The sequence below is a fragment of the Cupriavidus sp. 21MJTG02-4 genome, assembly GCF_057798975.1.
The window spans coordinates 1-115,343 of the sequence record NZ_JBYOJP010000010.1 but is presented as its reverse complement, the minus strand read 5'-3'; the positions used below and the strand labels follow the sequence as shown (position 1 = coordinate 115,343).

The following is a 115,343-nucleotide window of genomic DNA, read 5'->3' as shown; positions in this document are numbered from 1 at the left end:
TCCCGCCAGCTTCGCCCGCTGCAACCTTGGTGCGGCGGATGTAGTCCAGCAGCGAGGTCTTGCCGTGGTCGACGTGACCCATGACGGTCACCACCGGCGGACGCGGCAGTTGCTCGGCATCCGTGTGCTCTTCGCCGTCGACCACCAGCAGCGCTTCCGGATCATCCAGCTTGGCGGCGAACGCCTTGTGGCCCATTTCTTCCACCACGATCATGGCGGTTTCCTGGTCCAGCACCTGGTTGATCGTCACCATCTGGCCGAGCTTCATCATTTGCTTGATGACCTCGGATGCCTTCACGGCCATCTTGTGGGCAAGATCCGCCACCGAGACGGTTTCCGGCACGTGCACTTCGCGCACCACGGGCTCGGTCGGCGCCTGGAAATTGCTGCGGCCGTCGTCGTCACGCTGGTGACGACCACCGCGGCCACGCGGACCACCGCGCCAGCCGCCCACGCCACCCGACGAATCGCCGCGCGTCTTCAGGCCGCCCTTCTTGCCGCGCGAGGCGTCATCCTTCCACCCCGGGGCACCAGGCTTGCCGGCCTTCTTGTCGGCCGTCGTGCTGGGTGCGGCGGCGGTAGCCGGCTTCTTCTCGTCCTTCTTGGCCTCGGCCGTGGCGCCCGCGGGCTTGACCGGCTTGTGCAACGTGCCGGTCTGCTCGGCCTTCTTTTCCTCGGCCTTGCGCTCGGACGGTGCCTTGAGCACGCGTGCCGGCGCATTCAGCATCTGCTGAATGGCTCGGGCTTCGGCTTCGGCAGCCTCGCGGCGCTTGCGTGCGGCGTCCTGCTGCTCGACACGCGCCTTGTCGGCGGCAGCCTTCGCATCGTCGGCAGCCTTCTGCGCAACGGCGCGTTCGGCGGCAACGCGTGCCTGCTCGTCCTCGGCCTTCTTGCGCGAAGCTTCTTCGGCGGCCTCGTTCACGGCACGCGCGGCGGCAGCTTCCTCTTCGGCCTTCTTGGCGAGAAGAGCGTTCTGGCGCTGTTGTTCGGCTTCCAGGGCTTCCTGCTGCGCACGGCGCTCGGCTTCCTCGCGCTCGGCGGCCTCGCGGCGCGCCTTCGCTTCGGCTTCCTGGCGTGCCAGCAGTTCCGCCTGGTTGCGCTCCTCTTCCTCACGGCGCGCCTGGTCGGCGGCGTCGGCGTCCGCGTTATGCGGCTCCGTCTCGGCGTGATGGTCGGACGTCGCTTCGTCGCGCTTCATCAGCACGCGCTTCTTGCGCACCTCGACCTGAACGGTGCGCGTCTTGCCGGTGGAGTCGGCCTGACGGATTTCGGAAGTTTCACGCTTGGTCAGCGTGATCTTCTTGCGTGCGCTGTCATCGGCCTGGCCGTGCGAACGCTTCAGATAGTCCAGCAAGCTGGTCTTATCCGATTCCGTGACGATATCTTCTGGCGTTGCCTTGCCCACCCCAGCCGCCTGCAATTGTTCCAGCAGGGCAGCTGCGCTGCGACTCAGTTCTGCGGCCAGTTGGGCAACTGTTGTGCTTGCCATTCAAACCCTTTCAATGCTTGGTTTCTTCGTCGGGACAAATCGTATGTGGAAAGCGCGTCCGGAAATGTTGTTACATGCCCGGACGTGTCCCTCAGTTGAACCAATGTTCCCGTGCCTTCATGATCAGCGCCTTGGCTTCTTCCTCGCTGACGCCTGTCATCTCGACCAGTTCGTCGACGGCCAGTTCTGCCAGGTCGTCACGCGTATGGATATCGCCTTCGGCCAGTTTGCCGATCAGTTCCGGGTTGAGGCCGTCGAGCGAGCGCAAGTCTTGCGACACCTCTTCAACCTTTTCTTCCCGGGCCAGTTCCATCGTCAGGAGCGCATCACGTGCGCGGTTGCGCAGCTCGTTGACGGTGTCTTCATCAAACGCCTCGATTTCCATCATTTCACTGATGGGAACGTAGGCCACTTCTTCCAGCGTGGAGAATCCTTCGTCGATCAGGATATCGGCCACTTCTTCGTCGACGTCCAGCTTGGCCATGAACAACTTGCGCACGACATCGCTTTCCTCGGCCTGCTTCGCCGCCGACTCTTCCTGCGTCATGATGTTGATCTGCCAGCCGGTCAGTTCGGACGCAAGGCGCACGTTCTGCCCGCTGCGACCGATGGCCACGGCGAGGTTTTCCTCGTCGACGACCACATCCATGCTGTGCTTTTCCTCATCCACGACGATCGACTGCACTTGCGCCGGCGCCAGCGCGCCGATCACAAACTGCGCCGGATCTTCCGACCACAGCACGATGTCCACGGCTTCGCCGCCGATCTCGTTGCGAACGGCCGTCACGCGCGTACCACGCACACCCACGCAGGTACCGATCGGATCGATACGCTTGTCATGCGCCACCACGGCGATCTTGGCGCGCACGCCCGGGTCGCGGGCTGCCGCCTTGATCTCGAGCAGGCCCTCTTCCATCTCGGGCACTTCGTTCTCGAAGAGCTTGATCAGGAACTCGGGCGCGGTGCGCGACAGTTCGATCTGCGGGCCGCGGGCCGCGCGATCCACGTTCAGGATATACGCACGGACACGGTCGCCGGTGCGCAGATTTTCCTTCGGGATGATCTGGTCACGTGCCAGCAGCGCTTCCACGCGACCGGATTCGACGATCAGGCCCTTCTTGTCGGCGCGCTTGACCGTACCGGTCATGATCTTCTCGCCGCGATCAAGGTAGTCGTTCAGGATCTGCTCGCGCTCGGCGTCGCGGATGCGCTGCAGGATCACCTGCTTCGCGGCCTGGGCGCCGATGCGGCCGAATTCGACGGACTCGATTTGCTGCTCGACATAGTCGTTCAGCTCGATGCTCGGGTTGTCGTCGCGGGCCTCGAACAGCAGGATTTCCTTGTCCGGCTCTTGCAGGCCCTGATCGTCAGGGACGACAAGCCAACGGCGGAACGTCTCATGCTCGCCCGATTCGCGGTCGATCGCGACACGGATATCCACGTCTTCCTCGAAACGCTTCTTGGTCGCGGAGGCCAGTGCAGCCTCCAGCGCGCCAAATACCACATCCTTGTCGACGTTCTTTTCACGCGCAAGCGCATCGACGAGCAACAGAACTTCGCGGCTCATTGCTTGTTCCCTTTTCTTTGATTTCCTTTGAAGTCGATCACGGGCACCAGGCGCGCCTTATCGACATCAGATACCGTGAACTCCAGCAGCGCCGGACCGTCCTTGCCCTCGAACTCCAGGCCAACCTTCTCGGCGCCAGCCTCACCCGTCGGCTCGCGCAGAATGCCCGTGAAGTTCTTTTGCCCATTGACAGGCAGGCGTAGCGTCACGCGCGCTTCTGCCCCGGCGAAGCGGGCATAGTCGGCCAGTTTCTTCAGCGGCCGGTCCAACCCCGGCGAGGAGACTTCAAGCCGTTCGTAATCGACGTTCTCGACGGTCAACACGTGCGTCAACTGCCGGCTCACCTTCTCGCAATCCTCGATGACGATGCCGGTTTCAGGCTGATCGATATAGACACGCAACAGTCCGGCCGGAGCACGTTCGAGCTCAACCAGCTCGTATCCCATGCCGTTAAGGGTGGTTTCGATCAAATCTGCCAGATGCACTGTATTCCCAAGTAATGGCCATCAACTTCCAGGGCAGGCTGGCTTGCCTGCCCCGCCTGGGACGACATGGGCAAAGCCACCTGCCAGTCAGCCTCCGGCGCACATGCGTCAAACGGGCGAACCAAAAAAAAATGGGCACAATGCCCATCATTCGCCCATCCTCTAGGAGGATGACTTTTTGAATAGACTTTAATTATACGCAGATTATGTCCAAAAGGCAAAAGGGCATGTATCGGCGCCTGATCAAGCCCCGGCAGTGAATGGCCGCCGGGGCTGCCGCTTAGCGGTTACCGCCTCGATTACCGCCCCGGTTGCCGCCGCCAGCACCGCCAGCGCCACCGCCCTTGCTGCGACCCGAGCGATTACCACCGCCGCCCTTTGCAGCCTTCGGCATCACATTGCCGTTGACATCGCCGCCGCCGCGGCGCTGAGGCCGGCCCTGGCCACCGAGGCCTGCGCCACCCGCACCGCCGCGCCCGCCACCAGCGCGTCCGCCACCCTGTCCGCGCCCGCCACCCAGATTAGCGGCGTGCGACGTCAGCACGGTGGGACCATGGCTGATGTAGCCCATCGACGTCCGCATAGGATCGGGTTGGCCACGGCCCGCACCGCCCTTGTCGACCCGCGGCAGGCCGTCCATACCGGTATGCATGGGCATGCCTGCAATTGCCGCCTCGGTGCGCTGCTTGCGCCCACCGACCTTGGTCATGCCCTTGCCACCCTGCTGCTCACCCCTGCCCGGCACCTTCAGGCCGATGGCATCCATCATCGTCCTGACTTCCGTCGCCTCCAGCTCTTGCCAACGCCCGCGCTTCAGGCCGCGCGGAAGCAGGAACTGCCCGTAACGCGTGCGAATCAGGCGCGACACCGTCAGGCCCACCGCTTCAAACATGCGGCGCACCTCACGGTTACGCCCCTCGGTCAGCGCCACGTGGTACCACTGGTTCACGCCTTCGCCACCACCATCCGCAATGCGCAGGAAATTGGCCTCGCCGTCATCGAGTTTGATGCCATGGAGCAGGCGCTGGCGATCTGCTTCCGCCAGCTCACCCAGCGTACGCACTGCGTATTCGCGCTCCACGCCATAGCGGGGATGCATGAAGCGATTGGCAATGTCGCCCGAAGTCGTAAAGATCAGCAGGCCTTCGGTATTGAAATCCAGGCGGCCCACCGCGACCCACTTGCCGGTTTTCATGCGCGGCAGGCTGTCAAATACGGTCGGACGGCCCTCGGGATCCGACTGGCTCACGATCTCGCCGGCCGGCTTGTGGTAGAGCAGCACGCGCGGAGGCTTGGAAGAAATCTTGCGATGAATCAGCTTGCCGTTCACCCGGACCTGATCGGCCGGCAGGATCCGCTGGCCGATATGCGCGGGCAATCCGTTGACGGAAACGCGGCCCTGCAGGATCAGCTCTTCCATTTCGCGGCGCGAGCCCAGACCGCCTTCAGCCAGGACCTTGTGCAGCTTCGGCGCATCGTCGTCCGCGGACAGTTCGCGCACCGGCTTGGCCTTGGTGCGTGGGATGACGGTGTCTTCCTGGTCGTACTGATCCGAGATAACGAAGCGGAACAGGTCTTCGCTGCTCGCGCCGGCCTTCTCGGGACCGGCCGGCCCCTTCCGTTGCGACTGACCACCCTTGCGCGGGCCCTGCTGCCGACCCGCCGACTGGGCATCGCCTTCCGGCGTGGCCCTGGCAGTGCGCTGGCCCTGCGGCTTGCGCTTGCGGCCCGCCTGCTCGCCCTTGTCGCCGCGCTCCTGCCCGGCTTGACCGCCTTCCCGGGCCGGCGCATTTTCCGCCCTGATAGGCTTGCGCTTGCCGCGGCCACGCGGGGCCGCACGCCCGCCGGGTTCGCCGGCAGGCCTGCTCTCGCCAGCATCAGCCTGGGCGCCAGACTCGGCTCCTTCGGCGCGATTGCCTTCTCTATCCTGCCCGCCCTGCCGGCGCGAAGCCACCAGGTTGCGCAGGCCGCGTCTCAGCCCTTTCCGGCGCGGCGCCGTATCGGTGCCTGACCCGGATTCTGCTGCGCCGTCGGCAGCCGGTGTCCCGGCTGACCGGGTGTCTTGTTCAACGGAATCAGACAAAGTATTCACTATCGGATGTTGCATATTGTTCAGTTGGGCACGCGCTCATCATCGTGCTCGCTCGCGTGCGGCGGCGCAGTATCGTCGCCGGACGAATTGCCGCCGTCCTGGTTGCCCGGCGTGCCTTCGGCATGGAAGCCATTTGCCTCGGTCACAGCCGACGCGAGATCCGCCACGTGCATGGCGTCGGCGCTGGCCTGCTCGACGGCTCCGGCTTCGTTAGCTGGTTCGTCGCCAGCAGCCGGAGCTGCTCCGGCAGGCTTGGCGGCATCGGCCGACTCACCGGCCGGCGCAACCGTCTCCGGCTCAGGGAAGGCCTCTTCGTCGCCAGCCACCGGCAGCGCCGTTGCCATCTCTTCAAAATCGATCGCCTGCTGGTCCAGCAGCGCCGCCTGCGATTGCGCCTGGGCGTCTTCCAGCGGAGGCAACTCATCCAGCGTACGCAAGCCGAGATCGTCCAGGAATGCCTTGGTGGTCGCATAGAGCGCCGGTCGTCCTGGTACATCGCGGTGGCCGATGACCTCGATCCAGCCGCGGTCTTCCAGTTTCTTGACCACCTCGGTGCTGACCGTCACGCCACGGATTTCCTCGATGTCGCCACGCGTTACCGGCTGGCGATAAGCAATGATCGCCAACGTTTCCATGACGGCCCGGGAATACTTGGGGGGCTTCTCTGGATTGAGGCGATCGAGGTATTCCCGCATCTCAGGCCGGCTCTGGAAACGCCAGCCGCTGGCCAGTGCCACCAACTCGACCCCGCGCTGGCGCCAGTCCTGGCGCAACTCATCGAGCAGGACCCGAACAGTGTCCGCGCCGACATCGTCTGCAAACAGACGGCGCAGGTCGCTCACGCGCAAGGGCTCCTGCGCACAGATCAGCGCAGTCTCGAGGACGATCTTCGCCTCTTGGGTATTCATGTTGGGTGTGCAGCCTGTCTTTGCACCTGCTCAGGGACGAATCCGGAGCCCTGGACATTGTGGATTCAACGGTGCGATTGCCACCGCCATCTCATCGCGCAGCAAACCCGAAAGCGTTTCGCTTCGAGACCGTGCACCTTCTTTTGCTTCGATTTGCCGGGCGTGTTCCGGCAGGAGATTGCCCGGTCACCGGCAAGTACCAGTGCACGAACCTCTTGCACGCGCCCACATGGGCGGACATGGCTTCCGGCGAACGTCCGCCTGGGCCGCAAGAAAAACGAATATCGGGATCAGGGCCAGCAATGACCGCACCACGGTCGCAGAGCCAGCCGGACTTTTGAACAGATATTATGAACCGGATGGACTGCGGAAGGGTTCGGCGCCGAATTGTCGGCTCATTGCCCGAAACCCCGGACGCGCCCCTTTTTTGGAAGGGCTGCCAGGCGCTGCTCGGAAACACGCCGCGCGATACCGCAATGCAGGCGATTGTATGGCATTCCCGCATCCGCCTGCAACCACCGCGCACTCGCGCGCCTTCACGGTGGCTTCAAAACACCAGGCAGAAACCATGCTCGGCCAGCGAATGTGGCAATAACACCGCTCGACCGATTCCCAGGCCGCCGAAGACCATGACCGCCAATCCAGCCCCCGTCCTGACCCAACGGCGGCGCGCCCAAGCGCGCAGCAGCCCCGAAAAGCTGGATAGCGCCAGCAAATTCGGTAACGTGCCAAGCCCGAACGCGCCCATTACCAGTGCTCCCGAGGGAGCATTGCCGGCCAGTAACGCGAGAGCAAGCGCACCATAGACCATGCCACAGGGCACGAGCCCCCACGCCAAGCCCATGCCGTAGCGGCGCACCAGACCACCGCTTCGCGCCGCCGTCGCCGGAGTTTTGCGGCGAAGCCGGCCGAAGCTTCCGGCAACGGCGGTCCCCGCGCGCGCGCCGAAGCGTTCCAGCCACACGATGGAAAACGCTTCGCCGCGTATCAGGCGCCAGCCAGATACCAGCAGCATGGCGCTCCCGGCGCCGAATAGCCAGCGCTGAACGGGCAGGTAATCCTGGCGCCAGGCCGTCGCCCCCACCGCCCCAAGGATCGCACCGAGCAGCATGTAGGTGGAAATCCTGCCCACATGCATCACCAGCAACTCCAGGAGCCAGTCTTGGGGGCGCCGCACCAGGGCAATCGGCACGTCCGCGGCGCGCTGCTCGACTGCGAGGGCAACGCCACCGCACATGGCAGCGCAATGAAAGCCCCCCAGCAAGGCAAGCATGAAAACACTGAGAAGCACACCAAAAGTCAATTGCAACTCCCTACCGCATCACATCGCGCGTTAAAATGCATGCATTGCGCCCTCGCCGCTCATTCCTTGCAGGTTCCAATTGCTAACATCCATCCCCGTCACCGAGATGTCGCCCCGTTGCTCCACTTGCGGCATGGGGCAACTGTGCCTGCCGGTGGGCATGAGCCAGCAGGATCTGCAAAAGATGGATACCCTGGTGCAAGAGCGCGTCCGTGTCCACAAGGGCGAAACCCTGTACCGCATGGGCGATCCGCTGACTGCGGTTTATGCCATTCGCTTCGGCACCCTGAAGACGCATGTCACCACGGAAGACGGCCGCTCGCAAATCACCGGCTTCCATTTGCCTGGCGAAGTGGTCGGCCTCGACGGCCTGGGTGAAATGCAGCACGCCTCGGATGCCACCGCGCTTGAAGACACGGAAGTATGCGTCGTACGCATGGCCGATCTTCAGGCGCTGTCCATGGATCTGCCATCGCTGCAGCAGCAGTTCCTGCGACTGATGGGTAAGGAAATATCGCATGATCAGCTCATGCTCGTCACGCTGGGGTCCATGCGTGCCGAAGAGCGCCTTGCCGCGTTCCTGATCAACTTGTCAGAACGTCTGTCCGCACGCGGGTATTCGTCGACCGAGTTCGTCATGCGCATGAGCCGGGAAGAAATCGGCAGCTATCTCGGATTGAAGCTCGAAACGGTCAGCCGCCTGTTCTCGCGATTCGCCGAGGCCGGCCTGATCCAGATCCGTCAACGCCACGTCAAGCTCGTCGACATGGAAGGCATCAAGCAAGTCTACAGCCGCTCCTGTTGAGGCGGTCTGACCGCCTTGTCCGGCAAGGCGGTCCGCTTCAGCCCAATCACTCCAGTTCGTCCGTTTCGCTGAGCTTCGTCGGCATGGTGTAGAGCGTCAGTCCGCTGGACAATGCGCAGAATACCCAGGCCAGCAAGAACCCAATCGTATAGATGGCCTCTCGCGAGGCGTCGATCGGCTGGCCGAAGAAATTCAGATCTCCGGGATCCACCACAGAAAACACCGTTGCCGTGGCCACCCCGGCCATCAGGAACGCCGGCCACAGTACCCACATCAGCCAGCGCAGCCTCATGGCCGCCTCGCTTGCGGTGCCTTGGCACTGCCCGGGACCCCTTCCGCCTTCTCGACGACCAGGCCATGCCGGGACACGCCTTCGACCACCGGCCGGTCAGGATGGGTGGAAGCCAGCCAGATGGTTACGCCACAAGCCACTATGGCCAGCAACGGGCCGCTCATCAGCAGCCACGGCCACGGCTCCTTCCACCACGGATTACTTTCTTGCATCGTCTTGCCCCCCTTCGTCGGCGCCTCACCGAGGCGCTCGCGGTTGGACCGGCACAGCGCCAATGCGCTGCACCGCCCTTAGCATCACAAATTGCGCGGCACGATGAAACTGGTAGATTGCCTGATTTGCGCACTACCTTGCCCCGAACCTTCGCTTGTCACCGTCACGCTGATCTTGTGCGTACCCTGCGCGGCATCGTCGATCGGCACGCGAATCCGGATCGGCACCAGCTTGTTCGACGTCGGCGCCAGGGCCTTCGCGTCGGGATCGTACTCGACCGTCAGGTTCTTCAGATCGTCGCTTTCGGCGCGCACGCTGATGCGCATGGGGGCCTCGGTGGTGTTGATCAGCTGCAGTCGATAGACGTTCTCGATCCAGCGTCCATCCACCTCACGCCCCAACGCCCCGCGATCGCGGATGATGTCGACCTTCAACGGCGTGCGCAGCGCTAGTGACGCCACGAAACCAGCAACCATCACCAGCCAGATGACCGAGTAGATGATGGTCCGTGGCCGCACCAGCCGCTTGCGCGCCACCGCGGCTGACAGCGCCTTGCGCATCGCGTTCTCGGACGTGTACCGGATCAGCCCACGCCGGTAGTCCATCTTGTCCATGACCTGATTGCAGGCGTCGATGCAGGCGCCGCAACCAATGCACTCGTACTGCAGCCCGTCACGGATATCAATGCCTGTCGGACACACCTGCACGCAGATGCTGCAGTTAACGCAATCGCCAAGCCCGGCCTGATGATGATCCACTTTGCGCGACCGGCTCCCGCGCGGCTCGCCGCGCCCGACGTCGTAGGTGACCACGTAGGTGTCGCGGTCCACCATCACGCTCTGGAATCGCGCATACGGGCACATGTACTTGCACACCTGCTCGCGCATGAAGCCCGCATTGCCCCACGTCGCGAAGGCGTAAAAGAGCATCCAGAACGCCTGCCACGGCCCAAGCGAGAAGCTCAGGACCTGCCCGCCAAGCTCGCGTATCGGGGCGAAGTAACCAATGAACGTGAAGCCCGTCCACAGCGCGACCAGTATCCACAGCGAGTGCTTGGTCGCCTTCAGGCGAAATTTGCGCAAGCTCCAAGGATCGCCGTCCAGACGGATCCGCGCGAAGCGGTCACCTTCGACATGCCGTTCGATCCACATGAATATTTCGGTGTAGACCGTCTGTGGACACGCATAGCCACAGAAGAGCCGCCCCGCAATGGCCGTGAACAGGAACAGCGCCAGCGCGGAGATCACCAGCAAGACGGCAAGATAGATGACATCCTGCGGCCAAAGCACCAGTCCGAAGATATAGAACTTGCGGGCGCCAAGGTCGAACAGCACGGCCTGTCTGCCATTCCATTGCAGCCAGGGCGTGCCGTAGTAGATGAGCTGGGTCAGGAGTACCATCCAGACCCGCCAGTTGGAGAACGCGCCCGTCACCGAGCGCGGGTATATCTTGCGTCGAACCTCGTAGAGCGTTTCGTCGGAGGATTCGACAGGCGACGACGCCGGCCCTTGCGGGCCGGCCGTGCGGGCCAGAGGTTCTGTCCCGGGGGCGTTCATGCGCGCGCTCCTTCAGACGCCATGGCGCACCCCGTGCCTGAGTCGGTGATCATTGCCCTGAGCCTCCGGTATTGGAAAGGCCCCAGACGTAGGCCGTCAGCATGCGGATACGCTCCGGCGTCAGTATCTCTTCGTGCGCCGGCATGTGGTTGTTGTGGCCCTTCAGGATGGCCTCGACAATACTGCCCTCCGAACTGCCATACAGCCACACGTTATCGGACAGGTTCGGCGCGCCGAGCGCCTGATTGCCCTTGCCGGCCGCACCATGGCACGCCGCACAGGTGGACTTGAACGTGCTCTCGCCGCGCGATGCCCGGATCGGGTCGAACGACAGGCCCGACAGCGATCGCACATACTGCGCCACATCCGCTGCGAGCTTGCCGTCGATGGTCGAGGCAAACGGCGGCATCATGCCATTGCGGCCCTTCGTGATGGTCAGCTGGATCGTCTCGGGTTCACCGCCATAGAGCCAGTCGTGGTCCGTCAGGTTCGGAAAGCCGCGGTTGCCGCGTGCATCCGATCCATGGCATTGCGCGCAGTAGTTCAGGAACAGGCGCTGGCCGATCTCGCGGGCCTGCGGGTCTGCCGCCACCTGCTTGACGTCCATGTTCAGGTACTTGGCGTAGACATCGTGCTGCAGCTTTTCCTGTGCCTGCTGATGCGCGGCTAGTTCCACTTGCGTCGACGTCTTCAGCACGCCCGCATACGAGCCGAGTCCAGGATAGAGGACCAGGTAGACCAGGCCGAAGATGCAGGCCAGCAGGAACATCCACATCCACCAGCGTGGCAACGGGTTGTTCAGCTCGCGCAGATCGCCGTCCCAGACATGGCCGGTGTCATCACCGGCATTGGCAACCTTTGTGACCTTGCGTTGGGAAAAAAGCAGCCACACGCACCAGACGATGCCGACGAGCGCGATGGCAGCGATGTAGTAGCTCCAGAAATCGGAAAAGAAATCGCTCATGACTAGGTATTCCGGCTCGATGTTGTGTGGGTCTCGTCAGGCAGTGCGAACGGCAGCATGGCGGACTCCTGGTTAGCGGCTTGCCGGCCATTCGACCATGCCCACCAGCAAATTCCCAGGAATACGACCATCGACACGATCGTGGCAAAAGCAGTCAGCATCGCCATGACTTACTCCTTCACGGGCGCGGCTGCGGCCGCGTCCACGCGCACATTGCGACGGTTGGTGCCCAATCCTTGCAGGTAGGCGACCAGCGCATCCTCTTCGCTCTTGTCCTTGAGCTCTTCAGGCGCCTTGGCGATTTCCGCCTCGGTGTACGGCACGCCCAGTCGCACCAGTGCGCGCATGCGGGCCTGGATATCATCGGTCGGCAGTTGAGCCTTCTCGAGCCACGGATAGGATGGCATTACCGATTCCGGCACGACATCGCGCGGATTGCGCAGGTGAATGCGCTGCCAGTCATCGGAGTAGCGGCCACCGACGCGCGCCAAGTCGGGCCCGGTGCGCTTGGAGCCCCACAGGAACGGATGGTCGTAGACCGATTCACCCGCCGTCGAGAAATGGCCATAGCGCTCGGTCTCGGCCTGCAGCGTACGGACCTGCTGCGAATGGCAGCCGACACAGCCTTCGCGGATGTAGATATCACGGCCCATCAGCCGAAGCGGCGAATACGGCTTGATCCCGACATCGGGCTTGGTGGTGGAATGCTGGAAGAACAGCGGCACGATCTGCACCAGGCCGGCAATGCTGACCACCAGGATCGTGCAGATGATCAGCCAGCCGATGTTCTTCTCCAGCGTTTCGTGGGAAAAGAAGCTTTGTTTTTCGGACATCGTTTCTATCCTGATGGATCAATGGGCGGAGGCAGGAATGCTGGCCGGGATCGGCGCATCCACCGCACGCTTGCCGATGATGGTTTTCGCGACGTTATAGGCCATCAGCAGCATGCCGGACAGGAAGCAGATGCCGCCCAGCAGACGGATCAGGTAGAACGGGTACTTGGCCTTGACCGCTTCAACGAACGCGTAGGTCAGCGTGCCGTCGGGCTGCGTGGCGCGCCACATCAGACCTTCCATCACACCGGCGATCCACATCGAGGCGATATAGAGCACCACGCCGATGGTGGCGATCCAGAAGTGCCACTCGATCAGACGAACGCTGTACATCTGCTTCTCGCCGAACAGGCGAGGAATGAGGTAATAAAGCGAGCCGATGGAAATCATCGCCACCCAGCCCAGCGCGCCCGAGTGCACGTGGCCAATCGTCCAGTCCGTGTAGTGCGAAAGCGCGTTGACGGTCTTGATCGACATCATCGAGCCTTCGAACGTGGCCATGCCATAGAACGACAGCGCCACTACCAGGAACTTCAGGATCGGGTCGGTGCGCAGCTTGTGCCAGGCGCCCGACAGCGTCATGATGCCGTTGATCATGCCGCCCCAGGACGGAGCCAGCAGAATCAGCGAGAACACCATGCCCAGCGACTGTGCCCAGTCAGGCAGCGCGGTGTACTGCAGGTGGTGGGGGCCGGCCCACATGTACGTGAAGTTCAGCGCCCAGAAGTGGACGATCGACAGGCGATACGAATAGATTGGCCGTTCCGCCTGCTTCGGGATGAAGTAGTACATCATGCCCAGGAAGCTGGTGGTCAGGAAGAAGCCCACGGCGTTATGGCCGTACCACCACTGGATCATGGCGTCCTGCACGCCGGCATAGGCGGAATAGGACTTCCACATCGACACCGGCATTTCAATGTTGTTGACGATGTGCAGGATGGCGATGGTCAGGATGTACGCGCCGAAGAACCAATTGGCAACATAGATATGCCGGGTCTTGCGCTTGACGATGGTGCCGAAGAAGACCACGGCGTAAGCCACCCAGACGGCCGTGATCAGCAAGTCGATCGGCCATTCCAGTTCCGCGTATTCCTTCGAGCTGGTGATACCCAGCGGCAGCGTGATAGCCGCCGCGACGATCACCAGTTGCCAGCCCCAGAACGTAAAGGCAGCAAGCGGACCGCAGAACAGGCGCGCCTGGCAGGTACGCTGCACGACGTAGTACGACGTCGCAAACAGCGCGCTGCCGCCGAAAGCGAAGATCACCGCATTGGTATGCAGCGGTCTCAGTCGGCCGAACGACAGCCATGGCGTGTTGAAGTTGAGATCCGGCCAGATCAGCTGTGCTGCGAGCAGCACGCCGACGGCCATGCCGACGATCCCCCAGACTACCGTCATGACAGCGAACTGCCTTACGACGCCGTAATTGAAGGTGTCGACGCGTGAAGACGCGGCTGAGACATCCATTCAGACCCCCACATAAGAAAGATAAACCGATTGACGTTGTGACTTTATGGAACGAGCGCTCTTGCCGCGTTGATCTTTATCAAGTTGCACAGGGAGCCCATGAACCTATCTCCGCACTGCAAGTCGACGGCACCCGTTCACGGCTTGTCGTTGTCCAGCAAAATGGCCTCCCCGGGCCGGTCGAGATCGTCGTACTGGCCGGCATGCAGGGCCCACCAGAGCGCACCGGCGATGACAACGACAAGAACCAGGCTCATGGGCACCAGCAGGTACAGCGTTTCCATTCCTAGACTCCGTTTCTGCCCGCACGCAGCAGGCGCCAGGCGTTCGCCACCACGAGTAGCGAGGACACCGACATGCCGATGCCGGCCATCCATGCCGTGACAAAACCCGTCGCCGCCAGCGGGATGGCCACCAAGTTGTAGAAGAAGGCCCAGCCAAGGTTCTGCCGCACTACGCGACGCGTCTGCCGCGCCAGAGCGATCGCCCGAGCGATTTCCACGACGTTTCCGTGAGTCAGGACAGCGTCGGCCCCCGCCTGCGCAAGCGGGGCGCCACTGCCGATGGCAACGGATACCTGCGCCTGCGCCAGCACCGGCGCGTCATTGATGCCATCCCCGACGGCCAGCACCACGGCCCCTTCGCGCTGGAGCTGTGCGACATATTCACGCTTGCCTTCGGGGGATACGGCGCCGCGGGCTCGCTCCATGCCGAAGTGCAACGCCCACCACTGCACGGTCTCGATGCTGTCGCCGCTGACCAGGTGGCAACGCGCACCCTGTCGGCGCAGCGCTTCAAGAAGTTGCGGCGTCGATTCACGGGCCTGGTCGGACAGCTCGAATACAGCCAGCATGCCGTCTTCGGCGCCCAGCCAAACTTGCGTGGCGCCAGGAATCCGAGCGCGGTCCGCGTCCGGTACCGATGCCGTGGCGCATGACTTGGCGATTTCGGCGACAAAGGCGACGCGGCCGAGCCGGAATCGCTTGCCGTCAATGTCGGCCTGTACGCCCTGCCCCGGCACATTTAGCACGGCGGTGACTGACGGGCTGCCTCCGCCGATATCCGCCTTCCCGGCCGCGCCGACCAGCGCCCTGCCGATCGGATGCTCGCTACCCGCTTCCAGCGCCGCCGCCAGTGCAAGGCATTGGGCGGCTGGCATGGCGCCGAGCGTCTCCTGTCCAGTCAGGACAAAACAGCCTTCAGTCAGTGTGCCGGTCTTGTCCAGCACGACGTCTGTCACGCGCGCCAGCGTCTCCAATGCATGCGAACGCGTCAACAGCAAGCCGCGCCGCGACAGCGCCGCGCCTGCGGCGGCCAGCGCCGCCGGGGTCGCAAGGGAAAGCGCACACGGGCAGCTGACAACAAGCACTGCAACCGTGACCAGCAAGGCACGGGAAGGATCGATCCAGAGTGCCCACACCGTCCCGGTCAACGCCGCCAGCGCCAGCAGCGTGGCCACGAACCATCCGGCAACTCGGTCGGCAAGCGCCGACAACCGCGGCTTTTCCGCCAGTGCACGGTCCAGCACGGCGACGATTTCAGCCAGGCGCGTGCCCGCGCCAACGCGGTCCACGGCGATCTCAAGCGGGCTGGCGGTGTTGTAGCAGCCGGCCAGCGCCGCACCGCCCACGCTGCGGTGTACCGGGCGGCTTTCACCGGTCAGCATCGATTCGTCAAGTTCACTGGCGCCTGCGACGATGGTGCCGTCCGCCGGGATAATTTCGCCGGCCCTGACACGAATACGGTCGCCCTGCCGCAGGCGCGCCACCGGTACGCGCTCCCCGACCAGATCGCCCGCGCCAAGCCGTTCACAGGTAGCCGGCAATTGCCGCGCCAGCATCTCCGCACCGCTGCGCGAAGCCTGCCGCACACGCAGTTCGAGATAGCGGGCAGCCAGCAGGAAGGCCACGAACATCGTCACCGAATCGAAGTAGACCTCCCCGACTCCGCGGACCGTCGCTACCGTGCTGGCGACAAACCCTGCCGCAACGCCAAGCGCTACCGGCACATCCATGCCCATGTGCCAATGGCGCAGGCTGCGCCAGGCACCGGAAAAAATCGGCGAAGCGGAATAGAAAACAACCGGCAGCGTGAGGGCCAGGCTGGCCCAGCGCATCAACTGCAGCTGGCCGGGATCGATGGTGGCCTCGTGGGTGTAGATGGGCCACGCGTACATCATCACCTGCATCATGCCGAGCATGGCCACGGCCATGCGCATCAGCAGGCTGCGTCGGGCACGGCGGTCGGCCTGGTCGCTGCGGGAGACTTCAAACGGCCACGCAACGTAACCAATATCGGCCAGCGCGGCGAGCAGGCCGGAAACTGTCTGGTCGGCCTCGCGCCAGCGCACCACCACGCGGCGCGTCGCTACATTGGCGATCGTGGATTCCACGCCCGGCAGGCGCCCCAGGTGCTGCTCGATCAGCCACGCACACGCCGCGCAGCGGATGTTCTCGGGCGCCAGCGTGATCTCGGCGCGACCGCCGTCAAGGGGACGGACGAACTGGCTGCGCAATTCAGGGGTATCGTAGGCCGTCCATACCGGCTCAGATTCCCGCCTTGCGGCGTCATCGATTGGCCTGGCAAAACGCGCCTCGTCACCGTAGAGGTGTGCAAAGCCTGCCGAGTGCAACGTGCGTGCCAGAGTCTGGCAACCGCCGCAACAAAAGACGCGTCGTTGGCCGTCCAGCTCCTCGGACAATTCCCGGCCACCGGGCACGGTCTGGCCACAATGGAAGCATGCCGGCTGGGCGGCATGCTGCGCCGTCACGGGCGCGGAGCGACCGGCAGGAACTGGCGGGAAAGTGGACGCCGGGGCGTCGGCAAGGAGACTGGCGTTGGGGGCGGACATGGAGATCTTTTTTTACCCGTTGGAGGGTATATGCCGATCTCCAAATCGGCCTTGATATAGGTCAATAGCGGCCGGCCTTGTTTCCCAAAGCCGGAACGCAGCGCTCAGGTAAGCGAGGTGTCTGCGGTCCTGCGCTCGGCTTCCAGGTACTCCCGGGACTGCATCTCGATGATGCGCGACACCGTGCGATGGAATTCATTCGCCATCTGGCCCTCGACGTAGAGTTCATCCGCCGGAACTTCGGCCGACATCAGGAGCTTGACCTTGTGGTCGTAGAACACATCGATCAGCCATGTGAAGCGGCGAGCTTCCGATGACATCCTCGGCGTCATGCGCGGAACATCGGACAAAATGACCGTATGGAACTGCGAGGCCAGTTCCAGGTAGTCATTCTGCGAGCGCGGGCCGCCGCACAGCGTGGCAAAGTCGAACCAGACCACGCCATTGGCCTTGCGCAGGGCGCGCAATTCGCGGTGCTCGATATGCAGGAGCGGGGACTCGTCGGCCACGCCGGCGATGGCGGTAAAGGCATCGCGGAGTGCCGAGTTGGCCTTGGCATCGAGCGGCGTGTGATACGCCTCCACTTGTTCCAGCGCGCGCTTGCGATAGTCGATCCCCGCATCGACATTGAGCACGTCCAGCTTCTGCTGGAGCAATGCGATGGCGGGCAGCACACGGTCACGGTGCAACCCGTCCGGGTAAAGCAGGTCGGGCCGGTAGTTGGAAGTCATGACAAACTGCACGCCGTTCTCGAACAACTGTTGCAGCAACCGGTGCAGCATCATGGCATCGGCGACGTCATTGACGTGGAATTCATCGAAGCAGATCAGGCGGTAGCGCCGGGCAATCCGCTTGGCCAGTTCGTCCAGTGGATCGGGACGTCCGCGCAGTTCTTCCAGCTGCCGATGCACTTCGCGCATGAACTCGTGGAAGTGAAGGCGTGTCTTCCGCACTACCGGCACGCACGTATAGAAGCTGTCCATCAGGAAGGACTTCCCGCGCCCCACCCCGCCCCACATGTACACGCCCTTGGGCACTTCCGGGTGCACCAGCAGCTTGCGGATGGCATTGCTGCGACGGCTCTTGTAGGCCACCCACTCGTCGTAGCATTGCTGCAGGCGAGCCACGGCGCGCAGTTGCGCTTCGTCGGAATGGTAGCCGCGCTCCTTCAGTTCCTTCTCGTAGTACTCGCTGACGTTCATGCTGGCTGTTTCGTTCTGGACTGCGCGCGGAAAGTGCGGCCGCACCTTCCCCGGCCATGCGCGGAGTCGTTTCGAGCGGGCTGGGTTTGCAAGTGAAACCGGCGCGCGGATTTGGCGGCGCGCCGGTGCTCAGGCAAATGCGGGCAGATGCCTTACATATTGAGCTGTCGCTTGTCGACGGCCAGCGCGGCTTCGCGCATGACTTCCGACATCGACGGGTGCGGATGGCAGACGCGGCCGATATCTTCGCTGGCGGCCTTGAACTCCATCGCCACGACGGCTTCGGCGATCAGGTCCGACGCGTTGGCGGCGACGATGTGCACGCCCAGGATCTCGTCGGTCTTGGCGTCGGCCAGCATCTTGACGAAACCTTCCGGATGGCCCATGCCCAGCGCACGGCCGTTGGCCATGAACGGGAACTGGCCAGCCTTGAACTCGCGGCCTTCGGCCTTGAGCTGGGCTTCGGTCTTGCCGACCCATGCGATTTCCGGGAAGGTGTAGATCACCCACGGAATGCAGTTGTAGTCGATATGCGGCTTCTGGCCGGCGATGCGCTCGGCCACGGCCACGCCTTCGTCCTCGGCCTTGTGCGCTAGCATCGGACCACGCACCACATCGCCGATGGCCCACAGGCCCGGCACCTTGGTGGCGCAGTGCTCGTCCACCTCGATGAAGCCGCGCTGGTCTGCAGCCAGGCCGATAGCGTCCAGGCCCAGGTTGTCGGTGTTCGGCACGCGGCCAACCGACACGATCAGGCGGTCCACTTCCAGGGTCTGGGCAGCGCCGTCCTTGTCCGTGTACTTGACCGTCACGCCGGCCTTGCCGGTCGTCACTTCGTCAACCTTCACGCCGAGACTGAACTTCAGTCCCTGCTTGGTCAGCTGTTTCTGGGCTTCCTTGGCCACGCCTTCGTCGGCGGCACCCAGGAATGCGGGCAGCGCTTCCAGCACGGTCACGTCGGCACCCAGGCGGCGCCATACCGAGCCCAGCTCCAGGCCGATCACGCCGGCACCGATCACGCCCAGCTTCTTCGGCACGGCCGGGAACTTGAGCGCGCCTTCGTTATCGCTGACCAGGTCGTTGTCGACCGCGATGCCCGGCAGGTGGCGAGCCTTCGAACCGGTGGCGATGATGACCTGCTTGGCGGTCACGACTTCACCGGCGATCTCGACCTGGAAGCCCTCGGCGGTCTTGCCGACGAACTTGCCGTAGCCCTTGAGCAGCGCGACCTTGTTCTTGCGGAACAGGAACTCGATGCCCTTGGTCATCTTGCCGACGATGTCGTCCTTGCGCTTGAGCATCTTGGCAACGTCGACCTTGACGTCGCCGACGGTGATGCCGTGGTCGCCGAGATGGTGCTGGACGTTCTCGAATTCTTCCGAGGAGGCCAGCATCGCCTTCGAGGGAATGCAACCCACGTTCAGGCAGGTGCCGCCCAGGCGCGGTTCGTTCTTGGGATCGTCGTAGGCGTTGCCTTCGCAGCAGGCCACGTTCAGGCCGAGCTGGCCTGCGCGGATGGCGGCGATATAGCCACCGGGGCCGGCGCCGATCACCAGCACGTCGAATTGTTTGCTCATGGAGATTCCTTTCTGGGCGCCGGCTGCTTGCGCCGGCGCACCGTCAACACTGGGAACGCGCCCCGCGCGGCCAGGGTGGCCATGCGCGGGGGGACCCGTTCTTACAGGTCCAGCAGCAGGCGGGCCGGATCTTCCAGCGCTTCCTTCATCGCCACCAGGCCCAGCACGGCTTCGCGGCCGTCGATGATGCGGTGGTCATACGACATGGCCAGGTAGTTCATCGGACGGATGACGATCTGGCCATCTTCGACCACGGCGCGGTCCTTGGTCGCGTGAACGCCCAGGATGGCCGATTGCGGCGGGTTGATGATCGGGGTCGACAGCATCGAACCGAAGGTGCCGCCGTTCGAGATCGAGAACGTACCGCCGGTTAGCTCTTCCAGCGACAGCTTGCCGTCGCGGGCCTTGGCACCGTACTCGGCAATCTTCTTCTCGATGTCGGCCAGGCTCATTTGGTCGGCATTGCGCAGGATCGGCACCACCAGGCCACGCGGCGAGCCCACGGCGATACCGATGTCGAAGTAGCCGTGGTAGACGATGTCGTTGCCGTCCACCGAAGCGTTGATGACCGGGTACTTCTTCAGCGCGTGGACAGCGGCCTTCACGAAGAACGACATGAAGCCGAGCTTCACGCCGTGTTCCTTCTCGAAGCGGTCCTTGTACTTGTTGCGCAGATCCATCACCGGCTTCATGTTCACTTCATTGAAGGTGGTGAGGATGGCGTTGGTCGACTGCGACTGCACCAGACGCTCGGCGATACGGGCGCGCAGGCGGCTCATCGGCACGCGCTCTTCCGGACGATCGCTCAGCGCGGCGAGATCCAGGTTGGCGGCAACTTGCTGCAGCGCCGGCTTGGCAGCGGCGGGAGCCGGAGCAGCCTTGGCGGCGGGAGCCGGGGCAGCCTTGGCACCGAGCACGTCGCCCTTGGTGATGCGGCCATCCTTGCCGGTGCCGGCAACTTGGCCTGCCGACAGGCCGGCTTCGGCCATCAGCTTGGCAGCCGAAGGCATGGCCACCGCGCCGGCGGCAGGCGCTGCGGCGGCGGGAGCCGGGGCAGCAGCGGCCGGGGCCGGTGCGGCGGCGGGTGCCGGGGCAGCGGCGCCAGCGGTGGCTTCGGTGTCGATCTGGGCGATGAGCTCATCGGCCACGACGGTGTCGCCATCGTTCTTGATGATCTGCGACAGCACGCCGGCGGACGGTGCCGGCACTTCGAGCACGACCTTGTCGGTCTCGATCTCGATCAGGATTTCGTCCTGGGCGACAGCTTCGCCGGGCTTCTTCTTCCAGTTCAGCATGGTCGCTTCGGCGACCGATTCAGAAAGTTGCGGAACCTTGACGTCAACGATAGCCATGGTTGTGAATTCCTCGTGTATGCGTTTTGTTCTTCAGGCAGAAAAGAACACGGCGGTCATCTGCGAGCGCCGCCGTGCTGCCACAATTACTTGGTCAGGACAAAGCCCTTGAGCTTGGCGAACGCTGCATCCAGCAGCGCCTTCTGTTGCTCGTTGTGCTTTGCGTAGTAGCCCACTGCCGGCGAAGCCGAAGCGGGACGACCGGCATAACCGAGCTTCTGGCCTTCCGTCATGTTTTCCATGATGTAGTGCTGCACGAAGAACCAGGCACCCTGGTTCTGCGGCTCGTCCTGGCACCACACGATTTCGGTGGCGTTCGGATACTTCTTGAGCTCTGCGGCAAGCGCCTTGTGCGGGAACGGATACAGCTGTTCCAGACGGATGACGGCTGCGTCGTTCGCGTCGCGTTCCTTGCGCGCGTTGACCAGGTCGTAGTAGACCTTGCCCGAGCACATGATCACGCGCTTGACCTTGCTGGCGTTCAGTTCTTCGTGGTCGGGGATGACCGTTTCGAAGTGGCCCTTGGCCAGGTCGGACAGCGGCGAGACGGCTTCCTTGTTACGCAGCAGCGACTTCGGCGTCATGATCACCAGCGGCTTGCGGAACAGACGGATCATCTGGCGGCGCAGCAGGTGGAAGATCTGTGCCGGCGTGGTCGGCTGGCAGACCTGCATGTTGTGGTCCGCGCAAAGCTGCAGGAAACGCTCGATACGAGCCGAGCTGTGTTCCGGACCCTGGCCTTCGTAGCCGTGCGGCAGCATCAGCGTCAGGCCCGAGGCGCGGCCCCACTTCACTTCGCCCGACGAGATGAACTGGTCGATCACCACCTGGGCGCCGTTGACGAAGTCGCCGAACTGGGCTTCCCAGATCACCATCGCGTTCGGCTCGGCGGCCGAGTAGCCGTATTCGAAGCCGAGCACGGCTTCTTCCGACAGCACCGAGTCGATCACCGTGAACGGAGCCTGGTTTTCCGACACGTTCTGCAGCGGCACATACGAGCCGGCATCCCAGCGCTCACGGGCCTGGTCGTGCAGCACGGCATGACGGTGCGTGAACGTGCCACGGCCTGCATCCTGGCCGGTGATACGCACCGGGTAGCCCGACGACACCAGCGAAGCGAAGGCCAGGTGTTCACCCATGCCCCAGTCCAGCGGCTGGTCGCCACGGCCCATGTTGGCGCGGTCCTTGACGACCTTCTCCACCAGCGGGTGCAGCTTCAGCGTGTCAGGGGTGGTGGTGATGCGTTCGGCCAGGCGCTTGAGCTCGGTCACCGGCACGGCGGTGTCGGCAGCATCGGTCCACTTGCGGTTCAGGAACGGCATCCAGTCCACGGCGAACTTGTTCTTGAAGTTCGACAGGACGGGGTCGGCAGTGTGCTTGCCGGCGTCCATTGCAGCGCGGTATTCCTTGACCTTTTCGTCGCCGAAGTCGGCCGGCACCAGGCCCTGGGCGACCAGCTTGTCCGCGTACAGCTTGCGCGTGCCCGGATGCTGGCTGATCTTCTTGTACATCAGCGGCTGCGTGACGGCCGGGGTGTCCTGCTCGTTGTGGCCCAGCTTGCGGAAGCAGATGATGTCGACCACGACGTCCTTGTTGAACTCCATGCGGAAGTCCACGGCCAGCTGCATGGCGTACACCACGGCTTCGGGATCGTCGCCGTTCACGTGCAGCACCGGCGCCTCGATCATCTTGACCACGTCCGTGCAGTACAGCGTCGAACGCGCGTCGCGCGGATCGGAGGTGGTGAAGCCGATCTGGTTGTTGATGACGATGTGCATCGAGCCGCCCGTGCCGTAGCCGCGGGTCTGCGCGAGGTTCAGCGTTTCCATCACCACGCCCTGGCCGGCAAAGGCCGCGTCGCCGTGCACCTGCACCGGCAGCACTTCCTTGTGGCCGGCGTCGCCGCGGCGTTCCTGGCGCGCCTTGGACGAGCCTTCCACCACCGGGTTGACGATTTCCAGGTGCGACGGGTTGAACGCGAGCGACAGGTGAACCGGACCGCCCTGGGTCGAGACATCGCTCGAGAAGCCCTTGTGGTACTTGACGTCGCCGGCCGGCAAGTCATCGACGTGCTTGCCTTCGAATTCGGCGAACAGATCGGCTGGCATCTTGCCCAGCGTATTGACCAGCACGTTAAGGCGGCCGCGGTGGGCCATGCCGATCACGATTTCCTGCACGCCCTTGCTGCCAGCTTCCTGGATCAGCTCGTCCATCGCCGCGATGAAGCTCTCGCCACCTTCCAGCGAGAAGCGCTTCTGGCCGACGTACTTGGTGTGGAGGAAGCGCTCCAGGCCTTCGGCCGCGGTCAGGCGATCGAGAATGTGCTTCTTCTTTTCCAGCGTGAAGACCGGCTTGGAACGCGTGGATTCCAGGCGCTCCTGCCACCAGCGCTTTTGCGCCTGGTCGCTCACGTACATGAATTCGGCGCCGATGGTGCCGCAGTAGGTTTCGCGCAGGTTGTTGAGCAACTCGCGCAGGCTCATCGACTCCTTGCCAAAGTAGGTGTTGCTGGCATTGAAGACGATGTCGAGGTCAGCTTCGGAGAAGCCGTAGAAAGCCGGGTCCAGATCCGGGAGGGGCGGACGCTCCTGGCGCTTGAGCGGGTCCAGGTCGGCCCAGTGCGAACCGATGTTGCGGTAGGCGGCGATCAGCTGGGTGGCAGCGACGCGCTTGCGGCCCATGTCGGAATCGGCCGAGGCAACGATGGTCTTGATGGGGCCGGCTTTGGCGCGCTCGGCGAACGAGGCGACGATGGGAGCGTGCGGGACGTCACGCGAATTGGAACCGTCCACGGCCGGGACATTCTGCATCGCGTCGAAATACGCGCGCCAGTTGTCGGGAACCGAAGTCGGGTTCTGGAGGTAGGCTTCGTACAGCTCTTCAACGTACGGGGCGTTGCCGCCGAAGAGATACGAATTGCTCTGATACTGCTGCATCATGGGACGCTCACTTTTCTCCGGGAATGCCGGAGTTCAGCGGGTTATTCAACCTTCCGCGACACGGCTTGACCGGTTAGCGGATTGCAAACAACTCTTGGGAGCCCAACGGACGGCCCTTGGACAAACGGCACCACAAGGGCGCCGAAGTGAAAGTGCCGTCACAAGGCCCGAAAGGGCAAGTTGTGCGGGGAAGGACCTAAGTCTTCACGGCGGTAAGAATAGCACGTTTGCTTATGCGCAATGTGGACTTTTCGCGATGCGGAATTGCGTAACGCATCAATTCGGTTTGGAAACAACGTTTTCGCAATAATGATCAGGTCGGTGCGATGACATCGACCGCGTCCGTGATCAGCCCGTCCAGCCCCCAGGCGAGCAGTTCGCTGGCCCGTTTGGGATCATTGACCGTATAGCTCAGGACTTTCAATCCTGCGGCATGCGCCGCGGCGATAAGCTGCGCGTCCAGTAGCTTGTGATTGGCGTCCAGCGCCACGCAACCTAGGGCCCTGGCACGCTCGAGCCAGTCACGGGGCAACGTGTCAACCAACAGCGCGCGCGGCAGCTCTGGAACGGCCTGGCGCGCCGCATACAGGGCCTCTTCCGAGAATGACGACAGCAGCGGCAGCACCCCGGCGTCGCGCCACAAGACCTGGGCGTCCAGCGCCACCGCAGCGCCGGTCTGCGCTTCGCGTCCCGGCACCGGCTTGATCTCGATATTGCTGTGCAGCCCATTGGCTTGCGTATAGCGGGCGACGGCAGCAAGCGTCGCAACCGGTTCGCCAGCGTAGGCCGGGCTGTGCCAGGCACCGGCGTCGAGCTGCGCCAGCTCGCCCAGGGTCAGTCCATCGACACGGCCGGAGCCGGAAGTCGTCCGGTCCAGCGTCGCGTCGTGCATCAGGATCGGCTTGCCGTCCGCACTGAGCTTCACGTCGAACTCGAACATGCGGTAGCCGAACGACGCCCCGAGGCGAAATGCCGCCAGCGTGTTTTCCGGCGCCAGCTTGCCGGCGCCACGATGGGCGATGTAGCGCGGGTATGGCCAGTTGGCCGCCGTGACGACCGGAGAATTGCTTGTGTCCATGCTCAGGCCTCGATGCGCTTGCCCGACTGGGCGTCAAAAAAATGCAGGTGATCGGCCGATGATGTGACCGGCAGCCTGTCTCCCGCCTGCACCCGCGCATGGCTGTCCAGCCGCACGACGATGGGCTGGCCGCCCAGCGAACCATAAGCAAAGGAGTCGGCGCCCAGCGCCTCGACCACGCGCACATCCACCTCGGCAATCGCCTCATGCGCGGCGCATGGCTCGATATGTTCGGGCCGCAGGCCCAGCAGCGCCTCCGCGGGCAGATGCAATCCCATGGGCAGGTGGCCCAGCGTTGCGCCGTTGGCATTTCCCTCCTTGCCGACGACCCGCATCTGCGCCCCGCCCGCGTCGCCGTTGCGCACGACGGGGACAAGATTCATCGGCGGCGAACCGATGAAGCCAGCGACGAACGTACTCGCTGGGCGGGTATAGACCTCCAGCGGCGTGCCGATCTGCTCCACCCGCCCGCCATTGAGCACCATCATGCGGTCCGCCAGCGTCATGGCCTCGACCTGATCATGCGTCACGTACAGGCTGGTGGTTCCCAGGCGCCGATGCAGCTCCTTGAGCTCCAGCCGCATCTGCACGCGCAGCTTGGCGTCGAGGTTCGACAACGGCTCGTCGAACAGGAACACCGACGGCTCGCGCACGATGGCACGCCCCATCGCCACGCGCTGCCGCTGTCCGCCGGACAACTGCCGGGGCCTGCGCTCCAGCAGCGGCGCCAGCTCCAGGATACCCGCCGCGTGCCTGACGCGCTGCTCGATCTCGGCCTTCGCCATGCCGCGTATCTTCAGCCCGTATGCCATGTTGTCGTACACGGTCATATGCGGGTACAGCGCGTAGTTCTGGAACACCATGGCAATATCCCGCTCCGCCGGCTCCAGCTGGTTGACGATCCTGTCGCCGATATGGATGTCGCCGCCGGTAATGGTCTCCAGCCCCGCCACCATGCGCAGCAGCGTCGACTTGCCACAACCGGACGGCCCTACGATGACGATGAACTCGCCATCGGCGATCTCCATGTCGATACCGTGCACGACCTTGACATTGCCGGCATAGGTCTTCTGAACATTGCGAAGCGACAGTTTTGCCATTGTTATATTCCTGTACAGCCTGCGTGATCCGGTCACGCGCTCCGGTCACGCTTACTTCTCGGTTTCGACCAGTCCCTTGACGAACCACTTCTGCATCAGCACCACCACCACGGCCGGCGGGATCATGGCCAGCATCACTGTCGCCATCACCAGGTTCCAGTCCGTCGCGGCATCGCCCGAACGCGAGATCATTTGCGTCACGCCCACGACCACCGGCGTCATCGACTTCTGCGTGGTGATCAGCAGTGGCCACAGGTACTGGTTCCAGCCATAGATGAACTGGATCACAAACAGCGCCGCGATGCTGGTGCGCGACAGGGGCAGCACCACATCCCAGAAGAAGCGCAACGGCCCCGCCCCGTCGATGCGCGCGGCTTCGGCCAGCTCATCAGGAATGGTCAGGAAGAACTGCCGGAACAGGAACGTGGCCGTGGCAGAGGCGATGATGGGAATCGTCAGGCCGAAGTAACTGTCCAGCATGCCGAGGTCCGACACCACCTTGTAGGTGGGAAGGATGCGCACCTCCACCGGCAGCATCAGCGTGATGAAGATCAGCCAGAAGAACGTCTTGCGCAGCGGGAAGCGGAAATAGACGATGGCAAACGCGGAAATAATCGAGATCGCGATCTTCCCCAGCGCGATGCCCAGCGCCATGATGAGGCTGTTCTTCATCATGGTGGAGACGGGCGACGCGGCATTGCCGACGCCATCCACCAGGACGGTCCTGTAGTTTTCCAGCAAGTGGCTGCCGGGCACCAACGTCATGGGCGCCTGCAACACCTGGTCCGCGGTCAGCGTCGAGGCGACAAAGGTCACATAGACCGGAAACGCCACGATGCCCACGCCAAGCAGCAGCATCAAATGCGAAAGTACATCGAGCAAAGGTCGTCGTTCCACCATCTTGCAGTCCGCCTTTTAGTATTGCACCTTGCGTTCCACGTACTGGAACTGCACGACCGTCAACGCGATCACGATCCCCATCAGCACGACTGACTGCGCCGCCGAGCCGCCGATATCGAGTCCGCGGAAGCCGTCGTGATAGACCTTGTACACCAGCGTATTGGTGGCATTGACCGGGCCGCCATGCGTCACGGCATCGATGATCGCAAAGGTGTCGAAAAAGGCGTAGACCACGTTGACCACCATCAGGAAGAAGGTGGTCGGCGACAGCAGCGGAAATACGACCGACCAGAAGCGCCGCCTCGGTCCGGCGCCATCGATCGCCGCCGCCTCGATCAGCGATTTCGGAATGCTCTGCAAGCCAGCCAGGAAGAACAGGAAGTTGTAGCTGATCTGCTTCCACGCGGCAACGATGACGACCAGCAGCATGGCCTGGTTGGCGTTGAGCAGGAAGTTCCAGTCCACGCCGGCCGCATGGAGCGCGTAGGACACGACGCCCAGCGTAGGATTGAAGAGGAACATCCACAGCACGCCTGCCACGGCCGGCGCCACGGCATAAGGCCAGATCAGCAGCGTCTTGTACCCCGTCGCGCCGCGCACGACGCGGTCGGCAAAGTAAGCCAGCAGCAGCGAGACGGACAAACCCAGCAGCGTCACACCCACCGCGAACACCGCGGTGACTTGCAATGAGTGCAGGTATTCGCCGTCATTCAGCAGCGTCCGGAAATTGTCCAGCCCGACGTACTGCAGTTCGATGCCGAAGGCGTCCTGCTGGAACACAGACTGGTACAGCGCTTGTCCGGCAGGCAGGAAGAAAAAAATCAGCGTGACCGCCATCTGCGGCAACACCAGCAGATAAGGCAGCCAGGATGAACGGAAGACAACGCGTTTTTCCATAGAGCATCTCGTGCCGCGGCGGCCACGGCGCCGCCTCGCATGGACAACGGGCAAGGGCCGGGCGCCGCCGTTGCGGCTGCCGTCGCCTTGCCCCGCTACACGAACTCGCGACGCTTACTCGCGCACCGTCTTCTGGAAACGCTCCAGCAGTTCGTTGCCGCGCGCCACGGCGGCATCAAGCGCCTCCTTGGGTTGCTTCTTGCCCGACCAGACGGCCTCGAGTTCTTCGTCGATCACGCTGCGGATCTGCGGAAAGTTGCCCAGGCGGATACCGCGCGACTTGTCGGTAGTCTTGACGATCATCTGCTTGACCGCCACGTCCGCACCGGGGTTCTTGTCGTAGTAGCCGGACTTCTTGGTCAGTTCATAGGCGGCCACCGTCACCGGCAGGTAGCCCGTCGACTGGTGCCAGTCGGCCTGGACATCCGGGCGCGACAGGTACGAGAAGAACTTGGCCACGCCCTTGTATTCCTCGGGCTTGCGGCCACCCATCACCCACAGCGAGGCACCGCCGATGATCGTGTTCTGCGGCGCACCCGGCACGCCCTGCTCGTACGGCAACGGCGCGGCCGTGAAATCAAACTTGGCATTCTTGCGAATATTGGCCAGCGCCGCCGACGAGCCCGTCAGCATCGCGCATTGGCCTGCAATGAACTTGGCCTTCGGCTCGTCCTTGCGGCCGCCGTAGACAAAGTAGCCCTTCTGCGCCATGTCGAGCAGATTGGCGATGTGCTTCACATGCAATGGCGAGTTGAACACGAGGCGCGCACCTGGGCCGCCGAAGCCATTGTTTTCGGTGGCGAAGAGTACGTTGTGCCAGGCTGAGAAACTCTCCAGTTGCACCCACGACTGCCAGTCAGTGGTATAGCCGCACGAAACACCGGCAGCCTTCAGCTTGGCCGAGTCGGTCGCCACCTCCTGCCACGTCGCGGGTGGCTTGTTGGGGTCAAGGCCGGCCTTCTTGAAGGCGTCCTTGTTGTAGTACATGATCGTGGTCGAACTATTGAACGGGAACGACATCATCTCGCCCTTGTTCGACGTGTAGTAGCCAGCGACAGCGGGAATGTACGCCTTGGGGTCGAACTTCTCGCCGGCTTCCTTCATGACCGTGGCCACCGGCTTGATGGCGCCCTTGGCGTTCATCATGGTCGCCGTGCCCACTTCGAAGACCTGCAGGATCGCGGGCGCGTTGCCTGAACGGAACGCCGCGATACCGGCCGCCAGCGACTCGTCATACTGGCCCTTGTAGACCGGCACGATCTTGTAGTCGGACTGGCTGGCATTGAACTGGTTGGCAATGGCATTCACCTTGTCGTTCAAGGCGCCTTCCATCGAATGCCACCACTGGATTTCGACCGCTGCCTGGGCACTGCCTGCCCCGGTCAGGGCGGCCAGCACGGCGATCTTCAGCACACTACGGGAAAAGGACATGGGTCAGTCTCTCCTGGTCAGGGTCTTCGCTGCATCGTGATCGTCAATCAAGCGAATTTATGTGCTTTTTGTGACAGCGGCATGTTACGCCTGTCGCACCCCGCGGGGCAATTCAGCAAAACCACCAGTGGGCGACATGCTGCAGTGCAATGCCGCAAGCACGCGAGGGACGGCAGTAAAATGCCGACCCATGCATCCCCTGCGAAATCTCCCCGCCTCCGCCCTGCGCCGCGTGCGCGGCATCCTGACGGATATCGACGGCACCCTGACTACCGACGGCAGGCTGCCGGCGCGAGCCGCCCAGGCCCTGGAACAATTGAGCCAGTCCGGCCTGCATGTCATCCCTGTCACCGGGCGCTGCATCGCGTGGGCCGAGATCCTGGTCCGGCTCTGGCCCGTGGATGCCATCATCGGCGAGAACGGCGCGTTCTATTCCCATCTGCGCAATGGCCGGCTGCTGACCCGCTTTCTCGATGATGCCCCGACCCGGGCAAGCAACCTGGAGCACATCCATGCACTGGGCGAACGCATTCGGCGCGAGGTGCCCGGCAGCGCGCTCGCTTCCGACCAGGCCTGGCATGCGGCCGATCTCGCCATCGACCATGCGGAAGACGTTGCACCGTTGCCGCCCGATGCCGTGGCCCGGATCGTCAAGCTAATGCAGGACGCCGGCATGACTGCCACCGTCAGCTCCATTCACGTCAACGGCTGGTTTGGCCAGCATGACAAGCTGAGCATGAGCCGGCTGTGCGTGGCCGAACTTCTGGGCGATGACCTTGATGCGCGGCGCGACGAATGGCTGTTCATTGGCGACTCCGCGAACGACGCCAGCATGTTCGGGCATTTCCCGCTGTCGGTCGGGGTGGCCAATGTGCGGGAGATCCTGCCACAACTGCCGGTGCCGCCAGCCTATGTGACCGAGGCCAGCGGCGGCGAAGGATTTGCGGAAATGGCAGGACAACTGCTTGCGGCGCGCAGCGGGCAATGAAAAAGGCCGGGACAAAAAACCCGGCCTTTTTACTCATCACTGGGCGTTGCGGCTTAGTCGAATCCCAGCTCCTGCAGCTTGCGCGTAATGGTATTGCGCCCGATACCCAGGCGCGTGGCGGCTTCCACGCGGCGGCCGCGCGTGACGCCCAGCGCCGCCTCCAGGACGGCCTTTTCAAAGCGCCGCGTCAGCACATCCATCACTTCGGGCAACCCGGATTCCAGCATCGCGCGTGCCTCGCCGGCGAGCAGCCCTTCCCATCCGGCCGTCGACGATGCCAACGCGGAAGCTGCCGAAGCGGTGACGGGCCGCACCGCCGTCACGGTCTCCGACTCGGCAACCGGCATGGTCAGGCCGCCGTAGTCAGACAGGTCGTGGCCGCCGGCGGACTCCGTTGAAGGCAAACGCGGCTCGGCGGCACGATGCACCGCCGGCACGCCTTCGATACTGCCGGCCCCGATCATTTCGCGCGGCAGGTCCTTGACCTCGATGGTCTGGGCCGGCGCCATGACGGTGAGCCAGTTGCAGAGGTTTTCGAGCTGGCGCACATTGCCCGGGAACGGCAAAGTGCTGACATAGGTCAGCGCCTCGTCCGACATGCGCTTGGGCTCCACGCCCAGCTCCTTCGCGCTCTTCTGCAGGAAATGCCGGGCCAGCAGCGTGATATCTTCCGGCCGCTCGCGCAGCGGCGGCAGCCGCAGCCGGATCACGTTCAGGCGATGGAACAAGTCCTCGCGGAACAGGCCTTCCTTGACGCGCACCTCCAGGTTCTGGTGCGTGGCGGCAATAACCCGGACATTGGCGCGCAGCGGATTGTGGCCACCCACGCGATAGAAATTGCCATCGGACAGCACGCGCAGCAACCGGGTCTGCAGGTCGAACGGCATGTCGCCGATTTCATCGAGGAACAGCGTGCCGCCCTCGGCTTGCTCGAAGCGTCCGCGGCGCATGGTTTGCGCACCCGTAAACGCACCGCGTTCGTGCCCGAACAGCTCCGATTCAAGCAGGTCCTTCGGAATGGCGGCCGTATTCAGCGCGATGAACGGGCCGTTGGCGCGCGGGCTGTGCTTGTGCAGCGCGCGCGCGACCAGCTCCTTGCCGGTGCCGGATTCGCCAGTGATCATCACGGTCACGTTCGACTGCGACAACCTGCCGATGGCGCGGAAGACATCCTGCATGGCGGGCGCCTGGCCGAGGATTTCAGGCGCATCAACAAGCCGGTCGTCCATCTCGGCCTCGCGCAGGCTTTCCTCCAGCGCGCGGCGGATCAGTTCGACCGCCTTGTCGACATCGAATGGCTTGGCCAGGTATTCGAAGGCCCCGCCCTGGAACGCCGCCACAGCGCTGTCGAGGTCCGAATAGGCCGTCATGATGATGACGGGCAGGCCTGGGTGCTTGGCCTTGATGGCCTGCAGCAAGTCCAGGCCCGATCCTCCGGGCATGCGGATATCCGATATCAGGACTTGCGGGACATCGTCTTCCAATGCCGCGAGCACGTCGCGGACATTGGTAAAGCTGCGGGAGAGCAGGCTTTCACGGGCCAGGGCCTTTTCAAGTACCCAGCGGATTGATTGGTCGTCGTCGACTATCCAGATCGGCTTCATGTGCGTCGCTTGTCTGCTCGGTGTCATTTGGTCTTCCGCATGCCCGCCTGGCGACAGTGCAAGTTCGATCGCGGATGCCGGCGGGACAGCTAGTGCAGCGGCAGCAGGATGCGGAAGTCGGTACAGCCCGGCCTGCTCTCGCATTCGATCAAGCCCTCGTGCTGCTGCACGAAGGTTTGAGCGAGTGTGAGACCGAGACCGCTGCCGCCATCCCTGCCCGAAACCAGCGGATAGAAGATGCGTTCGCGGATGTCATCGGGAATTCCCGGGCCGTTGTCGATCACATGCAAGTCCAATGCCAGCTTGAAAAGACGCTTGGCGATCGTGACCTGGCGCGCGACCCGGGTGCGCAAGATGATCTGCGCATCGCCGCGCGCGATGCGCTCGGCCAGCGCCTGCGCGGCGTTATGGACAATGTTCAGCACGGCCTGGATCAGCTGCTCCATGTCGCCGTGCAACTCCGGCAGGCTCGCATCGTAGTCGCGCACGATGTCCAGGCCATTGGGAAACTCGGCCAGCACGACCGAGCGCACGCGCTCCAGCACCTCGTGGATATTCAGGCTCGACACGATATGCGGATGGCGGTGCGGCTCCAGCAGCCGGTCCACCAGCGTCTGCAAGCGGTCCGACTCCTTGATGATGACCTGCGTGTACTCGCGCAGCGAGCGCTCTGGCAGTTCGAATTCCAGCAATTGCGCCGCGCCGCGGATGCCGCCCAGCGGATTCTTGATCTCGTGGGCCAGATTGCGGATGAGTTCCTTGTTGGCGGAGGTCAGGTCGAGGATGCGCTCCTCGCGATCGCTGCGGACCTTCTGCTCGTTGAGCAGGATCTCTACCAGCACGGTATCGCCAAACGCTTCCAGCGCGCCGATCACCACATGCGCGTGGATCGGCTCCTGCAAGGGCGGGCGCAACACCAGGTCCTGCCGGCGTACGTCGAACTGTCGGGTGATCACCGTATCGATCATGCCCTGCAGCTCTTCAGACGGTCCGAACAGGTCCGGCAGGGACAGTTCCAGCATGGCCTTGCGCGATACCGCGAAGGTCGATTCGGCCGCCGGATTCGCATAGGCCACGCGCAGACCCGGCTGCCTGACCAGCAGGACGGGATTGGCCACGACATCCAGGCCCGCCTGCAGCGGCGACACCTGACCGCTGCCCTGACCCACGACCGGTGAAGCCGGGCCAGCCGTGTCGCTGCGGCCGCCGTCAGCGCCGCCGCCCTTGCGCGGCACACTGCGAATCAGGCGACGCATAAGACTAGTCCTTCAGGTTGGAGAGTTCACGGCGCAGCGACGCCGCGTTGGCCTCGCTGCGGCCGATGTCATCGCGCAGACCTGCCGTCCGATCGAGATACTTCTGATAATTCCGTTCATTGCCCTGCCGCTCCGGCTGGCCGTTGTTGTATTCGGCGCGCAGCGCCGCCAGCTTGGCGTCCTCGGCCTGCAGCTCCTGCTCCAGCACGGTGCGCCGCTCGCTGTCGCGGCTTCTCTGCGTGGCGCTGTCCACGCGCGGAAAACCGCCCGTGGCCGCCGTCCCGCCGCCTGCTCCGCCTGACGTCGACGCGGCCTTTGCCGCGCCGGCCGTACGGCCTCCCGGGACGGTGACCACATCGGGCAGGTTCAGCCGCTTGCACCCCTTACCCGCGCTGCCGTTGCGATACTCCGGCACCCCATTGGGTCCGACGCAGACATAGACGTCAGAGGACTGCGCAAGGGCAACCTGACTCCACGCGGACGCCACCAGCAATGCGGCAGACACCAGCATGGGGAGTCGCACACGAGGCTGGTGCAACGGCTTGGCCGGTGTGGCCGTGGGCGGTAACGCGTTCATGAACATCAGCGGTAGGGTGGAACGGAAAGCCCCATTCTAGCCATCAAAAGAAAAAGGGACAGCCTGAGCCGCCCCTTGCTGGTGCAACTGTTGCCCGACCACAACCTGTCGTCATTGCCGGGCAACAACTCGCTTACAGCGAGTAATACATTTCGAACTCGACCGGGTGAGTGGTCATGCGGAAGCGGGTGACTTCTTCCATCTTCAGCTCGATGTAGGCGTCGAGCATGGAGTTGGAGAACACGCCGCCGCGGGTCAGGAACTCACGGTCGTTGTCCAGGTATTCCAGCGCCTGGTCAAGGCTGTTGCAGACGGTCGGGATCTTTGCATCTTCTTCCGGCGGCAGGTCGTACAGGTTCTTGTCGGCAGCTTCGCCCGGGTGGATCTTGTTCATCACGCCGTCCAGGCCAGCCATCATCAGCGCCGAGAAGCCCAGGTACGGGTTCATCAGCGGATCCGGGAAGCGGGTTTCGATACGGCGGCCCTTCGGGTTGGCGACGTAAGGAATACGGATCGAGGCCGAACGGTTGCGGGCCGAGTAGGCCAGCTTCACCGGGGCTTCGAAGCCCGGCACCAGACGCTTGTACGAGTTCGTGCCCGGGTTGGTGATGGCGTTCAGCGCGCGAGCGTGCTTGATGATGCCGCCGATGTAGTACAGGGCGAATTCCGACAGGCCGGCGTAGCCGTTGCCCGCGAACAGGTTCTGGCCGTCCTTCCAGATCGACTGGTGCACGTGCATGCCCGAGCCGTTGTCGCCAACGATGGGCTTCGGCATGAACGTGGCGGTCTTGCCGTAGGTGTGGGCGACGTTCTGGATCACGTACTTCTGCAGCTGGGTCCAGTCGGCGCGCTGCACCAGCGTGCTGAAGCGGGTGCCGATTTCGTTCTGGCCCTGGCCAGCCACTTCGTGGTGGTGGACTTCAACGGGGATGCCCAGCGATTCCAGGATCAGGCACATTTCCGAACGCATGTCCTGGAACGTGTCGATCGGGGCGACCGGGAAGTAGCCGCCCTTCTTGCCCGGACGGTGGCCCGAGTTGCCGTGCTCGAATTCCTTGCCCGACGACCACGGGGCTTCTTCGGAATGCACCTTCACGAAGCAGCCTTGCATGTCGACGTTCCAGGTCACGCCGTCGAAGATGAAGAATTCGGGTTCCGGACCGAAGAAGGCGGTGTCGCCCAGGCCGGTGCTCTTCAGGTAGGCTTCCGCGCGCTTGGCGATCGAACGCGGATCGCGGTCATAGCCCTTGCCGTCCGACGGTTCCACCACGTCGCAGGTCAGGACCAGCGTCGGCTCTTCGTAGAACGGGTCGATGATGGCGGTGTTCGGATCCGGCATCAGCAGCATGTCCGAAGCCTCGATACCCTTCCAGCCAGCGATGGACGAGCCGTCGAAGGCGTGGCCGCTTTCGAACTTGTCATCGTCGAAGTGCGACGTCGGAACCGAAACGTGTTGCTCCTTGCCTTTGGTATCCGTGAAGCGGAAATCGACGAACTTGACGTCGTTTTCTTTCACAAGCTTCATCACATCTGCAACGCTTTGGGCCATGCCAATCTCCTGGAAATTCGGCTGAAGTCTAGAAAGTCATTCGTGGGCCGGTCATCGCGCCGGTGCGAAGTGCTGTGGTTCCGAGCCACTGCGCCCGCGCGATTCCTTGCCCTAAAAAGGGACGAGGAATGTTAGCAGAAAGCATGCCAAGTAAACTTCCTCTCCCATCCCGCAGTCGCCAAAAAGCCGCCCACCCACGGCCGACGCACCATACCGGGGTTCCTCCCCCGGCCGGTTGCGCACGACGCCGTGCGCACGTGATGTCAGCGCAACAAGGTGATTCATGGACACCGCATCCATAAAACACCATAACGGTGCACGCATCAAGTTTTGGCACCTTATTAGTGCTCATGCACCAAACAGGTTATCTCTGCACCGCCATCGTCCAAATTATTCCGGGGCGGCGGTGAATCGCGGGCGCGCTATAGAATAGCGGACTGGCATCCGCCATTCCATCTATCAATCTTGTCACCCAGATGACTACGCGAGACGAACTCCTCAAGGCTGCGCAACTGCGCCAGCAACAGAACCAGCTTCCCTATTTCGGCGCCCTGTCGCCCGTGGAAGCCTTCGCGCTGCTGCAGGGCGATCCGTCGGCCGTGCTGGTGGACGTACGCACGCAGGCCGAGCTCGACTGGGTAGGCGGCGTCGATCTGCCCGATGCCCAGTTCGCCCACGTCGAATGGATGTCCTACCCGGGCGGCGCGCAGAACCCGCGCTTCATCGAAGAACTGAAGGCGCGCGTGCCGGCCGATGCACCGGTGCTGTTCCTGTGCCGCAGCGCTGCGCGCTCCAAGCACGCCGCCCGCGTGGCCACCGAAGCCGGCTATCGGTTCGCCATGGACGTGCTGGAAGGCTTCGAAGGGAACCGCGACGACAACCACCACCGCAAGACCGTGGAGGGCTGGTGTGTGCGCGGCCTGCCCTGGCACGGCGCCTGACACGGCGACCCGCAAAACGAAACAGGGGCCTGACCGGCCCCTGTTTCGTTTTCTCGATCGGGTTCAGCTGCCAGTGTCCGCCACCGTCTGCTCTACCGTTTCAAAGCCCATGCCGCGCACGCCTTCGAGCAGCATCGCATAGGCCGGGCCGACCTGCTCCGCCGGTCCCTTCACGCCCAGGTCGATATGGCGCCGCGCCAGTTGGTCGCCGCGCTGGGCGTCTCCGACGGATGGCAGGCTGAACACCCGAATGGCGGGGAAGGCAGCCTCGACCCGCTCCATCAGCGGTGTCAACGTCGACTCGGGCGCCTCGAACACGTAGAACGCCCGCTCCTGCTGACCGGCCTGGTTGAACAGGTGGGCATAGCCGTGATCCAGCACCCATTCCATCATCGGCCACGCCATGACCGGAAAACCGGGCATGAAATGATGGTCAGCCACCGAGAACCCGGGAATCCGGTTGTAGCTGTTCGGGATGATGCGCGCGCCTTGCGGAAACTCGCCCATCTTGAAGCGATGCTGGTTTTCGGGCAGGTTGAGGTCGCCCTTGACCGGATCCCCTTGCGCGGTTTCCGCAATCCGCAGCGCGATCAGCTCGCGCGCCTCGGGATGCAGCTGCAGCGGCACGCCGAGCGCGGCGGCCACGCACTGGCGCGTATGGTCGTCCGGGGTCGCGCCGATGCCGCCCGTGCAGAACACGATGTCCGGCCCCGCGAGCGTGCGGCGCAGCGTTGCCGTGATGCTGTCGCGGTCATCGCCGACATACTGAGCCCAGTCCAGCTTCAGCCCACGCGCGCCCAGCAGCTCGATGGCGCGGCGCAGGTGCTTGTCCTCGCGCCGCCCGGAAAGTATTTCGTCGCCAATGACGATCAGGCCGAAACCCATGATGCCCCCGCTTCAGGAATGTTCAATGCGGCGCACGTCCGACGGCGCCAGATCAATCACGTCGCCGGCCGACGCCGATGGCGGCGGCGCGGCCGCGCCGCGCTCGGTACGTAGTTGCGCCAGCGCGCGCAGGCAGAAGTGGCCGAACCACAGTGCCGAAAAAATAAAGATCAGCACATACAGCCACAGCATGCCGGCCAGCACGAATGGAAACAGGAAAATAACCGCGGCCGATGACACCCACAGCAACGTCGGCGCCGAACCGAGCAGTCCCACCACGACACCCATCGTCAGCAGCGGGACACGATGGCGCCGCATCAGGGTCTTGCGCTCCTCGGCGGACGCGTGGTCAGCCAGCGCGTCATAAGTCATCACGCGGTAGGTCAGCCAACCCCACAGCACGGGCGGGATCAGCGCAAAGAACAGCGGCAGCAGCCACAGCGGCAATGTCACCAGCACCAACACCAGGAACACCACCGTACTGCCCAGCGACTGCAACACACTGCCCAAGATGCTGCCACCGCGTTCCTTGGCCAGGTCCGGGTAGCTGCGCTCCAGATGGCGCACGACTGCAGGCACCGAAAACAGGCTGATGAACAGCAGCATCGAGGCAATGACCAGCGGCACCGCCAGCGCGGCCACGAACAGCGGCGCGACCAAGGCGCGCATCGACTGCAGGCCGAACCAGCCCAGCGCGCTGTAGATCCAGCTGGTCAGGACCGCAGATTCCAGGAAAGACCGCATCGCGCCAATGATCGCGTCCCACCCCCACCAGAACAGGCCGCCCCACAGGGCCGTGGCAAGGACGAAGGGCAGGACCGTCAGCATCAGCATGCGCGGATGCAACTGGCTCATGAGCGCTCGGCCAAACGAGCGAAAAATGTCGTTCATGCGGGATGTCAGAATGGAACAGTGCAATGCGCCGGAAAATGCACGCGCACCGAGACACTAGCATACGCCGCCCGGAACGCGGCGTGTCGGTTCAGCCGAGGCGCAGCAGACGCTTGATGCCGTACCACTGCTGGGCCAGCAGCCCGGCGCCATAGTCCCGGCCCTTGCCTGTCGGCGGCGGCATCTGGTCGCGGATGCCGGTGGGATGATAGGCCGGCGTGAAGACCGCCGTGCCGAACAGCAGGTCCCACCACGGGAAGATCACGCCATAGTTGCAGCCACCGAGGCGCGCCGGCACGCCGGCCGCCTCATGCCCGATTCCCACGGCATGGTGCGTGCGGTGGAATCGCGGCGAGATCAGCAGGCGTTCGCCGATCGCGCCGAAATGCAGCCGCAGGTTGGCGTGCTGCAGGCTTTGCAGCAGCTGTGACAGCGCTACCAGCAGCACGTACTGCGACGGCTCCACCCCGACGGCGATGGCGACCACGGCGAACACCAGGTCGCGCAGCATGTCGTCGAGCAGGTGATTGCGATTGTCGCTCCACAGCGTCATCTGGCGCTGGCTGTGGTGCACCGCATGCAGGCTCCACCACCAGCGGTAGGTGTGCGACAGGCGGTGGTACCAGTAGTCGAGCAGGTCGAACAACAACAGGTAGGCGAAGAAGCTGACCAACGGGATCGACGTCACGCCGGGCCACAAGTCCTCCACGTTCAGGCGTTGCCAGCCGACGAGCCGCAGGTGTCCTTCCAGCAGATCGGACAGCGGCGCCAGCATGAAGAACATCGCCAGCCGGAACAGTCCCAGCCGATGGATCAGCGTATAGACGATATCCGTGCGAATGCCGGCACGATCGGTCACGGCCTCGACCGGACGCAGCTTTTCCAGCGGCCTCAGGATCAGCACCATCACGGCAATCTGCACCAGGCCAACCAGCAGCCACTCGGTGCCGGTGAATGCATCCTCCGCATAGCCGCCGAAGCCCAGGTTGTAGACCACCGGCAGGACCACGTCCTGGAACAGCGAGCCTTCCAGTTGGGCAATCCAGCCATTGAGCGTGTCCAGCATCAGCGCTTGCCCTCCTTGCGTTGCCCGGCCGCGGCGATCCAGTCCCGGTAAGCGGGATGCTCGCGCAGCGTGGCAAAGCAAAAGCCCTTGCGCTCCAGCCCCGAGATCAGCGGCTCGAGCACGCCGGGTGCCCACGGATCCTTGCGCGACCAGATGCCGAGGTGTGCCATGGCGATGTCGCCATCGCGCAGGTCGCGCAGGGCGCGTGCCAGCAGCGCCTGGTTCGGGTAGCGCTCCGATGACAGCTCGTCGCCCAGGAACCCGGCCGGCGCCCAGCCTACATGCCGGAAGCCGCACTGCTCTGCCCACTGCAGCGTTTGCGGCGCGGTGCGGCCGCCCGGCGCGCGCCACAGCGGCACCATGTCGACGCCGGTCATGCCGCGCAGCGCCTGCGCGCTGCGTTGCAGCTCGCGGCAAAAGCCGTCGGCGTCCATGCTCACGTCCTTGCCGGCCTGCACCCCGAACTGCGGACGCATGGTCACCTTGCCGTCACGTACGCTGCGCAGGTAGACGTGATCATAGGTATGCGTGCCGAAGGCATGGCCGTCCGCAGCCAGCGACTTCCAGTAGGGTGCCCAGGCGGGCTCGAGCGAGCTGTCCTTGTTGATGGTCGGCTCGTTGGCCAGGAAGAACGTGGCCTTGATATGGTGGCGGCGCAGCGTATCGGCGATCAGCTGGGCCTGGCTCATGCTGCCCGTGTCGAAGGTGAGATACAGCGTTCCCGCCGGGCAGGCTTTTGCGGCCGGCACCGCCGCATCAGCCGCCTGCAGTCCCGTCAGCGGCGCGACTGTAGCCGCCAGGGCAACCAGCAGCGTTTTCAAGCGAGGCGCGACGGATTTGCGCATGTTCCTTCCCCTGCCCTGTCGGCTTCAGTAGAGCGGCGCCCGGGTGCGGAAATAGATCCCGTGGGGAGAGCGTCCCACGCGGATGGTCTTGACCAGCTTGCGATTCGCCACGTCGATCAGGCCCACCGCGCGCGCCCAGCGGAACGTCACCCACAGCGTCTTGCCATCGGCAGTCAGTTCCATGTCGTCCGGACCAGGCGGCAGGCCGGTAATGTCGCCCACCTTGGTCAGGGTCTGCTGGTCGATGATGCTGATGCTCCCGGTCACGCGATTGCTCAGGAACAGGTGGCGCTTGTCGCCCACCGCACGGAAGTTGTGCGCGCCCTTGCCGGTCTGGAACTGCTTCACGATGGTACGGGTGCGCCAGTCGATCACGGCCACGTAGTCCGCGCCCGTCATGCCGACCAGCAGGTAGCGCTGGTCAGGCGTGACCCAGATACCCGCCGGCGCCGAGCCCGCGTCCATGCGCCACATCACGTTCTGCGTGGCAAGGTCGATGGCGACCACCTCGTTCGAATCCTGCAGCGTAATGAATGCAATACGGCTGTCGGCGGTGTAGGCAATATGGCTTGGCGTCTTGGCCAGGGGGAACTGCTTGGCCATCTTCAGCGCCTTGCCGTCCCAGCGGTAGAGGTCGACGCGGTCCAGCCGGTTGCCGGTGGTGATGAACCACTTCTGGTCCGGCGAAAAACCGATCTGGTAGGGATCGTCGATGCCGGGCACGCGCTGCTGGACCTTGCCGGTGACCGGATCCAGGAAGACCAGGTCATTGCCCACGGCATTCGCGACGATCAGGGACTTTTCATCCGGGGTGGCGATCAGGTGATGGGGCTCCTTGCCGACCGGGAAGGTTTCCAGCACCTTCTGCGTGTCCTTGTCGATCAGCGTGACGGTTGCATCACCTGAATTGAGCACCACCACGACTTCCGCCGAGGCCGGCGAAGCCATCAGCCCCAGGGCCAGGGAGCCGACCGTCAACACACCAGCAACAACACGACGCAACACGAGCATAAGTCCAGTCAATCCAAGGGCGGAATCGCACATTCTAACGTTTCGCAGGGGCGCCCAGATGACCGGCGAACTGACCACGGACAAGACTTTCACAATTGGTTACATAACTCTACGCCCTTCGTGTCAATTCGCACCGCAAGGTCACATGGCTTATCGCTGCATGGCCTCCCAGACCTTCTGCAAGCGCTTGACGGACATCGGGACCGGCGTACGCAGCTCCTGGGCAAACAGTGCAATGCGCAGTTCTTCCAGCATCCATCGGAACTCATCCAGCCTGGCATCCGCGGCACCCTTGCCCTGCGAGCGCAGTTGCTTCTCGGCACGCTGCCACTGCTGCAGCAGCGGCATCATTTCCTGCATGCGCTGCGTATCGCGCGCCGGGTCGCCCTTGAGCTTGTCCACGCGCATGGCGATGCCCTTCAGGTAGCGCGGGAAATGCACGAGCTGCGTGTACGGCGTTTCGATCAGGAATTGCTTGCCCACCAGACGGCCGAGTTGCCCCTCCATATCGGTATAGGCCGTACCGAAAGGCTTCGCCTGCAGCAACTTGCGGGGCAGCCCCGCGTACTCGGCCAGGATGGTGCCGGCCAGCCGCGCGATCTCCTGCGCCAGGAGCGACAGCCTGGCCCGCCCCTCGTCCTTGCGGGCGCTGAACTCGGCGTCGTTGCGCGGCAGCGGCGCCTGCAGGCAGGCGCGTTCCAGCGCCAGCAACACGATCTGGTCGCGCAGCATCTCCTGCGTGCCCAGCGTCATGTACTGCATGACCATCTGCTGCATGCCGGGGATGTTCTTCTCGATGAACTTGACCGGCTCGCGCAACTGTAGCGCGAACAGCCGGCGCAAGCCCGCAAGGTGGATGCGCTCGGCTTCCTGCGGATCATCGAAAACTTCCACGTCGCAATGCGTGCCCTTGTCGACCAGTGCCGGGTAGCCAAACAGCGTCTGGTTGCCCTTGCGGATCTCCAGCAGGTCGGGCAGCTCGCCGAACGACCAGGACGTCAACCCTTCGTACTGGCCGGCCTCGGCGGCCGGCACGTCGCGCGCGGCAATGTTCTGGAACGACTGCTGCGCCTGGCCGCCCAATTCCGCGCGCAACTGCGCCAGGTTGCGCCCCATGTCGAGCTGGCGGCCGTGTTCGTCGACCACCTTGAAGTTCATGAAGTGGTGCGCGGACAGCGTTTCCGGTTTGAAATCGGCACGCTTCACCATCGTGCCGGTCTGCTCGCGAATGTCCGCAATCAGGACATCGACCAGCTCGCCTTCGCCGAATGGGTGCCGCGCCACGAAGTTCGCGGCATAGTCGGGCAGCGGCACGCAGTGGCGGCGCAGCTTCTGCGGCAGCGACTTGAGCAGCAGGTGGACCTTTTCCTTGATCATGCCCGGCACCAGCCACTCCGCCCGCTCCGGGCGCACCTGGTTGAGCGCGTAGAGCGGCACGGCCAGCGTGACGCCGTCGCGGTGGCTGCCGGGTTCGAAATGATAGGTCAGTCCCATGTCGACGCCGGCCACCGACAGGGTTTTGGGGAACAGGTCCGTGGTAATCCCGGCCGCCTCGTGCCGCATCAGCTCATCGCGGTTGAGGTAGAGCAGCTTGCGGTCCCTGGCGCTTTCGGCCTGGTACCACTGCTCGAACGTCGTCTGCTGGCAGATATCGGCCGGAATCGCGCGGTCGTAGAACGCGTAGATCAGTTCATCGTCGACCAGTACGTCCTGGCGGCGCGACTTGTGCTCGAGGTTCTCGATCTCGCGCACGAGCCGCTGGTTGTGCGCGTAGAACGGCAAGCGCGTGTCGAACTCGCCCTCGACCAGAGCGCGGCGGATAAATATCTCGCGCGCTTCGGTCGGGTTCATCGGCCCGTAGTGGACCCGGCGGTGCTGGTACACCACCAGCCCGTACAGCGTGGCACGCTCCAGTGCCAGCACCTGCCCGGCCTTCTTTTCCCAGTGCGGGTCGCTCCAGCTCACCTTGAGCAAATGGCGCCCGACCTGTTCCAGCCACTCCGGCTCGATGCGCGCGAGCGTGCGCGCGAACAGCCGGCTGGTCTCGACCAGTTCGGACGCCATGACCCAGCGGCCCACCTTGCGCGCAATCAGCGAGCCCGGCCACAGGTGGAACTTGATGCCGCGCGCGCCAAGGTATTCGCGCCCCTTGCCGTCGCTGTCCTCGATGCGGCAGCCGATGTTGCCCAGGAGGCCGGTCAGCAAGGCCTTGTGCAGTTGCTCGAAAGTCGGTTCGCTGTCATTCAGGCGCCAGCCCTGCTCCGTCACCGTGGTCAGCAACTGCGAATGCACGTCGCGCCACTCGCGCAGCCGCACATGCGACAGGAAGCTCGCGCGGCACAGGTCCTGCAACTGCCGGTTGGATTTCTTGTGCGCAATGGCCTCTTCGAACCATTTCCAGAGCTTGACCCAGCCCAGGAACTCGGACTTCTCGTCCATGAACTTGCGATGCGCCTGGTCGGCCGCCTCCTGCGCTTCCTGCGGACGCTCGCGCGGATCCTGCACCGACAGCGCGCTGGCAATGACCAGCACCTCGCGCAGGCAATGCTGCTCGCGCGCGGCCAGGATCATGCGCGCCACGCGCGGGTCCAGCGGCAACTTGGCGAGCTGGCGGCCGGTGCCCGTGAGCTGGTTGGCGTCGTCCACCGCGCCAAGTTCCTGCAGCAGCTGGTAGCCGTCGGCGACGGCCCGGCCCAGCGGCGGCTCGATGAACGGGAACGCTTCGATATCCGTCAGCCGCAGCGCCTTCATGCGCAGGATTACCGCGGCCAGCGAGGAACGCAGGATCTCCGGATCCGTGAAGCGCACGCGGCCGACGAAATCGGATTCCTCATAAAGCCGGATGCAAACCCCATCGGCCACACGTCCGCAGCGGCCGGCGCGCTGGTTCGCGGCCGCCTGCGAAATTGACTCGATCTGAAGCTGCTCGACCTTGTTGCGGTACGAATAGCGCTTGACGCGCGCGAGCCCCGTATCGACCACGTAGCGGATGCCCGGCACCGTCAGCGAGGTCTCGGCGACGTTGGTCGCCAGCACGATGCGGCGTGCATTGGACGGCTTGAACACGCGCTCCTGCTCCTGCACAGACAGGCGCGCGAACAGCGGCAGGATTTCCGTGTGCGGCGGATGATGCTTGCGCAGCGCCTCGGCGGCCTCGCGGATCTCGCGTTCGCCCGGCAGGAACACCAGCACGTCGCCGGGGCCCAGGCGGGATAGCTCGTCCACGGCATCGACGATGCCGTCGTACAGGTCGCGCTCGCGGGCCTGGGCGTTCTTTGGCGGGCTGTCTGCGGGCGCATCCTGCCGGATCGGCCGGTAGCGAATTTCCACCGGGTACAGCCGCCCGCTGACCTCGATAACCGGGGCCGGCTTGCCATTGACGGAGAAATGCGTGGCGAAGCGCTGCGCGTCGATCGTCGCCGACGTGATGATGACCTTGAGATCGGGCCGCTTCGGCAGGATCTGCCTGAGGTAGCCGATCAGGAAGTCGATGTTCAGGCTACGTTCGTGCGCCTCGTCGATGATGATGGTGTCGTACGCGCGCAGCAGCGGATCATTCTGCGTTTCGGCAAGCAAGATGCCATCGGTCATCAGCTTGACCGAAGCGCCCGCCGACAGCGCGTCATTGAAGCGCACCTGGTAGCCCACGTGCTCGCCCACCGGCGAGCCGAGTTCCTGCGCGATGCGCTTGGCGGTCGACGTAGCGGCAATGCGTCGCGGCTGGGTGTGGCCGATCAGGCCGCCGCCTTCGCGCCCGGGGCCGCGCCCGATCGACAGGCAGATCTTGGGCAACTGCGTCGTCTTGCCCGAACCGGTCTCGCCGGACACGATGACGACCTGGTTGGCCTGCAGCGCAGCCGCGATCTCGTCGCGGCGGGCCGAGACTGGCAGCGCTTCGGGAAACGTGATCGGCGGCAGCGGATTGGCCTGTCGCGGCGGGCGAGGCGCGCGCCGGCGCCCGGGCTGCGCCTCCCCGCCGGGCGCGCGTTCGGGCCGAGATTCGGGCCGAGATTCGGGCCGAGGTCCGGGGCGGGATGGCGGGCGCTGCTCGGGGCGGCCGTCGTGTCGGGGGGCGGGCCGTGCGCCAGCGGCTGGCTGGCGTGGCGAAGAAGGCTTGGCGGGGCGTTGTTCTGACATTGGCCGGGATTATAATCCGCGGCATGAACGCCAGAACCGACACGCCACCGCAGGCACCGGCTCCTTCCGAGCCGGCCGAGCCCCAGCCTGCCGCCGAATCGCAGCCCGCCACGGGCGCGCCCCAGACTGAAGCCGGCGAGCGCGGCGCGCCCGACCACCAGCAGTTCGTCGACTGGCTGCGCACCGTCGCGCCCTACATCCACGCGTTCCGCGGCAAGACCTTCGTGATCGCCTTCGATGGCGAACTGGTCAAGGCCGGCGTGCTCAACGCACTGGTCAACGACGTGGCGCTGCTGCATGCCATGGGCATGCAGATCGTGCTGGTGCATGGCTCGCGCCCGCAGGTGGAAGAACAGCTGGCGCTGCGCCATGTCGAGTCCCAGTTCGCCGATGGCGTGCGCATCACCGACAACGCCGCGCTCGAATGCGCCAAGGAGGCCTCCGGCGAACTGCGCCTGGATATCGAGGCCGCCTTCAGCCAGGGGCTGCCGAACACACCGATGGCGGGCGCCCAGCTGTCGGTGATCTCGGGCAACTTCGTCACGGCCCGGCCGGTGGGCATCGTCAACGGCGTGGACTACCAGCACACCGGCCTGGTGCGCAAGATCGATGGCGAATCGGTGCGCATGTCGCTGTCGCACGGCAAGATCGTGCTGTTCTCGCCGCTGGGTTTCTCGCCCACGGGGCAGGCCTTCAACCTGTCCATGGAAGACGTGGCCAGCGCCACGGCCACCACGCTGAAGGCCGACAAGCTCATCTTCATCACCGAAGTGCCCGGCGTGCTGGATCCGGTCGGCAAGCTGATGAAGGAAATGTCGCTGCGCACCGCCGTGGAGCGCCTGCAGAACAACCACCTGACGCCCGACGTCGGCTTCTACCTGGAGCACCTGGTCAAGGCGCTCAAGGGCGGCGTGCCGCGCGCGCACCTGATCCCCTATTCGCTGGACGGCTCGGTGCTGCTGGAGCTGTTCCTGCACGATGGCGTCGGCACCATGATCTCCGACACGGACCTGGAAAGCCTGCGTGAAGCCACGCTGGACGATGTCGGCGGCATCCTGCAGCTGATCGCTCCGCTCGAGCAGGACGGCACGCTGGTCCCGCGCGGCCGGCACCTGATCGAGCGCGACATCGCCAACTTCTCGGTGATCGAGCACGACGGCGTGCTGTTCGGTTGCGCCGCGCTGTACGACTACCCGCGCGAGAACATGGGCGAGATGGCCTGCCTGACGGTGTCGTCCGAAGCACAAGGCACCGGCGATGGCGAGCGCCTGCTCAAGCGCATCGAACGGCGCGCGCGCTCGCTCGGGCTGGAGCGCCTGTTCGTGCTCACCACGCGCACCGAACACTGGTTTCTCAAGCGCGGTTTCGTCCACGCCACGGTGGACGACCTGCCGGAAGACAAGCGCAAGCTCTACAACTGGCAGCGCAAGTCGATGGTGCTCATGAAAAAACTGTAGAACCGTAGGGGCAATGCCGCCAGGCGGCGGTGCCTCTGCCTTGCTTGGCTACAATAGCGCACCGGTCGTCGACTGAAACCCAGAATCGCGAGCGCGCGGCACCTGGCATGAACCCGCCGTGCCGCCCCGCTCACGCCAACCTACAAGAAGGAGTTCCCATGGCCCGCATGGTCCACTGCATCAAGCTGAACAAGGAAGCCGAAGGGCTCGATCTCCCGCCGCTGCCCGGCGAACTCGGCAAGAAGATCTGGCAAAGCGTCTCGAAGGAAGCCTGGGCCGGCTGGCTCAAGCACCAGACCATGCTCATCAACGAGAACCGCCTGAACATGGCTGACGCCCGTGCGCGCCAGTACCTGCTCAAGCAGACCGAGAAGTACTTCTTCGGCGAAGGCGCGGACCAGGCTCAGGGCTACGTGCCGCCGTCGGCCTGAGTATCCGGACCAGCGAAAAGAAAAAGGGGTGCCGGCGGCACCCCTTTTTGCCATCGGCGCGTCAGCGCCGTTGGATCAGAAGTCGGTGCGCTGGACGCCGTCCCCCGTGCCCAGCAGCAGCACGTTCGCGCCACGCAGCGCAAACAGGCCGACTGTCACCACGCCCGGAATCTGGTTGACGGACTGTTCCAGCCCGCGCGGATCCGTAATTTTCAGCCCGGCCACGTCCAGAATCACATTGCCGTTGTCGGTGTTGTAGATGCCGCCGTCCTTGTTCATGCGCAGGCGCGGCTGGCCACCGAGCGCGGCCAGCTGGCGTGCCACGGCAGCACGTGCCATCGGAATCACTTCGACGGGCAGCGGGAACGCGCCCATGGTTTGCACCAGCTTGCTGCCATCCGCGATGCACACGAAACGGCCCGCAACCGAGGCCACGATCTTCTCGCGCGTCAGCGCGCCGCCACCGCCCTTGATCATGGCGCCGCTGGCGTCGACTTCGTCAGCGCCGTCGACATAAACCGGGATATCGTCGACTTCATTCAGGTCGAGCACCTTGAAACCATGCTGCTGCAGCCGTCGCGTGGACGCCTCCGAGCTGGATACCGCACCCGCGAAGCGTTCCTTGAACGCCGCCACGGCGTCAATGAAAAGATTGGCAGTGGAACCGGTACCGACGCCGAGCACCGCGCCCGCCGGGACTTCCTGCTTCACGTAGTCGGCCGCGGCTTGCGCCACCAGCGCCTTGAGTTCATCCTGAGTCATGACAACAGCCAGATGGCTTGGGGAAGAAAACGCGTAGTGTAGCGGATTGCGGCGGCCCGGCTTGCGCGCGACGGTACAATGGCCCGGAAGGCACGCACGGCCCTGCCGGACCGCCGCCCTCTCCGCCTCAACATGACGACTGCAACGACATACCGATCATGAACCAGCTCGAACAACTCAAGCAGTTCACCACGGTCGTGGCCGATACCGGCGACTTCCAGTTGATGAAGCAGTACACCCCCCAGGACGCCACCACCAATCCGTCGCTGATCCTCAAGGCCGTGCAGAAGCCCGAGTACCGCGGGCTGCTCGAACAGGCCGTGCGCGATTACCACGACGAAGGCGGCGTCGATGCCGTGATGGACGGCGTGCTGATTGCTTTTGGCTGCGAGATCCTCGCCATCGTGCCGGGGCGCGTGTCGACCGAAGTCGATGCCCGCTTGTCGTTCGACACCGATGCAACGGTCGAGAAAGCCCGGCACCTGATCCGGCTGTACGAGCAGCGCGGCGTGGCCCGCGAGCGCGTGCTGATCAAGATTGCATCGACCTGGGAAGGCATCCGCGCGGCGGAGATCCTGCAGCGCGAAGGCATCCGCTGCAACATGACGCTGCTGTTCTCGCTGGTGCAGGCCGTCGCCTGCGCCGAGGCCGGCGCGCAGTTGATCTCGCCGTTTGTCGGCCGGATTCTCGACTGGTTCAAGAAGCAGGCCGGAGACCAGTGGGACGCTGCCGCCAATGCCGGCGACAACGATCCAGGCGTGCGCTCGGTGCGCCAGATCTACGACTACTACAAGAAGTTCGGTTACTCGACCGAAGTGATGGGCGCGAGCTTCCGCAGCCCCGCGCAGATCCTGGCCCTGGCCGGCAGCGACCTGCTCACCATCAGCCCCGACCTGCTCGAGCAGCTCGCCCGCACGGATGGCACGGTGGAACGCAAGCTGTCGGTCGACCTGGCGCAGGCCGGCAACATTGCGCGCATTCCCGCGGACGAACCCGCGTTCCGTTGGCAGCTGAATGAAGATGCCATGGCCACCGAGAAGCTGGCCGAAGGCATCCGCCAGTTTGCAGCGGACGCGATCAAGCTGGAAAAGCTGGTCGCGGAAATCGCTGGCTAAACGCCTGAAGCCCGTCGCTTAATCCGGCTCCGCCTCGGTGCCGGATGGCGGCCACAGCAGCGGCAGGCATGCGCCTGCCGCTGCGGGCAGCACGACGTCGGCGGTCTGGTCCAGCACCGACGGCTGCGGATTCACCACGACGACCCGCGCGCCATGATCTTTGGCCAGGCCGGGCAACCCGGCCGCCGGATACACCAGCCCCGACGTCCCCACCACCAGGCACAGGTCAGCAGTCTCGGCAGCATGCTCGGCGCGGAAGCGCGCCACGCGCGGCAGGTCCTCGCCGAACCAAACCACACCGGGCCGCATCAGCGCGCCGCACAGGCTGCAGCGCGGCGGGTCGCCGGGAATGGCGGTGGCTTCGTCACAGCGTCCACACCCATTGAGCCATTTGTTGGCGAACAGGTTGCCGTGCAACTCGATCACATGCTCGCTGCCTGCGCGCTGGTGCAGGCCGTCGACGTTTTGGGTAACCAGCGTGACCGGCTTCCGAGCCGCAAGCGCGACAAGCGCATAGTGCGCTGGATTTGGGCGCGCGGCCGCGACCAGTTCGCGCCGGTGCTGGTACCACTCCCACACAAGCGCGGGCTGGCGGCGGTACGCTTCCTCGCTTGCCAGTTCTTCCGGATCGAAGCGGGCCCAAAGCCCAGTCAGCGCATCGCGAAATGTCGGCACGCCCGATTCGGCGGAAATGCCCGCACCGGTCAGCACAAACACGCTGCGCGCCTGGGCGATCAGGTCGCGGGCTTCTTCCAGACCGGGCCATGGAGACGACGTGGGGATCAGAGGATCAAGGCTCATGCGGTCAGCGCTGCGCGCCACGGGTCCAACGGTTCACGGCTCCACGCGTCGGCTGGACTGCGGTACAACTGCGGGGCACTGACATAGCAACCTTTATCGAGTATTTCGTCACGTTTGACGCCGATTCTAGCCCTTACCGGAACGGCACACACGTCGCAGTACCAAAGCGCCGCCACCAGGCCTGCCTCGCCCCCTCTGCCGCGAACATCGAACATCTTTCCTAGACTGGACAGCAAGCAACGCGACGAGCCGGACCGCCGTCGCGTCAGGCGCCGCTCTGGCGCCCTCGCGCCCCCGCAAAGGAGACCGATCATGCTGACGCAGAAAACGAAGGACATCGTGAAGGCCACCGCACCCGTGCTGGCTGAACACGGCTACGACATCATCAAGTGCTTCTACAAGCGCATGTTCGAAGCCCATCCGGAACTGAAGAATGTCTTCAACATGGCGCATCAGGAGCAAGGACAGCAGCAGCAAGCGCTGGCGCGCGCGGTCTATGCCTATGCCGAGAATATCGAGGACCCCGGCAGCCTGATGGCGGTACTGAAGAACATCGCCAACAAGCACGCCAGCCTTGGCGTGCGCGCCGAGCAATACCCGATCGTCGGCGAGCACCTGCTGGGCGCCATCAAGGAAGTCCTGGGCGCCGCGGCGACTGACGACATCATTTCGGCCTGGGCCCAGGCCTACGGCAACCTCGCCGATGTCCTCATGGGCATGGAATCCGAACTTTACGAGCGCTCCGCCGCGCAATTGGGCGGCTGGTCGGGCTGGCGCAGCTTTATCGTCCGCCAGAAAACGCCGGAGAGCAGCGTGATCACATCATTCGTCCTTGAGCCGGAAGATGGCGGCACGGTGATGAATTTTGAGCCGGGCCAGTACATCAGCATCGCCGTCGACGTGCCGGCACTGGGGCTGCAGCAAATCCGCCAGTACAGCCTGTCGGACATGCCGAACGGGCACAGCTACCGCATCTCCGTGAAGCGCGAAGGCGGCGGCCCGCAACCGGCCGGCTACGTCTCAAACCTGCTGCACGAGCATGTCAATGTCGGCGACACCGTCAAGCTGGCGGCGCCCTATGGCAACTTCCATATCGACGTCAACGCCAAGACGCCAATCGTCCTGATCAGTGGCGGCGTGGGCCTCACGCCGATGGTCAGCATGCTGAAGCGGGCCATACAGGACCCGCAGCGCCAGGTGGTCTTCATCCATGGCGCACGCAACAGCGCGGTACACGCCATGCGCGACCGACTGCGTGAAGCTGCCCGGACGTATGCCAATTTCAGCCTGATGGTTTTCTACGATGACCCGTTGCCGCAGGATGTCGCCGGCAAGGATTACGATCGCGCGGGGCTTGTCGATGTCAGGTCGATCAAGGACACCGTCCTGCAGCCCGATGCCGACTACTACATCTGCGGGCCGATTCCGTTCATGCGCATCCAGCATGACGCATTGAAGGATCTGGGCGTCCGGGAGGCGCGTATCCACTACGAGGTGTTTGGCCCGGACCTGTTTGCAGAATAATGGCGGGCGTCGGAATCGACGCCGCCTGCCAACCTGGCACGCGCCGCGTTATCGCGGCGCGCAGGTTTTGAAGACGCTTACTTCACGCGCCGCTGGCGTACAGCCTCGTACAGGCAAACCCCGCTGGCTACCGACACATTGAGGCTTTCGACGCCGCCCAGCATCGGGATGCCGACCAATTCGTCGCAGGTCTCGCGCGTGAGGCGGCGCATGCCCTCGCCTTCGGCGCCCATGACGATGGCCATCGGCCCCTTCAGGTCCACGTCGTAAAGCGTCTTGTCGGTGCCGTCGGCCGTGCCGACCACCCAGATGCCGCGTTCCTGCAGTTCGCGCAGCGTGCGGGCCAGATTGGTCACGGTGATATAGGGCACGGTCTCGGCCGCACCGCTGGCCACCTTCGCCACCGTGGTGTTCAGCCCGACGCTGCGGTCCTTGGGCGCGATCACGGCGTGCGCCCCGGCGCCGTCCGCCACGCGCAGGCAAGCGCCGAGGTTATGAGGATCGGTCACGCCATCGAGCACCAGCAGCAGCGGCGTGCCTTCAATGCCATCCAGCAGTTCGTCGAGATTCAGGGCCAGCGACACGTCTTCGGCGCGCGCCACTACGCCCTGGTGGCGATCTGTGCCGGCCATGCCGCGCAGGCGCTCGGCGTCGACGGGGTGCAGACGAACGCCCAGGCCTTCGGCCAGGCGGATAAAGTCCTGCATCCTGCGGTCGCGGCGCGAAGCCTCGACATAGACATCGGTGACGCCCTTGGCGTCCTGGCGCAAGCGCGCGGTCACGGCGTGAAAGCCGATCAGAAGTTTTTGTTTAGCCATGGCGCGATTGTACCCGCCCTGCCCGGCTCGCCAGCACGCTTCCTGCGCGCTGTCCGGGAACGCTATTACCGCGGCGCCCCGGACAGCCCCAGATCAACGCTTGCGAGGCGGGCGCGAAGTCTTGCCCGCGGCCTTTGCGGCGTGCGTCTTCGAACCCGGCTTGCGCGGCTTCTCCAGATGGCCCGGCTTGGGCTTGGCAGCACGCTTGGCCGGCTTGCCGCCGGTCTTGACGTGCGGCGGCAGCGGCGTGATCACCGCCTCGAACACCGGCTGCTCTTCGATCACGCGATCGAGCGTCTCGTCGAACGACTCCTCCGGCTTGGAGGTCCCGCCCAGCAAAGCGGCCAGTTGCCGCCCCTTCTTGCGTGCCGGCACCGCATGCGCGGCCGGCACGCGCGGCGGCTCGGACACGCCGGCGCGAGCGCGCAGGGTCTTGGCCGACGGCTCCTGCACCAGGCGGAAGTCGATCTTGCGCGCATCCAGATCCACGCGCGACACCTGCACGCGCACGCGGTCGGTCAGGCGATAACGGATGCCGGTACGCTCGCCACGCAGTTCGTTGCGCGCTTCGTCGTACTGGAAGTAGTCGCTGCCGAGTTCGGTGACGTGCACCAGGCCCTCCACGTACAGCTCGTCGAGTTGCACGAAGATGCCGAACGACGTCACGGCGCTGACGGTGCCGGCGAAGTCGCTGCCCAGCTTGTCGCGCATGAAGTAGCACTTGAGCCAGGCCTCGACGTCGCGCGATGCCTCGTCGGCGCGGCGCTCGTTGGCCGAGCAATGCAACCCGAGTTCGTCCCAGATGGCTTCATTGCGCCGCGCACGCGCCGCGGTCAGCTCTGCCTTCTGCTCGGCGTCCTTGGCCTGCAGGCGCCGAGCCTTGGGCGAAACCGCGGTATTGAACTCGGTGCCGTGCGCAAAGGCCGGCTGGTACTTGGTATGCGCCAGGATCGCCTTGATCGCGCGGTGCACCAGCAGGTCGGGATAGCGGCGAATCGGGCTGGTGAAGTGCGCGTAGGCCTCGTATGCCAGACCAAAGTGGCCGATATTGTCCGGACTGTAGACCGCCTGCTGCATCGAGCGCAGCAGCATGGTCTGCAGCATCGGCGCGTCGGGCCGCGACTTGATCTTGTCCATCACCTCGGCATAATCGGACGCCTGCGGCTTGTCGCCGCCACCGAGCGACAGGCCCGAGGTCTTCAGGAACTCGCGCAGGTTCTTCAGCTTTTCCTCACTCGGGCCCGCGTGGATCCGGTACAGCGCGGGGTGCTTGAAGCGTTCGAGGAAATCGGCCGCGCACACGTTGGCCGTCAGCATGCATTCCTCGATCAGCCGGTGCGCGTCGTTGCGCGTGCGCGGAAGGATCTGCTCGATCTTGCCCTGCGCGTTGCAGACGATATACGTCTCGGTGGTATCGAAATCGATCGCGCCGCGCGCACGCCGCGCCTTGAGCAGTACCTGGAACAGCTCGTACAGGTTCTGCAGGTAGGGCACGAGGTCGGCGCGCTTGTGCGCCTCCGGACCCTTGGTGTTCGACAGGATCGACCAGACCTCGTTGTAGGTCAGCCGCGCCTTCGAATGCATCACGGCAGGATAGAACTGATAGCCCTTCAGTTCCCCCTTGGCGGTAATCACCGCATCGCACACCATGCACAGGCGGTCGACCTGCGGGTTGAGCGAGCACAGGCCGTTGGAAAGCTTCTCCGGCAGCATCGGGATCACCCGGCGCGGAAAATACACCGAGGTGGCACGGTCGAGCGCATCGGCATCCAGTGGCGTACCGGGCCGCACGTAGTGCGATACGTCGGCAATGGCCACGATCAGGCGCCAGCCCTTGGTGCGGCCGATCTTCACCGGCTCGCAGTAGACGGCATCGTCAAAGTCGCGCGCATCTTCGCCATCGATCGTGACGAGGGCCACGTCGCGCAGGTCGATGCGGTGATCCAGGTCGGCCTGCCGTACCTCATCGGGCAGCGCCGAGGCTTCCTTGGCCGCCGCATCCGAGAACGCATGCGGCACACCGTACTTGCGCACCGCGATCTCGATCTCCATGCCGGGATCATCGATTTCGCCCAGCACTTCCACCACGCGGCCGACCGGCTGCACATAGCGATCCGGATATTCGATCAGCTCGACGCTGACCACCTGCCCCACGCGCGCCTTGCCCTGCGCCTTCGGCGGAATCAGGATGTCCTGGCTGATGCGCTTGTCCTCGGGCGCCACCACCAGTACGCCGCCCTCGCTGAGCAGGCGACCGATCACGTAGCGGTTGGCGCGCTCGATGATCTCCACGATCTGCCCTTCCGGGCGGCCGCGGCGGTCATAGCCAACCACGCGCACCTGCGCGCGGTCGTTGTGCATGGCCTTCTGCAGCTCGCGTTCCGGCAGGAAGATGTCGTCTTCGCCGTCGTCGCGAATCAGGAAGCCAAAACCGTCGCGGTGCCCCTGCACGCGGCCGGTGACGAAATTGGGTTGATGGGCCAGTTCATAGCGGCCCTTGCGGTTCAGCTCGATCTGCCCGTCGCGTTCCATCGCGGCCAGGCGTTTCTGGAATCCATCATGCTCCTTGCGCGTGACGGACAGGGCCTTGGCAATATCGCCGGCCGACTGGGGCGACCCCGATGTTCTCAGTACGCCAAGGATTTCTTCCCGGCTAGGGATCGGATAGTTGTTTTGATTCAATTTTTTGTGAAAACTATTTGACAAAATTTCCGCGCTCTCTATAATGAGCGCTTCGGTTGTTTCGACACCTGCCCAGGTGGCGGAATTGGTAGACGCACTAGGTTCAGGTCCTAGCGGTGGCAACACTGTGGAGGTTCGAGTCCTCTCCTGGGCACCAGATCAGCGAGAAACCCGCAGCGCTTCTAAAGCCTGCGGGTTTTTTGTTTTCCGCTCTCGCCTTGCACATCTGATCCGGCAACTTGCACTCCTCGATTCGCAGTCTGATCAGACCGCATTCCATTTGTTGATCTGTGGCAGCCAAATGGCTGCACTGCAGGCGAGTGTATCAGTTTCAGTGGCGATTCCGGCATTCTCCTGCCACCCTTCCGACACAAATCGCCACAGCGGCCATGTCGCCGCACACTAACACGAAGCGACACGTCTGATCGATTGACAAGCCAGCGCATCTGTAACTATCATGGTTTCACATTAATACTTCACCATGAGCACAAGCAGCCGGTTTGCCGTCGCCGTCCATATCCTGACCTTGCTGGCCAGCGCCAGCGAGCCGCTGCCGTCATCGCTGATCGCCGGCAGCGTCGGGACCAATCCGGCGCTGATCCGGCGGCTGATCGGACAACTGGCCGAAGCCGGACTTGTCACCAGCACCATGGGCAGCACCGGTGGCTCGGCGCTGGCGCGCCCGGCTGAACGCATTACCTTGCTGGACGTATTCCGGGCAGTCGAAACCACTGCACTGATCGCCCTGCACCAGAGCGCCCCGAATCCGGCATGCATGGTAGGCAGGGAGATCACCGGCGCCCTTCGGCTGGTCGCGGACCGTGCCCAGTCCGCCATGGACAATGCCCTGGCGGAGATCACCATTGCCGGCATGCTCGCCGATATCGAGCAGGCCGCCCGGCGCCGCAAGCGCTGATTTTTTTGCCCTGATATGTAACCACATCAGTTTCATATCGGAGCCGCCACGCGCGACGTGGCATTTACCTGACCGACCTTTACCCTGACAAAGGAGCAAACATGAACATTGCCATCATCGGCGCCACCGGCCGCGTGGGAACCCGCCTGATCGACGAAGCCCTGCGCCGTGGCCATCGCGTCACCGCCCTGGCCCGCACGGCCAGCCGCCTGCCAGCTCGCAAAGGCCTGATCACACGCGATGTCGACGCAACGGACAGCCACGCTTTGGCGGCCGCCCTGGATGGCCACGATGTGGCCATCAGCACAGCACGGTTCGAGCAACTGAAGGCATCGCAGGTCATCGGTCCCGTCAAGGCAGCCGGCGTCTCGCGCCTGCTCGTGGTTGGCGGCGCCGGCAGCCTGCTCATCGCGCCTGGCACGCAACTCGTGGATACACCGGGATTCCCGGCGGCATACAAAGGCGAGGCGCTGGCCGGCCGCGACTTCCTCGATGCCTTGCGCGGAACATCGGATCTTGACTGGACCTTCCTGTCGCCGTCGGCCCTGTTCGAGCCGGGCGAGCGCACCGGCAAATACCGTGCGGGCCAGGATGCGTTGCTGGCGGATGCTGCCGGCAAGAGCTGGATCACGATGGAAGACTACGCGATCGCCATGCTCGACGAGATCGAGAAGCCAGCGCATCCGCGCCAGCGTTTCACGGTCGGCTACTGAAGTCTGACCGGTGCGGCCCCTGGGCGGGGCCGCCTGTTTCACGACAGCGTCAGCCTTGCGCGCCGTCTTCCGGCGCGCGCTTGCCGCGCTTGAGCCAGGCCGCAAGGTTATGCGGGCGCAGCGTGTCGTATTCCTCGAACGGCTGGTGAATCCAGGGGTTCGACGGCAGGAAGGTCACGTGGTAGTCCGGCTTGACCTTGGAGCAGTCCTTGTACCAGAGCACCGCGGAACGGACTTCCGTCACGGCGGGATAGCGCTCTTTCAGATGCCGCCCCACGCGCTCCAGGGTCACCCCTGAATCGACCAGATCGTCCACCAGCAGGATCTTGCCGGCGAGCTCGCCGCGCGTCATGGTGATGTACTGCGCGATATCGAGGTCGCCTTGCAGGGTGCCCGCGGCCTCGCGGTAGCTGCTGGTTGCCAGGATGGCCAGCGGCACATCGAAGATGCGCGACATCTGGTCGCCCACGCGCAGGCCACCGCGCGCCAGGCACAGGATCTTGTCGAACTTCCAGCCCGACTCGTGCACGTTCAGCGACAGACGTGCGATCAGGCGATGGTATTCATCCCAGGATACCCACAGGTTCTCATCGTCGTTTGTTGGCTGATTCATGATTGACTCGCTTGTTCTTCTGGTCGGTTGACCGATATGGCTCGGCCCGCTTGCGCGGGCCGATTTGTTATTGCGGAGCCGCTGCGCTTGTGGCGCGCGGTCTTGGCAACCTGTGTACGCCGGGTCAGGCCAGGTACGGATGACGCAGCAGGATCGTCTCGTCTCGATCCGGGCCGGTCGAAATCATGTCGATCGGAATGCCGACCACTTCTTCCACACGCTTCAGGTAGTTGCGTGCGGCTTCCGGCAGCGCGTCCCACGACTTCACGCCGAAGGTCGACTCGTTCCAGCCTGGGAACTCTTCGTAGACCGGTTCGCAGCGCGCCACGGCATCCGAACCGCGCGGCAGGATGTCCACGGTCTTGCCATCGAGCTTGTAGCCTACGCACAGGCCGATGCTTTCGAGGCCATCGAGCACGTCAAGCTTGGTCAGGCACAGGCCCGACACGCCATTGATCTGCACCGAGCGCTTGAGCGCTGCGGCATCGAGCCAGCCGGTGCGGCGCGGACGGCCAGTCACCGAGCCGAATTCCTTGCCGACGTTGGCCAGCCGCACGCCGACGGGATCCTGGCGAGCGGGATTGTCGTTGTCGTACAGTTCGCTCGGGAACGGACCCGCACCGACACGCGTGCAGTACGCCTTGGTGATGCCCAGGATGTAGTTCAGGCGACCCGGACCCACGCCGGCCCCTGCGGCAGCCGCACCGGCCACGCAGTTGCTGGAGGTCACATACGGGTACGTGCCGTGGTCCACGTCGAGCAGCGTGCCTTGCGCACCCTCGAACATCAGGTTGCCACCGGCGGCATTGACCGCGTAGAGCTCGGCCGACACGTCCGCGACCATCGGCGCCAGGCGCGGCGCGAAGGCCAGCGCGGCGTCGAGCGTCTTCTGGTAGTCCACGGCTTCGGCACCGAGGTACTGCGTCAGCATGAAGTTGTGGAAGTCCAGGTTCTCGCGCAGGCGCTCGGCGAATTGCTTCGGATCGAACAGGTCCTGCACGCGCAGCGCGCGGCGAGCGACCTTGTCTTCATAGGCGGGACCGATGCCACGGCCGGTCGTGCCGATCTTGGCGGCGCCGCGGCGCGCTTCGCGTGCCTTGTCGATGGCCACGTGGTACGGCAGGATCAGCGTCGCCGCTTCCGAGATGCGCAGACGCTTCTGCACTTCCAGGCCAGCGGATTCGAGTTCTTCGATTTCGTGGAACAGGGCTTCGGGCGACAGCACCACACCGTTGCCGATGTAGCAGACCGTGCCTTCGCGCATGATCCCCGACGGGATCAGTCGCAGGATGGTCTTCTTGCCGCCGATGATCAGGGTGTGGCCAGCGTTGTGGCCGCCCTGGAACCGCACCACGCCCTTTGCATGGTCGGTAAGCCAATCGACGATTTTTCCTTTGCCTTCGTCACCCCACTGGGTGCCGATCACGACGACGTTGCGTCCCTGGCCTACTGCGGATGCGGACATATTGCTTTGGTCAATAGGTTAAAAACGTATTCTACTCTCGTTGCCGGTCGATTCCCGCTTTTTGGGCAAATGACCGGTATCAAGGCTCAGCGCGGCACAACAACCCAGCCAGCATCCTGGCGCACGAGTTGACGGTCGCAATTGAACTCGTCGAGTTCATTGGTATGCCCGGGCAGCGACTGGATCACGATCTCCCCTGCGGCCCGCAGCGCGACGATGGCGGCACGAAGCGCCGGATCCGCATCCCAAGGTGCGAAAACTGCCTGGGCGCGCACTTCAATGGGTGACAGTGCAGCCACCTCGCGCAGGTCCAGCGAAAAGCCGGTGGCCGGACGAGCGCGGCCAAAGGCCTCGCCAACCTTGTCATAGCGGCCGCCCCGCGCCACATAGTTCGGCAGCCCCGCCACATACGCCGTAAACATCACGCCACTGTGATAGTGGTAGCCGCGCAGGTCGGACAAGTCGATGTTGACGCTGGCGCCGCGCACCTGCGTCGCCAATGCCGCCAGTTCATCCAGCGCGCGCCCGATCGCCGGGCTGGCGGGCAGCGTGGCGCGCGCACGGTCGAGGACTTCGACGCCACCGTACAGCGTCGGCAGCGCCAGCAGAGCGTCGCGCTCGGTCTGAGGCATGCCTTGCGTGATTTCGCGCAGGGCCGAACTGTCCTTGGTCTCCAGCGCCGCGAACAGGGCATCTTCGATCTTTCGGATCGAGGGCAGGCCCTCGAGCAGCGCTTCGAGGATGCCGGCATGGCACAGGTCGATGCGGATATCCGATAGCCCCGCCGCCTGCAGCGCGGCCAGCATCAACTCCTGGATCTCGACATCGGCCTCCAGGCCCGCGTGACCATAGATTTCGGTACCGACCTGAATCGGCTCGCGGGTGGCATGGAACCCGGCCGGACGCGCGTGCAGGACGTTGCCCGCATAGCACAGGCGCGTCACGCCAGGCCGGTTCAGCAGGTGCGCGTCGATGCGGGCGACCTGCGGCGTGATATCGGCGCGCAGGCCCATCGTGCGGCCGGACAACTGGTCCACCAGCTTGAGCGTGCGCAGGTCCAGGTCATGCCCGGTTCCGGTCAGCAGCGACTCCAGGTACTCCAGCATCGGCGGCATGACCAGTTCATAGCCGTAGGTGCGGAACAGGTCCAGCATGCGGCGGCGCAATTCCTCGATCTTGCGGGCCTCCGACGGCAGGACGTCGGCAATGTTTTCTGGCAGCAGCCAATGGTTGGACATGATGAATCTCTTCTCTGTATGACACGTTTGCGAGCAGGCCCCAGCCTGCACACCCGGCGAATCGGATACGGCCGGTGCGCGTCCGCGCCGTCACTTCAGACACGGACCTCCAGCCGGACAAAACCCCGGCAAGCCGGGGTTTTGTCAACTCGCCACAATTTCAGCGGTCTCGCTAGCGCCGCCCTCCGGACGCACCGCTAGCCGCCGGCGCCGCGGCGCCGCCGCTCGAGCGCATATAACGGAAGAAGTCCGAATTCGGCTCCAGCACCATGATGTCGCGCTTGTCGCGGAAGGTATTGCGGTAGGCTTCCATGCTGCGCCAGAACTGGGCGAACTGGGGATCCTTGCCAAAGGCATCGGCATAGATCTGCGACGACTTGGCATCGCCCTCGCCCTTGATCACCTGCGCATCGCGATAGGCTTCCGCCAGTACCACCTCGCGCTGGCGGTCGGCATCGGCGCGAATCTTCTCGCCCTCGGCCGCGCCGGTCGAACGCAGCTCATTGGCCACGCGCTTGCGCTCGGCTTCCATGCGGCGGTACACCGACTCGCTGATGGCTGGCAGCAGATCCACGCGCTTCAGGCGCACGTCGAGGATTTCGACGCCGACCGACTGCGCGTACTCGGCCATGCCGGCGCGAATGTTCTGCATGACCTTCTCGCGCTCGCCGGCGACCACGTCGGCCACGGTGCGCTTGCCGAACTCCTCGCGCGCCACGGCGTCGATACGCTGGGTCATGCGGTCCTGGGCACCGCGCACATTGCCGCCAAAGGCCACGTAGAACTTGCGCGGCTCGGTGATGCGCCATTTGACGAACCAGTCCACCACCATGCTCTTCTTCTCGGCCGTCAGGAAACGCTCGCTGGCCGCAACGTCGATGGTCTGCAGGCGGCGGTCCATGAACACCACGTTCTGCAGCGGCGGCGGCAACTTGAAGTGCAGGCCGGGCTCGCGCACGACCTGCTTGATCTCGCCAAAGGCGAACACCACGGCGTACTGGCGCTGGTCCACGACGAACATCATCGAAGACGCCACGGCCAGCAGGATGAAAGCGCCAATCGCGAAGGAAATCAGTCGGTTCATGACGGTCTCCTCAACGCGAATCGCGGTCACGATTGCGCAGCGATTCGCGCGACCGGATATCGGCAGCCGAATCCTGCGCCGGTGCCTGCGTGCCGGCACTGCTGGCCGGCTGGGATGGCGACGCCGTGCCGCGGCCATCGGCCTGGGCTTGCGCCATCAGCTTGTCGAGCGGGAGATACAGGAGGTTGCTGCCCTGGCGCGCATCCACGAGCACCTTGGTCGAATTGGCGTAGATCTGCTGCATGGTCTCGATATAGATGCGGTCGCGCGTCACCTGCGGTGCCTTGGCGTATTCGCCCTGCACCGAGCGGAACCGCGAAGCATCACCCTCGGCCTGTGCCACCACGCGGGCGCGGTAGGCCTCGGATTCTTCCTTCAGCCGCGCGGCCGTACCCTTGGCGCGCGGAATCACGTCGTTCGCATAGGCCTGGCCTTCGCTGATCGCGCGCTCGCGGTCCTGGCTGGCCTTGTTCACGTCATCGAACGCGGCCTGCACCTGCTCGGGCGGCTGCACGCTCTGCACGTTGACCGAGATGACACGGATACCGGTCTTGTACGCGGTCAGGATCGACTGGATCGATTTGGCCAGCCCCTGCGCGATCTGCTCGCGGTTCTCGTACAGCACCGCATCCATCTTGTTGCGGCCGACGATCTCGCGCACCGAGGTTTCGGCGGCCTGCGTCACGAGTTCCTCGTCGCCGCCGCGATCGGTCTTGTTGAAGAACAGGAACTCGCTGGCGTCCTGGATGGAATACTGGACCGTGAAGCGGACGTCGATGATGTTCTCGTCCTGCGTCAGCATCGACGAGTCTTTCAGGTTGCTGTCCTTGATGGACGTGGAGCGACCCACCTCCACCGAACGCACGGCCGACAGGTTGACGACTTCGGCCGATTGAATCGGCCAGGGCAGGCGCCAGTTGATACCGGGACCCGTCGAATACTTGAACTTGCCGAACTGCAGGATCACCGCGGTCTGGCCTTCCTGCACCATGAAGAAACCGCTGGCCAGCCAGATACCCACCACGGCGGCCACCACCACGCCAACACCGACGCCCGAACCCTTGCCCGGCACGCGCGGACCGCCGAGGCCCTGGTTGCCGCCACCGCCGTTCTCCTTGCGTCCGAGCAGCCCGTTCAGGCGCCGGTTAAAGTCGCGCCAGAGCTCGTCGAGATCGGGCGGACCGTCCTGCGGCCGCTGGTGCTGACGATTCGCATCACGGTCGTTCCCGCGGCTGTCCTTGTCATCCTCATCCTGGCCGTCGCGTCCCCAGCGAGGATCGTTCAGCGAGAAGATTGCGCGCAGGCGCTGCCATCCCGCATGCAGCGGAAAGCGGCCGCCCGGGGGCAGGCTCGATTCAGGATTCCGGGAGAACTGGGGCATGAAGTGCACGGGTCCGGGGAAGTTTGTAACTGGGGGATTCTAGCAGTCATCTGCGCCACTTTTGGCCAAATCGCGCAAACCGGCCCGAATCTCGCCGAAATGGCTCAGGACTGGACGCGATCACCGGGATCGCGCCCCTCTTCCCTGTCAAATTCGTCATCTTCCGCGCGCGGACCCTGCTCCGATAGCCGCGGATCGAACGGGGCAGGTTCGGGCGGCCGGTTTGCCAGCCACTGAGCGACTTCGACGATGGACTGCCGCAACGCGTCCAGGCCCACACCCTCGCGGGCGCTCAGAAACACGCGCGTCGGCACGCCGTTTTCGTCGCGCTCGATACGCGCTCCCTGCTCCTGCAATTCCGGCGCCGCATCGATCTTGTTCATCACGACGATCTGCGGAATTCCAGAGGCGTCGATTTCCGCCAGCACCCGGTTCACCTGCTCGATCTGCTCGTGACGCACCGTACTCGAGGCATCCACGACATGCAGCAGCAGATCGGCGTGCACGGTTTCGTCGAGTGTCGCGCGGAACGCCTCGACCAGCTGGGTGGGCAGGTCGCGGATAAAGCCGACCGTATCGGACAGCACCACGTTGCCGAGCCCGTCCAGGAACATCCGGCGCGAGGTAGTATCGAGCGTCGCGAAGAGCTGGTTGGCCGCATAGGCGCCGGCCTTGGTCAAGGCATTGAACAGCGTTGACTTGCCCGCGTTGGTATAGCCGACCAGCGAGATGCTCAAGGTCTCGTTGCGCGCGCGGGCACGCCGCTGCGTGCTGTGCTGCCGTTGCAGCCGGGCAAGGTCGGTCTTCAGGCGCTTGGCCCGGGTATCGAGCATGCGGCGGTCCAGTTCGAGCTGGCGCTCGCCTGGTCCGCCCCGCACGCCGATACCGCCCTTCTGCCGCTCCAGGTGGCTCCACGCACGAACCAGGCGCGACGCCTGGTACTGGACCTGCGCCAGCTCCACCTGCACCTTGCCCACATGGCTCTGCGCGCGCTGGGCAAAGATATCCAGGATCAGGCCGGTACGGTCGATCACATGGCGCTGGAGAAAACGCTCCAGGTTACGTTGCTGCGCCGGGCTCAGGGCATGGTTGAACACCACGATGTCGGCATCCAGCGCATCGGCGGCCTCCCTCAACTCCTCGGCCTTGCCAGAGCCGATGAACAGCGCAGGGTCCGGCCGCGAGCGCTTGCCGGTCAGCGTATGCACCGGCATGGAGCCTGCGGTGGTGGTCAACAGGGCAAGTTCGCTCAGGCTTTCCTGAAAGTCGTGCTTGCCGAAATCCACGCCAACGAGAATGGCACGTGACGGTTCGGTGTTGGAGGTAGCTCTGGGATCCAAGCGGGCGGCGCTACGCGCGAAGAAAGACGGTTTTGGGAAGATGGCCGGAACTGGCCGGATTCTGAGATGGGAGCGGGCCGGTACAGGCACGCGCTCCCTTGCGCGATTGAGGCACCGGCATGGCAGGCAGCCAGTCCGGTTCACCGCGAGCCGGCCGCATGCGCGAACCGGAGGCCGGCACCGCCGCAACGCCGGGTGGCGTGTGCGCGAAGCCGGCTGTCGAGGGCCGCAACGACTTGCGGCCCCCGCGAAGATCAGCCCTCGGTCGAATCATCCACGCGGAAATTGACCGCGCGAGCCGGGACGACGGTGGAAATTGCATGCTTGTAGACCATCTGCGTCACGGTGTTACGCAGCAGCACGACATACTGGTCGAACGATTCGATGTTGCCTTGCAGCTTGATGCCATTGACGAGATAGATGGAAACCGGCACGTGCTCTTTGCGCAGCGCGTTCAGGAACGGGTCTTGTAGCAGTTGCCCTTTGTTGCTCATGGCACACTCCAAATTTATAGGTTTAGTGGTGATTAATGGGGACGAAAGTCCCCGGTTCAAGTCATGCGGCGCAAGCTCGCGCCAGAAAAAAGATCAAAACAGTACCAAAGCGGCATCCGCGCGCAGAGAACCCCCTGCTTACGCAAATTTAGCCGCAGTTCCAAACGAACGCAAACGAAAACTTGCCTCGCCATGCACTCGCCCGGAACTCAGTCTTTCGAGTCCGCATACGGGTTTTTGTTCGTGCGAAATTCAATGCGAAGAGGGGTGCCCTTCAACTTGAATGCCGCGCGGTAGCGGTTTTCCAGGTAGCGCCGGTAGGTCTCGGAAACGCTCGACAAGGCGTTGCCGTGGATCACGATGATCGGCGGGTTGGAACCGCCCTGGTGCGCGTAGCGCAGCTTGGGCCGCGATACGCCGGCGCGCTTGGGCTGCTGGAACTCCACAGCTTCCTGCAGCACGCGCGTGAGCTGCGGCGTGGGCAATTTGACCATGGCCGCGGCGAACGCGTCGTCGACCGAACGCATCAGCGCGCCAATGCCTGTGCGTTCCCGCGCAGACACGAAGTGGAAATTGGCGAAGCTCAGGAATTGCAGCTTGCGCTCGAGGTCATGCTTGATGCGATCGCGGGTATGCCCATCGAGACCATCCCACTTGTTGACGCCGACCACGAGAGCCCGGCCCGACTCGACGATAAAGCCGGCGATATGGGCATCCTGGTCGGAAATATCCTGCTGCGCGTCGAGCAGCAGGATCACGACGTTGGCGTCGGCAATCGACTGCAGCGTCTTGACCACCGAGAACTTCTCGATCGCTTCGAACACCTTGCCCCGCCGCCGCAGGCCCGCCGTGTCGATCAGCGTGTAGGGCTTGCCGCCACGCTCGAACTCCACGTAGATGGCGTCGCGCGTGGTACCGGGCATGTCGAACGCGATCACGCGCTCCTCGCCGATCAGCGTATTCACGAGCGTCGACTTCCCGACGTTCGGCCGCCCGACGATGGCGATCTTCACGCCCTTGCCGCTGTCGTCCTCTTCCTCGGCCAGCTCCGGACGCTCTTGAATCGCCAATTGCAGCGCCTCGTCCACGAGTTCGCGAACGCCATCGCCGTGCGCCGCCGAAATCGCGTACGGATCGCCCATGCCGAGCTCATAGAAGTCAGCAGCGACCGAGGTGTACTTCATGCCCTCGGCCTTGTTGACCGCCAGCATCACGCGCCGGCCGGTCTTGCGCAGGTAATCCGCGATGGCGCGGTCCTGCGGCGCCAGGCCGAGCCTGCCGTCGACAATGAAGATGACCACGTCCGCCTCGACCACGGCCTGCTTGGTCTGCTTGGCCATCTCGGCGACGATGCCTTCCTTGACCACCGGCTCGAAACCGCCGGTATCGATCGCAATAAAGGGACGTTCGCCAATACGCCCTTCGCCGTAGTGGCGGTCGCGCGTCAGGCCCGGCAGATCGGCGACAAGCGCGTCGCGCGACCGGGTCATGCGATTGAATAGCGTCGACTTCCCGACGTTCGGGCGGCCGACAAGTGCAATAACTGGTTTCATGCAATAAACGGAAACGGGGGCCGGCACCTGCCGTCCCCCTGGAACTCCGGAGTCAGTTGATCCGACGGCGCTTCATGCAAAAAATGCATGGCCAGCCCCGCTTCTCCTGTCGGGTGGAACGTGGCCCCAGGGCACGCTCCGTATTTCGCCGCACGACCAGGGATCATGCTACCGGAATTGGCGCAGCCCGTACCGACAGGTGTACGGCCTGCGCTGCCATCAATGGCTCAGTCCGGCACGTAGCCGTAGACGTCGCCGTCGCGGGTCTGGACGACCAGCGTCTGTCCTGCCACCACCGGCGCGGCGCTGATGGCGCTGCCATCGGTCTTCATGCGCGCCACTTCGGTGCCATCGTCTCGCGAGAGGAAGTGCACATAGCCTTCGAAGTCGCCCATCACCACCGAGCGGCCCAATACCAGCGGCGCGCCCAGGCGGCGATAGCGCAGTTCGTTGTTCTTCCAGCGCTCGTTGCCATTCTGGCGGTCGAATGCAAACACCACGGACTGTTCGTCGCTGGCATAGATGGCATTGTCATCCTGCGCCAGGCCGGTCGGCGACGAGAAATCCTTGCCCCACTGCGGCTGGCCGCTGGCCAGTTCCAGACAGGCGATACGGCCCTGGAAGGTCGTGGCGCAAACCTGGCGGCCACTGACCATGGGCTGGCCGGTGACATCGTTCAAGCGCTCGATCTCCGAAACACCCTTCGGATACGACACCGCGCTCTCCCAGCGAAGCACGCCATTGCCCGGCGTCAGGACGCCCAGCTTGCCGCCGGGGAAGCCCATGACTATGCCGTCACCGGCGAACACCATGCCCATGGCGGCGCGCAGGTTCAACGGCGTCTGCGAACGCTGGTAGATCCAGCGCCGTTCACCAGTCTGGGCATCCAGCGCGAGCACCCGGGTATCGGTCGTGCGCACGACCACCAGGCCGTTGCCGACCAGCGGCGCCGACAGGACTTCGCCGTTGACCTGCTTTTTCCAGATCTGCTTGCCGCTGGCATCGAAGGCGTAGACCGCGCCCTTCTCGCCCGCAACCGCCGTCACCGAGCCGTCACTCCCCGGGCCAGTGGTGATGTCGACATCGGTCTTGGCCTTCCACAGCGTACGGCCGGTGGCCCCGTCCAGCGCCATGATGTTGCCATTGTTGGCCGACACGTACACGTTGTTGCCGGCCGCGGCCGCTTGCAGCGCATACGGGCCGCTCTTGCCGACATCCGCCTTCCAGGCCTGACGCACGGACAGCGTCGCCGACACCGGCTTCAGTTCGGCCGGCGGATGCTTGTTCTCCTTGCTGAACAGCGAGCAACCGCCCAGCGCCACAAGGCAGGCGCCGGCGACGAGCGCACGGGCAATCTTGCGGCGCGAGTCGCCTTGTTGTTCGGCAGCGGACAGCATTGACGTCATAAGGTTAGGATCCTGCATTGGTTTGTGGCGGATGTCCTTCACGTATAGCGGCACAAGGTCAGGCCGCGCCAAGCGCGTCGAGCTTGAACTGGATGATCTGGCGCATCGACTGATCGTCGGCGCCCAGCTTGTCCAGCGCCTTGCGGTAGGCCGCGCGCGCGTCGTCGCGCTTGTCCTGTGCGGCCAGCAGATCGCCCTTGCGATCCGCATACAGCGCGACGAACGGTGCCGGCGGCTCGTCCTTGAGCAGCGCCAGGCCCTTGTCGTAGGCCTTCTCGTCGAGCAGCACGCCGGCAAGGCGCACGCGGGCGATCAGCGCGTACTCGCCGTCGCCATGATCAATGGCCCACTGCAGCTGCGTCTTGGCGGCCGCGAGGTCGCCCGCATCGTACAGCACCTTGGCGGCCACCAACGCGCTCATCGGACCATACGCGGTCTTGCCGAACTTGTCTTCAAGGTCGCCGGCGGCGCGCTTGACGCGCTCGGCATCGCGGCCTTCGGCGGCCTTGACCACCTGGTCGTACAACACGGCCGCCTCGGAGGCCTGCTTGCGCTCCCAGTACTTCCAGCCGCTCCAGGCGGCGAACGCCAGCAGGGCCGCAATTAAGAGCCACGTCAGGGCATTGCCGTACTGACGCCACCAGGCCTTCAGGTTTTCAAGCTGTTCCTGCTCTTCCAGATCGTATGCCATGTCGAGGCAGTCTCTTGCGTTTGGGTTGGGGTCAAAGGCCGCCCGGGCGGCCTCCGTTTCCTGCCGGGCAGATCTCGCGTGCCGCGGCTCGCTAGGTTATTCGCTGGCGCCGACCATTGCGTCGATCAGGTAATCGACCAGGCCTTCAGCCGGCACCTGCGCCTGCTGGCCACCGCCTTCGGCCTGCGCAGCCTGGCGAAGTTCCTTCACCTGCACCACGCCGGCAGCGACTTCATCGTCGCCGATGATCACGGCATACGCCGCGCCGCTCGCGTCGGCACGCTTCATCTGCGACTTGAAGCTGCCGCTCTTGCCGTCGGTCGTGGCATGCACGACCACATCCAGCCCGGCATCGCGCAGGCGCTCTGCGGCGACCATGGCTTGCTGGGACGCGGCCTCGCCCTGGTGCACGAGGTAGACATCGCAGCCCACCGCATCCGGCACTACGCCTTCTTCACGGATCAACTCGATGATGCGCTCGATGCCCATGGCCCAGCCGCAGGCCGGCGCCGGCTTGCCGCCCATCTGCGCGATCAGCGGATCGTAGCGGCCACCGCCGGCAATGGTGCCCTGCGCGCCGAGCTTGTCGGTGATCCACTCGAACACCGTAAGGTTGTAGTAGTCCAGCCCGCGCACCAGGCGCGGATTGATCTTGTACGGAATGTTGTTGGCCTTGAGCAGGCGCTGCACGCCTTCGAAGTGGGCCAGCGATTCCTCGCCGAGGAAGTCGATCAGCTTCGGCGCATTGGCCGCCATCTCCTGCAGCGCGGGATTCTTGGTATCCAGCACGCGCAGCGGATTGGTGTACAGGCGCCGCTTGCCATCTTCGTCCAGGATGTCCTTGAACCGCTCCAGATACTTGATCAGCTCTTCGCGGTGCGCGGCACGCTCGTTGGCCTGCCCCAGCGAATTGATCTCCAGGCGCACGCCGACCAGGCCCAGGTCGTCCCACAGGCGCTGGCACATCAGGATGATTTCGGCATCCACGTCCGGCCCGGCGAAACCCAGCGCCTCGGCGCCGAGCTGGTGGAACTGGCGATAGCGGCCGCGCTGCGGACGCTCGTGGCGGAACATCGGACCGGTGTACCACAGGCGCTTGGGGCCGTCGTACAGCAGGTTGTGCTCGATGGTGGCGCGCACGGCGGCAGCGGTGCCTTCCGGACGCAGCGTCAGTTGCTCACCGTTCAGCGAATCGGTGAAGGAATACATTTCCTTCTCGACAATGTCCGTCACCTCGCCAATGCCACGCACGAACAGCTGGGTATGCTCGACGATCGGCGTGCGGACCTGCTGGTAGCCGTAGGCGCGCAGCATTGCGCGGGCGGCGTTCTCGAAATGCTCCCACAGCGGGGCATCGGCCGGCAGCATGTCGTTCATGCCCTTCACGCCCTGCAATGCCTTGGCGGGGCGTGCCTTGTCTTCTGTCTTGGCGCCGCTTTGCGCGGACGGATTCTCGTTTTGCGTCATTCTGTAGTTATCGTGCTGGGGTGAGCCGGTCCATACCGGCTCAGGCCACCGCTTGCTTCTCTGCCCGCGCTGCGCCCGGGCCGTAATGCGTGCGAACGTACTCGTCGACGATCGCCTGGAATTCTTCCGAGATACGCTCGCCGCGCAGCGTCTTGACCTTGACGCCATCCACGAACACCGGCGCCGCCGGCGATTCGCCCGAGCCCGGCAGCGAGATGCCGATGTTGGCGTGCTTGCTCTCGCCCGGACCGTTGACGATGCAGCCCATCACGGCCACGTCCATCTCTTCGACACCCGGATAGGCCGTCTTCCAGTGGGGCATTTGCTCGCGCAGGTAGGCCTGGATGCTTGCCGCAAGTTCCTGGAACACGGTGCTGGTCGTACGGCCGCAGCCCGGGCACGCAATGACCATCGGCGTGAAGTTGCGCATGCCCATGGTCTGCAGGATTTCCTGCCCGACATAGACTTCCTTCTCGCGCGGGGCGCCCGGTTCCGGCGTCAGCGAGATACGGATGGTATCGCCGATGCCTTCCTGCAGCAGCACCGACAGCGCCGCCGTCGAGGCCACGATGCCCTTGCTGCCCATGCCCGCCTCGGTCAGCCCGAGATGCAGCGCGTAGTCGCAGCGGCGCGCCAGCTCGCGGTACACCGCGATCAGCTCCTGCACCTGCGACACCTTGCACGACAGGATGATCTGGTTGCCCGGCATGCCGATTTCCTCGGCCTTCTTCGCCGAGTCGATCGCCGAGGTGATCAGCGCCTCGACCATCACGCTTTGCGCGGGCCAGGGCTGGGCGCGACCGGCGTTCTCGTCCATGATGCGCGCCAGCAGGTCCTGGTCCAGGCTGCCCCAGTTGACGCCGATGCGCACCGGCTTGTTAAAGCGGCAGGCCATCTCGATCATCTGGCCGAACTGCGTGTCGCGCTTGGCACCCTGCCCCACATTACCGGGATTGATGCGGTACTTCGACAGCGCCTCGGCACAAGCCGGATAGTCCTGCAGCAGCTTGTGGCCGTTGTAGTGGAAGTCACCCACCAGCGGCACGTCGACGCCCATGCGGTCGAGCTGCTCGCGAATGTGCGGCACGGCCGCGGCCGCCTCGGGCGTATTGACGGTGATGCGCACGATCTCGGACCCCGCGCGCGCCAGCTCCTTGACCTGGATGGCCGTGCCGATGGCATCGACGGTGTCCGTATTCGTCATCGACTGCACGCGCACCGGCGCCCCGCCACCGATCGTGACGATGTTATCGCGCCACGCGATACGCGCCTGGCGCGTTTCGCGGCGCGGCAGCGGGCCGGGCAGTACCGGAAGACAAAGCTGTTCGTTCATAGCGTTACCACCTCGCAATGATGCGGTGCCGGGCTGGCGTCAGGGCAGCGTCAGCCGCGCGACGTTGTTGCGGTTGGCCGCCTTCAGGTCGACCGGCGTGCCGTTGCGGCTCATCGACTCCACGCCCTTCACGTTGCCGATGACCACCTTGTACGGTGCCGCGCCCCCGCCCGAGACCTCCTGGCCAGCCTTGGCGGTGCCGCCCAGCACGACCTTGCCGTTGCGGTCGCGGATCTCGTACCACGTGTCGGACGCGAACTTGATCTGCAGTTCACCCTGTGCCGAGCCAGCCGTCGCGGGCGCCGCCGTGGCGACCGGCGCGGCCGGCTCCACGGTCGCGGCTGGGGCCACCGCCGCAACCGCTACGGGCACGGCAGCGTTGCTGGCGGCTGCGGCCGGCGCGCTGGCAGGCAACGCCTCGGACGGAGCCGGAGAGTCGGCGCCAGCCATGACCGGCGGCAGAGCGGCCGTCACGGTGCCGGACTCGGACGTCTGAGCCGGCTGCTCCTGCGCTTCGACGTGCGCGGCTGGCGCTGCGCTGTTGCGCGCTTCCAGCCATTGCTTCATATGATCGAGCCCGAACCAGCCGCCCGCCGCCACGCCTGCGACGACCAACGCCAGCCAGACCCAGCGTCCGCCAGCGCCGGCACCACTGCGCGTACCGAAGCGCCTCCGATCGTCGAACGTCTGGTTGATACCGCCTTCGCGCTGGCGCGCCATCTCCGTCACCTGCACCGGGCGCGGCTGGAAGCGCGCGAGCAAGGCATCCACGTCGACGTGCAGGATACGCGCATAGGCACGCATCACGCCCTTGGCAAAGGTGACGTCCGGCAACGCGGCCAGGTCACCGGCCTCGACCGCTGCCAGCTTTGGCGCGGCGACTTTCAGCCGGGCGCTCACGTCCTCGACGGACAGCCGTTGCGATTCCCGTGCCTGCGCCAGCAGCGCGCCGATTTCGCGCGCTACGGCTTCACGTTCCGAATCTGTCGCGCCACCGCCGACGTGTCCCGTCGAAGCGGCCTGGCCTGCGGCGCGCTCTTGCTCACTCATCCCATGCTCCTTGTTCGTAGGCGCTCAGTTCGCGCGAGTCGGGAAAACGTTCGCGCAGCTGTGCCACCAGGGCACCCTGCGCTGCCGTGTCGCCCTGACGACGCGCAATGCGCGCACCCAGCCAGAGGGATTGCGCGCTTGCGAATTTACCGTTGTTGACACGCTCGACGTACTGCTGAGCCTGCTTCAGATCGCCGCGCCGGTAGTAGACCAGTGCAAGGTTGGTGCTGGCGACCGGGTTGTTCCGGTCATAGCCAAGCGCCGCCTTGAGGTTCTTTTCGGCGTCAGCGCCCGCGCCATTGCGAATCTGACAAGCGCCGAGGCTGATCAGCGGCTTGGCCGGCCCGCCCGCCGAGGGAGCGGACACCGCACGCTCCAGCACCGGGACTGCCTCGCTATAACGCCCTTCCTGGCACAGGAACCAGCCATAGTTATTGAGCAGGTCGCCATCGTTGCCGCGCATCGAAACCGCCGTGCGGAAGCTGTCGTCGGCCAGCGCCTTCTCGTTCATGGCCATGTAGGTCAGCGCCCGCACATGGTAGGCATCGGCCATGGTCGGATCGGCGGCAATCGCCTGCTTCACCTCATCGAGTGCAACGCTGTTCTGGCCGGCTTCAAGGTAATTCGTGGCCAGCTGCAGCCGGATGCTGGCGCGGCGCCGTGCATCGGTCTGGTCGGAAGTGGTCTGGAGATCCTGCGTGGGCGCTGACGGCAACTGGCAGGCGGACAACATCAGCAGCCCCAGCAGGACTGCAGCGATCAGACGGATCATGCAGGGCGAGCCTCCCCAGCTTGGCCAGTCGCGGCGACCGGCACCAAAGGCGTGATCTTGCCGAACTTGCCGCGCTCGGCAAGCCGGGTGCGATCCTTGACTTCCCCGGCCAGCTGGCCGCACGCTGCGTCGATATCGTCGCCACGCGTCTTTCGGATCGTGGTCACGATGCCGGCATCCATCAACACCTGCGCAAAGCGCCGGATCTGTTCGTTGTTGGAGCGCTTCAGGCCCGATTCGGGGAAGGGATTGAACGGGATCAGGTTGAACTTGCAGGGCACGTCGGCCACCAGCTTCAACAATTCCCGCGCATGCTCGACGCCGTCATTGACACCATCCAGCATGCAGTATTCGAAGGTAACGAAGTCGCGCGGCGCGAACTCGAGGTAGCGGCGGCATGCCGCCATCAGCTCGGCCAGCGGATACTTCTTGTTCAGCGGCACGAGCATGTCGCGCAGGGCGTCATTGGACGCGTGCAGCGACACCGCCAGGGCCACCGGCAGGTCTTTCGACAGCCGGTCCATCATCGGCACCACGCCGGAGGTGGACAGCGTCACGCGGCGGCGCGACAGACCATACGCGTTGTCATCCAGCATCAGCCGCATGGCGGGGACGACCTGGTCGTAGTTCAGCAGCGGCTCGCCCATGCCCATCATCACCACGTTGGAGATGACGCGGTCATCCTTGGGGCCACGGCCCAGTTGCTCGCGCATGGCGAATTCCGCCATCCAGAGCTGGCCGATGATCTCGCCCGTGGTCAGGTTGCGCGAGAAACCCTGCTTGCCGGTCGAGCAGAACCGGCAGTTGACGGCGCATCCGGCCTGCGAGGAGACGCACAGCGTGCCGCGCGTTTCCTCGGGGATGTACACCGTCTCCACCGCGTTGCCGTTGCCGACATCGAGCAGCCATTTGCGCGTGCCGTCACCCGACAAATGGTCGGTGATGACGGCCGGCGAGCGGATCTCGGCGCGCGTCGCGAGCTTTTCGCGCAGCGACTTGGCGAGATCCGACATGGCGTCGAAACGGCTGGCACCGAACTGGTGGATCCAGCGTTGCAGCTGCCGCGCACGAAACGGCTTCTCGCCGAGCTCTCCGCAATAGGCGGTGAGCGCGTCCGCATCCAGGTCGAGCAGGTTGACGAGATCGTTCATGACGGCAAACTCAACTTCCGTTTTAGTCCAGGCTTGTGGAAGACCAGACAATCAACGGCTGTAAACGTTCATGCCAGGGAAGAAGAAGGCAACTTCCACAGCGGCGGTTTCAGCAGCGTCCGAACCGTGCACGGCGTTGGCATCGATGCTGTCGGCGAAGTCGGCGCGGATGGTGCCCTTGTCGGCCTTCTTCGGGTCGGTGGCGCCCATCAGCTCACGGTTCTTGGCGATGGCGTTCTCGCCTTCCAGAGCCTGGATCATGACCGGGCCCGAAACCATGAAGTCGACCAGGTCCTTGAAGAACGGGCGCTCCTTGTGGACAGCGTAGAACTGCTCGGCTTCGCCGCGCGACAGGTGCACCATCTTGGCAGCGATGACCTTCAGGCCAGCAGCTTCGAAACGGGCGTAGATCTGGCCGATAACGTTCTTGGCCACGGCATCCGGCTTGATAATCGACAGGGTGCGCTCAATCGCCATGAAAAACTCCGAAAAATGAAGGGGTTACAAATGGATTAAACGAGAATTCTAGCATGAGACGATGACGGTTTCGAGCGCGCCCGCCCTATGCTGGCCCAAGGGAAGCCGGATGCGGCACTGCAACATGCGATGCGGCACATTCTTCATATCCCGGGCCTGCCCCATGCACGGAACGCAATACATGCAAAACCGTCAAACGTGAGCAACAAACTCGACCACAACCGCATACAAGTGACCGATGTAACACTTTAATCCCCTTGCAATTCCGCAGAGGCGATGCCACATTGGCGATGCGTCGGCACCGGGTTGCCCCGGCGCCTCACCGTTAAGAAACAGGAGTCACCAGGAGTCACCATGGATAACAAGCTGAACACATATGGATTCGGCAATGCGTCGACGGTCAGTGACGTCGTCGTGCGCAACCGGGTCTTGCGCAACACTTACTGGCTGCTGGCCATCTCGATGATCCCGACCGTGCTCGGCGCGTGGATCGGCGTGGCGAGCGGCTTCAGCTTCATGGCGGGTAGCCCCGGCCTGTCGCTGATCCTCTTCCTGGGCATCGCGTTCGCGTTCTTCTACGGCATCGAGAAAACCAAGAACAGCAGCATGGGCGTAGTCCTGTTGCTGGCCTTCACGTTCTTCATGGGACTGATGCTGTCGCGCCTGATTGGCGCGGTGCTGCAGTTCTCGAACGGGCCGGCACTGATCATGTATGCCTTTGGCGGCACCGCGGCCGTATTCGGCGCCATGGCCACGATTGCCACGGTCAGCAAGCGTGATTTCTCGGGGCTGAGCAAGTTCCTGTTCGTCGGCGTGATCCTGCTGATCCTGGCCAGCGTGGCCAACATCTGGCTGCAACTGCCGTCGCTGATGATCACTGTATCGGTCATCGCCATCGGCATTTTTTCGGCCTACATCCTGTTCGATGTGCAGCGCGTGGTGAATGGCGGCGAAACCAACTACATCACCGCGACCCTGGCGATCTACCTCGACGTCTACAACGTGTTCACGAACCTGCTGGCCCTGCTGGGCATTTTCGGCGGCAGCCGGGACTGACACAGCTTCAGCGAAGATGAAAAACGCCGGCCACATGGCCGGCGTTTTTCATTGGGCGGCTATCGCTGCCCTGCCGGCTCAACCGCGCTCGAAAACGGCGATCGACTCGACGTGCGAGGTATGTGGGAACATGTTCACTACGCCCGCGCCCACCAGTCGGTAGCCAGCCTCGTGCACCAGCAGGCCAGCATCGCGGGCCAGCGTCGACGGGCTGCATGAAACGTAGACGATCCGGCTCGGGAGCACGTCGCTGCCCTGCTGCGCCAGTTCGCCCAGCGCCTTGCACACCGCCAGCGCGCCCTCGCGCGGCGGATCGACCAGCCAGCGGTCAAAGCGGCCCAGCGCGGCGATGTCCTCGGCGGTGACTTCAAACAGATTGCGGCAAGCGAATTCCGTCTTGTGCGCCAGCCCGTTGTGACCGGCATTGGCCAGCGCGCGGGTCGTCAGCGCTTCGCTGCCTTCGATGCCCATGACCGAGCGGCCTTGCGTAGCCAGCGGCAGCGTGAAGTTGCCGATGCCGCAGAACAGGTCGAGCAGGCGGTCTTGCGGCTTGGCATCGAGCAGGCGCAAAGCACGCCCGATCAGCACGCGGTTGATCTGGTGGTTGACCTGCGTGAAGTCCGTCGGCTTGAACGGCATGCGGATGCCGAACTCCGGCAGCGTATAGGCCAGCTCCCGGTCAAGCGGATAGAACGGCGCCACGGTGTCCGGCCCCTTGGGCTGCAGCCAGAACTGGACGTTGTGCTGGTCGGCGAAAGCGCGCAGCAGGTCCTTGTCTGCTTCGGTCAGCGGCTCAAGAATACGCAGCACCAGCGCCGTGACTTCGTGGCCGACCGCCAGTTCGATTTGCGGCATGCGGTCGAGGATCGAGAGACTCCCCACCAGTTCGCGCAACGGCACCAGCATCGCGGAGACATGTGGCGGAAGAATCTCGCAGCTCTTCATGTCCGCGACATAGCTGCTCTTGCGTTCGTGGAAGCCGACCAGTACCCCGCCCTTCTTGGCGACGTGCCGTACGGTCAGGCGCGCCCGATAGCGGTAGCCCCAGTCCGGACCGGCAATGGGCCGGAACATCACTTCCGGCCGGACTTTCGAGAGATGCCAGAGATTGTCTTCAAGCACGCGCTGCTTGATGGCGAGCTGCGCGCGCGAGTCCAGATGCTGCATCGAGCACCCGCCGCAAATGCCGAAATACTGGCAGCCCGGCTTGACCCGCATGACGGACTCTTGCCGGATTTCAAGCAGGTGAGCCTGCTCGTAGCTCGGCTTCCGGCGATAGCTCTTGTAGCTGACGGTCTCGCCGGGCAGTGCGCCCTCGACGAAGATCACCTTGCCGGGTGTACCGTCCTCATTGACCAGGCGGCCGACGCCGCGGGCCTCCATATCGAGGCTGTCAATGGAGACCACGGGATCGGCACCGGGCGCGGTGGCAGCGGGCGCCGCAGCGGCGTTGGCAGATACAGCACGCGGCGTTGCCGGCATTTCTTGCGGAGAGGACACGACTTGGGACACCAGACGAAACCTGACGTATTGTTTTGCGAAAGCGCGATTGTAGTCCAGACACGCAGTGCGAAGCCGGTCGAACGGTGGCGCACCGCGAAAGGAGCCATGCCATGGAACTGATTTCGTGGAATATCCAGTGGGGCCGGGGCGCCGACGGACAGGTCGACCTGTCGCGCAGCGTGGCCACCATGCGCGCGATGGCAGACGCCGACGTCATCTGCCTGCAGGAAGTCACCCGCGGCTTTGGCGACCTGCGAGGGGGCCCGGGTGCCGATCAGGTGACGGAGCTGACTGCGCTGCTGCCGGGCTATCGCGTGATGTTCGCCCCGGCCGTCGACCGCTTCGGCAGCAACGGCGGTCCGCGCCAGTTCGGCAATGTGATCGCCACGCGGCTACCGGTGCGAGAGCTATTCCGCCACGCCCTGCCCTGGCCGCCCGATCCCGACGTGGCATCGATGCCGCGCGTGGCACTGGAGGCCACTGTTCAATCGGGAAGCAAGCTCCTGCGCGTCATCTGCACACACCTGGAATACTATTCGGCAACCCAGCGTGCGGCCCAGGCCGACGCCCTGCGCAACTGGCACAGCGAGGCCTGCGGCCACGCGCGCAAGCCCGGTCGCAGCGAATCGACCCCGGGACCGTTCACGCCGGAACCCCGGCCATCGGAAGCCGTCCTGTGCGGCGACTTCAACAGCAAACCCTCCGACATTGCCTATCGGCGCATGCTGGAGCCTTTCGGCGACGGCACGGCACCATGGCGCGACGCATGGCTGCTCAGGCATCCGGGCCAGCCGCACGCGCCCACCTGCGCCATGCACGACAAGGAGCAATGGCCCGAGCCGCCCTTCGCCTGCGATTTCGTCTTCGTGACGGAGAATCTTGCCGGCCAGGTCAGCCGGTGCGAGGTCAATGCCGCGACCAAGGACTCGGACCACCAGCCCATCGTGCTGTCACTGGACATCTGAGCTGAAGCAGGTCCGCGCCACCGGCGGGCCCCGCCGGTGACTCAGTCCAGCTCTTCGTCGTCCGGTGTCAGGCGCTTCAGGCGGAACGCCTGGAGGTATTCCATCCATTGCTCGCCCGGCAGTTCGGCCAGGGACTCCTGTACGAGCTCCACCTCCTGATCGAACTCGCGCGGCGTCACGCCGCCCCGCATCAGCTGGAAGCGGCAGTACATCAGATACGTGTTGACGACGTCGGTCTCGCAGTACGCGCGGATGGATTCGAGCTGGCCATCCTGGAACGCGCGCCATACCTTGCTGCCGTCCATGCCCATCTTGCCCGGGAAGCCGCACAGCTTGGCCAGGTCATCCAGCGGTGCGCTGGCGCGCGGCTGGTACATGGCAAGCAGGTCCATCAGGTCCAGGTGCCGCATGTGGTAGCGGCTGATGTAGTTGTTCCACTTGAAATCGCGGCTGTCGTCCTCGCGGCCCTCGCCCATTTCCCAGTAACGCGGCGCGGCCACGCCGTGGACCAGGCCACGGTAGTGCAGCACGGGCAAGTCGAAGCCACCGCCATTCCACGACACCAGTTGCGGGCTGTAGCGTGCGATCAGTTCGTAGAATTTCTGGATCAGCGTCGCTTCGCCATCCTCCAGGGTTCCCAGCGAGCCGACATGGAAGACGGCCGATCCGTCGCGCTGCGTACGGCGCAACACGCAGGAAATCGCTGCCACGCGCTGCAGGTAGTGCGGCAGGAAATCGCTTCCGGTCTTTTCGCGGCGGGCTGAGAACGCATGCTCGGCGACTTCGTCGTCGCTCATCGATGCGGGATGGTCATGCAAACGGCGCAGGCCGTCGACATCGGGAATGGTCTCGATGTCGAATACCAGCACAGGAGTCATAGAACAGCGTCCTTCCTGACACCTTGCGATGCGAAATGCCGCTTGAGCTTCACCAGGGCTTCCTGCTGGATCTGGCGCACGCGCTCGCGCGTGAGACCCATCTCCTCGGCCAGCTCTTCGAGCGTGGCAGGTTCGATGTGGTTGAGCCCGAAGCGGCGCTCCACCACATAGCGGTGCTTTTCCGACAAGCGGGCCAGCCACAGCTTCATCAGCCCTTCGAGCTCGCGGTGCGCGACCTCCTGGTCCGGCGCGGCGTTGTGCTCGTCGGAAAGGAAGTCCAGCAGGCTGGAGCCCGGGTCCAGGTCAAACGGCGTATCGAGCGAGGTGGTATGTTCGTTAAGCGCCAGCACGTCCTGCACTTCGTCAGGCGTCTTGCCCAGCAGGTGGGCAATATCTTCGAGGCTGGCGTCGCGGCCGTCGGTGCCGCCTTTTTCCAGGTGCCGCTTTGCACGCAGCACCTGGTTGAGTTCACGGATCACGTGGACCGGCAAGCGTACCGTGCGCGCCTGGTTCATGATGGCGCGCTCGATGCTCTGGCGGATCCACCAGGTCGCATAAGTGGAAAAACGAAAGCCGCGCGAAGGATCGAATTTCTCGATCGCGTGCATCAGGCCGAGGTTGCCTTCCTCGATCAGGTCCAGCAGCGGCACGCCGCGGTTGAGATAACCCTTGGCGATACTCACGACCAGGCGCAAGTTACGCTCGATCATGACCTGCCGCGCGGAGAAGTCGCCGTCCTTGGCCAACGTCGAGAAATGCAGCTCCTCGGGCGCCGACAGCAGCGGCTTGATGCTGATGCGGTTCAGGTAGTGCTGGACCGTATCGGCGGCCAGTTCCGTGTGCAGGACCGTGCGGAAGTCATCGTGCTCTGCCGCGGCGGGCTCGGTGCCATTCTCGCCCTCGCCCTCTTCTTCCTCTTCTGCCTCATCGTCGTCGTCATCGCGCAGCTGGCGATCGTTGTCGTCGCTGAGCAGATCGGCCTCGCGAAGGCCGACCGCCGCGGTGGTCGCGATCGGTTCATCGGTGACGGGGAGCAGGTCAGCGCCGACGTCGTCCAGATCAACGCGATCGTCGGCATGGGCCACACCAGCCTTCACTTCCGGCTGCTTGGGACGGCGGGCCCTGCTGGCGGTTCCGGAGGAGACAGTTTTCTGGCGTGGCATGAACCCTCACTGTGGCGGCAGATACCGCATCGGATCAACCGGTTTTCCGTTCTTGCGAACTTCGAAGTGAAGCTTTACCCGGTCGGTATCACTGTTGCCCATCTCCGCAATCTTCTGTCCCTTGCGGACCGTTGATTGCTCTGCCACCAGCACCTTGTCATTGTGGCCGTAGGCAGTAAGAAATGTCTCATTGTGTTTGATGATGACAAGATTCCCGTAGCCGCGCAAGGGGCCAACGTGAATCACCCGCCCGTCGTCGGCAGCAAGCACGGCATCGCCTTTCTTGCCCGCAATATCGATGCCTTTATTACTCTTGTCATCAAATTTACCGATCAGTTGGCCGGTTGCCGGCCACGCCAGTTTCATCGCCCCGTCGGCGACCGGCGCGGACGTGCCGGCGGACGCTGCGGCACCTGCCGCGGGCGCGGCGGCGGCCGGCGCAGGCGGCACCGGCGTGGCAGCCGGGCGCGCCTGGTCGAGCGGCTGCCCCTGTATCGAACCCGGCGCCACCGGCGTAGTGGTCACGCCCTGGCCGGCATTGACGTCCGCGCCAGGCGGGACGACACGCAACAACTGGCCCACCTCGATCTGGTTGGCGTTGCTGATATTGTTCCAGCCCGCGACATCGCGATACGACTGGCCGTTCTCGAGCGCGATGCGGTAAAGGGTATCGCCTCGCTTGACCCGATAGTATCCAGGAGGTGCCGGTTCCAGCGGCGCAGCCGCCGTGCTGGCGGTCGAGGTGCGGTCCACCACGGGCGCCGGCATCGGCGAATTGGCGCAGGCGGCCAACAGCGTCGCCAGCGTGGAAGCCGCCACAAGCTGGCCAGCGCGTGCAAAGTGATGCGAATTCACGATCTTGTGCATAGTTCGACTCAGATGGTGCCCGATTTTAAGGGCACAAAGAAAACGGCTTCAAGCGCGGTCCGGTGAAAGCGATGCCGATTGAGCCGCTCGATCAGCAGCAGTTGCTGCGTGACCGTCTGGCCCGTCGCTCCCGGTGGCGGCATCAGCGCCACTGGCGCGATCAGCCGGCCGCCAATGGCAAGCTGCTCGAGCAGGGCCTGTGGCACGTCCATGCCGGCCGCGGCAAGGATGATGGCCGAGAACGGCGCCGCCTGCGGCAGGCCGAGCATGCCATCGCCATAATGCAGCCGCAGGTTTGGCACCCGCAGCGGCCGCAGGTTCGCCTTCGCCTGTTCATGCAGCGGACGGATGCGCTCGATGGAAAAAACTTCACGCGCGACCAGGCTCAGCACCGCGGCCTGGTAGCCGCAGCCGGTGCCGATCTCCAGCACGCGCTCCAGGGGGGTGGCCGCCGGCAGTCCCTCACGCAGGAGTTCGATCATGCGCGCGACCACCGACGGCTTCGAGATGGTTTGCTGATGGCCAATGGGCAGCGCGGCATCCTCATAGGCCTGCGATGCCAGCCCTGGCTCGACGAACAGATGACGCGGCACGGTGCCGATGGCGGCCAGCACGCGTTCGTCGCGGATGCCCCCGGCACGCAGCCGCGCCGCCAGCGCGCCGCGCGCGCGGTCCGACGCCATGCCGCCGCCGCCCGCCGTCGCGGCCGAAGCGCGTGCCTCCACGGCACTCGCCGCGGGCGTGGGCGTGGAGGGCTGCTTGTCGCGGAGCTTCGCCGGCGCCCCGGCCGGGCGTGGCGCGCCGACTGCCGGCATGCCGGCCGTGCGCGCCGGTTCCGGCTTGCGCTGCACGACGGCGTCCAGCGGCAGGGGAAACTTGCTGCGAGGGGGCGTTGGGCTCATCGGGGGTGAGACGCTACGGCGGGAATGGCTAGTTCAGCCACTTGGCAAGCGCGTCGAGCTGGCCGCGATGCGTCAGGTCGAGCTGCAACGGCGTGAGCGACACATAGCCCTCGCCCGTCGCGTGGAAATCGGTGCCCTCGCTCGCATCGCGTGCGTCGCCCGCCGGGCCGATCCAGTAGTTGGTATCGCCGCGCGGGTTGACCTGCGTGATCACGGGCTGCGACGGATGCCGCTTGCCCAGACGCGTCGCGCGGTAGCCCTTGATATGTTCGAAAGGCAGGTTCGGGATATTGACGTTCAGCAGGAACGGCTCGGTGGGCGGCGTCGCAATCGCGCGCTCGACCACGGCACGTGCCACACGCGCAGCAGCGTCGAGATGTTCCCAGCCCTTGTGCACCTGCGAGAACGCAATCGAGGGAATGCCGAGCAGGTAGCCTTCGATGGCGGCTGCGACCGTGCCAGAATACAGCACGTCCTCGCCCATGTTCTGCCCCTGGTTGATGCCGGACACCACCAGGTCGGGTTTCTCGTCGAGCAGGCCGGTCAGCGCGATATGCACGCAGTCGGTCGGCGTGCCGTTGACGAAGCGGAATCCCTTCTGCACGCCTTCACGCGCCTCGTAGATCGACAGGGGCCGCTGCAGCGTCAGCGAGTTCGAAGCCCCGCTGTGGTTTTGCTCGGGTGCAATCACCGTGATACGCGCCAGCGGAGCGAGCGCGGCGTGCAAGACGGCGAGTCCCGGCGCGAGATAACCGTCGTCGTTGGCTAGAAGGATGTGCATCCCGCGATTGTACCTGACGGCGCCTGCACAAGCGGCCTCCACAGGCACCGCGAAAGCTGCCGTCCCCCGTCGCCATGCGGGACGCAAACGGGTGAAATCGAGAAAAAAACGATCGTGCTATTTGCGCTACACTTGGCTTTGCCGTCTGGCCGCGGCAAGCGGACAGGCGCCAGCATTAATCACCCATACCTATCACCGGAGACAAGATGAAAGCCGTTCTATGCAAAGCCTGGGGGCCGCCCGATTCCCTGACCGTCGAAACCCTGCCGGATCCGGTCCCGGACCAGGGCGAAGTGCTGATCGAGGTGAAGGCCGCCGGCGTGAACTTTCCGGACGTGCTCATCATCCAGAACAAATACCAGGCCAAGCCCGAACTGCCGTTTACGCCGGGTTCGGAACTGGCAGGCATCGTCACCGCGGTCGGCGCGGGCGTGAGCCACGTCAAGCCGGGCGACCACGTGATTGCCTATCTCGGCAATGGCGCCTTCGCCTCGCACGTGAAAGCGCCCGCCAACAAGGTCATGCCGATGCCGCCGGGCATCGATTTCGAAACCGCGGCAGCATTCACCCTCACCTACGGCACCTCCCACCACGCGGTGGTGGACCGCGGCGAACTCAAGGCTGGCCAGACCATGCTGGTGCTGGGCGCCGCTGGCGGCGTCGGTCTTGCTGCGATCGAGATCGGCAAGGCCATCGGCGCGCGTGTCATCGCGGCGGCATCGACCGATGAAAAGCTCGCGGTCTGCAAGGAGCACGGCGCCGACGCGCTGATCAACTACAGCACCGAAGACCTGCGCGAACGCGTCAAGGCACTGACCGACGGCAACGGCCCGGACGTCATCTACGACCCCGTCGGCGGCGTCTATGCCGAGCCGGCCTTCCGCTCGATCGGATGGCGCGGCCGCTATCTGGTGGTGGGCTTCGCCAATGGTGAGATCCCGAAGATCCCGCTGAACCTGGCACTGCTGAAGGGCGCATCGCTGGTGGGCGTGTTCTGGGGCGATTTCGTGCGGCGCGAACCGCGAGCCAACGCGGCCAATATGGCGCAGATGCTGGGCTGGATAAAGGAAGGCAAGCTGCGTCCGCACATTTCCGCGCGCTACTCGCTGGAGCAGGCGCCGCAAGCGCTCAAGGACATGGAAGCGCGCAAGGTGACCGGCAAGGTCGTGATCGTTCCCTGAAGCGGAAACGGTCATAAAAATAAGGGCGCAGTGCGTGCGGCAACGCCCTGCGCCCCCCGATGGGGCAATTCGCCCCAAGCCGTCTTCCACCTGAATGCACACCCCTACTGGCAGCGGAAGACAGTTCCCAACTCAGCATTCGGTGGATTGCTGCATCGACATGAGCCTCGTCAGAAGCGGTGCTGCAGACCGGCCATTACCCCGGTCTGGCTGTTGGCATAGCCGGTGAAGTCGCGCGACAGGCTGACGTTCTGGCCGTTGCGGGCCTTGGCGTAGCCGGCCGACAGATAGGCCAGCGTGCGCTTCGAGAACGAGTATTGCGCGCGCAGCGAGAACAGGATCGGATCGGCGTCGTTGCCACCCTTGATGTTCTGCTTGTAGACCGCGCCGTACAGCGTGAACGCCGGCGTGAAGTCGTAGCTGGCCCCGCCCCAGTACATGTCGCTGCGCTCCGAAGCCGCGCCCGTGGTCAGCGTGCGCTTGTAGTTGCGGTAGCCGGCGAACAGCGACAGGCTGCCGAAGTCATAGCTGGCACCAGCGTGGATGCCCTGGATGTAGTCGGTGGCATCGGCCGGCGTGGTGCTGCTGCCGGCGCCGTTCTGGCGGTCCCAGGTCGCCGCGGCGGCGAACTTGCCCGCGTTGTAGCCAACGCCGAGGGCATACTTGGACGCCGTCTTGAAATCACCCGCCACTTCGCCCATGGCCGCGGTCGCGCCCAGCTTGAAGCCGCCGAATGCGCCGTCATAGCGGATGGCATTCGACGCGCGCGAGAACAGCCCGTCCTTGCGGCCGCCGGTGGCGGTCGAAGACGTCGCCCACGAATAGTTCGGCGCGTAGCCCATCGGATCGAAAGGCAGCATGAAATCGTAGGTCGTGGTGAAGGTGCGGCCCATCACCACCTGGCCATAGCTGCTGCTCAGGCCTACCGTGGCACGGCGATCGAACAGCGTGCCGCTGGTATCGAGGTTGCCAGTGTCGATGGCGATGCCGCTTTCCAGGTTGAAGAGCGCCTTCAGGCCACCACCCAGGTCTTCGGTACCGCGAAGGCCCCAGCGCGAGGTATTGCGGCCGCCCGACGTCAGCTTGACCACGGAGCCATTCGGCCCGGCATGGTTCACATATTCGACGCCCGCATCCACCAGGCCATACATCGTCACGCTCGACTGCGCGAAGGCCGAACCGGTACCCGTCAGACCGATGCAGGCCAGTGCCAGTGCCGTACGTTTCATGCTTTCTCTCCTTGCTTTGCTTGTTGTGGTAATGCCAGTCGCATGCGCCGGAGGATCTTGTCCGCCGGGCAAGCCGGCAGCGCATTGCGTTGGAGTCGTGGCCGCCCCGCGTCGGCCCGGTGCCGGCAACCGTCTGCCGGCACATCCCTCGCAACTGTCCCCTGGTCGTTATGGCGTTCCATCCGGCAAGCGGTGGAACGCTGGAATGGCGGCATCGTAGGGGAGCGGCACTTTCAGTTCGCTTTCGGGCGAACGCGCTTTGGCGCGTGTTGCGCCAACTCTGGGTTGGGAGTTTCCCTAGCTTTAAAGATTGCGCACTTCGCTGTATCAGTCTGGGCCATTCCATTCACTGAATTGCCCAGGGCTGTGCGCCGTGACGGGTCACGGACCGGCACATCCCGCTTGTGCAGCGAGCGCCGCCCGGTCCATGCCGCCGCGCCGCCTGCCTTGCCGCCTTGAATTACCTGATGCGTATCCTGCTTGCCGAAGACAACGTGATGCTGGCCAACTCCCTGACGCAGGCCATGACCCAGGCCGGCTTCGCGGTCGACTGCATGCACGACGGCCGCAGCGCCGACCACCTGCTGGCCACGCAGGACTATGCGCTGCTGATCCTGGACCTTGGCCTGCCGCGCCTCGATGGCCTGGAAGTGCTGCGCCGGCTGCGCCAGCGCCGCAACCGCATGCCCGTGCTGATCCTCACTGCGCATGGCACCGTCGAAGACCGCGTGCGCGGCCTGGACCTGGGCGCGGACGACTACCTGGCCAAGCCCTTCGATCTCTCGGAACTGGAGGCACGAGCACGGGCGCTGATCCGCCGCAGCCACGGGCACGAATCCACGCAGCTCGATTGCGGCCCGCTGCATTACGACACGATCAGCCACGCTTTCACGATCGACGGCGAACTGCTGCAGCTCACGAAGCGCGAGCGCTCGGTGCTGGAGGTGCTGATGCTGCGCGATGGCAAGGCCGTGAACAAATCTGCCCTGTCCGAGAAGATCTTTGGCATCGACGAGTCGGTCAACCCCGATGCGATCGAGATCTACATCCACCGCCTGCGCAAGAAGCTGGACGGCAGCGGCGTGGGCATCGTCACCCTGCGGGGCCTCGGCTACCTGCTCGAAGCGCGCGCAGATCCCGCGCCATGAGCCGTCTCGGCAGGACGCCGAGCCTGCGCCTGCAACTGTCGCTGTGGCTGCTGCTGCCGCTGCTGGGATTGCTGGCACTCGATGCCTGGCTCACCTACGAGCGCGCCATGTCGGCGGCGCACACGGCCTTCGACCGCACGCTCGAAGCCTCGCTGCGCGCGATGCGCGAGGGCATTGCGCTGCGCGATGGCCGGCTGGACATCGACGTGCCGAACCTCGCCCTGGAGCTGTTCGACGACAAGGCCGGCCCGCATGTCTTCTACCAGGTGCGCGACGACCATGGCGACACGGTCACCGGCTACAACGACCTGCCGGGGCCGCCCGGCGCGCGCCCGTCGCTGTACCGGACCGTGTTCTACGACACCGTCTTCCGCGAGCAGCCGCTGCGCATGGCGGCGCAGGCACTGCCGGTCCACGACGTCGGCTCCGCACGCAGCCAGCTGGTATGGATCGTCATCGGCGAAACCATCGAGCCGCGCCAGGCGCTGGCGCGGGAGATCCTGGTCGGTTCGCTGCTGCAGGAACTCGTGCTGGTGGCGCTGGCGCTGGGCATCGTCTGGCTCGGCGTGCGCCGCGGCCTGCGGCCCCTGCACCGCCTGTCCGATACCGTGGCGGCGCGCAGCGCCAGCCAGCTCGATCCGATCGAGCACCGCGACCTGCCGTCGGAGATGAAGCCGCTGGTGCGCGCGCTCAACCAGTACGTCGACCGCCTGCACCGCATGCTGCAGGCGCGCAAGCGCTTCTTCGCCGATGCCGCGCACCAGCTCAAGACGCCGCTGGCCGTGATCCAGGCCGAATCCGAACTGGCGCTGCGCGAGCCCGATGGCGAGCGCGTGCGCGAACACATGCGCGTGCTGCACGGCACCGTGCGCCATGCCGCCAAGGGCGTGCAGCAACTGCTGTCGCTGTCGCGGCTGGACTCCGAAAGCGGCTACGCACCCACGCTGCGCCAGCTTCCGCTCGACGCCGCGGCGCGCGCGGTGGCGCTGGAATGGGCGCTGGTCGCGCGCCGCCAGGGCGTCGATCTGGGTTTCGAAGGAGATAAGCCGGCGACCGTGCTCGGGCAAACGGAACTGCTGCAGGAGCTGACTGCCAACCTCATCGACAACGCCATCCGCTATGCGGGCGATGGCGCCGCTGTCACGGTCCGGGTCGCGCAGGAAGCGGACGGCGCCGCCGTGCTGCAGGTGATCGACAACGGCCCCGGCATTGCGCCGGTCGAGCGCGAAGACGTGTTCCGGCGCTTTTACCGCGGCGAGAGCGGCCAGGGCGTGGAAGGCTCCGGGCTTGGCCTGCCGATCGTCAGGGAGATCGCCAGGCTGCACCAGGCCGCTACCACGCTGGATGAAACTCCCGGCGGCGGCCTGACCGTCACGGTGCGCTTCCCCGCGCCTGGCGGCCAGTCGCTGCCCTAGCGTCCGTTCAGAGTTTTTCGGTCTCGCCGGTCTTCGGCTGCCACTTCATCAGCCGCTTTTCGCCGATGCCGACCATCCAGTCCAGCACCAGCGCGAAGGCCGTCAGGACCACGATGCCCGCGAACACGGTGTTAATGTCGAAGGTGCCCTCGGCCTGCAGGATCAGGTAGCCCACGCCGCGCGCGGAGCCGAGATATTCGCCCACCACCGCGCCGACGAAGGCCAGGCCCACCGAGGTGTGCAACGACGAAAACACCCAGCTCGTCGCGCTCGGCAGGTACACGTGGCGCAGCAACTGCTGCTGGTTGGCACCCAGCATGCGCGCATTGGCCAGCACCACCGGGCTGACTTCCTTCACGCCCTGGTAGACGTTGAAGAACACGATGAAGAACACCAGCGTCACGGCCAGCGCCACCTTGGACCAGATCCCCAGCCCGAACCACACCGCGAAGATCGGCGCCAGGATCACGCGCGGCATCGAGTTCATCGCCTTCACGTAGGGATCGAGGATGGCGGCGGTCATCGGACTCAGCGCCAGCCACAGGCCCACGCCCAGGCCGGCCACGGTGCCGATACCGAAAGCCAGCACCGTTTCGATCAGCGTCACGCCGAGGTGCAGGTAGATATCGCGCTCGACGACAAACCAGTTCCAGATGCGCTGCGCCACCATCAGCGGCTCGCCAAAGAAGAAGGCGATCTCTTGCGAGCGCGTGGCGAAGTGCCACACGCCAAGGATCACCACCAGGACCAGCAGCTGCCAGACGCGCAGCATGCCCTTTGAGTCAGGACGGAATGCCATGGGAATTCGGGTTCGGTATCAGATTGGCCGTCGGGTTCAGGCCGCGTTGCGCTGCTGCGCATAGCCCTTCAGGACTTCTTCGCGCAGCACGTCCCAGATCGCGGCGTGCAGCTCGACAAAGCGCGGATGGTTGCGGATCTCCGCCACATCGCGCGGGCGCGGCAGGTCGATCGCGAACTCGCCGATCGGGTGCGTGCCCGGCCCGGCGGACAGCACCACCACGCGGTCGCTCATGGCAATCGCCTCGTCGAGGTCGTGCGTGATGAACAGCACCGCCTTGCGCTTGGCCGCCCAGAGGTCCAGCACCTCGTTTTCCATCAGCTGGCGCGTCTGGATATCGAGCGCGGAGAACGGCTCGTCCATCAGGATGATGTCGGGGTCCAGCACCAGCGTCTGCGCCAGGCTGACGCGCTTGCGCATGCCGCCGGAGAGCTGGTGCGGATAGCGGTCGCCGAAGCCCCCCAGGCCCACGCGGCGCAGCCATTCCTCGCCCTGCTTCACCGCCTCGGCACGCGGCACGCCGCGGAACTCCAGTCCCGCCACCACGTTGTCGAGCGCGCTGCGCCACGGCATCAGCGCCTCGGCCTGGAACATGTAGCCGGCGCGCTGGTTGATGCCGCGCAGCGGCTCGCCGAAGACCGTGACCTTGCCGGTGGACGGCTCCAGCAGGCCGGCGCCGACATTGAGCAGCGTGGATTTGCCGCAGCCGGTCGGGCCGACCACCGATACGAACTCGCCCGGCTGGATCGCCAGGGTAACGTCCTTGACCGCCGTATAGCGCTGGTTGCGGTCTTCGCGCGAGACAAAGGTGCAGGTGACCTTGTCGAGGGAAAGTGCGGGAGTGCTCATGGGAAAACGTCTCGTTGGCCTTGCCGCCGCGGCTTGCGCCGGCTCGGATCGAGTGAGTGAATGGCCACCGCCGCCCAAAGCAAAGGCCCGCTGCGCACAGCGGGCCGGCGGCGAAGATGGCGCGGGCTTACTTGTACTTGGCGTTGGCCTTCTGCACGAACGCGTTGGTGTACGTGTCTTCCAGCTTGATGATCTTGCCCTTCAGTTCGGCATCGAACTGCTGCAGCATGTTCTGCGCGGTGCGCGGACCGTCAGCCGGCATCACGCCGTCCGGCGAGATCGCTTCCTTGACCTTGTCCCAGGCTGCCAGGTACAGCGCGCGGTCGCCCAGCAGGTAGCTCTCCGGCACGGTCTTGACGATGTCCGACGGGCCGGCCTTCTGCAGCCACTTCAGCGCGCGCACCATGGCATTGGTCAGCGCCTGCGTGGTGTTCGGGTTCTGCTGGATAAACGCCGACGACGCATACAGGCAGCCCGACGGCATATTGCCGCCGAACACCGATTGCGTGTCCTTGAGCGTGCGGGTATCCGATGCGATGCGGACTTCGTTCTTCTGGGTCAGCATCGAGATCACCGGGTCCAGGTTGGCCATGGCATCGATCTGGCCCGAACGCATCGCCGCCACCGCGCCGGCGCTGGCGCCGACGCCGATGAACGACACGTCCGACGGCTTGAGACCGGCCTTGGCCAGCACGAAGTTCGCCATCATGTTGGTCGACGAGCCCGGCGCGGTCACGCCGATCTTCTTGCCCTTCAGATCGGCGACCGACTTGAAGCCCGGCATGGTCTTGTTCGACACCACCAGCACGATCTGCGGCGCGCGGCCCTGCAGCACGAACTCCTGGTAGCGCTGGCCCTTGGCCTGCAGGCCGATGGTGTGTTCGTACGCGCCGGACACCACGTCCGCGCTGCCGCCGACCACGGCCTGCAGCGCCTTGGCGCCGCCGGCGAAGTCGACGATGTCGACGTCCAGCCCTTCTTCCTTGAAGTAGCCAAGCCGCTCGGCGATGGTCAGCGGCAGGTAATAGAACAGGTTCTTGCCGCCGACGGCAATCGTGACCTTGGTCTTTTCCGGCTTGCCCTGTGCCTGCGCCTGGCCGAAGGTGAGCCACCCCGCCAGGAACAACGCCAGCGCGATCAGCAACTGTTTCCAGAATTTCTTGTTATCCATTTGATTCTCCTGCCCGTTGGGGTCTGCAAACGGCGTGCCGCGCGGCGGCTCAGTGCGATGCTAGCGGACCCTTCACGGACCCGCATCGGGGCGAACACCTAAAGCCGGCCAAATGGCAGCCGGCCCGAGCTTACGCCCCTTTGCTTTCGATCGGCTTGCCGCCCGCGCTTATTCGGCGTGGATGTCGGCGGACTTGATGACCTTGGCCCAGCGCGCCAGTTCTGCCTTCTGGTACTGCGCCAACTGCTGCGGCCCCATGAAATCGGCTTGCGCGCCGAGTTCCTCGGCCTTCTTGCGGAACGCTTCAGTGCGCATGATCTTTTCGATCTCGCCGGCCAGCTTGTCGATCACGGGCTTGGGCGTGCCGGCCGGTGCGTACATGGCGAACCACGACGACACGTCCAGGTCGGGGTAGCCCGCTTCCGGCGCGGACGGCACGTCCTTCAGGCTGGGCAGCCGGGTCTTGCTGGTCACCACGAGCGGGCGCAGCTTGCCCGCGGCGATATGGCCCATCAGCGGCGGCGGCGTGGTCATCGTCATGTCGACGTTGCCGCCGAGCAGGTCAGTCATCGCCGGACCGGTGCCCTTGTACGGCACGTGGGTGATGTGGATCCCCGCCATCTGGTTCAGCAACTCGGTCGAGACATGCTGCAGCGAGCCGTTGCCCGATGACGCGTAGTTCAGCTTGTCGGGATGGCTTTTGGCATAGGCCACCAGTTCCTTGAGCGACTTGACCGGAAGCGCCTGGCGCACCACCAGCACCTGCGGCGCCGACAGCAGGTTGGCCACCGGCGCGAAATCCTTGACCGGGTCCCACGGCAGGTTCTTCACCAGCAGCGGCGTGATGACGTGGAAGCCCGAGTACTGCACCAGCAACGTGTAGCCATCGGGCTTGGCCCGTGCCACGACCTGCGCGGCGATGCTGCCGTTGCCGCCCGGTCGGTTGTCCACGACCACGGCCTGCCCCAGGGCCTTGGCCAGCGGCTCGGAAATCATGCGGGCCGCGAGGTCGGTGGTGCCGCCGGCCGCGGCCGACACCACCAGCGTGACGGGGCGCGCCGGGTAGCTGCCGTCCTGGGCAAAGGCATGCGGGGTCGTCGCGGCGATGGCGCCACCAACGGCGAGCATGGCTGCCGCCATCAGTTTGCGGCGCGCAGGCAGGAAGAAAAAGGCTTGCTTCATGGAATGTCTCCGGTATCGCTATTGCTGATTTTTTATGGTGACGCGCGCCTTGCGGCAGCGCGCTTGCCGCAGGAACCTAGTCCTGGCCGGCGAAGTGGTCAGCCAGCCAGGCCGGCGGCTGATGCGTGCGCAGGCGCGGACCGGCGCGCAGCAGCTGACTGCCGATTTCGCGGTCCACCAACGCGGGAATGCCGGCCACGACGCCAAGCAGCGCCGACAGGTCCACGCCCGTCTGCACGCCCATGCAGGCGAACATGTGCACGAGTTCCTCGGTGCCGACGTTGCCGCTGGCGCCCGGCGCATAAGGGCAGCCTCCCAAACCGCCGGCGGCGGCATCGAAGCGCGTAACACCGGTTTCCCATGCCGCCACCGCATTGGCAAGACCCATGCCGCGCGTGTTGTGCAGATGGATGGTCAGTCCCGCATCCGGCAGGCGCTGCTGGAAAAGCTCACACAGTTGCGCCACCTGGTTCGGATAGGCCATGCCGGTGGTGTCGCAAAGCGTGATGCCTTCCGCGCCGGCTTGCGCAAAGGTCTCGGCCAGCGCCATCACCGCACCGCTGTCGACCTCGCCCTCGAACGGGCAGCCGAACACCGTCGACAACGACACGTTGACCGGCACGCCGGCGGCGCGCGCCTCGGCGATCATCGCCAGCAACTGCGCCTGCGATTGCTTGCGCGTCATGCGCAGGTTGGCGCGGTTGTGGGTTTCGCTGACCGACATCACCAGGTTGACCTCGTCCGGCTGGCACGACAGCGCGCGCTCCAGGCCGCGCAGGTTCGGCACCAGCGCGGTGTAGCGCACGCCGGGCTGGCGCTGCATGCGGTGCATCAGGGCCTCGGCATCGGCCAGCGCGGGGATGGCTTTGGCGGATGTGAAAGACGTTGCTTCGATCCGTGCGAAGCCGCAAGCGGACAGCGCATCGAGAAAGGCCACCTTGGCATCGGTCGGTACCACCACCGGCTCGATCTGCAGGCCGTCGCGCGGCGACACTTCATTGATCTCGATGCGGGCCGGGCCGCGCAGGGCAGAGCTTGCGGCGGCGCTCATGCGATCACCTTGCGGGCACGCAGGTCTGCGATGGCCGCGGCGTCAAACCCGGCCTGGGCCAGCACGGCATCGGTATGCTCGCCCAGCGTCGGCGCGCGATCATGGATGCCACCGGGACTGCCCGAGAGCTTCGGCACGACGCCGGGCACTTCCACGGTCAGGCCGCCGGCCGACGTGACCGACTCGATCACGCCACGCGCGCGGTAGTGCGGGTCTTCGGCAATGTCCTTCACGGTGTAGATGCGCCCCGACGGCACCTCGGCTTCGCGCAGCACGGCCAGCACCGGTTCCACGCCTTGCTTGCAAGTCCAGGCCGTAATGGCGGCGTCGATCTCGTCGACGCGCTTCACGCGGCCGTCGTTATGCGCGAGCGCCGGGTCCTCGGCCAGGTCGGCGCGGCCGATCGCATGCATCAGCCGCTTGAAGATGGCATCGCCATTGGCCGCCACCAGAACATATTCCCCGCTCTGGCACGGGTAGGCGTTCGACGGCGCAATGCCAGGCAGCGCGCCGCCCGCAGGCTGGCGCACTGCGCCGAACGCCGAGTACTCCGGCAGCAGGCTCTCGCTCAGGTTGAACAGCGACTCATACAGCGCCACGTCGATGACCTGTCCCTCGCCGCCACGCGCATCGCGCTGGTAGAGGGCGAGCAGCACGCCCATCGCGCCGTGCAGCCCGGCGATCGTATCGCCGAGCGACAGACCCGCGCGCACCGGCGCACGGCCCGGCTCGCCGGTCAGGTGGCGCAGGCCGGCCATGGCCTCGGCCACGGCCGCAAAGCCGGGTTCGTCCTTCTTCGGGCCGGTCTGGCCATAGCCCGACACGCGCAGCATGATCAGGCGCGGATTGTCGGCGTGCAGCACGTCCCAGCCAAGGCCCCACTTCTCCATGGTGCCGGGACGGAAATTCTCGATCAGCACGTCGGCTTCGGCGGCGAGCTTGCGCACCAGCGCCTGACCTTCGGGCTGACGCAGGTCGATGCAGATCGACTCCTTGTTGCGCGATTGCGCTTCCCACCAGACCGAGGTGCCCTCATGCAGCATGCGCCATTTGCGCAGCGGGTCGCCCTGTCCGGGCGGTTCCACCTTGACCACGTGGGCGCCGAAGTCGGCCAGGGTCTTGGCGGCGAAAGGGCCGGCAATCAGTTGCCCGAGTTCGAGGACGCGGATGCCCTCGAGAATCTGTTGCGCCATGCTTGTCTCCGTTCCGTTGCGGCCTCTCGGTACGAGGGCCGCAATTGCGTTTTGACGGAGTGTGCCTCAGCGGCCCGCTGGCCGGAATCGGCAATCGGTGAAGCGGGCTTTCTCGGAATGCGAAAGGCCGCGGCCTTCCGTGAGGTGGCTAGAACGGCGCGCGATCGCCGCAAAGGTGCGTAATCAGTAACCGGGCCGAGACGGTCAGGCCGGCCGGATCGCGCATGCCGATCAGCAGCGAGCGCTTGGCCCAGGCATCCTGCAGCGTCACCAGCGACAGGCCCATCGACTTCACATGCGGCTCGGCGGCGATGCGCGGCAGCACGCCTACGCCCAGCCCGGCCATCACCATGCGGCACATGGCGTCGAAGCTGCGCACCTGGATCCGCAGCCGGAACGGGCGGTCCAGCCGGCTGCTTTCCTCGAGCAGGCGCGCGGCCAGCGAGGTCACCTGCGGCAGGCTGACGAAGTCGTATTCGAGGGTATCGGCGTAGCGCACCGGCCCGCGCTCCGAAAGCGGGTGGCCCGGCGGCGTGACCATGACCAGTTCGTCCTGGCGATACTCCACGGTCACCAGGCCCGCGCTCGGCGTGCGGTCGGCAAAGATGCCGACGTCGGCGCGGTTCTCGACCAGCGCCGCGACGATATCGCTGCTGTTCTGCTCTTCCAGTTCGATGCGGATGGTCGGGTGCAGCCGCATGAACGTCGCGAGGTCATCCGGCAGGAACTGCGTGATGGCCGAGGTGTTGGAGCAGACGCGCACCTGTCCGCGCACGCCGCTCGCATAATCCGACATCACGCCGGCCATGCGCTCGACGTCCTGCAGGATGGTCAGCGCGTGGTGGAAGCAGGCCTGCCCGGCCTCGGTCAGCTGCACACCGGCGGCGTGACGGAAGAACAGCGGCGCGCCAACGGCCGCTTCCAGGTCCGAGATCCGCTTGCTGGCGGCCGCCACCGCCAGGTGAGACTGCCTGGCGCCCGCCGAAATGCTGCCCTGCCGGACCACGGCCACGAACAAGCCGAGCGTGACAAGATCGAAGCGGGCCAGGTTCATTGCGGGCGTTGCCGGAGATGGTTGGCGGACGGAAGTCCAGGGTTCAGAGATTGCGCCGGTCCATCACCGCACGGGCAATGGTGCCGGCATCGACGTACTCGAGTTCGCCGCCCACCGGCACGCCGCGCGCCAGGCGCGACACCTTGAGCCCGCGCGCCTTGAGCATTTCGCCGATGTAGTGCGCGGTCGCTTCGCCTTCGCTGGTGAAGTTGGTGGCGACGATGACTTCGCCCACCGGACCACCCATCTCCGGATCGGTGGCACGTGCCAGCAGGCGATCGAGATGGATTTCCTTGGGGCCGATGCCGTCGAGCGGCGAGAGCCGGCCCATCAGCACGAAATACTTGCCGCGATAGGTCAGGGTCTGCTCGATCATGATCTGGTCGGCGGGCGTCTCCACCACGCACAGGACCGAGGCGTCGCGCCGGTCGTCCAGGCAGGTCTCGCAGATTTCCTGCTCGGTGAAGGTATTGCAGCGCGCGCAATGGCGGATATGATCCGCCGCGCCGCGCAAGGCGTCGCCCAGCTTGCGCGCGCCTTCCCGGTCGTGCTGCAGCAGGTGGTAGGCCATGCGCTGGGCGGACTTCGGCCCCACGCCGGGCAGCACCCGCAGCGCCTCGATCAGCGCCTGCAGCAAGGTCGGCGGCGAAGCCTTCACGACCGCCCTCCCATCGTCGACATGGACATTGCGCGCATCATCGTGCCGGCCGTATCGATCAGAACGGCAGCTTGAAGCCCGGCGGCAGCGGCAGGCCCGAAGTCATCGAGCCCATCTTTTCCTGCGTGGTTGCCTCGGCCTTGCGGACGGCGTCGTTGAACGCGGCGGCCACCAGGTCTTCCAGCAGGTCCTTGTCGTCGGCCAGCAGGCTCGGATCGATGGTGACGCGCTTCACGTCGTTCTTGCAGGTCATGACCACCTTGACGAGGCCGGCGCCGGACTGGCCCTCGACTTCGATCAGGGCCAGTTGCTCCTGCATCTTCTTCATGTTTTCCTGCATTTGCTGGGCTTGCTTCATCAGCCCGGCCAGTTGACCTTTCATCATGGTGGAATGCTCCTGGATTCGATGGTAAACGGATGGAAGGCCGCGCCCCGCGCGGCCCGGAAAATCAGGCGACGCGCGGCTGGATCGAGCCCGGCACGATCTGCCCGCCAAAATCGCGCAGCAGGCCTTGCACGAACGGATCGGCCTCGATATTGGCCTCGGCCTCCGCCTGGCGCTCGGCGCGGGCCTGGGCATCGGCCGCGGCGGCCGTTTCGGTGACCGCGCCGATTTCGCACAGCACACGCACTTCGACGCCGAAATGGTCCGACAGCACCTGCTGCAGGCGTTCCGCGACACCATTCTCGCCGATCGCTGCGACCGGGATGCGCAGGTGGAAGGTACGGCCCACCACCTGGGTCAATTCGCTCTGGTACGCCAGCTGTTGCGCCAGCCCCTTGATCGACAGGCTGGCAGCCAGTGCAGGCCACGCGCCGGTGAAGACCGGCGGCGTGCCGTCTTCCGCTGCGACGGGCGGCCGTGGCGCGACCGTTGCAGCTACGGGCCGCGCGCGCGGTGCCTCCGGCGCGGGGGCCTCGGGTTTTGACTGGCGCGCGGGAGTCGTCGCCTTCGGCCGCAGGCTCGCGGGCTCGCTGTCATACGGCCCAAAGGCTGGCAGGTCGGGCGGCAGGTCTTCCCACGGCGGGATGTCGCTGCCACCGGAGGCTTCCCATGGTGGCACGCTTTCCGGTTCCGGCTCGGGCTTGCGAGCCGGCGCAGGCCTTGCAACGGGCGCGGGAGCGGGAGCGGGACGTGACACCGTAGTGGGTGCGGGCGCGCGCAGCGGCTGTGCCGGCTGGCGCGCGGCGCCGCCTGTCGGCGTCGGCATGGGCGCCGCAACTGGCGCACGACCGCCACCGCCGCCGCGAGCAGCAGAGGCCTGGCGTGCCGCGGCCAGAGCCGCCCGTGCCGGCGACATCGGCGCGTCGCTACGGGCATCCGGCATGGCCGGCGCTGCAACTACCGGCGCCTGCGCCACGGGGGCGGCTGCCGGCGGCGCGGCGACCGCCACGGGGCGGGTTACCGGTTCGGCGGCGGCAACTGGTGCTGCAACCTGCGCGGCAGCCGCAGACCGCGCGCGTGGCGTAGCCCCACCGCCCTGCCCCGCCGCCGTGGCGGGCAGGGGTTCCGGACTGGACGACGGGCGGAAAGCCAGCATGCGCAGCAGCGTCATGGTGAAGCCCGCGTACTCGTCCGGCGCCAGTGCCAGTTCGTTGCGGCCGAGATTGGCAATCTGGTAGAACAGCTGGACTTCCTGGGCATCGAACACGCCAGCCAGCCGGCGCACGTCGCCGGCTTCCGGCCATTCTTCCTGCACCGATGCCGGCACGGCCTGCGCCAGTGCGATCTTGTGCAGCAGGGAACCGAGATCCTGCAGGGCCCCCGCGAACGACAGGCTGCGGTCGGCCATCGCATCGGCGATACCGATCAGCGCGGCGCCGTCCTCGGCAGCCAGCGCATCGAGCAGCTGCACCAGGTAACCCTGGTCGATCGCGCCCAGCATGCCGCGCACGGCTTCCTCGGAGACCTGGCCGGCGCTATAGGCAATGGCCTGGTCGGTCAGCGACAGCGCGTCGCGCATCGAGCCGTGCGCCGCCTGGGCCAGCAGCCGCAGTGCGTTGCCGTCGTGGCCGATGCCTTCCTGCGCCAGGACGTTGTCCAGGTGGGACACGATCTGCGCCGGCGGCATCTGCTTGAGGTTGAACTGCAGGCAGCGCGACAGCACCGTGACCGGGATCTTCTGCGGGTCGGTAGTGGCCAGGATGAACTTGACGTGGCCGGGCGGCTCCTCCAGCGTCTTCAGCATGGCGTTGAAGGCGTGGTTGGTCAGCATGTGCACTTCGTCGATCATGTAGACCTTGAAGCGCCCCGCCGTCGGCGCGTACACCGCCTTGTCCAGCAGCTGCGCCATCTCGTCGACGCCGCGGTTGGAGGCCGCGTCCATCTCGATATAGTCGACGAAGCGGCCGCTGTCGATTTCCATGCAGGCCTTGCACTGGCCGCATGGCTGGGCGGTGATGCCGCCGTTGCCGTCAGCGCCGGTACAGTTCAGGGCCTTGGCCAGGATCCGGGACAGCGTGGTCTTGCCGACGCCGCGCGTGCCGGTGAACAGGTAGGCGTGGTGCAGCCGTTGCTGTTCCAGCGCGTGCGTGAGCGCGCGGACCACGTGCTCCTGGCCGACCAGCGTGGTGAAATCCCTGGGGCGCCATTTGCGCGCTAGAACTTGATAACTCATGGCGGCGATTGTAGCAAAAGGCGGCGCGCCGACGGCGGCCGCCGCGGCAACCCGCCCGCCCGCCAGGCGTGGCGCCGCCTGGGCTCGCGCCGGGCCCGGTCAGCCGCATTCCCCCACGTATCCGCAGTTGGCGCACTTGGCACAGCCGTCCACTTTGTGCAGGGCGTGCGCGCCGCACTCCGGGCAAGGTTTTCCCGTGCCGAGGGCCGGATTGACCGGGGCAGCGGCAGTGGCGCCCTCCCCGTTCTCCGCCGCGACGGCGCCGCCCTCGCGCCTGGCCAGGCGCGCCGCCAGCCCGGCCACCGGCACCTGGCCACCTTCGGCGTCCAGGAAGCCGCGCTTGATCAGGATGCGCTGCAGCGCATACCCGATCGCCGCCACCTCCGAATCATGGAAGCGCGGCACCTCCGTGCCATCCTGACGCGCCAGCGTGCCGTAGCGCACCGTGCCTTTGTCCCACACGACATTGCGCATGTCGGCGAGCGACTTGGCCACCGACCCGCCCGAGCGCGCCACCATGGACAGCAGGCGCATGGTCGAGGTGATCCACTGCTGCCCCTCGCTGCGCTGCCCGGCCGGCATGAAGAACTCGATCGGCCGCTCGATCTCGACAGGTTTGCCATCGAGCATGCCGCTGACCCGCAGGAAATTCACGGTCAGGTAGACGGTCTTGTGGCCCTCGTAGGTCATGTAGTCGAGCTTGGAAGTCACACCTTCCAGGTCGCCGACCGGGCGGCTGCCGAACGGGCGCACCAGCGGATCGTCCGCCGCGGGCGCCGCGACGGGTGCCGCCGCCGGCGCGCTGACGGACAGCACGGCACCGAGCACGCTGTTCGGCCGGTACGTCGCCAGCCCCTTCAGCCCCGCCTTCCAGGCCTCGAAATACAGGTTGCGGAATGCCTCGTACGGATAGTCCTCCGGCACGTTGACGGTCTTGCTGATGCTGGTGTCGATATAGGGCTGCACGGCCTGCAGCATCCGCATATGGTCCAGCGCCGACATCTGCAGCGCCGTCACGAACGCGTCCGGCAACTGCTCCATGTCGGCACCCGTGTGACGGTAGAGCCGCCATGCGTGGTCGGCCACCTCGTAGGCGCGGTAGCTGTTGTCCGGCATGCGCTTGCGGCGGTTGTACGTCCACGAGAACGCCGGCTCGATGCCGTTCGACGCGTTGTCGGCAAACGCCAGCGTGATCGTCCCCGTCGGCGCGATCGACAGCAGGTGCGAGTTGCGCAGCCCGTTGCGCCCGATCGCCTCGCGTACGGGCTCGGGCAGCCGGCTGGCGAAGCCGCTCTGCAGGTAGGCCTCGGTATCGAACAGCGGAAACGCGCCCTTCTCGGCGGCCAGTTCGGTCGATGCCAGGTAGGCTTCGTCGCGCATGCGCTCGGAGATGCGGGCGGCAATTTCGCGTGCCGGCCCGCTGTCATAGCGCAGGCCGAGCATCACCAGCGCACTGCCCAGGCCCAGGAACCCCAGGCCCACGCGACGCTTGGCCTGGGCCTCGGTCCGCTGCTCGGGCAAGGGCCAGAACGTCGCGTCGAGCACGTTGTCCAGCATGCGCGTGGCCACGCGGACGACCTCAGCGAACGCATCGAAGTCGAATTCGCTGCCGGGCGTGAACGGCTTGCGCACGAAGCCCGTCAGGTTGATCGACCCCAGGCAGCAGCAGCCATACGACGGCAGCGGCTGCTCGGCGCAGGGATTGGTCGCCTCGATGGTCTCGCAGTAATAGAGGTTGTTGTCGGCGTTGATGCGCGACAGGAACAGGATGCCCGGCTCGGCGTGGTCGTAGGTGGCGTGCATGACCTGGTCCCACAGCAGGCGCGCGGGCATGCGGCGGTAGACCCATTGGCCGTCGTCGCGACGGTACGCGCCGCTGGCGATCAGGTCGGCGCCGGGCTCGGCCTCGTGTATCAGTTCCACCTCGTCGTCGCCTTCGACCGCGCGCATGAACGCGTCGGTGACCCCGATCGAGATATTGAAGTTGCTGAGTTCGCCCTTGTCCTTGGCGTGGATGAAGCTCTCGATATCCGGATGGTCGCAGCGCAGCACGCCCATCTGCGCGCCGCGCCGTGCGCCGGCCGACTCGACCGTCGCGCATGAGGCGTCGAACACCTTCATGAAGGACACCGGCCCGGAGGCGCGCGAATGCGTGGCGCGCACCAGCGCGCCCGCCGGGCGGATGGCCGAGAAGTCATAACCGACGCCGCCGCCGCGCCGCATGGTTTCGGCAGCCTGCGCGACCGCGGTGTAGATGCTGGGCCGGCCCTCGCGCGGCTCCGACACGGAATCGCCGACGGGCTGCACGAAGCAATTGATCAGCGTGGCCTGGATGCCTGTGCCCGCGGCGGAATTGATGCGCCCGGCCGGCACGAAGCCGTTCTCCTGCGCCCACAGGAAGCGCGCGGCCCAGGCTTCGCGCTGGTCGCCGGCCTCCACCTGCGCCAAGGCGCGCGCCACGCGCTCGCGCACGTCGGTGACGCTCTGCTCTTCGCCCTTGGCGTATTTCTCCAGCAGGACTTCGGTCGAGATTTCCTGCGGCGCCAGCGCGCCGCGGAGGATCTGGTCGTTTGCGTTCATGTCTTGGCTCACTATTCGTGTCCGGATTGGGCAGCCGGTATGCTCGTGCCATGACAGCGAATATCGCCTGTCCCAAATCAAGCCTGATGCAATTTCAACGCAGTGCGCCACTCTGGGTTACAATACCGGTCGGACGGGCCTCCTCGCATGGTGGCGCGGTCAACCTGGTCAGGTCGGGAACGAAGCAGCCATAGCCGTTTTCCACCAGTGCCGAGGGCCAGGCTCGTCCACCTCATTCCTCTCCGCTTTACCGCCCGACGCCCGCTTCCTGTCAATCCGATCGGAACATGGGCCGTCCCGCAAAAATCCCCTACGCATCCCCAGGCTTTTCCGGCAACTTATTGCAGCCGGCCACACCGCGCATTCCGTCACTTTAGTACAGCGGGATGCCGGGCGCCGCCTCCTGCATTCTGCGCCGATTCGGGCGAGACAGCAGGACGCGGTCCTTCAAGCATTCAGAACAAGGAGCCTTGCACCGGTTCCATAGCCGGCGCGGACAGCGCTTCGACCGGAATCCACTCGCCATTCGACGTGGCCACGCCAGCCTCCACCGGCTTGCCGGCGAACATTGGCGCCACTGCAGCCACGTAGCGCATAAGCTGGGCACGATAGGCGGCATGTTCCTGCGGCAACAGACGCAGCTTGTAGTCGATGATGACGACCCTGTCTTCGAATTCGACCAGGCGGTCGATACGCAGCAGCCTGCCCCTTGCATCATAGAGTTCGACCTCATTGCGCGCGGACATCGCATCAAACGGCTGCAGCAGCCGCGACAGCGCCGGAGCCGCGAGCATTGCCTGCACCGCGCCGACGGCCTCTTCCACCTGCCCCTGCCATGCCTGCCGCGCGCCTGGCGAGCCGGCTCCCGCCAGCGGGAACCAGCGCAGCACGGTCGGCACGTCCGGCACGGCATCGAACGCTTCGGGATAGCGCGTGATCCGCTCCAGCAGTGCGTGGATCAGTTCGCCATGGCGGGCCGCGGCGGCATTGAAGACGATGCCTTCGGATGCATCAGCCGAAGTTTCAAGCAGTGGCTCGCCCATGCCATCCGAATCATCATCAAAGGCCACCGCGTCCGCCGCATCGCGATAGCGCAGCCGGAAATCCGTGAAACGCACAGGCTCGCTCAGGCGCGATGCCGTGGGCAGGTTATCCGCCAGCGTGGGCGGACGCTCCGCCACGGCTTCGGCCACGCCGGCCGCCTGCAGGCGCACATACCAGCTGCCCGCGATCTCGCTGCCCGCTTCGACTTCGGCGTTGCGGCTCGCCCGCCCCCTGACGCCGCTGACCAGCAAGCCCTGCTGCGCGCGCGTCATCGCGACGTACAGCAGGTTCCAGTTTTCGCGCTCGCCCAGCGCGGCTTCGGCCTCGAACAGCGGCGCGCGGGCCAGCCCGCGCTCGCTGCGCTTGCCGTAGGCCGAGAAATGCCGCGGCACGCGCGACTCCGGCGACCAGTCGATCAGGATCCCGCCACGATCGGGCGCCGGGTCGCTGTGATTCGCATCGAGCAGCACGACGAACGGCGCCTCCAGCCCCTTGGCGGCGTGGACAGTCAGGATATGCACGGCATCCAGGCCCGCCTGCGTCAGGTCCTCGTCGGCGGGTTCGGCGTCGTTCGCCATGCCGCCCTCGTCAGGGCTTTCCTGCTCGTCGCCGCGCCGGATTTCCTGCAGCTCGTCGATGAACTTCGGCAGACTGGGATAGCGGCCGCCATCCAGGTCGAGCGACAGCTTCAGGAACGCATCGAGGTTGGCCAGCACCTGTTCGCGGATATCCGGCGGCGCCGCTTCGGCGTAACGCCGCCGCACTTCGCCGCCGTGGAAAATCTGGTCGATCAGGTCATGCACGGGCTGGTGCGGCGCGAGCCGCAACCAGTGCCGCAGCCGTGCCACGCCTTCGCGGACGGCATCGGAGCAGAACTGCGGCACGCCGCCTGCCTCGATGCGCGCCCACCAGCCGCCCTCGCCTTCCTGTTGCGACAGCGCTATCAGGTCATCGTCGGTGGCACCGACCAGCGGGCTCTTGAGCACGTGGGCCAGGTCCAGGTCCGACTCCGGCGTCATCAGGAACGCCAGCAACGCAGACAGGTCCAGCGCCTCCAGCGTGGCCAGCAGGCCGCCACGGCGCGGGCTCAGGCACGGGATGCCGGCCTCGCGCAGGGCGCGCTCGTAGTCCGCCAGATGGGTCTTGCGCCGCACCAGCAGGTGCATATCGCTCCAGCGCGCCGGCCGCTGCCCGCTACCCTCATGAACCGGGACCGTGTCGTGGATATGGCGCAACCATGCCGCGACGCGCCGCCCCTCTTCCAGGCGCAGCGAATCGCCCTCGTGCAGCCGCGGCTGCAGCAGCGTATCGCGATGGCCGGCTTCGGTTTGCACATCCGAAGGCGTGCCATTTTCCGGGGCCGCAGCGGCCGATCCGCCGTCCTCAGGCTCCACCAGCGGCAGCAGCCAGACCGGGCCGCCGCCTTCCGGCAACGCGGTGGTCTGCGTCTCGTAGAGCGGATAGCGGCCCTCGCCTCGCGCGGCATCGAACACGGCGTTGACCCACGCCAGCACTTCGGCGCGGTTGCGGCGGGTGCGGTTGGTGCGCAGCACCGTGGCCCCGAATTCCGCCTGAAGCATCGCGCTGGCGGCACCGAACAGGCGCGCGTCGGCGCGGCGGAAGCGGTAGATCGACTGTTTGGGATCGCCGACCAGGAACACCGTCGGGCGCTCGCCCAGGCCCGCATAGCCGGCCAGCCATCCCTGCAGGATGCGCCATTGCAGCGGGTTGGTATCCTGGAATTCGTCGAGCAGCAGGTGGCGGTAGCGAGCGTCGAGACGCACCTGCAGATAGGTGGCGGTCTCCTCCTCGGCCATCAGGCAGGCGGCCTGCCACTCCAGGTCGGCGAAATCCATCGCGCGCTGCTCGCTCTTGTACTGCTGGTAGCGTTCCAGCAGTGCGTCGCCGAGACGATAGAGCGCCAGGTTGACGGCAAGCACCGCGGCCTCGCAGCGGCGCGCGCTGATCTCGTCGAGCATCGCGCACAACTCGCCGTGCTGCGCCACCAGCGCATCGGCCTGCGATTCCCCGCCGGCCGACTTGACCAGCGCGCTGGTCCGGCGCAGCGAACGCGGACTGCCCGCAGCAGTGAAGAAGGCCGTGCGCAACAGGCCGAACGCGTGCTCGGCCGGCTTGCCGGCGGCCGCTCCGTCCTCGCGCCAGGTGCCGATGGCAATCAGTGCGTCCTGGATGCGGCCCGCATGCGCTTGTTCGGTCTTGCCGCCGGCACCCAGCCGCGACGCCAGCGACTGGCACATTTCGAGCCATGCTTCGTCACTGAGCACCGGCACCAGGACGTCGCCCTGCGCATCTTCGCCAAGGCAATCGGCCAGCGCCTGGGCGGGGTCGCCGCCTTCGCGCATGGCCCACCACTCGCTGCGTGCATGGAACATGGCGTCGAGCAGGCCGCGCGCCTGGAACTCGCCGACTGCATCCACCAGCGTCTCGTACGCCTGCCGCAGCTCGGCATAGCGCGGCGCCGCGAGCGAGCGCCAGACCGGGGCCCATGCTTCGCGCTTCATGCGCAGCGAGTCCTCGCGCAGGGACGCGCCCGGCACGACCCCGGACGCAAGCGGTGCGCCCCGGAGCAGCGTGCCGAACCAGCCGTGAAAGGTGTCGATGGCCATGCGTCCGGGCGCCGCCAGTACCTGCGCATGCAGGCGCCGGGCACGCGGCAGCGCTTCATGCGCGGCCTGCGTCGTCATGCCGCGCATGACCAGCGCCTCGACCACCGCCTCGTCGCTGTCGCGCGCCATCTGCGCGAGCACTTCCAGCAGGCGCTCGCGCATTTCCTCGGCCGCCTTGCGCGTGAACGTGATGGCAAGCACTTCGTGTGGCGCGGCACCCGCCAGCAGCAGGCGCACCAGGCGCGCCACCAGCAGCCAGGTCTTGCCGCTGCCGGCGCAGGCTTCCACCACCACGGAACTGGCGGGATCGCAGGCCGCGCGGGTGAAATCGGGCTCGCTGACGGGCTGGCCGTCGCGCAGGTAGGCGTGGACTGTCATGATGTCAGCACCGGCACGGCGGTGGATTCCCAGAAGCCCTTGCGGCACAGGCCGCGGGCACTGCAATACGTACAGGCCGACGCGTCGCCGAACGCCGGCAACCGCGCGCCCTGGCGCAGGCGCATGACGTCGTCGCGCATCTGCCGCTCCAGCCACGCCACGGCGGCGTCGAAATCCGGCAGCTCGACTTCGCGCTGCGGCGCGGCGGCGCCTTCGCGCGCGCCCTCCAGCGCCACCCAGCTTCCGCCGACCGCATCGGCACGCAGCAGGCCATAGAACGGCAACTGGCAATCCTCCTCGACCTCGCTGGTCTTGCGCTTGAGGCGCGTGGCGCTCTGCGTCTTGTAGTCGAGCACGGCATGCGTGCCATCGGGTCCCTGGTCGAGCCGGTCGATGCGGCCGTTCAGCCGGATCGGCTGGCCGTCCGGCATGGGCAGGTCCACGCCGGCGTCGACCTCGCCGCCGCGCCAGAACCATCCCTGCGCTTCGCGCGCGGTCTGCCAGGACACATAGGAAGGCAGCACTTCGCACCAGCGTCGGTAGTAGCCGATCGCGTTGCCGTCCTCGGCCATCAGCGCGCCGAAGACGTCGTCCGAGATTTCGCGCAACCGCTCGAGCCGCGCCGCTTCCGGCACCGCCTCGCCGCGCTCGCGGCGCGCCAGCAGTTCGCGGTGGTAGCGCAACAGCACGCGGTGCAACAGGTCGCCGATATCGCGCTTTTCCAGGTCGTCGCTGACGATCTCGAGCCCGGCCAGCCCCAGCATGCGGCCGGCGAAAAACTGGTAGGGACAGCGACGCAGCATGTTGTAGGCCTGCGCGCTCCAGCGGGCAGGCACCAACTCCGGTGCCGCCGGCGCGGGCATGCCGCGCGTATCGGCGAACGTCTGGTGGATGAGCGGCGCCATCGCCGCTTCAATCGTCACGCCCGCACGCGCGCAGCATGCGGACAGGCGCTCGATCCAGCCGGACACATGCTTGGGCTCGCCGCGCCCGCCCAGGCGCTGCCAGGTCAGGACCACATCGTCATTGTTGAGCAGGACTTCCGCGAGGTCGCGGGCCTGCTGCGCAAAACGCGCCTCGCGGTCTTCCAGTTCCAGCTCGCGGCGCATCTGGTTGGAGAAGAACATCAGCTCCGCGGCGCTGGACGGCAGCTGCGCGTCGTCGCAGCCCACCACCACGACCCCGTCGAAGCGCCGCATGCGCGCGCCGTTCAGCGGCAGGATCGTGATCCGCGCCGCGCCGCTGGCCGATGGCTCCTTGTACGCCACCGACTCCAGCAACGCAGACAGCATCGACCGGAATTCCGCCTGGGACAGCGTGGCGTGCGCACTGGTTTCGTCGGACGGCAGCTCTTGCAGCCGCGCCAGCGCGTCAAGCAGCTGGCGGCCAGCCTCCTCCGCGGCGAGCGCGGCCCGCATGCCGAGCGCGTCGAGCGTACCCTCCAGGCAACCGAGCCACATCGACAACGGATGCTGCGCAATGCCGCGCGGCCAACGAGCCGCCTCATCGGCGAGCACGAGGAGCAGGTCACCCGCGCTGCGGCGCACAGCTTCCGCACGCTGGACTTCCGCATCGTCGGCGTCTGCCGACACGGATGGCAGCGCGCCGGACAGGTGGCGCAGCCGGTCCCATCCGCCGCTGATACCGTCGCGCCGGACCTGACGCTCGATCAATGCGATAGCGGCGCCGCGATCCGGAAATTCGGGCAGGCAGAAGGGGCTCTTCAGCAAATCGAGCAGCGCGGCAGTGTCGCCATCGCGCACCAGCAGGTCGAACCAGCGCATCAGCGCCGCGGCCGCGCGCGTGGTGGAGAGCTTCCAGCCTGTTTCATCGCGCACGGGTGCGCCCGCGCGGGCCAGCAACGCCCGCACGCGCCTTGCCACGACGCGATCATGCGCGACCAACGCAATGTTGCGCCGGCCTGCGTTGAGCCATTGCACGAGCTGATCGGCCGCGGCGGCCGCTTCATCTTCGAAGCGCGCCGCGCCGATGACGCGGATCGATGGCCGCGCTTCCGGCAACACGGGCAGGGCCTGCGTGAATGGCGGCGCATCGTCGTCAGTGGCGATACGTGCCTCGGGCCACAGGGCAACCAGCGTCTCAAACCAACCGGCGGCTTCATCCTTGTGTTCGGCTTCGGTGGCCCCGGACCAGTCGTAGCCAACCGCGAGCACCGGCACCAGCTCGGCGGCATCGTTCAGGAACGCGGACTCGATCGGCGTCGGCGGCGTCGGGGCGATCCACACGACCGGCCCGCCGAGTTGCCGGGCAAGCTGCCGCAACGTGCGCCGGCGCGATGGCATGGGATCGTCGGGACCCGACAGCGCCTGCCAGAACGCCAGCACGATGCGCGCCTCCTCGCCGAGCATCCGCTCGGTCAGATGCGCATAGGTCCGTTCCAGCGCGCCCTGCAGCAGCGATGCGCGATCCGTGCCGTCCATGGCTTCGCCATCGCTCACGGCGACATCTTCGAGCCAGCGCGTATTGAGTTCGTCGCAGATCGACAAGAGGGTCTGCGCCAGGCCCCACGCCGCGGATTCCGTTTGCGCGCCGAACGAGCGCCTCAGCCAGTCCTGCGCGCGCACCGCCTGCTGCACGGCCAGCAGGCGCGCAGCGGGGCTGCGCACCGGCGTGCCATCGGGCGGCAGGTCTAGCAGCCAGTGGCCAAGCGTCACGACGCGCGGCAGCAACCGCGGCCGGCCGGCCGCGCGCGCCACGGCATCGAGCGCCATGCGCACGCCTGGAATCTGCGCTGCGGTCGGCACGACCACATGCGCGGCGGCTTCCGGCACACCGCAGTGGTCAAGAAAATGCCAGGCAGCCGCAGCCGCCTGGTCGAGGAAATCCGGGCCGGGACGAAAGCGGAGTGGTGTCATGGGCGCGCGTGCCGCGGGTCACGCGGACTGCGTGAGGCAAAGGGTGAAAACAAGGGGAAGGAAACGACGGCTATTGCGGGAACAACGAAGGCCGCTTCCCGCGCACTGAAATGTCAGCGCGCGGGGCGATCTGCAAATCGCGCGGGCTGCCCCGCACCGGATTCAGTCCGAACCGCCCTCCAGCCGCGCCCGGATCTCGCGCGCGGTTTCGAGCAGGCCTTCATAGCCCGAGCGCGCGTGCTCGGGCAGGTCCGGGTCGCCGACCAGCGTGCCCAGGGTTTCGATGATGCTGTATACCAGCCCCTTGGCCGCGCCGCTGGCAATGCTTTCAGTCTCGACCGCGCTGCTGATGTGGTCCAGCGCGTCGCTCAGGTGTTCCACATCCGGAGACGCCGGCTCGGCGTCCGGCTGCGTGGGCTTGCGGGAATCAGGAGTCATGTCGATGGCCTTGTCAATGGCGCATGGCGCGCAGGAAGTGCTGTCCTTCTATTCTACGCGTCCGGCGGCCGCATCCGGCACACGTGCCGGGCAAATCAGAGCCACAGACGACGTGCGGCATAGCCCACATCCTCGATTGCGGAAATCTCTCGGCGCCATTGAAACAACCATTCATGCGCCGCGCAAATCCAAGGCAGAATATATGCACCGCCGTCGATTATCCGGACTGCCAATGGGCTCTTTTGGGTGCCGTCTTGAAAATCCGCAAACTGGTAACATATCGACGAAACCGGCGCGCAACAGCCGCCGCCGCGGAGAATCCCCGAATGTACCGTCAGGCGAATCCTGGGATTCTCGTGTAAGGTAGCAGTTCGGCCATTCCCAGCCATTGACATAAACTGAGCGAAACCAGAGGTTTTCCGCCATGAGTGAACAAATCAAGTATGTGAGCGACGCCTCGTTCGACGCCGACGTCCTCCAGTCCGACAAGCCGGTCCTGCTCGACTTCTGGGCGGAATGGTGCGGCCCCTGCAAGATGATCGCCCCGATCCTGGACGAAGTGGCCAAGGACTACGGCGACAAGCTGCAGGTCGCCAAGATCAACGTCGATGAGAACCAGCAAGTGCCGGCCAAGTTCGGCATCCGCGGCATCCCGACGCTGATCCTGTTCAAGAATGGTGCGGTCGCGGCCCAGAAGGTCGGCGCACTGTCCAAGTCGCAACTCACGGCGTTCCTCGACGGCAACCTGTAAGCGCTTGCATGCCGGAGCCCTGGCATGGGCTCCGGGTTTCCCACAATCCGATGTGCGTGCGCCACCCCCTGGCGCGCCGGTCGGATTGTGCTAAGATGCCACCAACAACTTCCCCGAGCGTTCGCTCATTTCTTTCCCCCTTCCCTCTAGGTCTCGCCCGTCCGGGCTTCTGTACCCCTTGTCTATGCACCTGACAGAACTCAAATCGCTTCACGTGTCTGCGCTTCTCGAAATGGCGGCAACGCTCGAGATCGACAACGCACAGCGGATGCGCAAACAGGAACTGATGTTTGCGATCCTGAAGAAGCGCGCCAAGATGGGCGAAACCATCTACGGAGACGGCACCCTGGAAGTTCTGCCGGACGGTTTCGGTTTCCTGCGCTCGCCGGAAACCTCGTACCTGGCCAGCACGGATGACATCTACATCAGCCCGTCGCAGATCCGCCGCTTCAACCTGCATACCGGTGATTCGATCGAAGGCGAAGTGCGCACGCCCAAGGACGGCGAGCGCTACTTTGCCCTGGTAAAGGTCGACAAGGTCAACGGGCAAGCGCCCGAGGCGGTGAAGAACCGCATCATGTTCGAGAACCTGACGCCGCTGCATCCGAACCGGCCGCTCCAGCTCGAACGCGACATCAAGGCCGAAGAGAACATCACCGGCCGCATCATCGACATGATTGCGCCGATCGGCCGCGGCCAGCGCGCGCTGCTGGTGGCATCGCCGAAGTCCGGCAAGACCGTGATGCTGCAGCACATTGCACACGCGATCGCCAACAATCATCCGGAAGCGGACCTGTTCGTGCTGCTGATCGACGAGCGCCCGGAAGAAGTGACCGAAATGCAGCGCTCGGTGCGCGGCGAAGTGGTGGCGTCGACCTTCGACGAACCGGCCATCCGCCACGTGCAGGTCGCCGAAATGGTGATCGAGAAGGCCAAGCGCCTGGTCGAACTGAAGCGCGACGTGGTCATCCTGCTGGACTCGATCACCCGCCTGGCGCGCGCCTACAACACGGTGGTGCCGGCCTCGGGCAAGGTGCTGACCGGTGGTGTCGACGCCAATGCGCTGCAACGCCCGAAGCGCTTCTTCGGTGCCGCGCGTAACCTGGAAGAAGGTGGTTCGCTGACCATCATCGCCACCGCGCTGATCGAAACCGGCAGCCGCATGGACGACGTGATCTACGAAGAGTTCAAGGGCACCGGCAACATGGAAGTGCACCTGGAACGCCGCCTGGCGGAAAAACGCGTCTATCCGTCGATCAACCTGAACAAGTCCGGTACGCGCCGCGAAGAACTGCTGATCAAGCCGGATATCCTCCAGAAGATCTGGATCCTGCGCAAGTTCATCTCCGACATGGACGAAGTGCAGGCCATGGAATTCATCATGGACAAGATGAAGGCGACGAAGAACAACGTGGAGTTTTTCGATATGATGCGCAGAGGCGGCTAAGCCTCCGGCATCTTCGTCCGAACAGAAAAAGGCGTGCCGTGGCACGCCTTTTTGTTTTGTCGCATTGCCAGGGCTGGCCCCGGCTTTTAGCCCTCACCGCACCATGCTCGGCAAACTGACCCAATTCCTGCGTACCCGCTCGAAAGCCCGCAAGCTCGAGCACTACGCCATTCCCGATGCGCTGTGGGAACGCACCGTATCGGCGCTGCCGTTCGTGCGGCGCTACGCCGAGGACGACCGGCGCGCGCTGCGCGAACTGGCCACGCTCTTCATCGCCGAAAAGGAATACTCCACCGCGCATGAGCTGCCGCTGACCGACGAAATGGTGGTCAGCGTCGCGGTGCAGGCCTGCGTGCCCATCCTGCGGCTCGGGATCGAGTGGTATCGAGGCTGGCACGGCATCGTGCTGTATCCGGGCGAGTTCGTCATCCGGCGCACGGTGCAGGACGAAATCGGGCTGGTGCATGGCGTCGTCGAGGAGGCCAGCGGTGAAGCGTGGGAACACGGCCCGGTCATCCTGTCCTGGCCCGATGTCGAGATGCCGGGCGGCGGCCTCGATACCGAGCACGATGTTCCGGCCGACACCTACAACGTCGTGGTCCATGAATTTGCCCATAAGCTGGACATGCTCGACGGCGAACCCGACGGCGTTCCCCCCTTCTCCCGGGTATTGCACCCCGGCGTCGATGCCGAAGCCTGGGCGGAGACCTTCCTGAGCGAGTACGACCGTTTCGCCGAAACCTGGGACCAGCATCCTGCGACAGCCTGGGAACACCCTGAACGGCTGCCGCCGGCCTTGCGCCTGATCGACCCGTACGGTTGCGAAGCACCAAGCGAATTCTTCGCCGTGACGGCCGAGGCATTTTTTGTCGAGCCGACAGGCCTGAAACGTCACTGGCCAGTGGTGTATCAATGCCTGGCAACTTTCTTCCGGCAGGACCCGGCCGGCACATCGGCGTAAGCTGTCAAATCCGCGGCTCGCCGGTCCGACGGAATTGCCGTTGCGCTTCCCCAAGCCATTGTTTTTCTGCCATAATCCCGGTTTGCCCGTAATCGGCAAGTGGTTCGTCTCGCGCCGCGGCAATGGGCCGGCAGCGCGCAACGGACTGGCTACCCAACCAGAAAGGAATCACCATGAAAGAAGGCATCCACCCGAATTACCGCGAAGTCGTGTTCCAGGACATGTCGAGCGACTTCAGCTTCATCACGCGCTCGACCATCCAGACGCGCGACACGATCGTGAGGGACGGCAAGGAATACCCGCTGGCCAAGATCGAAGTCTCGTCGGAATCGCACCCGTTCTACACCGGCACCCAGAAGATCATGGACACCGCCGGCCGCGTCGAGAAGTTCCGCCAGAAGTTCGGCAGCAAGCTGGGCAAGGCTGCGAAGTAATCGCTCCTGCGAACACCCGTTTGCGCGGCGCCAGCGGACCGATGTTCCGGCGCCACGCAGACCCGCAAAGAGGCAGCAGCGGCTGCCTCTTTGCATTTGTGCCCTCCTTACCGTTCCGGCCCTGGGCGCCGCCACTCGCTTGCGGCAGCCCGGCCGGTACCGCGCTGCTGACCCGATCCGCCGATGCGTGAAGCCAAGACTTCCCCCGTTCAGTTGACCGCCGCCGCAACGGGCGCGTTGCCGCGCGCCCTGCTGCTGGCGATCTGCATCATCTATGGGCTGACCGGCCTGTTCCACCGCGATCCGTGGAAGAACGAGGATGCGGCCGGTTTCGGCGTGATGTGGCAACTGGCCACGGGCGGCGCGCATGACTGGCTGATGCCCAACATCGCGGGACGTCCGTTCACCGAGGACGGGCCACTGGTCTTCTGGATCGGCGCGGCCATGATCCGCCTGTTCGGCGGCTGGCTCGGCGCCCCGGATGCGTCGCGCCTGGGCACGGCACTGTGCTTCTTCGGCACCTGCGCTTTCATCTGGTACACCACCTACCTGCTCGGCCGCCGGGACGAAGTGCAGCCGTTTGCCTACGCCTTCGGCGGCCAGCCCAGCGCGCGCGACTATGGCCGCACGCTGGCCGACGGCGCCCTGCTCGTGTTCCTCGCCTGCGTGGGGCTGGCGGTCCGGGGACATGAAACCACCGCCCAGGTCGGCCAGGTCGCGCTGATCGCCATGATCCTGTACGGGCTGGTGCGCAGTCTCGACAAGCCCGTGCAGGGCAGCCTGGTGTTCGGACTCGGCCTGGGCGCACTAACCCTGGCCAGCGGGCCGATCCTGCCGCTGGCCCTGCTGGTTGCCGCCACGATCTGCGCCGCCGTCTGCGCCCCGATGCCCGGTCGACGCCTGGCGGCCATCGGCGTGCCGCTGGCGTTGCTGATTGTCGCCGCCTGGCTGGCCGCCGCTTACTTCAGCGCGGCGGAGCGGCACGAGGCGGTGACCTTCATCCGCGAATGGGCCCGCTATGACCGGCGCAGCTACGGCGCGCCGAACATGCAGTCGTTCGGCTTCAATATGCGCAACCTGTTCCTGTACGCGTGGCCGGTCTGGCCGATCGCGGCCTGGGCCTGGGTGGCGTGGGCCGGCATGCGCCGCGCCCCGCATGTGGCGCTGCCGCTGGCGCTGCTGCTACCGACACTGGTGCTGCTGTTCCTGCAGACCAATGCCAGCGATGTCCAGTTCATCCTGCTGCTGCCGCCGATGGCGATCCTCGGTGCGTTTGCGCTGCCCACGCTGGCGCGCGGCGTGATCAACGCGATCGACTGGTTCGCCCTGCTGTTCTTCACCATTTTCGGTGGCACGGTGTGGTTCCTGTGGCTCGCCAAGACCACGGGCTGGCCACCGCGCATCGCGGGCAACGTGTTCCGGCAGTTGCCCGGCTACCAGCATCACTTCAAGCTTTCCTCGGTCATCTTTGCCTTGCTGGTGACGGTGGCCTGGGTGCTGGTGGTACGCTGGCGGCTGTCGCGGGCGCCCAAGCAGATCTGGCGCCCGGTGGTGATTTCCGCCGCCGGCACCACGCTGATGTGGGTCATGGCCATGACGCTGTGGCTGCCGTCGATCAACTACGGCAAAACCTACCGCGACGTGGTCGAGGCTGCCGCCATGGCGCTGCCGTCCACATACCAGTGCGTGCAGCCGATCCGCATGGGCAATGCCCAGCTTGCGTCATTCGCCTACTTTGGCCATTTCCGCTTCGGCGGCCCCGAAGACGGCTGCGACATCCTGCTGCGGCACGACAGCGCCGATTATGGCGAACCGAGCAAGATCTCCCATTTCGAATGGCGGCTGATCTGGGAAGGCCGCCGGCCCGCCGACCGGGACGAGCGTTTCCGCATGTATCGCCTGGTCGATACCTCGCGCACCACACACGCGCGGCCGGAACTGCCACGGCACCGCCTGCCCCAGTAATCCCAACCCTCCTGCCGACGGCATGGCTGGCGGCCGCGCCGCCGCTGCCGGCTGACTCTCGGGCGTGTGAGCACGCCTGTGCGGAACCGGCATGAACCTGCTTCACGATCTGCGTCGTATCGCCCATCTTGCAGCCCCAGTACTGGTCGGCCAGCTCGCCGTGATCGCATTCGGCGTCATGGATACCATCATGGCCGGCCGTGCGTCGGCGAATGACCTTGCCGCGGTCGGCCTTGGCGGTTCGATCTACGTGACGATCTATATCAGCCTGATGGGTGTCCTGCAGGCCCTCGCGCCGATCGCGGGCCAGCTTTACGGTGCAGGCCGAGGCGATCAGATCGGCAGCGAAGTCAGGCAAGCCGCATGGCTCGGCCTGGCCCTGTCCGTTCCTGGCGTGCTGCTGCTGACGTTCCCTGAGCCGCTGCTTATCTTTGCCAAGGCCCCGCCAGAACTCGTCGACAAGGCCAGCCAGTACCTGCATATCGGCGCATTGGGCCTGCCCGCGGCACTGGGTTTCCGCATCTACTCCGCGCTCAATAACGCGCTATCGCGCCCGGTCATGGTGACGGTGCTGCAAATCGTCGGCCTGGGCCTGAAGGTGCCCCTGAACGCTTGGTTCATCAACGGCGGCTTTGGCATGCCCGCCCTGGGCGGGCCGGGTTGCGCGCTGGCGTCGACGCTGATCAGCTGGGGCTGGTGCGTTGCGGGCGTGCTGATCCTTCGCCATAGCGCCGTCTATCGACCGCTGAATATCTTCTCCGCCTGGAGCTGGCCGGCGACGGCGCAGTTGAAGGCATTGCTGCGCCTGGGCGTGCCCATGGGGCTCACGTACCTGATCGAGATCACGTCCTTCACGCTGATGTCGATCTTCATCACGCGCATGGGAACGATCACCCTTGCCGGGCACCAGATCATCGCCAATCTTGGAGCCGTGGCCTACATGCTGCCGCTGTCGCTGGCCATCGCCACGTCGACGCTGGTGGCACAGTCGATCGGCGCGCGCGACATGGCGGGCGCCAGCCGGCTCGCATGGCGCGGCATCTGCCTGGCCGCCTCCCTCGCCTTGATAACAGGTTGCCTGCTCTGGCTGCTCAGGGAGCCCGTGCTGCATGCCTATACCAAGGATGCTGCCGTGGTGGCCGCCGCGCTACCGCTGGTATTGTTCATCGCCTTTTACCAGGCCTTCGATGCCGTGCAGGTCATGACCGCCTTTATCCTGCGCGCCTACAAGATCGCGCTGATCCCGACGCTGATCTACGCCGGTTCGCTATGGGGCATTGGCATTGGCGGGGGCTACGTGCTGGGTTTCGGCCTGATCGAGACACTGCCGGCCTTCACGCGCGGTGCCTCAGGCTTCTGGATCGCCAACAGCTTGAGCCTGGCCATCGCGGGCTGCCTGCTGGTGCGCTACTTCATGCGCATCAGTGCTGCGCAACGGCATTGATTGCGCGCGCCTGGCCGGCTCCAAACGGAACGGACGGTGCGACGCAGCACCATTGGCTTGACATGCGGAGTACAAAAGAAAAAACCCACATGGCATTAACCATGTGGGTTTAGTTTTGGCGGAGTGGACGGGACTCGAACCCGCGACCCCCGGCGTGACAGGCCGGTATTCTAACCAACTGAACTACCACTCCATATTCCATCGCCACATCGAGCTTCGCTCGATGTGGCAATCCAGACATATGATTACGCCTGATATTATGGCGTCCCCTAGGGGATTCGAACCCCTGTACTCACCGTGAAAGGGTGATGTCCTAGGCCTCTAGACGAAGGGGACAGAAACTTGTCTTTCAACACGCTCCGTCTCGCGTTGAGCAGTCCGTTATTCTAACAAACTTTTCTTCGCTTTGGAAGCATCTTTTTACTGCGATGCATCCTGAATTCTGGTGGAGCTAAGCGGGATCGAACCGCTGACCTCTTGCATGCCATGCAAGCGCTCTCCCAGCTGAGCTATAGCCCCTTATTACAGCATTTACTACGGCACTGCCTATTCACCGTTTCAGCATTAACGAAAATGCATCAGCGAATAAAAGGATTCTATACTGCCTTGATATAAACCGCAACACTTATTTACCGCCGCGGTGATTATCAGATAATCCTCTCACTTATAAGAAAAAACCCACATGGCATTAACCATGTGGGTTTAGTTTTGGCGGAGTGGACGGGACTCGAACCCGCGACCCCCGGCGTGACAGGCCGGTATTCTAACCAACTGAACTACCACTCCATATTCCATCGCCACATCGAGCTTCGCTCGATGTGGCAATCCAGACATATGATTACGCCTGATATTATGGCGTCCCCTAGGGGATTCGAACCCCTGTACTCACCGTGAAAGGGTGATGTCCTAGGCCTCTAGACGAAGGGGACAGAAACTTGTCTTTCAACACG

At 65.0% G+C, this 115,343-nt stretch carries 95 protein-coding genes, 6 tRNA genes and 1 other RNA gene (1 of these 102 running past the window's edge); 22 read left to right on the top strand and 80 right to left on the bottom strand.

The genetic code is table 11. The features are described from left to right. The 6 genes from infB to AC3FKH_RS20290 form a co-directional block, all read right to left on the bottom strand. Positions 1-1,489, bottom strand: the 5' portion of a protein-coding gene (infB, locus tag AC3FKH_RS20315) for a translation initiation factor IF-2 (RefSeq protein WP_488677598.1). Its footprint begins 1,400 nt before the window's first position; the window shows 1,489 of its 2,889 coding nt (coding positions 1-1,489); its start codon is at positions 1,487-1,489; the stop codon falls past the left edge of the window. A gap of 91 nt (positions 1,490-1,580) precedes the next feature. Next, on the bottom strand, positions 1,581-3,056 hold the full coding sequence (nusA, locus tag AC3FKH_RS20310) for a transcription termination factor NusA (protein WP_483708402.1): 1,476 nt from the start codon (positions 3,054-3,056) through the stop codon (positions 1,581-1,583). After that, entirely contained in the window at positions 3,053-3,541 is a 489-nt protein-coding gene (gene rimP, locus AC3FKH_RS20305) for a ribosome maturation factor RimP (protein ID WP_488677597.1), read from the bottom strand. The genes nusA and rimP overlap by 4 nt, the downstream gene beginning before the upstream one ends. Before the next feature lie 280 nt (positions 3,542-3,821). Further along, positions 3,822-5,648, bottom strand: coding sequence for a 23S rRNA pseudouridine(2605) synthase RluB (gene rluB / locus AC3FKH_RS20300; RefSeq protein ID WP_488677596.1), 1,827 nt, complete (start codon positions 5,646-5,648; stop codon positions 3,822-3,824). Positions 5,649-5,653: 5 nt separating this feature from the next. After that, the gene (gene scpB / locus AC3FKH_RS20295; RefSeq protein WP_488677595.1) at positions 5,654-6,541 is read right to left on the bottom strand and encodes an SMC-Scp complex subunit ScpB; all 888 of its coding nucleotides are present in this window, start codon (positions 6,539-6,541) and stop codon (positions 5,654-5,656) included. A gap of 547 nt (positions 6,542-7,088) precedes the next feature. Further along, the gene (locus tag AC3FKH_RS20290) at positions 7,089-7,844 is read right to left on the bottom strand and encodes a sulfite exporter TauE/SafE family protein (RefSeq protein ID WP_488677737.1); all 756 of its coding nucleotides are present in this window, start codon (positions 7,842-7,844) and stop codon (positions 7,089-7,091) included. 79 nt (positions 7,845-7,923) lie between these two features. Here AC3FKH_RS20290 and fnr point away from each other — a divergent pair, with 79 nt between their 5' ends. Next, entirely contained in the window at positions 7,924-8,649 is a 726-nt protein-coding gene (fnr, locus tag AC3FKH_RS20285) for a fumarate/nitrate reduction transcriptional regulator Fnr (RefSeq protein WP_483729689.1), read from the top strand. A gap of 46 nt (positions 8,650-8,695) precedes the next feature. On the opposite strand, the gene AC3FKH_RS20280 is transcribed toward fnr, so the two are convergent. The 18 genes from AC3FKH_RS20280 to ugpB all read right to left on the bottom strand — a co-directional run bounded on the left by AC3FKH_RS20280 (position 8,696) and on the right by ugpB (position 29,301). Next, entirely contained in the window at positions 8,696-8,941 is a 246-nt protein-coding gene (locus tag AC3FKH_RS20280) for a hypothetical protein (protein ID WP_488677594.1), read from the bottom strand. After that, on the bottom strand, positions 8,938-9,153 hold the full coding sequence (locus AC3FKH_RS20275) for a FixH family protein (protein ID WP_483708410.1): 216 nt from the start codon (positions 9,151-9,153) through the stop codon (positions 8,938-8,940). Before AC3FKH_RS20275 ends, AC3FKH_RS20280 begins: the two co-directional genes overlap by 4 nt. Positions 9,154-9,237: 84 nt before the next feature. Then, positions 9,238-10,710: a cytochrome c oxidase accessory protein CcoG gene (gene ccoG, locus AC3FKH_RS20270; protein WP_488677593.1), complete on the bottom strand. Its 1,473-nt coding sequence runs from the start codon at positions 10,708-10,710 to the stop codon at positions 9,238-9,240. Positions 10,711-10,759: 49 nt separating this feature from the next. Next, the gene (ccoP, locus tag AC3FKH_RS20265; RefSeq protein ID WP_488677592.1) at positions 10,760-11,674 is read right to left on the bottom strand and encodes a cytochrome-c oxidase, cbb3-type subunit III; all 915 of its coding nucleotides are present in this window, start codon (positions 11,672-11,674) and stop codon (positions 10,760-10,762) included. A gap of 2 nt (positions 11,675-11,676) precedes the next feature. Further along, on the bottom strand, positions 11,677-11,841 hold the full coding sequence (locus tag AC3FKH_RS20260) for a cbb3-type cytochrome oxidase subunit 3 (protein ID WP_483708413.1): 165 nt from the start codon (positions 11,839-11,841) through the stop codon (positions 11,677-11,679). Between the two features lie 3 nt (positions 11,842-11,844). After that, entirely contained in the window at positions 11,845-12,507 is a 663-nt protein-coding gene (ccoO, locus tag AC3FKH_RS20255; RefSeq protein ID WP_488677591.1) for a cytochrome-c oxidase, cbb3-type subunit II, read from the bottom strand. Positions 12,508-12,525: 18 nt separating this feature from the next. Further along, positions 12,526-13,974 (bottom strand): cytochrome-c oxidase, cbb3-type subunit I, encoded by a 1,449-nt coding sequence (gene ccoN / locus AC3FKH_RS20250; RefSeq protein ID WP_483708416.1) that lies wholly within the window; start codon positions 13,972-13,974, stop codon positions 12,526-12,528. A gap of 137 nt (positions 13,975-14,111) precedes the next feature. Next, on the bottom strand, positions 14,112-14,258 hold the full coding sequence (gene ccoS / locus AC3FKH_RS20245; RefSeq protein ID WP_011298204.1) for a cbb3-type cytochrome oxidase assembly protein CcoS: 147 nt from the start codon (positions 14,256-14,258) through the stop codon (positions 14,112-14,114). Positions 14,259-14,260: 2 nt separating this feature from the next. Beyond that, the gene (locus AC3FKH_RS20240) at positions 14,261-16,825 is read right to left on the bottom strand and encodes a heavy metal translocating P-type ATPase (protein ID WP_488677589.1); all 2,565 of its coding nucleotides are present in this window, start codon (positions 16,823-16,825) and stop codon (positions 14,261-14,263) included. Positions 16,826-16,929: 104 nt separating this feature from the next. Continuing rightward, positions 16,930-18,027: a cell division protein ZapE gene (gene zapE / locus AC3FKH_RS20235; protein WP_488677588.1), complete on the bottom strand. Its 1,098-nt coding sequence runs from the start codon at positions 18,025-18,027 to the stop codon at positions 16,930-16,932. A gap of 152 nt (positions 18,028-18,179) precedes the next feature. Beyond that, positions 18,180-19,604 carry a dihydrolipoyl dehydrogenase gene (gene lpdA / locus AC3FKH_RS20230; protein ID WP_488677587.1) on the bottom strand — a complete coding sequence of 475 codons (1,425 nt, stop codon included), beginning with the start codon at positions 19,602-19,604 and terminating at the stop codon, positions 18,180-18,182. 101 nt (positions 19,605-19,705) lie between these two features. Beyond that, complete coding sequence (gene odhB, locus AC3FKH_RS20225) at positions 19,706-20,956, bottom strand: 2-oxoglutarate dehydrogenase complex dihydrolipoyllysine-residue succinyltransferase (RefSeq protein WP_488677586.1); 1,251 nt, start codon at positions 20,954-20,956, stop codon at positions 19,706-19,708. Positions 20,957-21,042: 86 nt separating this feature from the next. Then, a complete protein-coding gene (locus AC3FKH_RS20220; protein ID WP_488677584.1) occupies positions 21,043-23,895 on the bottom strand; it encodes a 2-oxoglutarate dehydrogenase E1 component in 2,853 nt (950 codons plus the stop codon). Between the two features lie 313 nt (positions 23,896-24,208). After that, a complete protein-coding gene (gene ugpQ, locus AC3FKH_RS20215) occupies positions 24,209-24,973 on the bottom strand; it encodes a glycerophosphodiester phosphodiesterase (RefSeq protein WP_488677583.1) in 765 nt (254 codons plus the stop codon). Between the two features lie 2 nt (positions 24,974-24,975). Continuing rightward, positions 24,976-26,073 (bottom strand): sn-glycerol-3-phosphate import ATP-binding protein UgpC, encoded by a 1,098-nt coding sequence (locus AC3FKH_RS20210; RefSeq protein WP_488677582.1) that lies wholly within the window; start codon positions 26,071-26,073, stop codon positions 24,976-24,978. 51 nt (positions 26,074-26,124) lie between these two features. Further along, entirely contained in the window at positions 26,125-26,973 is an 849-nt protein-coding gene (ugpE, locus tag AC3FKH_RS20205; protein WP_483708427.1) for a sn-glycerol-3-phosphate ABC transporter permease UgpE, read from the bottom strand. Between the two features lie 15 nt (positions 26,974-26,988). Beyond that, entirely contained in the window at positions 26,989-27,870 is an 882-nt protein-coding gene (gene ugpA / locus AC3FKH_RS20200; RefSeq protein WP_488677581.1) for a sn-glycerol-3-phosphate ABC transporter permease UgpA, read from the bottom strand. Positions 27,871-27,984: 114 nt separating this feature from the next. Further along, positions 27,985-29,301 (bottom strand): sn-glycerol-3-phosphate ABC transporter substrate-binding protein UgpB, encoded by a 1,317-nt coding sequence (gene ugpB, locus AC3FKH_RS20195; RefSeq protein ID WP_483708429.1) that lies wholly within the window; start codon positions 29,299-29,301, stop codon positions 27,985-27,987. A gap of 190 nt (positions 29,302-29,491) precedes the next feature. Between ugpB and AC3FKH_RS20190 the strand changes: the two genes are divergently transcribed. Further along, positions 29,492-30,289 (top strand): HAD-IIB family hydrolase, encoded by a 798-nt coding sequence (locus tag AC3FKH_RS20190; RefSeq protein WP_488677580.1) that lies wholly within the window; start codon positions 29,492-29,494, stop codon positions 30,287-30,289. A 53-nt stretch (positions 30,290-30,342) separates the two neighbouring features. Here AC3FKH_RS20190 and ntrC read toward each other — a convergent pair whose 3' ends face one another. The 4 genes from ntrC to AC3FKH_RS20170 form a co-directional block, all read right to left on the bottom strand. Beyond that, complete coding sequence (gene ntrC / locus AC3FKH_RS20185; RefSeq protein ID WP_488677736.1) at positions 30,343-31,893, bottom strand: nitrogen regulation protein NR(I); 1,551 nt, start codon at positions 31,891-31,893, stop codon at positions 30,343-30,345. An 89-nt stretch (positions 31,894-31,982) separates the two neighbouring features. Next, positions 31,983-33,149, bottom strand: a complete 1,167-nt coding sequence (glnL, locus tag AC3FKH_RS20180; RefSeq protein ID WP_488677579.1) for a nitrogen regulation protein NR(II) — start codon at positions 33,147-33,149, stop codon at positions 31,983-31,985. 4 nt (positions 33,150-33,153) lie between these two features. Then, on the bottom strand, positions 33,154-33,732 hold the full coding sequence (locus tag AC3FKH_RS20175) for a DUF4124 domain-containing protein (protein WP_488677577.1): 579 nt from the start codon (positions 33,730-33,732) through the stop codon (positions 33,154-33,156). A 127-nt stretch (positions 33,733-33,859) separates the two neighbouring features. Beyond that, on the bottom strand, positions 33,860-35,275 hold the full coding sequence (locus AC3FKH_RS20170) for a 3-hydroxylaminophenol mutase (RefSeq protein ID WP_483708437.1): 1,416 nt from the start codon (positions 35,273-35,275) through the stop codon (positions 33,860-33,862). A gap of 476 nt (positions 35,276-35,751) precedes the next feature. Here AC3FKH_RS20170 and AC3FKH_RS20165 point away from each other — a divergent pair, with 476 nt between their 5' ends. Continuing rightward, positions 35,752-36,216, top strand: coding sequence for a rhodanese-like domain-containing protein (locus AC3FKH_RS20165; protein ID WP_488677575.1), 465 nt, complete (start codon positions 35,752-35,754; stop codon positions 36,214-36,216). A 63-nt stretch (positions 36,217-36,279) separates the two neighbouring features. Here the strand turns inward: AC3FKH_RS20165 and AC3FKH_RS20160 are convergent, their stop codons facing one another. The 6 genes from AC3FKH_RS20160 to hrpA all read right to left on the bottom strand — a co-directional run bounded on the left by AC3FKH_RS20160 (position 36,280) and on the right by hrpA (position 45,051). Then, positions 36,280-37,101 carry a competence/damage-inducible protein A gene (locus tag AC3FKH_RS20160; protein WP_488677573.1) on the bottom strand — a complete coding sequence of 274 codons (822 nt, stop codon included), beginning with the start codon at positions 37,099-37,101 and terminating at the stop codon, positions 36,280-36,282. 12 nt (positions 37,102-37,113) lie between these two features. After that, positions 37,114-37,992, bottom strand: a complete 879-nt coding sequence (locus AC3FKH_RS20155; protein WP_488677572.1) for an EI24 domain-containing protein — start codon at positions 37,990-37,992, stop codon at positions 37,114-37,116. A gap of 91 nt (positions 37,993-38,083) precedes the next feature. Next, on the bottom strand, positions 38,084-39,058 hold the full coding sequence (locus AC3FKH_RS20150) for a sterol desaturase family protein (RefSeq protein WP_488677571.1): 975 nt from the start codon (positions 39,056-39,058) through the stop codon (positions 38,084-38,086). Then, positions 39,058-39,903 (bottom strand): polysaccharide deacetylase family protein, encoded by an 846-nt coding sequence (locus AC3FKH_RS20145; protein ID WP_488677570.1) that lies wholly within the window; start codon positions 39,901-39,903, stop codon positions 39,058-39,060. Before AC3FKH_RS20145 ends, AC3FKH_RS20150 begins: the two co-directional genes overlap by 1 nt. Positions 39,904-39,927: 24 nt before the next feature. Then, complete coding sequence (locus AC3FKH_RS20140) at positions 39,928-40,914, bottom strand: YVTN family beta-propeller repeat protein (RefSeq protein ID WP_488677569.1); 987 nt, start codon at positions 40,912-40,914, stop codon at positions 39,928-39,930. A gap of 150 nt (positions 40,915-41,064) precedes the next feature. Continuing rightward, positions 41,065-45,051, bottom strand: a complete 3,987-nt coding sequence (gene hrpA, locus AC3FKH_RS20135) for an ATP-dependent RNA helicase HrpA (RefSeq protein WP_488677568.1) — start codon at positions 45,049-45,051, stop codon at positions 41,065-41,067. 23 nt (positions 45,052-45,074) lie between these two features. Here hrpA and argA point away from each other — a divergent pair, with 23 nt between their 5' ends. Next, a complete protein-coding gene (gene argA / locus AC3FKH_RS20130) occupies positions 45,075-46,508 on the top strand; it encodes an amino-acid N-acetyltransferase (protein WP_488677567.1) in 1,434 nt (477 codons plus the stop codon). A gap of 158 nt (positions 46,509-46,666) precedes the next feature. Beyond that, entirely contained in the window at positions 46,667-46,939 is a 273-nt protein-coding gene (locus AC3FKH_RS20125; protein ID WP_483708448.1) for an oxidative damage protection protein, read from the top strand. 75 nt (positions 46,940-47,014) lie between these two features. Here the strand turns inward: AC3FKH_RS20125 and rpiA are convergent, their stop codons facing one another. Beyond that, on the bottom strand, positions 47,015-47,701 hold the full coding sequence (gene rpiA, locus AC3FKH_RS20120; RefSeq protein ID WP_488677566.1) for a ribose-5-phosphate isomerase RpiA: 687 nt from the start codon (positions 47,699-47,701) through the stop codon (positions 47,015-47,017). Positions 47,702-47,859: 158 nt separating this feature from the next. Here rpiA and tal point away from each other — a divergent pair, with 158 nt between their 5' ends. Continuing rightward, positions 47,860-48,816 (top strand): transaldolase, encoded by a 957-nt coding sequence (gene tal / locus AC3FKH_RS20115; protein ID WP_488677565.1) that lies wholly within the window; start codon positions 47,860-47,862, stop codon positions 48,814-48,816. A gap of 18 nt (positions 48,817-48,834) precedes the next feature. Here the strand turns inward: tal and AC3FKH_RS20110 are convergent, their stop codons facing one another. After that, entirely contained in the window at positions 48,835-49,617 is a 783-nt protein-coding gene (locus tag AC3FKH_RS20110) for an SIR2 family NAD-dependent protein deacylase (protein ID WP_488677564.1), read from the bottom strand. Positions 49,618-49,929: 312 nt separating this feature from the next. Here AC3FKH_RS20110 and hmpA point away from each other — a divergent pair, with 312 nt between their 5' ends. Continuing rightward, positions 49,930-51,141, top strand: coding sequence for an NO-inducible flavohemoprotein (hmpA, locus tag AC3FKH_RS20105; RefSeq protein WP_488677563.1), 1,212 nt, complete (start codon positions 49,930-49,932; stop codon positions 51,139-51,141). Between the two features lie 77 nt (positions 51,142-51,218). On the opposite strand, the gene rlmB is transcribed toward hmpA, so the two are convergent. Both rlmB and rnr read right to left on the bottom strand, forming a co-directional pair. After that, positions 51,219-51,959, bottom strand: a complete 741-nt coding sequence (rlmB, locus tag AC3FKH_RS20100; protein ID WP_483729721.1) for a 23S rRNA (guanosine(2251)-2'-O)-methyltransferase RlmB — start codon at positions 51,957-51,959, stop codon at positions 51,219-51,221. 93 nt (positions 51,960-52,052) lie between these two features. After that, positions 52,053-54,641, bottom strand: a complete 2,589-nt coding sequence (gene rnr, locus AC3FKH_RS20095) for a ribonuclease R (RefSeq protein ID WP_488677562.1) — start codon at positions 54,639-54,641, stop codon at positions 52,053-52,055. A 70-nt stretch (positions 54,642-54,711) separates the two neighbouring features. Here rnr and AC3FKH_RS20090 point away from each other — a divergent pair. The 3 genes from AC3FKH_RS20090 to AC3FKH_RS20080 all read left to right on the top strand — a co-directional run bounded on the left by AC3FKH_RS20090 (position 54,712) and on the right by AC3FKH_RS20080 (position 56,270). Beyond that, positions 54,712-54,798, top strand: a tRNA-Leu gene (locus AC3FKH_RS20090). A gap of 324 nt (positions 54,799-55,122) precedes the next feature. Then, positions 55,123-55,557, top strand: coding sequence for an Rrf2 family transcriptional regulator (locus AC3FKH_RS20085; protein ID WP_488677561.1), 435 nt, complete (start codon positions 55,123-55,125; stop codon positions 55,555-55,557). Between the two features lie 101 nt (positions 55,558-55,658). Then, positions 55,659-56,270, top strand: a complete 612-nt coding sequence (locus AC3FKH_RS20080) for an NAD(P)-dependent oxidoreductase (RefSeq protein ID WP_488677560.1) — start codon at positions 55,659-55,661, stop codon at positions 56,268-56,270. A 49-nt stretch (positions 56,271-56,319) separates the two neighbouring features. On the opposite strand, the gene AC3FKH_RS20075 is transcribed toward AC3FKH_RS20080, so the two are convergent. The 16 genes from AC3FKH_RS20075 to ndk all read right to left on the bottom strand — a co-directional run bounded on the left by AC3FKH_RS20075 (position 56,320) and on the right by ndk (position 73,785). After that, positions 56,320-56,883, bottom strand: coding sequence for a phosphoribosyltransferase (locus AC3FKH_RS20075; RefSeq protein WP_488677559.1), 564 nt, complete (start codon positions 56,881-56,883; stop codon positions 56,320-56,322). Between the two features lie 124 nt (positions 56,884-57,007). Continuing rightward, positions 57,008-58,348 carry an adenylosuccinate synthase gene (locus AC3FKH_RS20070; protein ID WP_488677558.1) on the bottom strand — a complete coding sequence of 447 codons (1,341 nt, stop codon included), beginning with the start codon at positions 58,346-58,348 and terminating at the stop codon, positions 57,008-57,010. A gap of 86 nt (positions 58,349-58,434) precedes the next feature. Continuing rightward, positions 58,435-59,586 carry an ATP phosphoribosyltransferase regulatory subunit gene (locus AC3FKH_RS20065; RefSeq protein ID WP_488677556.1) on the bottom strand — a complete coding sequence of 384 codons (1,152 nt, stop codon included), beginning with the start codon at positions 59,584-59,586 and terminating at the stop codon, positions 58,435-58,437. Positions 59,587-59,758: 172 nt separating this feature from the next. Then, positions 59,759-60,670 (bottom strand): protease modulator HflC, encoded by a 912-nt coding sequence (gene hflC / locus AC3FKH_RS20060; protein WP_483708464.1) that lies wholly within the window; start codon positions 60,668-60,670, stop codon positions 59,759-59,761. A 10-nt stretch (positions 60,671-60,680) separates the two neighbouring features. After that, entirely contained in the window at positions 60,681-62,051 is a 1,371-nt protein-coding gene (gene hflK, locus AC3FKH_RS20055) for an FtsH protease activity modulator HflK (RefSeq protein ID WP_488677555.1), read from the bottom strand. Positions 62,052-62,155: 104 nt separating this feature from the next. Continuing rightward, the gene (gene hflX, locus AC3FKH_RS20050; protein ID WP_488677554.1) at positions 62,156-63,391 is read right to left on the bottom strand and encodes a GTPase HflX; all 1,236 of its coding nucleotides are present in this window, start codon (positions 63,389-63,391) and stop codon (positions 62,156-62,158) included. Positions 63,392-63,645: 254 nt separating this feature from the next. Beyond that, complete coding sequence (gene hfq, locus AC3FKH_RS20045; RefSeq protein WP_238263859.1) at positions 63,646-63,885, bottom strand: RNA chaperone Hfq; 240 nt, start codon at positions 63,883-63,885, stop codon at positions 63,646-63,648. 209 nt (positions 63,886-64,094) lie between these two features. Beyond that, the gene (gene der / locus AC3FKH_RS20040; protein WP_483729731.1) at positions 64,095-65,438 is read right to left on the bottom strand and encodes a ribosome biogenesis GTPase Der; all 1,344 of its coding nucleotides are present in this window, start codon (positions 65,436-65,438) and stop codon (positions 64,095-64,097) included. 227 nt (positions 65,439-65,665) lie between these two features. Then, a complete protein-coding gene (gene bamB / locus AC3FKH_RS20035) occupies positions 65,666-66,835 on the bottom strand; it encodes an outer membrane protein assembly factor BamB (protein ID WP_488677735.1) in 1,170 nt (389 codons plus the stop codon). A gap of 67 nt (positions 66,836-66,902) precedes the next feature. After that, positions 66,903-67,535, bottom strand: coding sequence for a tetratricopeptide repeat protein (locus tag AC3FKH_RS20030; protein ID WP_488677553.1), 633 nt, complete (start codon positions 67,533-67,535; stop codon positions 66,903-66,905). Between the two features lie 96 nt (positions 67,536-67,631). Next, positions 67,632-69,002 carry a histidine--tRNA ligase gene (gene hisS, locus AC3FKH_RS20025; protein WP_488677551.1) on the bottom strand — a complete coding sequence of 457 codons (1,371 nt, stop codon included), beginning with the start codon at positions 69,000-69,002 and terminating at the stop codon, positions 67,632-67,634. A gap of 40 nt (positions 69,003-69,042) precedes the next feature. Continuing rightward, positions 69,043-70,335, bottom strand: a complete 1,293-nt coding sequence (gene ispG, locus AC3FKH_RS20020; protein ID WP_488677549.1) for a flavodoxin-dependent (E)-4-hydroxy-3-methylbut-2-enyl-diphosphate synthase — start codon at positions 70,333-70,335, stop codon at positions 69,043-69,045. Between the two features lie 39 nt (positions 70,336-70,374). Beyond that, positions 70,375-71,385: a RodZ domain-containing protein gene (locus tag AC3FKH_RS20015; RefSeq protein WP_488677548.1), complete on the bottom strand. Its 1,011-nt coding sequence runs from the start codon at positions 71,383-71,385 to the stop codon at positions 70,375-70,377. Beyond that, positions 71,378-72,157, bottom strand: a complete 780-nt coding sequence (gene pilW, locus AC3FKH_RS20010) for a type IV pilus biogenesis/stability protein PilW (RefSeq protein ID WP_488677547.1) — start codon at positions 72,155-72,157, stop codon at positions 71,378-71,380. The genes AC3FKH_RS20015 and pilW overlap by 8 nt, the downstream gene beginning before the upstream one ends. Continuing rightward, the gene (gene rlmN / locus AC3FKH_RS20005; RefSeq protein WP_483708475.1) at positions 72,154-73,308 is read right to left on the bottom strand and encodes a dual-specificity RNA methyltransferase RlmN; all 1,155 of its coding nucleotides are present in this window, start codon (positions 73,306-73,308) and stop codon (positions 72,154-72,156) included. Before rlmN ends, pilW begins: the two co-directional genes overlap by 4 nt. A gap of 51 nt (positions 73,309-73,359) precedes the next feature. Continuing rightward, a complete protein-coding gene (gene ndk / locus AC3FKH_RS20000) occupies positions 73,360-73,785 on the bottom strand; it encodes a nucleoside-diphosphate kinase (RefSeq protein ID WP_483708476.1) in 426 nt (141 codons plus the stop codon). A gap of 354 nt (positions 73,786-74,139) precedes the next feature. Here ndk and AC3FKH_RS19995 point away from each other — a divergent pair, with 354 nt between their 5' ends. Beyond that, positions 74,140-74,841, top strand: coding sequence for a Bax inhibitor-1/YccA family protein (locus AC3FKH_RS19995; protein ID WP_483708477.1), 702 nt, complete (start codon positions 74,140-74,142; stop codon positions 74,839-74,841). A 78-nt stretch (positions 74,842-74,919) separates the two neighbouring features. Here the strand turns inward: AC3FKH_RS19995 and rlmD are convergent, their stop codons facing one another. Next, on the bottom strand, positions 74,920-76,323 hold the full coding sequence (rlmD, locus tag AC3FKH_RS19990) for a 23S rRNA (uracil(1939)-C(5))-methyltransferase RlmD (RefSeq protein ID WP_488677734.1): 1,404 nt from the start codon (positions 76,321-76,323) through the stop codon (positions 74,920-74,922). 131 nt (positions 76,324-76,454) lie between these two features. On the opposite strand from rlmD, the gene AC3FKH_RS19985 reads away from it, so the two are divergent. Beyond that, a complete protein-coding gene (locus AC3FKH_RS19985; protein WP_488677546.1) occupies positions 76,455-77,309 on the top strand; it encodes an endonuclease/exonuclease/phosphatase family protein in 855 nt (284 codons plus the stop codon). A 41-nt stretch (positions 77,310-77,350) separates the two neighbouring features. Here the strand turns inward: AC3FKH_RS19985 and AC3FKH_RS19980 are convergent, their stop codons facing one another. From AC3FKH_RS19980 to surE, 5 genes are read right to left on the bottom strand one after another with little or no spacing between them, the layout of a single operon-like run. Next, on the bottom strand, positions 77,351-78,187 hold the full coding sequence (locus tag AC3FKH_RS19980; RefSeq protein ID WP_488677545.1) for a 3'-5' exonuclease: 837 nt from the start codon (positions 78,185-78,187) through the stop codon (positions 77,351-77,353). Next, on the bottom strand, positions 78,184-79,350 hold the full coding sequence (rpoS, locus tag AC3FKH_RS19975; RefSeq protein WP_488677544.1) for an RNA polymerase sigma factor RpoS: 1,167 nt from the start codon (positions 79,348-79,350) through the stop codon (positions 78,184-78,186). Before rpoS ends, AC3FKH_RS19980 begins: the two co-directional genes overlap by 4 nt. Positions 79,351-79,356: 6 nt before the next feature. Then, the gene (locus AC3FKH_RS19970; RefSeq protein ID WP_488677543.1) at positions 79,357-80,217 is read right to left on the bottom strand and encodes a peptidoglycan DD-metalloendopeptidase family protein; all 861 of its coding nucleotides are present in this window, start codon (positions 80,215-80,217) and stop codon (positions 79,357-79,359) included. An 8-nt stretch (positions 80,218-80,225) separates the two neighbouring features. Continuing rightward, entirely contained in the window at positions 80,226-81,119 is an 894-nt protein-coding gene (locus AC3FKH_RS19965) for a protein-L-isoaspartate(D-aspartate) O-methyltransferase (RefSeq protein ID WP_488677542.1), read from the bottom strand. A gap of 28 nt (positions 81,120-81,147) precedes the next feature. Continuing rightward, positions 81,148-81,900, bottom strand: a complete 753-nt coding sequence (surE, locus tag AC3FKH_RS19960; RefSeq protein ID WP_483708483.1) for a 5'/3'-nucleotidase SurE — start codon at positions 81,898-81,900, stop codon at positions 81,148-81,150. A gap of 206 nt (positions 81,901-82,106) precedes the next feature. Here surE and AC3FKH_RS19955 point away from each other — a divergent pair, with 206 nt between their 5' ends. After that, the gene (locus tag AC3FKH_RS19955; RefSeq protein ID WP_488677541.1) at positions 82,107-83,081 is read left to right on the top strand and encodes an NADPH:quinone oxidoreductase family protein; all 975 of its coding nucleotides are present in this window, start codon (positions 82,107-82,109) and stop codon (positions 83,079-83,081) included. A 170-nt stretch (positions 83,082-83,251) separates the two neighbouring features. Here AC3FKH_RS19955 and AC3FKH_RS19950 read toward each other — a convergent pair whose 3' ends face one another. Then, a complete protein-coding gene (locus tag AC3FKH_RS19950) occupies positions 83,252-84,310 on the bottom strand; it encodes a porin (protein WP_488677540.1) in 1,059 nt (352 codons plus the stop codon). A 467-nt stretch (positions 84,311-84,777) separates the two neighbouring features. Here AC3FKH_RS19950 and AC3FKH_RS19945 point away from each other — a divergent pair, with 467 nt between their 5' ends. Together AC3FKH_RS19945 and AC3FKH_RS19940 are read left to right on the top strand one after the other, a co-directional pair. Continuing rightward, positions 84,778-85,458 carry a response regulator gene (locus tag AC3FKH_RS19945; RefSeq protein WP_488677539.1) on the top strand — a complete coding sequence of 227 codons (681 nt, stop codon included), beginning with the start codon at positions 84,778-84,780 and terminating at the stop codon, positions 85,456-85,458. Further along, positions 85,455-86,873, top strand: a complete 1,419-nt coding sequence (locus tag AC3FKH_RS19940; protein ID WP_488677538.1) for a sensor histidine kinase — start codon at positions 85,455-85,457, stop codon at positions 86,871-86,873. Before AC3FKH_RS19945 ends, AC3FKH_RS19940 begins: the two co-directional genes overlap by 4 nt. Positions 86,874-86,880: 7 nt before the next feature. Here the strand turns inward: AC3FKH_RS19940 and AC3FKH_RS19935 are convergent, their stop codons facing one another. From AC3FKH_RS19935 to AC3FKH_RS19885, 11 genes are all read right to left on the bottom strand, one after another. Further along, positions 86,881-87,672 (bottom strand): ABC transporter permease, encoded by a 792-nt coding sequence (locus AC3FKH_RS19935; RefSeq protein WP_488677537.1) that lies wholly within the window; start codon positions 87,670-87,672, stop codon positions 86,881-86,883. Positions 87,673-87,708: 36 nt separating this feature from the next. Then, the gene (locus AC3FKH_RS19930) at positions 87,709-88,521 is read right to left on the bottom strand and encodes an ABC transporter ATP-binding protein (RefSeq protein WP_488677536.1); all 813 of its coding nucleotides are present in this window, start codon (positions 88,519-88,521) and stop codon (positions 87,709-87,711) included. A 127-nt stretch (positions 88,522-88,648) separates the two neighbouring features. Then, complete coding sequence (locus AC3FKH_RS19925) at positions 88,649-89,692, bottom strand: ABC transporter substrate-binding protein (protein ID WP_488677535.1); 1,044 nt, start codon at positions 89,690-89,692, stop codon at positions 88,649-88,651. A gap of 168 nt (positions 89,693-89,860) precedes the next feature. Next, complete coding sequence (locus tag AC3FKH_RS19920; protein ID WP_488677534.1) at positions 89,861-90,874, bottom strand: Bug family tripartite tricarboxylate transporter substrate binding protein; 1,014 nt, start codon at positions 90,872-90,874, stop codon at positions 89,861-89,863. A gap of 76 nt (positions 90,875-90,950) precedes the next feature. Then, positions 90,951-91,925, bottom strand: a complete 975-nt coding sequence (locus AC3FKH_RS19915; RefSeq protein ID WP_488677533.1) for a hydroxymethylglutaryl-CoA lyase — start codon at positions 91,923-91,925, stop codon at positions 90,951-90,953. Then, complete coding sequence (locus AC3FKH_RS19910; protein WP_488677532.1) at positions 91,922-93,118, bottom strand: CaiB/BaiF CoA transferase family protein; 1,197 nt, start codon at positions 93,116-93,118, stop codon at positions 91,922-91,924. The genes AC3FKH_RS19915 and AC3FKH_RS19910 overlap by 4 nt, the downstream gene beginning before the upstream one ends. 148 nt (positions 93,119-93,266) lie before the next feature. After that, complete coding sequence (locus AC3FKH_RS19905) at positions 93,267-94,172, bottom strand: LysR family transcriptional regulator (protein WP_483708496.1); 906 nt, start codon at positions 94,170-94,172, stop codon at positions 93,267-93,269. 43 nt (positions 94,173-94,215) lie between these two features. Then, positions 94,216-94,830 (bottom strand): recombination mediator RecR, encoded by a 615-nt coding sequence (gene recR, locus AC3FKH_RS19900; protein WP_488677531.1) that lies wholly within the window; start codon positions 94,828-94,830, stop codon positions 94,216-94,218. A 58-nt stretch (positions 94,831-94,888) separates the two neighbouring features. Next, entirely contained in the window at positions 94,889-95,215 is a 327-nt protein-coding gene (locus tag AC3FKH_RS19895) for a YbaB/EbfC family nucleoid-associated protein (protein ID WP_224009115.1), read from the bottom strand. A gap of 64 nt (positions 95,216-95,279) precedes the next feature. Further along, a complete protein-coding gene (locus AC3FKH_RS19890; protein WP_488677530.1) occupies positions 95,280-97,448 on the bottom strand; it encodes a DNA polymerase III subunit gamma/tau in 2,169 nt (722 codons plus the stop codon). 99 nt (positions 97,449-97,547) lie between these two features. Further along, positions 97,548-100,028, bottom strand: coding sequence for an adenosylcobalamin-dependent ribonucleoside-diphosphate reductase (locus tag AC3FKH_RS19885; protein WP_488677529.1), 2,481 nt, complete (start codon positions 100,026-100,028; stop codon positions 97,548-97,550). 132 nt (positions 100,029-100,160) lie between these two features. On the opposite strand from AC3FKH_RS19885, the gene ffs reads away from it, so the two are divergent. Then, an RNA gene (ffs, locus tag AC3FKH_RS19880) (signal recognition particle sRNA small type) lies at positions 100,161-100,259 on the top strand. A gap of 224 nt (positions 100,260-100,483) precedes the next feature. Here ffs and AC3FKH_RS19875 read toward each other — a convergent pair. From AC3FKH_RS19875 to AC3FKH_RS19865, 3 genes are all read right to left on the bottom strand, one after another. After that, entirely contained in the window at positions 100,484-104,077 is a 3,594-nt protein-coding gene (locus tag AC3FKH_RS19875; protein WP_488677528.1) for a UvrD-helicase domain-containing protein, read from the bottom strand. Continuing rightward, positions 104,074-106,953 carry a PD-(D/E)XK nuclease family protein gene (locus tag AC3FKH_RS19870; RefSeq protein WP_488677527.1) on the bottom strand — a complete coding sequence of 960 codons (2,880 nt, stop codon included), beginning with the start codon at positions 106,951-106,953 and terminating at the stop codon, positions 104,074-104,076. The genes AC3FKH_RS19875 and AC3FKH_RS19870 overlap by 4 nt, the downstream gene beginning before the upstream one ends. Before the next feature lie 162 nt (positions 106,954-107,115). Further along, positions 107,116-107,391, bottom strand: coding sequence for a hypothetical protein (locus AC3FKH_RS19865; protein WP_483708502.1), 276 nt, complete (start codon positions 107,389-107,391; stop codon positions 107,116-107,118). Positions 107,392-107,815: 424 nt separating this feature from the next. Here AC3FKH_RS19865 and trxA point away from each other — a divergent pair, with 424 nt between their 5' ends. The 6 genes from trxA (at position 107,816) to AC3FKH_RS19835 (ending at position 114,393) form a co-directional block, all read left to right on the top strand. Beyond that, a complete protein-coding gene (trxA, locus tag AC3FKH_RS19860) occupies positions 107,816-108,142 on the top strand; it encodes a thioredoxin TrxA (RefSeq protein ID WP_029046118.1) in 327 nt (108 codons plus the stop codon). A gap of 184 nt (positions 108,143-108,326) precedes the next feature. After that, positions 108,327-109,589 (top strand): transcription termination factor Rho, encoded by a 1,263-nt coding sequence (gene rho, locus AC3FKH_RS19855; protein ID WP_483708503.1) that lies wholly within the window; start codon positions 108,327-108,329, stop codon positions 109,587-109,589. 103 nt (positions 109,590-109,692) lie between these two features. Further along, a complete protein-coding gene (locus tag AC3FKH_RS19850) occupies positions 109,693-110,550 on the top strand; it encodes a M90 family metallopeptidase (RefSeq protein ID WP_483708504.1) in 858 nt (285 codons plus the stop codon). Positions 110,551-110,723: 173 nt separating this feature from the next. Continuing rightward, entirely contained in the window at positions 110,724-110,984 is a 261-nt protein-coding gene (locus AC3FKH_RS19845; protein WP_483708505.1) for a type B 50S ribosomal protein L31, read from the top strand. A gap of 183 nt (positions 110,985-111,167) precedes the next feature. Then, positions 111,168-112,949, top strand: coding sequence for an ArnT family glycosyltransferase (locus AC3FKH_RS19840; RefSeq protein ID WP_488677526.1), 1,782 nt, complete (start codon positions 111,168-111,170; stop codon positions 112,947-112,949). 91 nt (positions 112,950-113,040) lie between these two features. Beyond that, positions 113,041-114,393 carry an MATE family efflux transporter gene (locus AC3FKH_RS19835; protein WP_488677525.1) on the top strand — a complete coding sequence of 451 codons (1,353 nt, stop codon included), beginning with the start codon at positions 113,041-113,043 and terminating at the stop codon, positions 114,391-114,393. Between the two features lie 116 nt (positions 114,394-114,509). On the opposite strand, the gene AC3FKH_RS19830 is transcribed toward AC3FKH_RS19835, so the two are convergent. The 5 genes from AC3FKH_RS19830 to AC3FKH_RS19810 all read right to left on the bottom strand — a co-directional run bounded on the left by AC3FKH_RS19830 (position 114,510) and on the right by AC3FKH_RS19810 (position 115,322). Beyond that, positions 114,510-114,586: transfer RNA gene (locus AC3FKH_RS19830), tRNA-Asp, on the bottom strand. A gap of 67 nt (positions 114,587-114,653) precedes the next feature. Beyond that, positions 114,654-114,729: transfer RNA gene (locus tag AC3FKH_RS19825), tRNA-Glu, on the bottom strand. Positions 114,730-114,836: 107 nt separating this feature from the next. Then, positions 114,837-114,912 (bottom strand) — tRNA-Ala (locus AC3FKH_RS19820). Between the two features lie 190 nt (positions 114,913-115,102). Further along, positions 115,103-115,179, bottom strand: a tRNA-Asp gene (locus AC3FKH_RS19815). Positions 115,180-115,246: 67 nt separating this feature from the next. After that, positions 115,247-115,322, bottom strand: a tRNA-Glu gene (locus AC3FKH_RS19810). Between the last annotated feature and the right edge of the window lie 21 nt (positions 115,323-115,343).

Excerpts from the sequence above, each read along its gene's own strand:
- AC3FKH_RS20075 (WP_488677559.1), bottom strand. The coding sequence starts at position 56,883 with ATGAATCAGCCAACAAACGACGATGAGAACCTGTGGGTATCCTGGGAT.
- AC3FKH_RS19920 (WP_488677534.1), bottom strand. The coding sequence starts at position 90,874 with ATGAAGCAAGCCTTTTTCTTCCTGCCTGCGCGCCGCAAACTGATGGCG.
- AC3FKH_RS20175 (WP_488677577.1), bottom strand. The coding sequence starts at position 33,732 with ATGTTCATGAACGCGTTACCGCCCACGGCCACACCGGCCAAGCCGTTG.
- AC3FKH_RS19885 (WP_488677529.1), bottom strand. The coding sequence starts at position 100,028 with ATGAACGCAAACGACCAGATCCTCCGCGGCGCGCTGGCGCCGCAGGAA.
- AC3FKH_RS19890 (WP_488677530.1), bottom strand. The coding sequence starts at position 97,448 with ATGAGTTATCAAGTTCTAGCGCGCAAATGGCGCCCCAGGGATTTCACC.
- rpiA (WP_488677566.1), bottom strand. The coding sequence starts at position 47,701 with ATGACTCAGGATGAACTCAAGGCGCTGGTGGCGCAAGCCGCGGCCGAC.
- AC3FKH_RS20140 (WP_488677569.1), bottom strand. The coding sequence starts at position 40,914 with ATGCTCGTGTTGCGTCGTGTTGTTGCTGGTGTGTTGACGGTCGGCTCC.
- ccoP (WP_488677592.1), bottom strand. The coding sequence starts at position 11,674 with ATGAGCGATTTCTTTTCCGATTTCTGGAGCTACTACATCGCTGCCATC.
- nusA (WP_483708402.1), bottom strand. The coding sequence starts at position 3,056 with ATGAGCCGCGAAGTTCTGTTGCTCGTCGATGCGCTTGCGCGTGAAAAG.
- AC3FKH_RS20065 (WP_488677556.1), bottom strand. The coding sequence starts at position 59,586 with ATGTCCAACCATTGGCTGCTGCCAGAAAACATTGCCGACGTCCTGCCG.
- bamB (WP_488677735.1), bottom strand. The coding sequence starts at position 66,835 with ATGCTGTCCGCTGCCGAACAACAAGGCGACTCGCGCCGCAAGATTGCC.
- AC3FKH_RS20070 (WP_488677558.1), bottom strand. The coding sequence starts at position 58,348 with ATGTCCGCATCCGCAGTAGGCCAGGGACGCAACGTCGTCGTGATCGGC.
- AC3FKH_RS19895 (WP_224009115.1), bottom strand. The coding sequence starts at position 95,215 with ATGATGAAAGGTCAACTGGCCGGGCTGATGAAGCAAGCCCAGCAAATG.
- glnL (WP_488677579.1), bottom strand. The coding sequence starts at position 33,149 with ATGCGTCGCCTGATTCGCAGTGTGCCGCGCAAGGGCGGCGGCGCTGAC.
- AC3FKH_RS19935 (WP_488677537.1), bottom strand. The coding sequence starts at position 87,672 with ATGGCATTCCGTCCTGACTCAAAGGGCATGCTGCGCGTCTGGCAGCTG.
- AC3FKH_RS20260 (WP_483708413.1), bottom strand. The coding sequence starts at position 11,841 with ATGGCGATGCTGACTGCTTTTGCCACGATCGTGTCGATGGTCGTATTC.
- AC3FKH_RS19980 (WP_488677545.1), bottom strand. The coding sequence starts at position 78,187 with ATGACTCCTGTGCTGGTATTCGACATCGAGACCATTCCCGATGTCGAC.
- ispG (WP_488677549.1), bottom strand. The coding sequence starts at position 70,335 with ATGAACGAACAGCTTTGTCTTCCGGTACTGCCCGGCCCGCTGCCGCGC.
- AC3FKH_RS20240 (WP_488677589.1), bottom strand. The coding sequence starts at position 16,825 with ATGTCCGCCCCCAACGCCAGTCTCCTTGCCGACGCCCCGGCGTCCACT.
- rpoS (WP_488677544.1), bottom strand. The coding sequence starts at position 79,350 with ATGCCACGCCAGAAAACTGTCTCCTCCGGAACCGCCAGCAGGGCCCGC.
- AC3FKH_RS19915 (WP_488677533.1), bottom strand. The coding sequence starts at position 91,925 with ATGAGCGCCGCCGCAAGCTCTGCCCTGCGCGGCCCGGCCCGCATCGAG.
- ugpE (WP_483708427.1), bottom strand. The coding sequence starts at position 26,973 with ATGGTGGAACGACGACCTTTGCTCGATGTACTTTCGCATTTGATGCTG.
- AC3FKH_RS20145 (WP_488677570.1), bottom strand. The coding sequence starts at position 39,903 with ATGCGCAAATCCGTCGCGCCTCGCTTGAAAACGCTGCTGGTTGCCCTG.
- ugpB (WP_483708429.1), bottom strand. The coding sequence starts at position 29,301 with ATGTCCTTTTCCCGTAGTGTGCTGAAGATCGCCGTGCTGGCCGCCCTG.
- zapE (WP_488677588.1), bottom strand. The coding sequence starts at position 18,027 with ATGAACGTCAGCGAGTACTACGAGAAGGAACTGAAGGAGCGCGGCTAC.
- AC3FKH_RS20085 (WP_488677561.1), top strand. The coding sequence starts at position 55,123 with ATGAGCACAAGCAGCCGGTTTGCCGTCGCCGTCCATATCCTGACCTTG.
- scpB (WP_488677595.1), bottom strand. The coding sequence starts at position 6,541 with ATGAATACCCAAGAGGCGAAGATCGTCCTCGAGACTGCGCTGATCTGT.
- AC3FKH_RS20150 (WP_488677571.1), bottom strand. The coding sequence starts at position 39,058 with ATGCTGGACACGCTCAATGGCTGGATTGCCCAACTGGAAGGCTCGCTG.
- AC3FKH_RS20190 (WP_488677580.1), top strand. The coding sequence starts at position 29,492 with ATGCATCCCCTGCGAAATCTCCCCGCCTCCGCCCTGCGCCGCGTGCGC.
- rlmN (WP_483708475.1), bottom strand. The coding sequence starts at position 73,308 with ATGAACGATCTCGTCAACCTGCTCGACCTGGATGCGGACGCGCTCACC.
- surE (WP_483708483.1), bottom strand. The coding sequence starts at position 81,900 with ATGCACATCCTTCTAGCCAACGACGACGGTTATCTCGCGCCGGGACTC.
- AC3FKH_RS20030 (WP_488677553.1), bottom strand. The coding sequence starts at position 67,535 with ATGGCATACGATCTGGAAGAGCAGGAACAGCTTGAAAACCTGAAGGCC.
- hflC (WP_483708464.1), bottom strand. The coding sequence starts at position 60,670 with ATGAACCGACTGATTTCCTTCGCGATTGGCGCTTTCATCCTGCTGGCC.
- ndk (WP_483708476.1), bottom strand. The coding sequence starts at position 73,785 with ATGGCGATTGAGCGCACCCTGTCGATTATCAAGCCGGATGCCGTGGCC.
- ccoS (WP_011298204.1), bottom strand. The coding sequence starts at position 14,258 with ATGGAAACGCTGTACCTGCTGGTGCCCATGAGCCTGGTTCTTGTCGTT.
- AC3FKH_RS19940 (WP_488677538.1), top strand. The coding sequence starts at position 85,455 with ATGAGCCGTCTCGGCAGGACGCCGAGCCTGCGCCTGCAACTGTCGCTG.
- AC3FKH_RS20275 (WP_483708410.1), bottom strand. The coding sequence starts at position 9,153 with ATGCAAGAAAGTAATCCGTGGTGGAAGGAGCCGTGGCCGTGGCTGCTG.
- ugpQ (WP_488677583.1), bottom strand. The coding sequence starts at position 24,973 with ATGGACACAAGCAATTCTCCGGTCGTCACGGCGGCCAACTGGCCATAC.
- hmpA (WP_488677563.1), top strand. The coding sequence starts at position 49,930 with ATGCTGACGCAGAAAACGAAGGACATCGTGAAGGCCACCGCACCCGTG.
- AC3FKH_RS19925 (WP_488677535.1), bottom strand. The coding sequence starts at position 89,692 with ATGGATAACAAGAAATTCTGGAAACAGTTGCTGATCGCGCTGGCGTTG.
- ccoG (WP_488677593.1), bottom strand. The coding sequence starts at position 10,710 with ATGAACGCCCCCGGGACAGAACCTCTGGCCCGCACGGCCGGCCCGCAA.
- odhB (WP_488677586.1), bottom strand. The coding sequence starts at position 20,956 with ATGGCTATCGTTGACGTCAAGGTTCCGCAACTTTCTGAATCGGTCGCC.
- AC3FKH_RS20125 (WP_483708448.1), top strand. The coding sequence starts at position 46,667 with ATGGCCCGCATGGTCCACTGCATCAAGCTGAACAAGGAAGCCGAAGGG.
- AC3FKH_RS19955 (WP_488677541.1), top strand. The coding sequence starts at position 82,107 with ATGAAAGCCGTTCTATGCAAAGCCTGGGGGCCGCCCGATTCCCTGACC.
- pilW (WP_488677547.1), bottom strand. The coding sequence starts at position 72,157 with ATGATCCGTCTGATCGCTGCAGTCCTGCTGGGGCTGCTGATGTTGTCC.
- AC3FKH_RS20165 (WP_488677575.1), top strand. The coding sequence starts at position 35,752 with ATGACTACGCGAGACGAACTCCTCAAGGCTGCGCAACTGCGCCAGCAA.
- AC3FKH_RS19965 (WP_488677542.1), bottom strand. The coding sequence starts at position 81,119 with ATGAGCCCAACGCCCCCTCGCAGCAAGTTTCCCCTGCCGCTGGACGCC.
- hfq (WP_238263859.1), bottom strand. The coding sequence starts at position 63,885 with ATGAGCAACAAAGGGCAACTGCTACAAGACCCGTTCCTGAACGCGCTG.
- rho (WP_483708503.1), top strand. The coding sequence starts at position 108,327 with ATGCACCTGACAGAACTCAAATCGCTTCACGTGTCTGCGCTTCTCGAA.
- AC3FKH_RS19985 (WP_488677546.1), top strand. The coding sequence starts at position 76,455 with ATGGAACTGATTTCGTGGAATATCCAGTGGGGCCGGGGCGCCGACGGA.
- ntrC (WP_488677736.1), bottom strand. The coding sequence starts at position 31,893 with ATGAAGCCGATCTGGATAGTCGACGACGACCAATCAATCCGCTGGGTA.
- AC3FKH_RS19875 (WP_488677528.1), bottom strand. The coding sequence starts at position 104,077 with ATGACAGTCCACGCCTACCTGCGCGACGGCCAGCCCGTCAGCGAGCCC.
- lpdA (WP_488677587.1), bottom strand. The coding sequence starts at position 19,604 with ATGAGCAAACAATTCGACGTGCTGGTGATCGGCGCCGGCCCCGGTGGC.
- AC3FKH_RS20015 (WP_488677548.1), bottom strand. The coding sequence starts at position 71,385 with ATGAGTGAGCAAGAGCGCGCCGCAGGCCAGGCCGCTTCGACGGGACAC.
- hisS (WP_488677551.1), bottom strand. The coding sequence starts at position 69,002 with ATGACGCAAAACGAGAATCCGTCCGCGCAAAGCGGCGCCAAGACAGAA.
- trxA (WP_029046118.1), top strand. The coding sequence starts at position 107,816 with ATGAGTGAACAAATCAAGTATGTGAGCGACGCCTCGTTCGACGCCGAC.
- AC3FKH_RS19840 (WP_488677526.1), top strand. The coding sequence starts at position 111,168 with ATGCGTGAAGCCAAGACTTCCCCCGTTCAGTTGACCGCCGCCGCAACG.
- rlmB (WP_483729721.1), bottom strand. The coding sequence starts at position 51,959 with ATGGCTAAACAAAAACTTCTGATCGGCTTTCACGCCGTGACCGCGCGC.
- AC3FKH_RS19945 (WP_488677539.1), top strand. The coding sequence starts at position 84,778 with ATGCGTATCCTGCTTGCCGAAGACAACGTGATGCTGGCCAACTCCCTG.
- AC3FKH_RS19910 (WP_488677532.1), bottom strand. The coding sequence starts at position 93,118 with ATGGCGCAACAGATTCTCGAGGGCATCCGCGTCCTCGAACTCGGGCAA.
- AC3FKH_RS20160 (WP_488677573.1), bottom strand. The coding sequence starts at position 37,101 with ATGGGTTTCGGCCTGATCGTCATTGGCGACGAAATACTTTCCGGGCGG.
- AC3FKH_RS19865 (WP_483708502.1), bottom strand. The coding sequence starts at position 107,391 with ATGACTCCTGATTCCCGCAAGCCCACGCAGCCGGACGCCGAGCCGGCG.
- tal (WP_488677565.1), top strand. The coding sequence starts at position 47,860 with ATGAACCAGCTCGAACAACTCAAGCAGTTCACCACGGTCGTGGCCGAT.
- AC3FKH_RS19930 (WP_488677536.1), bottom strand. The coding sequence starts at position 88,521 with ATGAGCACTCCCGCACTTTCCCTCGACAAGGTCACCTGCACCTTTGTC.
- AC3FKH_RS20155 (WP_488677572.1), bottom strand. The coding sequence starts at position 37,992 with ATGAACGACATTTTTCGCTCGTTTGGCCGAGCGCTCATGAGCCAGTTG.
- AC3FKH_RS19995 (WP_483708477.1), top strand. The coding sequence starts at position 74,140 with ATGGATAACAAGCTGAACACATATGGATTCGGCAATGCGTCGACGGTC.
- AC3FKH_RS19905 (WP_483708496.1), bottom strand. The coding sequence starts at position 94,172 with ATGAACCTGGCCCGCTTCGATCTTGTCACGCTCGGCTTGTTCGTGGCC.
- AC3FKH_RS19845 (WP_483708505.1), top strand. The coding sequence starts at position 110,724 with ATGAAAGAAGGCATCCACCCGAATTACCGCGAAGTCGTGTTCCAGGAC.
- ccoN (WP_483708416.1), bottom strand. The coding sequence starts at position 13,974 with ATGGATGTCTCAGCCGCGTCTTCACGCGTCGACACCTTCAATTACGGC.
- AC3FKH_RS19970 (WP_488677543.1), bottom strand. The coding sequence starts at position 80,217 with ATGCACAAGATCGTGAATTCGCATCACTTTGCACGCGCTGGCCAGCTT.
- AC3FKH_RS19835 (WP_488677525.1), top strand. The coding sequence starts at position 113,041 with ATGAACCTGCTTCACGATCTGCGTCGTATCGCCCATCTTGCAGCCCCA.
- AC3FKH_RS20210 (WP_488677582.1), bottom strand. The coding sequence starts at position 26,073 with ATGGCAAAACTGTCGCTTCGCAATGTTCAGAAGACCTATGCCGGCAAT.
- argA (WP_488677567.1), top strand. The coding sequence starts at position 45,075 with ATGAACGCCAGAACCGACACGCCACCGCAGGCACCGGCTCCTTCCGAG.
- AC3FKH_RS19850 (WP_483708504.1), top strand. The coding sequence starts at position 109,693 with ATGCTCGGCAAACTGACCCAATTCCTGCGTACCCGCTCGAAAGCCCGC.
- AC3FKH_RS20110 (WP_488677564.1), bottom strand. The coding sequence starts at position 49,617 with ATGAGCCTTGATCCTCTGATCCCCACGTCGTCTCCATGGCCCGGTCTG.
- AC3FKH_RS20220 (WP_488677584.1), bottom strand. The coding sequence starts at position 23,895 with ATGATGCAGCAGTATCAGAGCAATTCGTATCTCTTCGGCGGCAACGCC.
- hflK (WP_488677555.1), bottom strand. The coding sequence starts at position 62,051 with ATGCCCCAGTTCTCCCGGAATCCTGAATCGAGCCTGCCCCCGGGCGGC.
- ccoO (WP_488677591.1), bottom strand. The coding sequence starts at position 12,507 with ATGTCCGAAAAACAAAGCTTCTTTTCCCACGAAACGCTGGAGAAGAAC.
- ugpA (WP_488677581.1), bottom strand. The coding sequence starts at position 27,870 with ATGGAAAAACGCGTTGTCTTCCGTTCATCCTGGCTGCCTTATCTGCTG.
- hrpA (WP_488677568.1), bottom strand. The coding sequence starts at position 45,051 with ATGTCAGAACAACGCCCCGCCAAGCCTTCTTCGCCACGCCAGCCAGCC.
- AC3FKH_RS19950 (WP_488677540.1), bottom strand. The coding sequence starts at position 84,310 with ATGAAACGTACGGCACTGGCACTGGCCTGCATCGGTCTGACGGGTACC.
- rluB (WP_488677596.1), bottom strand. The coding sequence starts at position 5,648 with ATGCAACATCCGATAGTGAATACTTTGTCTGATTCCGTTGAACAAGAC.
- AC3FKH_RS20280 (WP_488677594.1), bottom strand. The coding sequence starts at position 8,941 with ATGAGGCTGCGCTGGCTGATGTGGGTACTGTGGCCGGCGTTCCTGATG.
- der (WP_483729731.1), bottom strand. The coding sequence starts at position 65,438 with ATGAAACCAGTTATTGCACTTGTCGGCCGCCCGAACGTCGGGAAGTCG.
- AC3FKH_RS20170 (WP_483708437.1), bottom strand. The coding sequence starts at position 35,275 with ATGGCCCAAAGCGTTGCAGATGTGATGAAGCTTGTGAAAGAAAACGAC.
- AC3FKH_RS19870 (WP_488677527.1), bottom strand. The coding sequence starts at position 106,953 with ATGACACCACTCCGCTTTCGTCCCGGCCCGGATTTCCTCGACCAGGCG.
- AC3FKH_RS20080 (WP_488677560.1), top strand. The coding sequence starts at position 55,659 with ATGAACATTGCCATCATCGGCGCCACCGGCCGCGTGGGAACCCGCCTG.
- rlmD (WP_488677734.1), bottom strand. The coding sequence starts at position 76,323 with ATGCCGGCAACGCCGCGTGCTGTATCTGCCAACGCCGCTGCGGCGCCC.